This window comes from Proteus faecis (assembly GCF_030286765.1).
Classification (GTDB): domain Bacteria; phylum Pseudomonadota; class Gammaproteobacteria; order Enterobacterales; family Enterobacteriaceae; genus Proteus; species Proteus faecis.
This window is the reverse complement of record NZ_JASVWV010000006.1, coordinates 115,343-230,685: the sequence shown is the minus strand read 5'-3', so window position 1 is coordinate 230,685 and position 115,343 is coordinate 115,343. Positions and strand designations below refer to the sequence as shown.

108 protein-coding genes, 1 tRNA gene and 2 pseudogenes (2 of these 111 running past the window's edge) are annotated in these 115,343 nt (G+C 38.2%); 51 read left to right on the top strand and 60 right to left on the bottom strand.

From position 1 onward, the window contains the following. The 7 genes from fusA to QSH13_RS10465 all read right to left on the bottom strand — a co-directional run. Nucleotides 1–770, bottom strand: the beginning of a protein-coding gene (gene fusA / locus QSH13_RS10495) for an elongation factor G (protein WP_109395850.1). It extends 1,345 nt beyond the left edge of the window; only the first 770 of its 2,115 coding nucleotides appear in the window; it begins with the start codon at nt 768–770; the stop codon falls past the left edge of the window. Nucleotides 771–848: 78 nt separating this feature from the next. Next, a complete protein-coding gene (rpsG, locus tag QSH13_RS10490; RefSeq protein ID WP_004246897.1) occupies nt 849–1,319 on the bottom strand; it encodes a 30S ribosomal protein S7 in 471 nt (156 codons plus the stop codon). A gap of 97 nt (nt 1,320–1,416) precedes the next feature. Next, complete coding sequence (gene rpsL / locus QSH13_RS10485; protein ID WP_004236497.1) at nt 1,417–1,791, bottom strand: 30S ribosomal protein S12; 375 nt, start codon at nt 1,789–1,791, stop codon at nt 1,417–1,419. A 127-nt stretch (nt 1,792–1,918) separates the two neighbouring features. Further along, nucleotides 1,919–2,212, bottom strand: a complete 294-nt coding sequence (tusB, locus tag QSH13_RS10480) for a sulfurtransferase complex subunit TusB (protein ID WP_109395851.1) — start codon at nt 2,210–2,212, stop codon at nt 1,919–1,921. Nucleotides 2,213–2,243: 31 nt separating this feature from the next. Continuing rightward, nucleotides 2,244–2,612 carry a sulfurtransferase complex subunit TusC gene (gene tusC, locus QSH13_RS10475; protein ID WP_006534697.1) on the bottom strand — a complete coding sequence of 123 codons (369 nt, stop codon included), beginning with the start codon at nt 2,610–2,612 and terminating at the stop codon, nt 2,244–2,246. Further along, the gene (gene tusD, locus QSH13_RS10470; RefSeq protein ID WP_109395852.1) at nt 2,612–3,007 is read right to left on the bottom strand and encodes a sulfurtransferase complex subunit TusD; all 396 of its coding nucleotides are present in this window, start codon (nt 3,005–3,007) and stop codon (nt 2,612–2,614) included. The genes tusC and tusD overlap by 1 nt, the downstream gene beginning before the upstream one ends. Before the next feature lie 9 nt (nt 3,008–3,016). Further along, nucleotides 3,017–3,721, bottom strand: a complete 705-nt coding sequence (locus QSH13_RS10465; RefSeq protein WP_185901386.1) for a helix-turn-helix transcriptional regulator — start codon at nt 3,719–3,721, stop codon at nt 3,017–3,019. A gap of 633 nt (nt 3,722–4,354) precedes the next feature. Here QSH13_RS10465 and QSH13_RS10460 point away from each other — a divergent pair. Next, on the top strand, nt 4,355–5,236 hold the full coding sequence (locus QSH13_RS10460; protein ID WP_109395854.1) for a DMT family transporter: 882 nt from the start codon (nt 4,355–4,357) through the stop codon (nt 5,234–5,236). 95 nt (nt 5,237–5,331) lie between these two features. Here QSH13_RS10460 and fkpA read toward each other — a convergent pair whose 3' ends face one another. Together fkpA and QSH13_RS10450 are read right to left on the bottom strand one after the other, a co-directional pair. Then, nucleotides 5,332–6,081: an FKBP-type peptidyl-prolyl cis-trans isomerase gene (fkpA, locus tag QSH13_RS10455; RefSeq protein ID WP_109395855.1), complete on the bottom strand. Its 750-nt coding sequence runs from the start codon at nt 6,079–6,081 to the stop codon at nt 5,332–5,334. Between the two features lie 18 nt (nt 6,082–6,099). Beyond that, the gene (locus QSH13_RS10450; RefSeq protein ID WP_162556438.1) at nt 6,100–6,273 is read right to left on the bottom strand and encodes a hypothetical protein; all 174 of its coding nucleotides are present in this window, start codon (nt 6,271–6,273) and stop codon (nt 6,100–6,102) included. 267 nt (nt 6,274–6,540) lie between these two features. On the opposite strand from QSH13_RS10450, the gene QSH13_RS10445 reads away from it, so the two are divergent. Then, the gene (locus QSH13_RS10445) at nt 6,541–6,759 is read left to right on the top strand and encodes a SlyX family protein (RefSeq protein WP_023583298.1); all 219 of its coding nucleotides are present in this window, start codon (nt 6,541–6,543) and stop codon (nt 6,757–6,759) included. An 80-nt stretch (nt 6,760–6,839) separates the two neighbouring features. Here the strand turns inward: QSH13_RS10445 and slyD are convergent, their stop codons facing one another. From slyD to kefG, 4 genes are all read right to left on the bottom strand, one after another. Continuing rightward, nucleotides 6,840–7,466, bottom strand: coding sequence for a peptidylprolyl isomerase (slyD, locus tag QSH13_RS10440; protein WP_286039077.1), 627 nt, complete (start codon nt 7,464–7,466; stop codon nt 6,840–6,842). Between the two features lie 88 nt (nt 7,467–7,554). Beyond that, nucleotides 7,555–7,758, bottom strand: a complete 204-nt coding sequence (locus QSH13_RS10435; protein ID WP_036914399.1) for a YheV family putative zinc ribbon protein — start codon at nt 7,756–7,758, stop codon at nt 7,555–7,557. A 13-nt stretch (nt 7,759–7,771) separates the two neighbouring features. Then, complete coding sequence (gene kefB, locus QSH13_RS10430) at nt 7,772–9,625, bottom strand: glutathione-regulated potassium-efflux system protein KefB (protein WP_109395856.1); 1,854 nt, start codon at nt 9,623–9,625, stop codon at nt 7,772–7,774. Then, nucleotides 9,625–10,176 carry a glutathione-regulated potassium-efflux system ancillary protein KefG gene (gene kefG / locus QSH13_RS10425; RefSeq protein ID WP_109395857.1) on the bottom strand — a complete coding sequence of 184 codons (552 nt, stop codon included), beginning with the start codon at nt 10,174–10,176 and terminating at the stop codon, nt 9,625–9,627. The genes kefB and kefG overlap by 1 nt, the downstream gene beginning before the upstream one ends. 121 nt (nt 10,177–10,297) lie before the next feature. Between kefG and QSH13_RS10420 the strand changes: the two genes are divergently transcribed. The 3 genes from QSH13_RS10420 to QSH13_RS10410 all read left to right on the top strand — a co-directional run bounded on the left by QSH13_RS10420 (nt 10,298) and on the right by QSH13_RS10410 (nt 16,536). Next, nucleotides 10,298–12,232 (top strand): ABC transporter ATP-binding protein, encoded by a 1,935-nt coding sequence (locus QSH13_RS10420; RefSeq protein ID WP_109395858.1) that lies wholly within the window; start codon nt 10,298–10,300, stop codon nt 12,230–12,232. Nucleotides 12,233–12,562: 330 nt separating this feature from the next. Beyond that, entirely contained in the window at nt 12,563–14,251 is a 1,689-nt protein-coding gene (locus tag QSH13_RS10415; RefSeq protein ID WP_196544807.1) for a methyl-accepting chemotaxis protein, read from the top strand. Between the two features lie 539 nt (nt 14,252–14,790). Further along, nucleotides 14,791–16,536, top strand: coding sequence for a methyl-accepting chemotaxis protein (locus QSH13_RS10410; protein WP_286039078.1), 1,746 nt, complete (start codon nt 14,791–14,793; stop codon nt 16,534–16,536). Nucleotides 16,537–16,628: 92 nt separating this feature from the next. On the opposite strand, the gene QSH13_RS10405 is transcribed toward QSH13_RS10410, so the two are convergent. The 3 genes from QSH13_RS10405 to QSH13_RS10395 form a co-directional block, all read right to left on the bottom strand. Next, entirely contained in the window at nt 16,629–18,173 is a 1,545-nt protein-coding gene (locus tag QSH13_RS10405; protein ID WP_109406789.1) for a methyl-accepting chemotaxis protein, read from the bottom strand. A 149-nt stretch (nt 18,174–18,322) separates the two neighbouring features. Further along, entirely contained in the window at nt 18,323–19,183 is an 861-nt protein-coding gene (locus QSH13_RS10400) for an SIS domain-containing protein (RefSeq protein WP_109396014.1), read from the bottom strand. 717 nt (nt 19,184–19,900) lie between these two features. Continuing rightward, nucleotides 19,901–20,506 carry a LysE family translocator gene (locus tag QSH13_RS10395; protein WP_109406788.1) on the bottom strand — a complete coding sequence of 202 codons (606 nt, stop codon included), beginning with the start codon at nt 20,504–20,506 and terminating at the stop codon, nt 19,901–19,903. Nucleotides 20,507–20,605: 99 nt separating this feature from the next. Between QSH13_RS10395 and QSH13_RS10390 the strand changes: the two genes are divergently transcribed. From QSH13_RS10390 to QSH13_RS10380, 3 genes are all read left to right on the top strand, one after another. Beyond that, complete coding sequence (locus QSH13_RS10390; RefSeq protein ID WP_109395863.1) at nt 20,606–21,586, top strand: hydrolase; 981 nt, start codon at nt 20,606–20,608, stop codon at nt 21,584–21,586. Further along, on the top strand, nt 21,583–21,804 hold the full coding sequence (locus tag QSH13_RS10385; protein WP_036933921.1) for a YheU family protein: 222 nt from the start codon (nt 21,583–21,585) through the stop codon (nt 21,802–21,804). The genes QSH13_RS10390 and QSH13_RS10385 overlap by 4 nt, the downstream gene beginning before the upstream one ends. 65 nt (nt 21,805–21,869) lie before the next feature. After that, nucleotides 21,870–22,739, top strand: coding sequence for a phosphoribulokinase (locus tag QSH13_RS10380; protein WP_109395864.1), 870 nt, complete (start codon nt 21,870–21,872; stop codon nt 22,737–22,739). An 89-nt stretch (nt 22,740–22,828) separates the two neighbouring features. Here the strand turns inward: QSH13_RS10380 and QSH13_RS10375 are convergent, their stop codons facing one another. Beyond that, nucleotides 22,829–23,236, bottom strand: a complete 408-nt coding sequence (locus QSH13_RS10375) for an OsmC family protein (RefSeq protein ID WP_072064790.1) — start codon at nt 23,234–23,236, stop codon at nt 22,829–22,831. Nucleotides 23,237–23,548: 312 nt separating this feature from the next. On the opposite strand from QSH13_RS10375, the gene crp reads away from it, so the two are divergent. Further along, a complete protein-coding gene (gene crp, locus QSH13_RS10370) occupies nt 23,549–24,181 on the top strand; it encodes a cAMP-activated global transcriptional regulator CRP (RefSeq protein ID WP_004246872.1) in 633 nt (210 codons plus the stop codon). A gap of 92 nt (nt 24,182–24,273) precedes the next feature. Here the strand turns inward: crp and argD are convergent, their stop codons facing one another. The 3 genes from argD to ppiA form a co-directional block, all read right to left on the bottom strand. Beyond that, on the bottom strand, nt 24,274–25,488 hold the full coding sequence (gene argD, locus QSH13_RS10365) for a bifunctional acetylornithine/succinyldiaminopimelate transaminase (RefSeq protein WP_109406787.1): 1,215 nt from the start codon (nt 25,486–25,488) through the stop codon (nt 24,274–24,276). A 117-nt stretch (nt 25,489–25,605) separates the two neighbouring features. Continuing rightward, nucleotides 25,606–26,181, bottom strand: a complete 576-nt coding sequence (locus QSH13_RS10360; protein WP_006534660.1) for an aminodeoxychorismate synthase component II — start codon at nt 26,179–26,181, stop codon at nt 25,606–25,608. 373 nt (nt 26,182–26,554) lie between these two features. Further along, complete coding sequence (ppiA, locus tag QSH13_RS10355; RefSeq protein WP_072064793.1) at nt 26,555–27,124, bottom strand: peptidylprolyl isomerase A; 570 nt, start codon at nt 27,122–27,124, stop codon at nt 26,555–26,557. 270 nt (nt 27,125–27,394) lie between these two features. Between ppiA and yihA the strand changes: the two genes are divergently transcribed. After that, nucleotides 27,395–28,027, top strand: a complete 633-nt coding sequence (yihA, locus tag QSH13_RS10350) for a ribosome biogenesis GTP-binding protein YihA/YsxC (protein WP_109395866.1) — start codon at nt 27,395–27,397, stop codon at nt 28,025–28,027. A gap of 150 nt (nt 28,028–28,177) precedes the next feature. Here yihA and spfP read toward each other — a convergent pair whose 3' ends face one another. Beyond that, nucleotides 28,178–28,225, bottom strand: a complete 48-nt coding sequence (gene spfP / locus QSH13_RS18615; protein WP_438361642.1) for a small protein SpfP — start codon at nt 28,223–28,225, stop codon at nt 28,178–28,180. Nucleotides 28,226–28,511: 286 nt separating this feature from the next. On the opposite strand from spfP, the gene def reads away from it, so the two are divergent. Then, entirely contained in the window at nt 28,512–29,030 is a 519-nt protein-coding gene (gene def, locus QSH13_RS10345) for a peptide deformylase (protein WP_109395867.1), read from the top strand. A gap of 90 nt (nt 29,031–29,120) precedes the next feature. On the opposite strand, the gene polA is transcribed toward def, so the two are convergent. The 4 genes from polA to QSH13_RS10325 all read right to left on the bottom strand — a co-directional run bounded on the left by polA (nt 29,121) and on the right by QSH13_RS10325 (nt 34,477). Continuing rightward, nucleotides 29,121–31,919, bottom strand: a complete 2,799-nt coding sequence (polA, locus tag QSH13_RS10340; RefSeq protein ID WP_286039079.1) for a DNA polymerase I — start codon at nt 31,917–31,919, stop codon at nt 29,121–29,123. Between the two features lie 634 nt (nt 31,920–32,553). Further along, complete coding sequence (gene dsbA / locus QSH13_RS10335) at nt 32,554–33,177, bottom strand: thiol:disulfide interchange protein DsbA (protein WP_109395868.1); 624 nt, start codon at nt 33,175–33,177, stop codon at nt 32,554–32,556. A 20-nt stretch (nt 33,178–33,197) separates the two neighbouring features. After that, nucleotides 33,198–34,193 (bottom strand): serine/threonine protein kinase, encoded by a 996-nt coding sequence (locus tag QSH13_RS10330; protein WP_109395869.1) that lies wholly within the window; start codon nt 34,191–34,193, stop codon nt 33,198–33,200. A gap of 14 nt (nt 34,194–34,207) precedes the next feature. Next, nucleotides 34,208–34,477 (bottom strand): YihD family protein, encoded by a 270-nt coding sequence (locus tag QSH13_RS10325; RefSeq protein ID WP_023583277.1) that lies wholly within the window; start codon nt 34,475–34,477, stop codon nt 34,208–34,210. Between the two features lie 220 nt (nt 34,478–34,697). Between QSH13_RS10325 and mobA the strand changes: the two genes are divergently transcribed. Continuing rightward, the gene (gene mobA / locus QSH13_RS10320) at nt 34,698–35,282 is read left to right on the top strand and encodes a molybdenum cofactor guanylyltransferase MobA (protein ID WP_109395870.1); all 585 of its coding nucleotides are present in this window, start codon (nt 34,698–34,700) and stop codon (nt 35,280–35,282) included. Between the two features lie 11 nt (nt 35,283–35,293). Continuing rightward, entirely contained in the window at nt 35,294–35,812 is a 519-nt protein-coding gene (gene mobB, locus QSH13_RS10315; RefSeq protein ID WP_286039080.1) for a molybdopterin-guanine dinucleotide biosynthesis protein MobB, read from the top strand. A gap of 58 nt (nt 35,813–35,870) precedes the next feature. Here mobB and QSH13_RS10310 read toward each other — a convergent pair whose 3' ends face one another. Next, nucleotides 35,871–37,529, bottom strand: a complete 1,659-nt coding sequence (locus tag QSH13_RS10310; RefSeq protein ID WP_109395872.1) for an alpha-glucosidase — start codon at nt 37,527–37,529, stop codon at nt 35,871–35,873. A 216-nt stretch (nt 37,530–37,745) separates the two neighbouring features. On the opposite strand from QSH13_RS10310, the gene QSH13_RS10305 reads away from it, so the two are divergent. Beyond that, the gene (locus QSH13_RS10305; RefSeq protein WP_109395873.1) at nt 37,746–38,726 is read left to right on the top strand and encodes a LacI family DNA-binding transcriptional regulator; all 981 of its coding nucleotides are present in this window, start codon (nt 37,746–37,748) and stop codon (nt 38,724–38,726) included. A gap of 11 nt (nt 38,727–38,737) precedes the next feature. On the opposite strand, the pseudogene QSH13_RS10300 reads toward QSH13_RS10305, so the two are convergent. The 5 genes and pseudogenes from QSH13_RS10300 to QSH13_RS10280 form a co-directional block, all read right to left on the bottom strand. Then, nucleotides 38,738–39,103: pseudogene (locus tag QSH13_RS10300) on the bottom strand (Fic/DOC family N-terminal domain-containing protein); the annotation flags it as partial. A gap of 136 nt (nt 39,104–39,239) precedes the next feature. After that, complete coding sequence (locus QSH13_RS10295) at nt 39,240–39,734, bottom strand: RidA family protein (protein ID WP_109395874.1); 495 nt, start codon at nt 39,732–39,734, stop codon at nt 39,240–39,242. Between the two features lie 45 nt (nt 39,735–39,779). Beyond that, nucleotides 39,780–41,201, bottom strand: coding sequence for an NAD(P)/FAD-dependent oxidoreductase (locus QSH13_RS10290; RefSeq protein WP_006534641.1), 1,422 nt, complete (start codon nt 41,199–41,201; stop codon nt 39,780–39,782). A gap of 609 nt (nt 41,202–41,810) precedes the next feature. Further along, on the bottom strand, nt 41,811–43,166 hold the full coding sequence (gene gorA / locus QSH13_RS10285) for a glutathione-disulfide reductase (RefSeq protein WP_072064809.1): 1,356 nt from the start codon (nt 43,164–43,166) through the stop codon (nt 41,811–41,813). Between the two features lie 144 nt (nt 43,167–43,310). Beyond that, on the bottom strand, nt 43,311–44,153 hold the full coding sequence (locus QSH13_RS10280) for a 23S rRNA (adenine(2030)-N(6))-methyltransferase RlmJ (RefSeq protein WP_109395875.1): 843 nt from the start codon (nt 44,151–44,153) through the stop codon (nt 43,311–43,313). Nucleotides 44,154–44,333: 180 nt separating this feature from the next. Between QSH13_RS10280 and QSH13_RS10275 the strand changes: the two genes are divergently transcribed. The 4 genes from QSH13_RS10275 to QSH13_RS10260 all read left to right on the top strand — a co-directional run bounded on the left by QSH13_RS10275 (nt 44,334) and on the right by QSH13_RS10260 (nt 47,444). Then, the gene (locus QSH13_RS10275) at nt 44,334–44,723 is read left to right on the top strand and encodes a DUF1090 domain-containing protein (protein WP_109395876.1); all 390 of its coding nucleotides are present in this window, start codon (nt 44,334–44,336) and stop codon (nt 44,721–44,723) included. A 330-nt stretch (nt 44,724–45,053) separates the two neighbouring features. Further along, nucleotides 45,054–46,073, top strand: coding sequence for an inner membrane protein YhjD (gene yhjD / locus QSH13_RS10270; protein ID WP_109395877.1), 1,020 nt, complete (start codon nt 45,054–45,056; stop codon nt 46,071–46,073). A gap of 69 nt (nt 46,074–46,142) precedes the next feature. After that, complete coding sequence (locus QSH13_RS10265) at nt 46,143–46,352, top strand: 2-hydroxymuconate tautomerase family protein (RefSeq protein WP_006534633.1); 210 nt, start codon at nt 46,143–46,145, stop codon at nt 46,350–46,352. Between the two features lie 81 nt (nt 46,353–46,433). Next, nucleotides 46,434–47,444 (top strand): serine hydrolase domain-containing protein, encoded by a 1,011-nt coding sequence (locus tag QSH13_RS10260; RefSeq protein ID WP_109395878.1) that lies wholly within the window; start codon nt 46,434–46,436, stop codon nt 47,442–47,444. Nucleotides 47,445–47,543: 99 nt separating this feature from the next. On the opposite strand, the gene QSH13_RS10255 is transcribed toward QSH13_RS10260, so the two are convergent. From QSH13_RS10255 to QSH13_RS10215, 9 genes are all read right to left on the bottom strand, one after another. After that, on the bottom strand, nt 47,544–49,034 hold the full coding sequence (locus QSH13_RS10255; RefSeq protein WP_109395879.1) for an insulinase family protein: 1,491 nt from the start codon (nt 49,032–49,034) through the stop codon (nt 47,544–47,546). Nucleotides 49,035–49,208: 174 nt separating this feature from the next. Continuing rightward, nucleotides 49,209–49,919, bottom strand: a complete 711-nt coding sequence (locus QSH13_RS10250; RefSeq protein WP_109395880.1) for a HAMP domain-containing protein — start codon at nt 49,917–49,919, stop codon at nt 49,209–49,211. A 525-nt stretch (nt 49,920–50,444) separates the two neighbouring features. After that, a complete protein-coding gene (gene dppF, locus QSH13_RS10245; protein ID WP_109395881.1) occupies nt 50,445–51,446 on the bottom strand; it encodes a dipeptide ABC transporter ATP-binding subunit DppF in 1,002 nt (333 codons plus the stop codon). Further along, nucleotides 51,439–52,422 carry a dipeptide ABC transporter ATP-binding protein gene (dppD, locus tag QSH13_RS10240; RefSeq protein ID WP_109406781.1) on the bottom strand — a complete coding sequence of 328 codons (984 nt, stop codon included), beginning with the start codon at nt 52,420–52,422 and terminating at the stop codon, nt 51,439–51,441. Before dppD ends, dppF begins: the two co-directional genes overlap by 8 nt. A 12-nt stretch (nt 52,423–52,434) precedes the next feature. Continuing rightward, complete coding sequence (gene dppC, locus QSH13_RS10235; protein ID WP_109395883.1) at nt 52,435–53,337, bottom strand: dipeptide ABC transporter permease DppC; 903 nt, start codon at nt 53,335–53,337, stop codon at nt 52,435–52,437. Between the two features lie 10 nt (nt 53,338–53,347). Continuing rightward, entirely contained in the window at nt 53,348–54,367 is a 1,020-nt protein-coding gene (gene dppB, locus QSH13_RS10230; protein WP_075671336.1) for a dipeptide ABC transporter permease DppB, read from the bottom strand. Between the two features lie 165 nt (nt 54,368–54,532). After that, the gene (dppA, locus tag QSH13_RS10225; RefSeq protein ID WP_109395884.1) at nt 54,533–56,140 is read right to left on the bottom strand and encodes a dipeptide ABC transporter periplasmic-binding protein DppA; all 1,608 of its coding nucleotides are present in this window, start codon (nt 56,138–56,140) and stop codon (nt 54,533–54,535) included. Nucleotides 56,141–56,660: 520 nt separating this feature from the next. Next, nucleotides 56,661–58,343 (bottom strand): ShlB/FhaC/HecB family hemolysin secretion/activation protein, encoded by a 1,683-nt coding sequence (locus tag QSH13_RS10220; RefSeq protein WP_286039081.1) that lies wholly within the window; start codon nt 58,341–58,343, stop codon nt 56,661–56,663. Between the two features lie 199 nt (nt 58,344–58,542). Beyond that, nucleotides 58,543–58,619, bottom strand: a tRNA-Pro gene (locus QSH13_RS10215). A 299-nt stretch (nt 58,620–58,918) separates the two neighbouring features. Between QSH13_RS10215 and QSH13_RS10210 the strand changes: the two genes are divergently transcribed. Next, complete coding sequence (locus QSH13_RS10210) at nt 58,919–59,224, top strand: DUF5339 family protein (protein ID WP_109395886.1); 306 nt, start codon at nt 58,919–58,921, stop codon at nt 59,222–59,224. A gap of 58 nt (nt 59,225–59,282) precedes the next feature. Here the strand turns inward: QSH13_RS10210 and QSH13_RS10205 are convergent, their stop codons facing one another. After that, a complete protein-coding gene (locus tag QSH13_RS10205) occupies nt 59,283–59,618 on the bottom strand; it encodes a YceK/YidQ family lipoprotein (RefSeq protein WP_109395887.1) in 336 nt (111 codons plus the stop codon). A 392-nt stretch (nt 59,619–60,010) separates the two neighbouring features. On the opposite strand from QSH13_RS10205, the gene QSH13_RS10200 reads away from it, so the two are divergent. Further along, complete coding sequence (locus QSH13_RS10200) at nt 60,011–61,669, top strand: putative transporter (protein ID WP_261191296.1); 1,659 nt, start codon at nt 60,011–60,013, stop codon at nt 61,667–61,669. Between the two features lie 265 nt (nt 61,670–61,934). Here QSH13_RS10200 and QSH13_RS10195 read toward each other — a convergent pair whose 3' ends face one another. Both QSH13_RS10195 and QSH13_RS10190 read right to left on the bottom strand, forming a co-directional pair. Then, on the bottom strand, nt 61,935–63,194 hold the full coding sequence (locus QSH13_RS10195; RefSeq protein WP_286039082.1) for a valine--pyruvate transaminase: 1,260 nt from the start codon (nt 63,192–63,194) through the stop codon (nt 61,935–61,937). 170 nt (nt 63,195–63,364) lie between these two features. Next, a complete protein-coding gene (locus tag QSH13_RS10190; RefSeq protein ID WP_109395890.1) occupies nt 63,365–63,949 on the bottom strand; it encodes a DNA-3-methyladenine glycosylase I in 585 nt (194 codons plus the stop codon). Between the two features lie 235 nt (nt 63,950–64,184). Between QSH13_RS10190 and glyQ the strand changes: the two genes are divergently transcribed. Both glyQ and glyS read left to right on the top strand, forming a co-directional pair. Continuing rightward, nucleotides 64,185–65,090, top strand: a complete 906-nt coding sequence (gene glyQ / locus QSH13_RS10185; RefSeq protein WP_109395891.1) for a glycine--tRNA ligase subunit alpha — start codon at nt 64,185–64,187, stop codon at nt 65,088–65,090. A gap of 9 nt (nt 65,091–65,099) precedes the next feature. Then, on the top strand, nt 65,100–67,172 hold the full coding sequence (gene glyS / locus QSH13_RS10180; protein WP_196543819.1) for a glycine--tRNA ligase subunit beta: 2,073 nt from the start codon (nt 65,100–65,102) through the stop codon (nt 67,170–67,172). A 56-nt stretch (nt 67,173–67,228) separates the two neighbouring features. On the opposite strand, the gene QSH13_RS10175 is transcribed toward glyS, so the two are convergent. From QSH13_RS10175 to QSH13_RS10165, 3 genes are all read right to left on the bottom strand, one after another. Next, entirely contained in the window at nt 67,229–67,669 is a 441-nt protein-coding gene (locus QSH13_RS10175; protein WP_109395893.1) for a hypothetical protein, read from the bottom strand. Further along, nucleotides 67,659–68,546, bottom strand: coding sequence for an endonuclease/exonuclease/phosphatase family protein (locus tag QSH13_RS10170; RefSeq protein WP_109406776.1), 888 nt, complete (start codon nt 68,544–68,546; stop codon nt 67,659–67,661). The genes QSH13_RS10175 and QSH13_RS10170 overlap by 11 nt, the downstream gene beginning before the upstream one ends. Nucleotides 68,547–68,763: 217 nt before the next feature. Beyond that, nucleotides 68,764–70,050 carry a YidR family protein gene (locus QSH13_RS10165; protein ID WP_286039083.1) on the bottom strand — a complete coding sequence of 429 codons (1,287 nt, stop codon included), beginning with the start codon at nt 70,048–70,050 and terminating at the stop codon, nt 68,764–68,766. Between the two features lie 136 nt (nt 70,051–70,186). Between QSH13_RS10165 and QSH13_RS10160 the strand changes: the two genes are divergently transcribed. From QSH13_RS10160 to recG, 6 genes are all read left to right on the top strand, one after another. After that, nucleotides 70,187–70,804 (top strand): trimeric intracellular cation channel family protein, encoded by a 618-nt coding sequence (locus QSH13_RS10160; RefSeq protein WP_006534609.1) that lies wholly within the window; start codon nt 70,187–70,189, stop codon nt 70,802–70,804. Between the two features lie 305 nt (nt 70,805–71,109). Continuing rightward, entirely contained in the window at nt 71,110–71,733 is a 624-nt protein-coding gene (gene gmk / locus QSH13_RS10155; protein WP_109395896.1) for a guanylate kinase, read from the top strand. A gap of 54 nt (nt 71,734–71,787) precedes the next feature. Next, nucleotides 71,788–72,063 carry a DNA-directed RNA polymerase subunit omega gene (rpoZ, locus tag QSH13_RS10150; RefSeq protein WP_004246820.1) on the top strand — a complete coding sequence of 92 codons (276 nt, stop codon included), beginning with the start codon at nt 71,788–71,790 and terminating at the stop codon, nt 72,061–72,063. Nucleotides 72,064–72,092: 29 nt separating this feature from the next. Further along, nucleotides 72,093–74,219 carry a bifunctional GTP diphosphokinase/guanosine-3',5'-bis pyrophosphate 3'-pyrophosphohydrolase gene (gene spoT / locus QSH13_RS10145; protein WP_109395897.1) on the top strand — a complete coding sequence of 709 codons (2,127 nt, stop codon included), beginning with the start codon at nt 72,093–72,095 and terminating at the stop codon, nt 74,217–74,219. Between the two features lie 2 nt (nt 74,220–74,221). Continuing rightward, nucleotides 74,222–74,944, top strand: coding sequence for a tRNA (guanosine(18)-2'-O)-methyltransferase TrmH (trmH, locus tag QSH13_RS10140; RefSeq protein ID WP_286039084.1), 723 nt, complete (start codon nt 74,222–74,224; stop codon nt 74,942–74,944). A 4-nt stretch (nt 74,945–74,948) separates the two neighbouring features. After that, entirely contained in the window at nt 74,949–77,036 is a 2,088-nt protein-coding gene (recG, locus tag QSH13_RS10135) for an ATP-dependent DNA helicase RecG (RefSeq protein WP_286039085.1), read from the top strand. 160 nt (nt 77,037–77,196) lie between these two features. Here recG and gltS read toward each other — a convergent pair whose 3' ends face one another. Further along, nucleotides 77,197–78,414 carry a sodium/glutamate symporter gene (gene gltS / locus QSH13_RS10130; protein ID WP_109395900.1) on the bottom strand — a complete coding sequence of 406 codons (1,218 nt, stop codon included), beginning with the start codon at nt 78,412–78,414 and terminating at the stop codon, nt 77,197–77,199. A gap of 241 nt (nt 78,415–78,655) precedes the next feature. Here gltS and QSH13_RS10125 point away from each other — a divergent pair, with 241 nt between their 5' ends. The 4 genes from QSH13_RS10125 (at nt 78,656) to QSH13_RS10110 (ending at nt 82,860) form a co-directional block, all read left to right on the top strand. Continuing rightward, nucleotides 78,656–80,047: a uracil-xanthine permease family protein gene (locus QSH13_RS10125; protein WP_286039086.1), complete on the top strand. Its 1,392-nt coding sequence runs from the start codon at nt 78,656–78,658 to the stop codon at nt 80,045–80,047. Between the two features lie 154 nt (nt 80,048–80,201). Then, on the top strand, nt 80,202–80,750 hold the full coding sequence (locus QSH13_RS10120; protein WP_109395902.1) for a hypothetical protein: 549 nt from the start codon (nt 80,202–80,204) through the stop codon (nt 80,748–80,750). 106 nt (nt 80,751–80,856) lie between these two features. Then, a complete protein-coding gene (locus QSH13_RS10115; RefSeq protein WP_109395903.1) occupies nt 80,857–82,533 on the top strand; it encodes an AsmA family protein in 1,677 nt (558 codons plus the stop codon). 87 nt (nt 82,534–82,620) lie between these two features. Continuing rightward, nucleotides 82,621–82,860: a hypothetical protein gene (locus QSH13_RS10110; RefSeq protein ID WP_069369557.1), complete on the top strand. Its 240-nt coding sequence runs from the start codon at nt 82,621–82,623 to the stop codon at nt 82,858–82,860. Between the two features lie 92 nt (nt 82,861–82,952). On the opposite strand, the gene rluF is transcribed toward QSH13_RS10110, so the two are convergent. The 5 genes from rluF to typA all read right to left on the bottom strand — a co-directional run bounded on the left by rluF (nt 82,953) and on the right by typA (nt 88,214). Beyond that, nucleotides 82,953–83,834 carry a 23S rRNA pseudouridine(2604) synthase RluF gene (gene rluF / locus QSH13_RS10105; protein WP_109395904.1) on the bottom strand — a complete coding sequence of 294 codons (882 nt, stop codon included), beginning with the start codon at nt 83,832–83,834 and terminating at the stop codon, nt 82,953–82,955. Nucleotides 83,835–84,016: 182 nt separating this feature from the next. Continuing rightward, complete coding sequence (fabY, locus tag QSH13_RS10100) at nt 84,017–84,931, bottom strand: fatty acid biosynthesis protein FabY (RefSeq protein ID WP_109395905.1); 915 nt, start codon at nt 84,929–84,931, stop codon at nt 84,017–84,019. Between the two features lie 36 nt (nt 84,932–84,967). Continuing rightward, the gene (gene dtd, locus QSH13_RS10095; RefSeq protein WP_109395906.1) at nt 84,968–85,405 is read right to left on the bottom strand and encodes a D-aminoacyl-tRNA deacylase; all 438 of its coding nucleotides are present in this window, start codon (nt 85,403–85,405) and stop codon (nt 84,968–84,970) included. A 67-nt stretch (nt 85,406–85,472) separates the two neighbouring features. Continuing rightward, on the bottom strand, nt 85,473–86,090 hold the full coding sequence (gene yihX / locus QSH13_RS10090) for a glucose-1-phosphatase (RefSeq protein ID WP_109395907.1): 618 nt from the start codon (nt 86,088–86,090) through the stop codon (nt 85,473–85,475). A gap of 288 nt (nt 86,091–86,378) precedes the next feature. Continuing rightward, a complete protein-coding gene (gene typA, locus QSH13_RS10085; RefSeq protein ID WP_069369552.1) occupies nt 86,379–88,214 on the bottom strand; it encodes a ribosome-dependent GTPase TypA in 1,836 nt (611 codons plus the stop codon). Between the two features lie 359 nt (nt 88,215–88,573). On the opposite strand from typA, the gene glnA reads away from it, so the two are divergent. The 3 genes from glnA (at nt 88,574) to glnG (ending at nt 92,650) form a co-directional block, all read left to right on the top strand. Next, nucleotides 88,574–89,983 carry a glutamate--ammonia ligase gene (gene glnA / locus QSH13_RS10080; RefSeq protein ID WP_286039087.1) on the top strand — a complete coding sequence of 470 codons (1,410 nt, stop codon included), beginning with the start codon at nt 88,574–88,576 and terminating at the stop codon, nt 89,981–89,983. 185 nt (nt 89,984–90,168) lie between these two features. Further along, nucleotides 90,169–91,215: a nitrogen regulation protein NR(II) gene (glnL, locus tag QSH13_RS10075; protein ID WP_109395909.1), complete on the top strand. Its 1,047-nt coding sequence runs from the start codon at nt 90,169–90,171 to the stop codon at nt 91,213–91,215. Nucleotides 91,216–91,225: 10 nt separating this feature from the next. Further along, entirely contained in the window at nt 91,226–92,650 is a 1,425-nt protein-coding gene (gene glnG, locus QSH13_RS10070) for a nitrogen regulation protein NR(I) (protein WP_109395910.1), read from the top strand. Nucleotides 92,651–92,669: 19 nt separating this feature from the next. Here glnG and hemN read toward each other — a convergent pair whose 3' ends face one another. The 5 genes from hemN to QSH13_RS10045 form a co-directional block, all read right to left on the bottom strand. Beyond that, nucleotides 92,670–94,043 (bottom strand): oxygen-independent coproporphyrinogen III oxidase, encoded by a 1,374-nt coding sequence (gene hemN / locus QSH13_RS10065; RefSeq protein ID WP_109406768.1) that lies wholly within the window; start codon nt 94,041–94,043, stop codon nt 92,670–92,672. Between the two features lie 849 nt (nt 94,044–94,892). Next, nucleotides 94,893–95,549 (bottom strand): DUF799 domain-containing protein, encoded by a 657-nt coding sequence (locus QSH13_RS10060; protein WP_109395912.1) that lies wholly within the window; start codon nt 95,547–95,549, stop codon nt 94,893–94,895. After that, nucleotides 95,546–95,899 (bottom strand): DUF4810 domain-containing protein, encoded by a 354-nt coding sequence (locus QSH13_RS10055; RefSeq protein ID WP_109395913.1) that lies wholly within the window; start codon nt 95,897–95,899, stop codon nt 95,546–95,548. The genes QSH13_RS10060 and QSH13_RS10055 overlap by 4 nt, the downstream gene beginning before the upstream one ends. A gap of 23 nt (nt 95,900–95,922) precedes the next feature. Beyond that, nucleotides 95,923–96,597, bottom strand: coding sequence for a CsgG/HfaB family protein (locus QSH13_RS10050; RefSeq protein ID WP_109396017.1), 675 nt, complete (start codon nt 96,595–96,597; stop codon nt 95,923–95,925). 479 nt (nt 96,598–97,076) lie between these two features. Next, nucleotides 97,077–99,416, bottom strand: coding sequence for a Tex family protein (locus tag QSH13_RS10045; protein WP_109395914.1), 2,340 nt, complete (start codon nt 99,414–99,416; stop codon nt 97,077–97,079). A gap of 181 nt (nt 99,417–99,597) precedes the next feature. Here QSH13_RS10045 and greB point away from each other — a divergent pair, with 181 nt between their 5' ends. The 11 genes from greB (at nt 99,598) to QSH13_RS09990 (ending at nt 109,680) form a co-directional block, all read left to right on the top strand. Continuing rightward, nucleotides 99,598–100,077, top strand: coding sequence for a transcription elongation factor GreB (greB, locus tag QSH13_RS10040; protein ID WP_109406766.1), 480 nt, complete (start codon nt 99,598–99,600; stop codon nt 100,075–100,077). Between the two features lie 148 nt (nt 100,078–100,225). Beyond that, nucleotides 100,226–100,948, top strand: a complete 723-nt coding sequence (ompR, locus tag QSH13_RS10035; protein WP_109395916.1) for an osmolarity response regulator transcription factor OmpR — start codon at nt 100,226–100,228, stop codon at nt 100,946–100,948. After that, entirely contained in the window at nt 100,945–102,285 is a 1,341-nt protein-coding gene (envZ, locus tag QSH13_RS10030) for a two-component system sensor histidine kinase EnvZ (RefSeq protein ID WP_109395917.1), read from the top strand. The genes ompR and envZ overlap by 4 nt, the downstream gene beginning before the upstream one ends. A 205-nt stretch (nt 102,286–102,490) precedes the next feature. Further along, a complete protein-coding gene (gene pstS / locus QSH13_RS10025; RefSeq protein WP_109395918.1) occupies nt 102,491–103,531 on the top strand; it encodes a phosphate ABC transporter substrate-binding protein PstS in 1,041 nt (346 codons plus the stop codon). A gap of 76 nt (nt 103,532–103,607) precedes the next feature. Continuing rightward, nucleotides 103,608–104,567, top strand: a complete 960-nt coding sequence (pstC, locus tag QSH13_RS10020) for a phosphate ABC transporter permease PstC (protein ID WP_109395919.1) — start codon at nt 103,608–103,610, stop codon at nt 104,565–104,567. Between the two features lies 1 nt (nt 104,568). Then, nucleotides 104,569–105,471: a phosphate ABC transporter permease PstA gene (pstA, locus tag QSH13_RS10015; RefSeq protein ID WP_109395920.1), complete on the top strand. Its 903-nt coding sequence runs from the start codon at nt 104,569–104,571 to the stop codon at nt 105,469–105,471. A 29-nt stretch (nt 105,472–105,500) separates the two neighbouring features. Next, the gene (gene pstB / locus QSH13_RS10010; protein ID WP_006534565.1) at nt 105,501–106,277 is read left to right on the top strand and encodes a phosphate ABC transporter ATP-binding protein PstB; all 777 of its coding nucleotides are present in this window, start codon (nt 105,501–105,503) and stop codon (nt 106,275–106,277) included. A gap of 14 nt (nt 106,278–106,291) precedes the next feature. Next, the gene (gene phoU, locus QSH13_RS10005) at nt 106,292–107,026 is read left to right on the top strand and encodes a phosphate signaling complex protein PhoU (RefSeq protein WP_109395921.1); all 735 of its coding nucleotides are present in this window, start codon (nt 106,292–106,294) and stop codon (nt 107,024–107,026) included. Nucleotides 107,027–107,241: 215 nt separating this feature from the next. Then, a complete protein-coding gene (locus QSH13_RS10000) occupies nt 107,242–108,081 on the top strand; it encodes an ABC transporter substrate-binding protein (protein ID WP_109395922.1) in 840 nt (279 codons plus the stop codon). A gap of 107 nt (nt 108,082–108,188) precedes the next feature. After that, a complete protein-coding gene (locus tag QSH13_RS09995; protein ID WP_109406763.1) occupies nt 108,189–108,926 on the top strand; it encodes an amino acid ABC transporter permease in 738 nt (245 codons plus the stop codon). Between the two features lies 1 nt (nt 108,927). Beyond that, complete coding sequence (locus QSH13_RS09990; protein ID WP_109406762.1) at nt 108,928–109,680, top strand: amino acid ABC transporter permease; 753 nt, start codon at nt 108,928–108,930, stop codon at nt 109,678–109,680. Nucleotides 109,681–109,747: 67 nt separating this feature from the next. On the opposite strand, the gene QSH13_RS09985 is transcribed toward QSH13_RS09990, so the two are convergent. Continuing rightward, a complete protein-coding gene (locus QSH13_RS09985; protein ID WP_286039088.1) occupies nt 109,748–110,155 on the bottom strand; it encodes a DUF1240 domain-containing protein in 408 nt (135 codons plus the stop codon). Between the two features lie 25 nt (nt 110,156–110,180). On the opposite strand from QSH13_RS09985, the pseudogene QSH13_RS09980 reads away from it, so the two are divergent. From QSH13_RS09980 to QSH13_RS09970, 3 genes and pseudogenes are all read left to right on the top strand, one after another. Then, a pseudogene (locus tag QSH13_RS09980) lies at nt 110,181–110,342 on the top strand (Txe/YoeB family addiction module toxin); the annotation flags it as partial. A 157-nt stretch (nt 110,343–110,499) separates the two neighbouring features. Then, entirely contained in the window at nt 110,500–111,858 is a 1,359-nt protein-coding gene (locus QSH13_RS09975; RefSeq protein ID WP_109395927.1) for an NCS2 family permease, read from the top strand. Nucleotides 111,859–111,938: 80 nt separating this feature from the next. Then, the gene (locus QSH13_RS09970; RefSeq protein WP_109395928.1) at nt 111,939–112,250 is read left to right on the top strand and encodes a monooxygenase; all 312 of its coding nucleotides are present in this window, start codon (nt 111,939–111,941) and stop codon (nt 112,248–112,250) included. Between the two features lie 49 nt (nt 112,251–112,299). Here QSH13_RS09970 and QSH13_RS09965 read toward each other — a convergent pair whose 3' ends face one another. Next, nucleotides 112,300–112,848 carry a GNAT family N-acetyltransferase gene (locus tag QSH13_RS09965; RefSeq protein WP_109406760.1) on the bottom strand — a complete coding sequence of 183 codons (549 nt, stop codon included), beginning with the start codon at nt 112,846–112,848 and terminating at the stop codon, nt 112,300–112,302. Nucleotides 112,849–112,850: 2 nt separating this feature from the next. Further along, the gene (locus tag QSH13_RS09960) at nt 112,851–114,323 is read right to left on the bottom strand and encodes a glycosyltransferase family 39 protein (protein ID WP_109406759.1); all 1,473 of its coding nucleotides are present in this window, start codon (nt 114,321–114,323) and stop codon (nt 112,851–112,853) included. 188 nt (nt 114,324–114,511) lie between these two features. Between QSH13_RS09960 and yihI the strand changes: the two genes are divergently transcribed. Together yihI and QSH13_RS09950 are read left to right on the top strand one after the other, a co-directional pair. Then, complete coding sequence (yihI, locus tag QSH13_RS09955; protein WP_109395931.1) at nt 114,512–115,009, top strand: Der GTPase-activating protein YihI; 498 nt, start codon at nt 114,512–114,514, stop codon at nt 115,007–115,009. A gap of 225 nt (nt 115,010–115,234) precedes the next feature. After that, nucleotides 115,235–115,343: the start of a DUF4026 domain-containing protein gene (locus QSH13_RS09950; protein WP_185901423.1), read on the top strand. Its footprint extends 1,337 nt past the window's final position; 109 of the gene's 1,446 nt are visible here — the first part of the coding sequence; it begins with the start codon at nt 115,235–115,237; the stop codon falls past the right edge of the window.

Below are 115,343 nucleotides of genomic sequence, written 5' to 3'. Positions count from 1 at the left end.
AGAACGCGTTTACGCAAAGCAGCTTTAATTTCTGCTTCTGTCAGTTCTTCACCGCCCAGATATTTGTCCATCAGTTCTTCTGATGCTTCAGCAGCAGATTCAACCAGGTTGTTGTGCCATTCTTCAGCTAAATCTTGCAGATTTGCAGGAATGTCTTCGTATTCGAAGGTAACACCTTGGTCTTCTTCATTCCAACGGATTGATTTCATTTTAATTAAATCAACAACACCGGTGAAATTTTCTTCAGCGCCTACTGGGATTTGCAGTGGAACTGGGTTTGCTGCCAGACGTGTTTTGATTTGTTCAACAACACGCAGGAAGTTTGCACCCATACGGTCCATTTTGTTAACGAACGCGATACGTGGTACATGATATTTGTTAGCCTGGCGCCATACTGTTTCTGACTGAGGCTGAACACCACCAACTGCACAGTAAACCATAACCGCGCCATCAAGAACACGCATAGAACGTTCTACTTCGATTGTGAAGTCAACGTGTCCTGGGGTGTCGATGATGTTTACACGGTGAGGCTCAAACTGTTTAGCCATACCAGACCAGAATGCAGTAGTTGCTGCGGATGTGATAGTAATACCACGTTCCTGCTCCTGCTCCATCCAGTCCATTGTTGCTGAACCTTCGTGAGTTTCACCAATTTTATGGTTTACACCGGTATAAAACAGAATACGTTCACTTGTAGTGGTTTTACCGGCATCGATGTGCGCACTAATACCGATATTACGGTAGCGTGCTATGGGGGTTTGACGAGCCATTTTTTCCTCTCTCGTGGGCGTTCAATTCAGGTAAAGGACAGCAGAGCTGTCCTGAAAAGAGTTGCAATACTCCGTGGATTACCAACGGTAGTGTGCGAACGCCTTGTTTGCATCTGCCATACGGTGAACGTCTTCACGTTTCTTAACAGCAGCGCCTTTGTTTTCAGCCGCATCAGATAATTCATTTGCCAGGCGAAGAGCCATGGATTTATCACCGCGTTTACGAGCAGCTTCAACAATCCAACGCATTGCTAATGCATTACGACGAACTGGGCGTACTTCAACTGGAACTTGGTAAGTTGAACCACCAACACGGCGGGATTTAACTTCCACAGTAGGACGTACGTTATCTAATGCGATTTCGAACGCTTCCAGTTCAGTTTTGCCTGAACGCTGAGCCAGGGTCTCAAGCGCATTATATACGATAGATTCTGCAGTAGATTTTTTACCGTCTACCATCAGAATGTTTACAAATTTGGCCAGCAGTTCTGATCCGAACTTAGGATCTGGCAGAATTTTACGTTGACCAATTACACGACGACGTGGCATGGAAATACTCCGTTTAAATTCAGGGTTGTCCAAAACTCAATGAGTTTATTTTGACATTAATAGTGAAAAATGTTTGGCCTTACTTAACGGAGAACCATTAAGCCTTTGGCTTCTTCACACCGTACTTAGAACGAGCTTGTTTACGGTCTTTAACACCGGAACAGTCCAGCGCGCCGCGAACAGTGTGGTAACGCACACCTGGTAAGTCTTTAACACGACCACCACGGATTAAGATTACGGAGTGTTCCTGCAAGTTGTGGCCTTCACCACCGATGTAGGAAGAAACTTCGAAACCGTTAGTCAAACGCACACGGCATACTTTACGCAGTGCTGAGTTTGGTTTTTTTGGAGTGGTAGTATATACACGAGTACATACGCCACGTTTTTGCGGGCAAGCTTCCAGAGCTGGAACGTTGCTTTTAACAACTTTCGAGCTACGAGATTTGCGCACCAGCTGGTTAATAGTTGCCATTTAAAAAAAGCTCCTGGTTTTTGCTTCGTAAACACGGATTTGAACTCTGTCTTGTCAACAAGACAAAACATGAGGACGCAGAATTTTATTGCTGACGGGCTCATGTGTCAAGAATTATACAGCAATTCTACGCTCCCCAATGAATTTGTTGGGGGTGTTTTACCGTTAAATCGACAAAATCACCATAATTGATGAGTTTAATATGATGAGATACTTGATCTTTTAGGCCTCTTGCCAAAACATCATCAATTAATGCGTAAACTGAAATTTGCTGTTGAAGACAATATTTTAATAAGGGATTCTCTTCAAGGACTGCCAGTACACCATCTTGTATTAACAAAACATCATCTTCTTTTGTCAATAAAGATAAAAAAGCCTCTAAATCACTTTGATAAATAGAGACGGAATAAGTATACAACATAACCGTTCAACCTTCCTGACTAACTTCTGTATTAAAAGCGTAATACCACATCATATTCACTCAATTTTTGAGCAATATCTTGTTGGGATATCACCTGCGCATCCAATACAAAAGAAGTTTGAGAGGATAATCCACGATGAACCATGTCTTTTAGTGATATATAGACGTTTGTCACATCATACAAGGGTAGCACTTTGAATGTTGCAGCATGATGACGTGACAATACCCCTTCAGGCTGTTGATTTTCAACAAGTTGAAACACACCATCAGAGATAAAAAAAACACCAATATCTTCTGTTAATGCAGAGGTTGCAAGTAAAGCATCTAAACCTTCTCGCCCTGCACTATTACCATGAGGTGCTTGAGTAAAAAGGAATGCAACTGAATTCATTTTCTTCATTAAAATTGCACCACACGAGAACAAGTCAGCATAGCTTGAGCCAGTGAACCCAAACCACTTAATTCAAATTCAGGTGCCATGTTATAGTTCACTATTTCCAGCTCTTTGGCCTGCTGTTCATCGATAATTCCTCTACGCAATGCGGCAGCAACACAAACATGTAAGGGAATTTGATGTTTTTTCGCCAACGAAACCCACGCTTTAGGAAGATCAAATTCATCATTTGCAGGCGATACCAATTTATTGGCATTCACAACACCTTCTCTATAGAAGAAAATTTGTGTAATTTGATGCCCTTTTTCAATAAGGGCATTTGCAAATAAATAGGCACTTGAAGCTTGTTCAGTTCCGTAATGAGGCCCCGTAACCACTAAACAATATGTCAAGGAACTCATAATGTTACCTTATTCTCCATTTTTAAACTGGCGAATATAAAGATACACAGTATGTTTTGAAATATTTAAGCGGTCTGCAACCTGATTAATGGCATCTTTAATATCAAAAATACCTTTCTCATAAAGGCTTAACACAACTTGCTTATTCTTAGCATTATTCGCGACTTCACGATCATTATTTACTTCTTCAATCGTGAACTCTAATGTTTGAGCCACTAAATCATCAACTGATGAGGCAAAGTTAACATCAGATGCAACTTCATGTGTTTCTTCAGGAATAAAGGTTTTGATTACTTCAGAGAATGGAACATCAAGGTTCATATTGATACACAATAAACCAATGACTCGACGTTCACGATTACGAATAGCAATCGTGATCGATTTCATCAATGCACCACTTTTCGCTCTAGTAAAGTAAGCCTTTGAAAAACTTGAATCTTCATCTGTAATATCATGTAACATTTGTAATGCCAAATCGGTAATTGGAGAACCAATCTTACGACCAGTATGTTCTCCATTCGCGATTTTAACCGCTGAACATTTCAAATCTTCCAGAGAGTGCAATACGATTTCGCAATGATTGCCAATGAGCATTGCCAAACCATCCACGGCAGCTTCATAAGACTTTAGTATTTCGTGATCAGTTTGAGTAAAAGGTCGGCTATCTAGTTTTTCAAACTCGCTGCTGTCACCATTAAATAACGGGCTAGACATTTGATTAATAATCCTTAAAGGCTTTAATTATGATAATGACTTGAGGTTCTATTTTTTATAACGATTCGTCATTGCGGATCAATTCAATATTGAAAAAATTTAAATATAAAAACAGAATTAAGAACGATTCTGACGTTAGATCGCCAGAAGATCTACGTCAAGTGACTTAAAATAAGAGCTTTGTGATAGGTCACAGCTTTTTTCATTTTTCTTCATATTTTGTACTCATCCCCTCTTTTTATTTTTTGAAAAATGCCTTTTTTAGGAGTGAGTGGGATAAAAATTGACTCTATTAAATAGATTACCTATATTCCAATTTATTGTTATTTTAACGAATAATTAATCCCGCCAATATACTGATGAAATGCCAATCTCAGTAAACTTCATCAATAATAGGATTAATTTCTGTTGCATCTATACCTATTGAGAGCCTCGCTTCCCCGGCCGATGAAAATCAATACAACAGTTATTGTTGCAACTTACATTGCTTGATTGATTTGCTTGATAACGTAGTTAACCAACATCGATATAATGATATGTTTTTTATATTTATTCATTGATATTTTATCAATTAGCTAATGATCACTAAAAATAATCAAGCTCTCTTATTGCTTATTTTATAGGTATATCATCATGTACTTACGTCAATATTGGGCAAAATTTGGTCCAACGACATTATTCGTTTTATTGTGGAGTAGTGGCGCTATCTTTTCTCGCTGGGGCTTAGATAATGGTAGCTCATTTGCTATTTTAACTTGGCGTTTTATTATCGCATTAGCATTTCTCTCTTTTTTGTGTATTCAGCGCCATCGTTTTTTACCCCCCAAAGGAAGTCGTTTAAAAACGGCATGGGTCGGCTTACTAATTATTGGTGGCTATTCCATCTGTTATCTTTTAGCTCTCGCTAATAGCGTTACCCCGGGAATGTTAGCCACAATTATGGGCGTTCAACCGATTATTACACTATGGATAATAGAACGTAATTTTACAGCAACACGGCTACTAGGGCTTTTAATCGCCTTAGCTGGATTAGTGTTAGTCGTTGCCCAAAGTTTATTTAATACAGCTTTCTCATTGACCGGAATGATTTATGCTTTAGTTGCACTACTTTGTATGAGCTTTGGTGCAATCTCACAGAAAAAACTGCAATTAGCACCAATGGATGCTCTGCCATTACAATATGTTGTTAGCCTAGTATTGTGCTTATTATTTGTGCCATTCCAGCCTTTTCATGCCTCATTAGACATAGGCTTTATCATTCCTGTGCTTTGGCTTGCCGTGATCATTTCTGTTGTTGCTCAATTGCTATTATACCGCTTACTCTCAAGTGGTAACTTAGTTAATGTTACAAGCTTATTCTATTTAGTACCCGGAGTGACGGCCTTAATGGATTATATTTTCTTGGGCAATAAGATGTCGCTACTTAGCTTGGCAGGAATGGGGGCTGTTATTATTGGTTTGCTGTTTGTATTTAAAAAAAACAATACAATCATTATTAAAGAAAAAATCGATTAATACTATATAAGTTAATAAATTATATACGTTAATAAATTATGTATTAGAAACAAAAATGCTGACATAAATGTCAGCATTTTTTCTTTAGAAATAAATTACTTGTCGCTTTCAACACTCAGTAATTCAATTTCAAACACTAAGGTTGAGTTAGCTGGGATACCGCTAGTTGCACGTTGTCCATAACCTAATTCAGGTGGAATAACTAATTTGATTTTACCGCCTTCTTTAATGTATTTCATACCTTCAGTCCAACCAGGAATAACGCTCTTCAGGCTGATTGTCAGAGGTTCTTTACGATCATAAGAGCTATCAAATTGTTTACCATCAATCAGCATACCCTTGTAGTTTACAGTAACACGGTCAGCATCTGTTGGTGTTTTTCCTTTACCCGGATTTTCAACTAAATACAGTAAACCGGATTTGGTTTTTACCACACCTTTTTCAGCAGCAAATTCTGTGCGGAATTTATCACCAGCAGCTTTGTTTTCAGTCGCTTCTTTTTCCATTTTTGCCGTTGCTGCAGTACGGACTTGATCTTCAAAAGCCGCTAATGTTAATTCAATTTCAGCATCTGACAATTTAGATTTACTATTAAATGCATCCTGAACACCTGCTAACAGTTGTTTAGAATCTAAAGTGATACCAATATTTTTTTGTTCTTGTAATGCAGCTTCCATATAGCGACCCATCGACGCACCTAACGCATAGGCATTTTGCTCATTTTGAGTTTTAAATGCGCTATTTAGTGTTGGCACTTTAGCGGCTTCTTCAGCGAATGCATGCGGTGCACTGAATGCGAAGGCTAAACTAGTTGCCAACAACGTCGTTTTTATTAAAGATTTCATCCCATTCTCCAGTATATGTTAGTGAGTCGCGACGTTTTGCAAACGATCAACATAGATCTTCACCAAAACGTTTTGCATCACTTCTTGCTGCCGTTGCGGTATATACTCGTCATACTTCAAGTTGTCGCGTTGTTGACTGAGTTTATTTACACGAGTCACATACGATGTATGTGTTCTTAGTGACTTATTCACTTGTCGCCTAGTCGCACCTCGAATATTTAGAGTATAAACCTCATCCACGGGTAGCAATTTTATATGAATTTAAAAAATTTGCCGACACTCTTAACAGTTAATGTTAGGATTTTTGTCAGCACAGAGTGCTACCACATTAGCAAAATAGTCTTTTATCTCAAACCAGATTTATGTCTTCCTGTGTATATATCAGTAAATAAGATTAAATTTCGCAAGTTTGTTAATCATAGTCGTCGTAATAGGACATTTTAAAGGAGGAAAAACACAATGGATATTAAGGAAGTAGAGCGATTGCTCATTCAATTAGAAAGCAAAGTTGCTTTCCAAGATGCGACTATTGAAGAATTAAATCAGGTGGTCACACAGCAACAAATTGAAATTAGTCGCTTTAAAGAAGCCTTAAAAATTGTTTCTGAGCGTCTAAAAAATTCTCAAACCTCAATACTTGCTAGACCTGAGGATGAAACTCCTCCACCTCACTATTGAGTTGTTGTTCGCTGTTAATATCAACGCTGAAAACAAAAAAGGAGCGCTTAAACGCTCCTTTTGATCTTTTCAAAGAAAGATTAGTGCTGACAACCACAACCGCCATTGCCGTGGCCGTGACCATGACCGCCGCCACAGCATCCACCTTCTTCACCGTGTGAATGACCATGACCGTGACCACCGCCACAGCATCCGCCTTCTTCACCGTGACCGTGGCCACCACAACATTCGTGCTCTTCTTCTTCACCATGTACGTGACCGTGAGCTAATTCTTCTTCAGTCGCTTCACGAATTGCAACGATTTCAACATGAAACTTCAGGTTTTGACCTGCTAACATGTGGTTACCATCAACAATAACTTCGTCACCTTCAATACCTGTAATTTCTACTGGTACTGGACCTTGGTCAGTATCGGCCAGAAAACGCATACCCACTTCTAACTCATCAACACCCACAAAAACATCTTTCGGTACACGTTGAACTAAGTTTTCGTCATATTGACCATATGCATCATCAGAAGCAACTTCTACGTCGAATTTTTCACCAACTTCTCGACCTGTTAATGCATTTTCTAAACCACTGATTAAAGAACCACGGCCATGCAGATAGTCTAACGGTGCGCTCACCGTGGACTCATCAACTAAAACACCGTCTTCTGATCTTACTTGATAAGCCAGACTAACTACCAAGTCGTTTGCTACTTTCATGACATCTCCTACATACCCGTGGGCAAAATTTTCCCGATTGTAACGAAAAATAAATCTTCTGTATCGGGTTATATCAAAAAACCTATAATTATTGTGGTGTAAAGATCCCAATGACTTGTTCATTTTCACGAACAAGTGAGTTAACTTCACCCTCTGTTTGCCGTTGTTGATGGCCACATTTCGCACATTCCACAATATCCACTTTATCTTCACGCCACATTTTAAGTGTATCTTGAGCTTGACAGTGTGGGCACACAGCTCCTGCAATAAAGCGTTTACGGGTTGCAGACATGGGGGCAGTTCTCCTATTTATCAATAGATTTTTTTTCTTGATGTATTTGAGGAATGTCTTCTGTTAAAGATTCATCCCAAACATCAGGCTGATGGTGCTCTTGACGAATCTCTTCACTAAAGAGTTCCTCAAGTTCCCGCCTCGCCTCTTTTACTCGTGAAACGTTAGAGACTTCTTCAGGAGATTCATCCACCAGCTTTCTCAATAAGTTAATATCCAGACGACGAAAATGCTGTTGTGCCCGATAAGCTTGATGAGGATGCATGCCTAAGTTAATTAACGTTTTACGTCCTAATTCTAAGGCACTAGAAAATGTTTCTCGGCTAAAATCTGTCACCCCCGCTTTGAGCAACTCATGAGCCTCAACACGACCTCTTGCCCTTGCAATAATATGCAAGTTAGGAAAATGATGTTGGCAAAGATGAACGATTTCCATCGTAGCTTCGGGCTCATTACTGGTGATAACAATAGTTTTAGCATGCTCAGCACCAGCAGCACGTAATAGATTGAGATCGGTGGCATCACCGTAATAAACTTTATAGCCATATTTACGCATGGTGCTTATACTGCCGACATCATGCTCTAATACCGTGACATTAACCTTGTTCGCCATTAATAAACGCCCTACAACCTGTCCCATTCGACCAAATCCGACAAGAATGACCTCAGGGTGGTTATTTTCAACAAAGGGCTGTTCGTCCGTTTTAGCTTCATTATAACGACGAGCAAACACAGCGTCTGTCATTTGCATCACAACCGGCGTTGTCATCATAGAAAGTGTGACAACAACCAACAATAATGCCATTTGCTGACTTTCTAATACGCCCATTGCCATAGATGTCGAGAAAACAACAAACGCAAATTCCCCACCTTGGCTTAATACAGCTGAAAATTGTAAGCGTGTAGAAAAGCGTAATCTGGCTAACCAAGCGATACTATAAAGTATCAATGCTTTCACAATAACCAGAACTAAGACACCCAATAATACTTGGGGAAGATAACGCCATAAAATACCGATATCTAAAGACATACCGACAGAGATAAAAAAGAGTCCTAAAAGTAGACCTTTAAAAGGTTCAATAGAGATCTCCAATTCATGTCGATATTCTGAATCTGCCAATAACACTCCCGCAATAAAGGTTCCCATTGCCATTGAAAAACCTAGCGTTTCCATAAAAATAGCGGCACCTAATACCACAAGTAGCGCAGCAGCAGTAAAAACTTCCCTTACTCCAGATTTCACAACTAAGCGTAGGAGTGGACGTAATAAATAACGCCCACAAATCAGCAATCCAGCAAAAGCAGCCACTTTCAAGCCAATTCGATACCAATCACTGCTTGCCGTTTCTCCGGCTAACAAAGGAATAACGGCAAGGATAGGAATAACCGCCATATCTTGGAAAAGCAAAACAGCAAAACCTAATTGCCCACCTTCATTATGATTCATTCCTTTCTCATTCATAAGTTGCAATGCCATCGCCGTAGAAGACATCGCAATACCCAATCCACCAATAACGGCAGCCTGCCATGAGAAAGAAGTAAAAACGAGAATGAGCCCAGAAAAAATAGAAGCAGTTAATACCACCTGCATTGAACCCACACCAAAAATGGCGCGTCTCAATTCCCATAACTTAGCTGGATTTAATTCCAAACCAATAAGGAACATTAAAAAGACCACACCTAACTCAGCAAAATGTAAGATATTGTCGACATCTTTAAACAGTCCTAATCCCCATGGTCCAATGGCAATACCGGCAATCAAATAACCGAGTACTGCACCAATTTTAAGACGTTGGGCAATAGGTACCATAACTACAGCGGCACACAGGAAAAAGAGCACAGCTTTAATCATCCAATTATCTTCCATTAAGCTTGCTCCCCTTCAAGTGGCGCACTTAACCAATGGCGATAAGCTTCACCAATATGGGTCAGTGTTGTTTTAGATTGTTGTCTTGCTGAATACACAATCATTGGTGATAGCCAGCGCATACCACACATTTCTGCCATTAATTCCAATGGGCGTAATAATTCCGTGAGTGTATAGTGATTCTTCCCATTATGTTGATAAGCTTGCTCTGGCTCGCCCGTTGTAATAACACAACGAAATGACTTACCCTTTAATTGCGCTCTACCTGCTTTGTTAGCAAATGGCCGAGTTAACACTCTGTCTTGCCACTCTTTTAATAATGCTGGGCAACTATATGTTTGCAACGGAAATTGAAAAACGATCACTTGGTGCTGACATAACAAAGATTGTTCATGGTGTATATCAATAAAAAAATCAGGATAAGTAGCATATAAATCATGGATAGTTATATTCTCTAAATCCCTCACCGCTTTTAATAACGCTTTATTGGCAATTGATTGGCGCGGCTCGGGATGAACATACACCAGCAATACATTTGATGCGTTTGACATCATTCCTCCTTACAAAACGTGTCAGAAACTGTTTTTTCCGTTACCATGCACGCATTGTGACCAACTGTTACGAACAACTTACTCTATATATTAATTTACATACTCTTAATAGACGATATTTATGATTGTTTTTTCTTCTTTGCAAATTCGCCGTGGTGTCAGAGTGTTACTGGACAATGCCAGTGCAACCATTAATCCAGGGCAAAAAATTGGTCTAGTCGGTAAAAATGGCTGCGGCAAAACCACATTACTTTCTTTATTGAAAGGTGAACTTCAAGCTGAAGCAGGCAATGTCACCTATCCTAGTACATGGTCAATGGCATGGGTTAACCAAGAAACACCGGCACTTGATGTACCTGCTATTGATTATGTTATTGATGGTGATAGAGAATATCGCCAGTTAGAACAACGATTACAAAAAGCTAACGAGATAAATGATGGCCACGCCATTGCACTAATACACGGGCAATTAGATGCAATAAACGCATGGACAATACAATCTCGTGCAGCGACCTTACTAAATGGTTTAGGTTTTAGCCAACAGCAGCTTAGTGAACCTGTAAAATCATTTTCAGGTGGCTGGAGAATGCGTTTAAACTTAGCACAAGCGCTGATTTGTCGTTCTGATTTACTACTACTCGATGAACCCACCAACCACTTAGATTTAGATGCTGTTATTTGGCTAGAAAAATGGCTGAAAAGCTACACTGGTACACTTATTTTAATTTCCCATGACCGTGATTTTCTTGATCCTATCGTGGATAAAATATTACATATCGAGCAAGAAAAAATCTTTGAATATTCGGGTAACTACTCTTCGTTTGAAATGCAACGTGCAACCAAACTCGCACAACAACAAGCTTTATTTGAAAATCAACAAGCCAAAATTGCACACTTACAGAGTTTTATCGATAGATTTAAAGCAAAAGCGACAAAAGCAAAACAGGCTCAAAGCCGTGTCAAAATGCTTGAACGAATGGAACGAGTCGCGCCGGCACATTCAGATAACCCATTTCAATTTAGTTTCCGTCAACCTGAAAGCTTACCTAATCCACTTTTATCAATGGAGAAAGTCAGCGCGGGTTATGGTGAAAAAGTTATTCTTAATGACATCAAACTCAATTTAGTTCCTGGCTCACGTATTGGATTATTAGGACGTAATGGCGCAGGTAAATCAACACTGATTAAATTACTTGCAGGCGAAATTCAACCATTACAAGGGAAATTAGCTCTTTCTAAAGGTATAAAACTTGGTTATTTTGCCCAGCATCAATTAGAGTTTTTACGTTCTGATGAATCGGCACTACAACATTTAACTCGTTTAGCGCCCAAAGAGACTGAACAAAAATTACGTGATTACTTGGGAGGATTCGGCTTCCATGGCGATAAAGTCACTGATGCTTGTGGTCAATTTTCTGGAGGAGAAAAGGCTCGTTTGGTCTTATCCCTTTTAGTTTGGCAACGTCCTAACTTGTTACTAATGGATGAGCCAACAAACCACCTTGATTTAGATATGCGCCAAGCACTGACCCAAGCTTTAATTAGCTTTGAAGGGGCAATTGTAGTCGTATCGCATGATAGACACTTATTACGCTCTACCACTGATGATCTCTATCTTGTACACGATGGTCAAGTTGAATCATTTGATGGCGATCTTGATGATTATCAACAATGGTTAGTTGATCAAAATCGCCAAGAGACTCAGGCCAATAAGAGCCAACAAGATAACGACAATACCACGACAACGGCCAATTTAAGTGCTCAAGATAGAAAAGAGCAAAAACGCAAAGAGGCTGAATTTAGACAACAAACCCAACCTTTACGCAAGAAACTCACAACATTGGAAAGCAAGATGGATAAATTAAGCCAAGAGCTTAGTGATATCGAAACAGCTCTTTCTGATAGTGGTATTTATGATGCTAGCCGTAAGAGTGAGCTTTCTGATTGCTTAAGCCGACAAAGTGTTACGAAATCCGCACTAGAAGAAGTGGAAATGGAGTGGATGGAGTTACAAGAAACACTGGAAGAAATGACAAACACATTTGAAGCTCAATAATACAACGCAATTTATTAATAAAGGAACTATTTAAGTGGAATAGCTCCTTTATTTTTGCCCTGCAATTCATTCTGAAAATTTATACAATTCATTTCACTTACGGTATTTATATCATTTTACAATAGCACGATTTACACAAAATATAATCTCACTCTATCCGACAATAATCCAATAAAAATAGTTATTTAACATTTATTCTCCACCTATTTATATTAAGTAAGAGAAATAAATTCTTTCTCACTAAAGTTTTTAACATTCCAGCCGAATTAATCATTCTGCTAAGTGGACCTCCCACTTACCAAAGATAAGTCAAAGCTAATAGGTAGGGTTATGTTAAAACGAATTAAAATCTCTCAAGGTTTAATGTGTGTCCTGACTCTGTTTTGTATTATTCAGATCATTTCTGGAGTACAAAGCATTCACGATGCCTACCAGACTCAAAATAAACTCACGAAAATTTCATACAGTTTCGATCAACTACGCACCATGGATAATACCTATGCGGAGTTGAATACATTACGTACTGATATTATTGCACAAGCATTTAGCTATATTTCAAATCCTCAAACCGAGGATGCAAACATTACCGCATTTATGCAAACCATGCCTGCGCGTAAAGCACAAGTTGATGCATTGATGAATGAGTATGTTGAGCTATCCGCGCAAACAGGTTTCGATCAGCAACGTATGGCGCAGATCAAACAGCTCTATCAAAAGAGCCGCGCTGATCTTGATTTACTGGCACAGTATTTAAATGAACGTAACACTAACGCGGTTCGTTTAATTTTAAAAAGCCCTGCAAACACTAACTTTACGAATTCATTGTATGAAGCCACAGACTTTATTACCGATGAAGTGGTTAACCCTTCAGTGATTGAAGCAGAAGATAATTACCATCGCATGTTGTGGATAGCATCACTCTTTATGAGTATCTTCCTCATCTTTACCGCCTTAGTGCTTATTTGGATCCGCAAATACATTATTGTACGCATTAACCAAATGATCGCCTATCAAGAAGCAATTGCTAAAGGTGATTTAGTCAGTCACATTGATATCGATGTTTCAGGTAAGAGTGAAATCGATCAGCTCATGTTTGGCTTACAGCAAATGCGCGCTCAGTTAAAAGAGATGGTAAGCTCTATTCGAAATACTAGTGCAACTATTTACACTGGTGTACAAGAAATCACCGCAGGTAATAATGACTTATCAAGCCGAACAGAAGAGCAAGCCAGTGCATTAGAAGAAACGGCGTCCAGCATGGAGCAGATGACCGCAACGATTCGTAATAACACTGAAAGCGCTCGTGAAGTAACAGAGCTCGTTATGAGCACTGCCGATATTGCCGTTCAGGGTGGTGAGCATAGTAATAAGATGGTCATGACAATGACCGACATCGCCGATCGCTCACAAAAAATTGGTGAAATCACTGCGGTTATTGATGATATTGCTTTCCAAACCAATATATTAGCCCTTAACGCTGCCGTTGAAGCAGCCAGAGCTGGTGAACAAGGTCGAGGTTTCTCTGTTGTAGCAAGTGAAGTTCGCAATTTAGCACAGCGTAGTGCAGAAGCAGCAAAAGAAATCAAAGAGCTAATTGAATCAACAATATTACGTGTTAGACAAGGTAACGATCTCGTCGAACAAGTCAGTCTATCAATGGGCGAAATTGTGACATCTGTTAATCATGTCTCGGGTTCGATGAAAGAGATTTTATCGGCATCAGAAGAGCAAACGCGCGGTATTACACAAATCAGCCTTGCTGTTAATGAGATGGATAAAGCAACTCAGCAAAATGCAGCGATGGTTGAACAATCAACCGCAGCTTCTGCCACATTAAGTGAACAAGCAAGTATATTGGATACTATTGTGAATACATTTAAAGTTGGGCATGAAAAAGTTGCCCCCGTGAAAGCAATATTGCCTACATTATCAGTTAAGTCACAAGATACTGAAACACTTAAAACACCAACAATCAAAACCAATAATCATGAAACAGACGATAATTGGGAAAGCTTTTAATGATATCTCTCACACAACATCGTATGAGAGCACTGTGTAGAAAATAGTCCAAAGCATATAACAAAACCTCTACCTACCCTACTCCCAGTGATTTTTCTGGGAGTATTTCGTCTGTTATCGTACATAAACACCAAAAGCAGATCGTTTTTCATACAAAATAAAGAATTTTTTTAAGAAAAATTAAGAGCGTTTATGAAATTGAAAATTTTATTTTACTTATCATAAGATAAAAAAATAAATAAAAATAAAATACTGCTTATTATCGTTTTAATATTAAACAATGCATTATTAACATTTATATATTAGCAATTAACACAAAAAATAAGTAAGGCAATATACTTATGGTTTTTTCTATTAATCATTAGAAAATTTTAGCCATTAGCTGACAATTAAAGCTAAAAAAAGAAATATAAGTTGTTTTTACTATCAAACTGAGTAGAAAAGATAAAGTTTTTAAATATCTAGCCGAATAAGTTTAATTGATAAATAGTTATCGCTCCTTGCTGTGTGTCCTATAAACCAATTAAATAGGTAAGGCTATGCTGAAACGAATAAAAATATCTAATGGCTTAATGTTTATCTTAATACTGTTTTGCGCTATTCAACTTTTTTCAGGTGCAATGAGTATCCGTGATGCGAGTTTAACAAATAAACGGATCTCACAATTAGCGAATGGTTTTGAACAGATAAAAACGATGGATTATGGTTATGCTGAGTTAAATAAATTACGTGAAGATATGCTAAATGTTATGTTTGAAGCTCATCTCACACCCGATATAGCAGAAAATAAAACCTCTGATTTCCTTTCCTCTTATCCAAAAAGAAAACAAGAAGTTATACGTATTATTACCGAATATTTTACGGCTACCGAAGAAGCCGATTTTGATCCCGAAAAAATAGAGAGCATGAAAAAACTCTTTAATCGTGTACTTTACGACCTTGATCAACTTGCATCATGCCTAGAGATCCGCGATTACTACGGTTTTCAATCTATTTATGCACATAATACCAATGAACGCTTTACTCAATCCCTTTATGAAGCAACAGATTATCTCAGTGATAACGTTGTTACTCACGCAATAAAAGCCGCTCAAGGTAATTATGAACGTTCCTTGGTCTTAGCTTTTGTCTTTATGTTTATTTTTATTCTTTTCACTATTCTTGTTGTAGTTTGGATACGTCGAAATATTGTTTTACGTATCAATCAAATTGTCGATTATATGTCGGAAATTTCACAAGGAAATTTATTAGAAAATAAAGATGTCACAGCAAAAGGAAATAATGAAATCGACCAATTAATTACAGGTATTCAATATATGCGTACCGAACTGTCATTAATTGTGAATGCGATCCGAGGGACAAGTCATCATATTTATACAGGTGTTCAAGAGTTATCAGCAGGAAATACCGATCTATCTTGTCGTACTGAAGAGCAAGCGAGTGCATTAGAAGAAACCGCCTCAAGTATGGAACAACTCACAGCAACAGTGAGAAACAATACAGAAAGTGCTCGTGAAGTTTCACACCTTATCAGTCAAACCTCCAATATTGCCAGCAAAGGGGGCGATGTCACCAATAGAATGGTGAAAACGATGACTGACATAGCCGATAGCTCACAAAAAATAGGTGAAATCACTGCCGTTATCAATAGCATCGCCTTCCAAACCAATATTCTCTCGTTAAATGCTGCGGTTGAAGCAGCCAGAGCGGGTGAACAAGGCCGAGGTTTCTCAGTCGTGGCAACCGAAGTCCGGGAACTGGCACAGCGTAGTGCCGAAGCTGCAAAAGAAATCAAAGAGCTAATTGATGCCTCTATTAGCCGTGTTCGTCATGGTAATGATCTTGTTGAACAAGTTAGCATTTCTATGGGAGAAATACTGACATCTGTAAAACATGTTGAAGATTCAATGACTGAAATTTTATCTGCGTCAGAAGAACAAACTCGAGGTATTACTCAAGTGTCTCTTGCTGTCACTGAAATGGATAAAGCTACACAGCAAAATGCAACAATGGTTGAACAATCCTCCGCTGTTGCCAGCTTATTGACTGAAGAAGCAGGTAATCTTGAGCAAATCGTTGAACAGTTTAAAACAGCGGAAAGTGAACAGTTCAATAAAAAGGCACAACACAAAGCAAGAGAAAAACAGTTCTCATCTGAAAAATTACTACAGACAAAAAATGAGGAAATAAAAAATACAGCCAAAGATGAAGTGAAAGAGAGAAAATCGGCAAAAGAAACAGCGACTGTAAATGACGATGAAGATGATGATTGGACAAGTTTTTAACCCATTAATTTGGTCATAATAAAAACGTGATTTAGATAAACAGAAGACACCTATTTTTAGTCGGTGTCTTCTATTTTTTAACTTATGACAAATTAATGAAATACATTGATTGCACTAACTAAGTAGTTAGTTTGTACTTTCATTTCACCTGAAATCATTGAGGCTTTGGAAACATAATTCGCATTTTCATGCGTAATCGATTCTAATTTTTCAACCGCACGACCAAGCTCTTTTAACCCCGCACTCTGCTCTGATGAGGCAAGACTAATTTCACCAATTAAATCAGTCACATTTTTAACATGCACCACAATATCTTCCATAGTCCCGACTGTTTCATTGACTTGCTTTGAACCGACTTTGATATTGCTACTTGAAGCACTGATCAAGGCTTTGATCTCTTTAGCCGCTTCTGCACTACGCTGTGCCAGTTCCCGGACTTCGGTTGCCACGACTGAGAAACCTCGACCTTGTTCGCCTGCCCTAGCCGCTTCTACAGATGCATTAAGTGCAAGAATATTAGTTTGGAAGGCAATGCTATCAATAACACCAATGATATTACTAATACGATCAGAGCTTTTCGCAATATCATTCATTGTATTAACAATACTATCCATTGCACTACCTCCTTTTATCGCAGCCTCACAAGTGATATTAGAAAGACTGTTTGCCTGCCCCGCCGTTTCACTATTGCTGCTTACCGCTGTCGTTAATTCATTCATGGTCGAGGCAGTTGCTTCAACATTACTGGCAGTTTGCTCCGTTCTCACATACAGATCGCGATTACCTGCGGCTAATTGATCACAAGAGATATCGACTTGATGAATTTGATGGCTCACATCACTAACTAACCAACGAAACATACGCCCTAATTGATTAACTGAACGCTGTGTCATACCCACTTCATCAATACGATTTATATAGGTAACGTTATGTTCATCGCCAGTTGCAACACGATTTGCTTGTTCATTAAGCAGTCTAATTGGCTTAACAAGCTGAAAATAGAGAATACGCTCATTTGCCATCAGTAATACCAGCAAAATCATAATATGCATAAAAAGAGCATACCCCGATAAACCAGCAAACCATGCACTTAACAACATGAAAGGTAGGGGTAATAGGATAAAAAAACGGAGTCGTTTTTTTAATGAAATGGTTTGATTCCATGAGCGCCAACATTGCCATCCTTTATAAACAAAAGCGCCTTTTAAAAACCTATGTGAAGGATACTTACCTTGATTAAATGCAGCATAAAGTGCTGAAGCCTGTGCTATTTCCTCTTTTTTTACTGAAGTCCTTACCGACATAAAACTTTGAATTTTACCCTGACGTATAATTGGGGTGATATTCGCTCTTACCCAATAGTAATCCCCATTTTTACGTCGATTTTTCACGATCCCAGTCCAAACTTCTCCTTGCTTTAACGTTTGCCACATATCCTTAAAGACTTCTGAAGGTATATCTGGATGCCGAACAATATTGTGGGGTTGCCCCACAAGCTCTTCCATTGAAAATCCACTGACTTCAATAAAGTCCTCATTGGCATAAATAATATTGCCATCAAGATCTGTCGTCGACATCAGTGTTGCGTTTTCAGATACCGGGTATTCTCGCTGTGTCACCGGTTGATTGTTACGCATTAGTTACTCTCCTCGATATTGAAATCAAAACATCTCAACAAAAAAAGACTGCCTAAATAACTATCGTTTCGGCCGTTAAGAGAATAACTTTAGTAATAAGTGTAAATACCTATGTTTAAATATTAGTTTTTTGAATCAGTTCAAATTTTTTAATTATCCAGGCTATTAATTAATGCCTGTGAACTCAATACTAATGTCTTCGCACACTCATCGCGTTTCTTTAATAACGCCATGAAAATAAGGTCAGTGATCGTGTTTTGTGCTGTACGTGAAGAGATTGAAGCGCTTCGCCACTCCCCCTCATCCGCAATTGTTTCTAATATATAATCAGAAATTTGGCCCAATGGTGAATGTTTTTCTCCTGTAATAGCAATGATTTTAGCTCCCTGTTTTTTAGCCACAGAGGCCGCAACCAACATGTCTTTTCTTTTACCGCTATAAGAAATTACAATCTGTAAATCCTTTGGACTTAACATCTGAGCAACAGATATTTGTACATGATGATCTGTTTCAATCAGCGTTGTTATTCCTATTTTTTGCAATTTATAACTTAGATCTCTTGCAACTAATCCTGAACCACCAATACCAATAATTTGAACACGTTGTGCTTCATCAATAAGCTGAACGACTTTTTCAAAATGAAGATAATTAATTTGACGAGTCGTATCACAAATTGAATTACTTTTCTCTTGAGCGAGTTTCTGAGCAATAACAACTAAACTATCATCGGCATCTATTTGGTTATGTAATATATTAGAGTTTGTTCCTGGATTCGCATTTTTCCTGCCAAGATCTTCACTGATTGCAAGTTTCAAAGAAGGAAAACCTTTAAACCCTATTTTTTGGCTAAATTTAACAATTGCCGATTGACTCACCCCCATAATTTGAGCAAGTTGTTGTGAGGAAAGAGTCACTGTTTTTTCCGGATTGTCTAAAATATAGTCTGCTATTTTGCGCTGATTTGTAGCCATACCTGGCTTTATCCAGGCAATTTTTGTTAATGTTGGCATAATGACAATATCCACTTCGAGTTCTATATAGTTATATCTGGAATAGTTCTTGGTACAGCGTTTACTACCTAAAAAAATTAAATTTTTAGAATAAAATCAATTAAAAATAGAAAATGAACAATAATAAAGTATAGGGGAAATTACCTTATTATTGGAATACTTATTTTTATAATTGTTTTATAATTATCTTTTCAATCCAATCTATGTTTATCGCCCCGAGATTTTTATAATACTTAATTTATTTTTCTCTCTTTTTTTAATAATAATTTATTCTTTTAGGTCAATAGGACGATATAGGCTTATTCTATTTACATTTAATTATTTATTATTTTCAAATATTTTCATTAAGTTAACAACCTTTCAAAAACATAAACGTAATATAATTTATTTTAAAAAGAAAACCATCAAAAAAGAATAAATAATTCTCTATAAAATAGTTATTTTTACATTTAAATTATGTAAATAATAAAAAAATAAAAAATCAAGTAGCTAAATAATAGGATTAGCATCGCGACTAAAAATTTAGTCATCTGTTTATATAAAGTCGTATTTTAACACGAATAATTGTGTCAGTGGGCGATCGTAGCTCTCTCTTTTTATAGCGGAATACTCTTTTTTTGATACATACCAAAAGATATCATTTCAACTAATCTTAAAAAAACATTATTTACAGCAAAAAAGTTTTATTAATTATTGATTTTAAACTATTTTATTAATTTACTCTATCCAGATCAAAGGTACACAGAGCGCCGTTAATAATCCCATTAAGATATTGAAAATAAACCATGTACGTCTGCTTTGTAAAAATAGGCTAATCAATGTTCCGCCTAATATCCAAACAACACCCGCAACGAAATTAACAATAACCATAACAATACTAATAGTAATAATCGAACTAAAATAAGCATCGCCTGATAAACTGAAGCTTCCTACAGCACCTAATCCCATCATCCACGCTTTTGGATTTAGAAATTGCAATAATCCACCCTGAAACCAACTTACTGCCTGTAAGGCTTTTGCTGGAATATCTAAACGCTGATAAGATGATGCCGCGGTTTTCCAAGCAAGCCAAAGCAAATACGCACTCCCAACTATTTTCAATCCGATATGCAGAGCAGGATAAATTATCAATAAAGTGGCAACACCAAATGCAGAGCTCAATAAAACGCATTGCATACCTAACATAATGCCAGCCATTAGTTTTAACGAGCCTTTAAAGCCTACATTTGCCCCTGATGAGGTAAGCAGTAAGTTGTTTGGTCCGGGTGTTATCGCAGCAATAAACAGGAAAATAGTTAAGGAAGAAATAAGGCTAATTGTCATGATAAAGACTCAAAAATGTGACAGGCGTTTTATTTTCACCGAAAATAGCAGTATGTTATTTAGCAAACAAGTGTTAATTCATTTTGATAGACGGAAAATATGTCTCAATACTTTAATCCAATGCGTTGGGCTAAAAATCCACACTTACAGACGCTCTTACCAAGAATTGTACGTAGAACGCCACAATTGACGCCACACTGGCAACGACTCAATCTTCCAGACAACGATTTTGTTGATTTAGCGTGGAGTGAAGATCCGACAACGGCACTCAATAAACCGCGCTTAGTCATCTTTCATGGCTTAGAAGGTGGATTTAGTAGCCCTTATGCTCACGGCATGTTAACCGCAGCAAAAGAGAGAGGCTGGCTAGGTGTTGTGATGCACTTTAGAGGATGTAGTGGTGAACCCAATAGACAAAACCGTATTTATCACTCAGGTGAAACGGAAGATGCTCGCTACTTCTTAAATTGGTTGAAAAAGGAATTGGGTGAGCAACCTACAGCTGCGGTTGGCTATTCTCTTGGTGGAAATATGCTTGCCTATTATCTAGCGGAAAGTGGTGAAAATGCGGTTGTAGATGCGGCCGTTATTGTCTCTGCACCATTAATGCTAGAACCATGCTCAACAAAAATTGAACATGGCTTTTCTCGTTTTTATCAATGGTATCTGTTAAAAGAACTCAAAAATAACGCAACACGAAAACTTATTCGTTATCCAGAGTCCTTACCGATCAGCTTATTGACGATAAAATCCATCAAAAAACTACGCCAATTTGATGATCTTATTACCTCTAAAATTCATGGCTTTAAAGATGCGTTAGATTATTATCGCCAATGCAGTGCATTACCTTTATTAAACAAAATAAAGAAAGCCACGCTTATCATTCATGCTAAAGATGATCCATTTATGTCTGCAGATGTGATCCCTGATGTCAGAACACTCCCCAATAATATTGAATATCAACTTACAGAATTTGGTGGGCATGTGGGATTTGTTGGTGGAAAACTATCAAAACCAGTGATGTGGCTTGAAAGCCGAATACCTGACTGGTTATCCGCTTATTTGGAGAAAACCCAATGATAATTCCTTGGAATGAGCTTTCCACAGAGACACTTGATAATCTTATTGAAAGTTTTGTTTTACGAGAAGGCACTGATTATGGTATCCAAGAGAAAACGCTTGAACAAAAAGTCGCCGATGTAAAAAAACAACTTAAATCTGGTGAGGCCGTGTTGGTTTGGTCTGAACTTCATGAGAGCGTTAATATTATGCCTGCATCGCAGTTTCGCTCTGATTAATTATTCAAAGCAAGCGATGCATCGCCATCAATAAGGGCCAACCTTATTTAGCAAAAGGATAACCTATGTCAATCAAGCATCCTATCATCGCAGTGACTGGCTCAAGTGGTGCAGGAACTACCACAACAAGCCAAGCTTTTCGTAAAATATTCCAACAACTCAATGCAAATGCCGCATTGATTGATGGCGATAGTTTCCATCGCTATACCCGTCCCGAAATGGATATGGCGATAAGAAAAGCCAGAGAACAAGGTAGACATATCAGTTATTTTGGCCCTGAAGCAAATGATTTTAGCTTACTGAGCAAAACATTAAGTCAATATAGTGATACTGGGCAAGGTCAATCTCGCAAATATCTACACTCTTATGATGAAGCAACACCTTACAATCAATTACCAGGAACATTTACCCCTTGGGAACCCTTAGCCGATAATACTGATGTTCTCTTTTATGAAGGATTACATGGTGGCGTTGTTACCAACGAGCATAATGTAGCTCAACATGTTGATTTATTGGTCGGTGTTGTTCCTATCGTAAACCTAGAGTGGATACAAAAGCTTATTCGAGACACCACAGAAAGAGGACACTCGCAAGAGGCAGTAAGAGACTCAGTTGTACGCTCAATGGATGATTATATTAGCTACATTATTCCTCAATTCTCACGCACTCACATTAATTTCCAGCGAGTCCCAACTGTTGATACTTCGAATCCTTTTTCTGCTAAAGCAATTCCCACTCTGGATGAAAGCTTTATTGTTATTCGTTTTCGAGGCTTAACCGATATTGATTTTCCCTATTTACTTGCAATGCTACATGGCTCATTTATGTCGACAATAAACACGATTGTTGTACCAGGAGGGAAATTAGGATTAGCGATGGAATTAATTATGGCGCCATTAGTCAAAAAATTATTAAATGGCGAAAAGATAAGTTAACCAAAATAAAAATTATCTCTATAAAAATAATATCCCATTAATTAAGGGATATTATTTTTCAAATTAAACTTTATTTTAAAATATCAAAATTAGTCAGCATTTTTTATTTCAAATGAATGCGTAATATTGGCTGCTTTTCCTAGCATTAAAGAAACAGAACAATATTTTTCTGCCGATAATTGAACCGCTCGTTCTACAATTTTATCCGTTAACTCTTTACCTGAAACAATAAAATGTAAATTGATATCAGTAAATAAACGAGGAGCTTCTTCACGTCGTTCTGATGTTAATTTTACTTCACAATCAGTCACTTGGTGACGACCTTTTCGTAAAATGCTTACAACATCAATAGCGCTACACCCACCCGCAGCAATTAAAACCATTTCCATTGGGCTTGGGGCTTTATCTCCTGAATTCCCATCCATCATAATTTGATGGCCAGATGAAGATTCACCGACAAAAGATAAATCTTCAACCCACTTAACTCTCGCTTCCATTTATTTTCCCCTAAAGATGACAGAAACTAAAAGAGTACATTCTCATAATTCAACTAGCAATTAGCAAATAGGTTTATTATGCTGACTGCGTAAAACGAGACTTAATGCACTAATTGTGTTAAAAACAATATCTGCTTGATGATAGTGGTTAAGATCAATGCATTATTTTCTCATTTATTATAATCTATTCCATATTAACTTACCGTGTTCTCAGGAAGTTAATAGGTAAAGATAGGATTTTTAAGCACGCTGTCTCAAAAGGGAACCTATCCGTTTTGAAAGGCTGCATTTAACGTACAGAGGATAACGCGAATGGTTCTCGGCAAGCCGCAAACAGACCCGACTCTTGAATGGTTTTTGTCACACTGCCATATTCACAAATATCCATCCAAGAGCACGCTGATCCACCAAGGTGAGAAAGCGGAAACACTTTATTATATTGTTAAAGGTTCCGTGGCTGTTCTTATTAAAGATGAAGAAGGAAAAGAGATGATCCTCTCCTACCTAAATCAGGGGGATTTCATCGGTGAACTTGGATTATTTGAAGAAGATCAAGAACGTAGTGCATGGGTTAGAGCAAAAACAGCCTGTGAAGTAGCAGAAATTTCCTATAAAAAATTCCGCCAATTAATTCAGGTTAACCCTGATATTCTGATGCGCCTTTCTGCTCAAATGGCGAACAGATTACAAACGACATCAGAAAAAGTAGGTAATCTTGCTTTCCTTGATGTAACAGGTCGTATTGCACAAACCTTATTAAACTTAGCAAAACAACCCGATGCAATGACGCATCCTGATGGCATGCAAATTAAAATTACACGTCAGGAAATTGGTCAAATCGTTGGTTGTTCACGCGAAACTGTAGGCCGTATTCTGAAAATGTTGGAAGATCAAAACTTGATCTCCGCACACGGTAAAACTATCGTTGTTTACGGGACTCGCTAAGTTTCCCTCTCGAACAAACAATAGCCCATAAAAGGGCTATTGATATACTTTTGTATAAGCCCCATCTTCGTTGATGGGGTTTTTCGTTGATACTACCCTTTTACAAATTCTGCAATAGCCGCTTTTAATGCCACCATTCCTTCTTGTAGCTCTTCTTGAGTAATAATTAACGATGGTGTAAAACGCATCACATCGGCTCCTGCGTTTAACATCATTAAACCATGTTTGGCTGCAAGACCGAGTAACTCTTTGGCTTTACCTTCATATTGCGGTGCCAATTGTGCACCAATCAATAAACCTTGTCCTCGAATTTGCGAAAAGACATTATACGTTTGATTGATTGCCACCAGTTCATCCACAATCCATTGATAACGCTTTTCTACACCTTCAAGTACTTCAGATGTATTAATTAAATCAAATGCAACATTACCCACTGCACAAGCTAATGGATTACCACCATAAGTTGTACCATGAGTCCCTACGCCCATGACAGAAGCTATCTCATCTGTTGTTAACATCGCACTGAGTGGAAAACCACTCCCTAGCGCTTTTGCAGTTGTAATAATATCGGGTGTCACATCATAGTTCATATAGGCGAAAAGCTTACCTGTACGCCCCATACCTGTTTGTACTTCATCAAGGACAAGCAGAGCTTGATGCTTATCGCACAACTCTCGTAGCCCTCTCATAAACTCAGGTGTTGCTGCTGTTACGCCACCTTCACCCTGAACTGGCTCTAAAACAATGGCACATGTGTGATCATCTATTACTGCTTTAACAGCCTCTAAATCATTAAAAGGAACATGTACGATATCAGCGGGCTTAGGGCCAAAACCATCGGCATATTTAGGTTGTCCACCAACAGATACTGTAAACAACGTTCTGCCATGAAATGCATGGTGAAAAGCAATAATTTTAGTTTTATAAGGACTATGGCGAGTGATGGCATAATGGCGAGCCAATTTAAATGCTGCTTCATTCGCTTCTGCGCCAGAATTGGCAAAAAAGACACGTTCTGCAAATGTGTTATCTATTAATTTTTGAGCTAAACGTAATGCAGGTTCATTAGTAAAAATATTACTAACATGCCAAAGTTTTTCACTTTGTTCTTTCAAGGCTTGATTTAGAGCCGGATGAGCATGCCCCAATGCTAAAACAGCAATACCACCAGCAAAATCAATATACGATTTTCCCTGCTGATCCCAAACACGACTCCCCACCCCTTTGACAGGAATAAATTCTGCGGGTGAATAAATTGGCAACATTACTTTATCGTAAGTTGCCCTGTTAATGCTTTGCTTTGTCATTACCCCACCTGATCGTTATTCACATTCAATATGAAAATATAATCACTAAATATGAATAAAAAATCAAATGTGGTTTTGTATAAAAAGACGTTATTTCACTATTTAAATTCTATCCATTTAATATTTAAGGAAATTATTTAATAGCTCATGCCCTTGTTCACTTAAAATACTTTCTGGGTGAAATTGAACCCCTTCAATTGGTAGAGTACGATGGCGAATTCCCATAATTTCATCAACATTTCCATCATGTTGGCTCCATGCCGTCACTTCAAAAGGTACAGGCAATGTTGTCGCATCAATCACTAAAGAGTGGTAACGCGTCACACTTAACGGTCGATTAAGCCCTTTAAAAACACCTTGTTGATTATGATGTATTAATGAATTTTTACCATGCATCACTTCTCGCGCTCTAACAACCGACGCACCAAAAGCTTGCCCTATTGCTTGATGTCCAAGACAAACACCAAGAATAGGAATTTCACCGGCAAACCGCTGTATAGCCTCAAGAGAGATCCCAGCTTCATCAGGAGTACAAGGTCCTGGCGAGATCACAAGATGTGCTGGCATCATCTTTTCTATCTCTTTAAGTCCGATCTCATCGTTACGCTTAACAACAACCTCAGCACCCAATTCACAGAAATACTGATAGAGGTTGTAAGTAAACGAATCGTAATTATCAATAAGTAACAGCATATTAGCCTATCCGACTGATTTTCTTATCATTATCTGTTTTATTACTATTTTAAAGCGAGTGTAGATTTGCCAAAATAGCTCGTTGTTTAACCGACTTGGGTACAACAAAGCCGATTATCATAGCACAGGTATAAAATATGAATAGTAAGCAAGAAAACCTGCTGGTTTATTGCGCAATAACAAGAATGACGATAATTGATGATGAATAGAGTGATTAATAGTGTAATGAATACTTATTGCAGGAGATCACACGAAAAAAAGAAGGATAAAAATATTTTTTTCGTACTAAAACCCCCGGAATGAAAACATTCATTCCGGTTTATATGCTTTCTATCTTATTAGAATAAGTAAATATCCTATCCTAATAATGCGTTTATTGTTTTACAACTTCCGCAGATAAAATAGTGACCGTTTTTACTGGCACATTTTGGTAAGGTCCAATATTCCGAGTCGGTGTTTGTGAAATTTTATCAACTACATCCATTCCTTTCACAACTTTACCAAAAACAGCATAGCCAAAATCACGTTGACCGTGATCTAAAAATGCATTATCAGCCACATTAATAAAGAACTGGCTGGTTGCGCTGTCTTTATCTGACGTGCGCGCCATGGCAATAGAACCTTTTACATTACGTAATCCATTGTCGGCTTCATTTTTAATTGGCGCTCTGGTTTGTTTTTGCTGTAAATCAGCAGTAAAACCACCACCTTGAACCATAAAACCAGGAATAACGCGATGAAAAGTAGTGCCGTTATAGTACCCATCTTCAACATACTGAATAAAATTTTTCGTTGTAATTGGCGCTTTTTTATTATCCAGTGATATTTCAATATTACCTTCAGAGGTGACTAATTTAACGAAGGTTTCTCCCGTTGCCATTGCAAAAGTCGCTGTTGTTAAAGTGCAAGCGGTAACGAAGGTGACAAGAAAACGTTTTAACATGCAGGGATCCTTTACTTTAATAGTCTACAACTTACTTAATATGCAGCGATTCTAATTCGCTGAGGTAAATAGTGCCAATCATTTACCTTTATTTACGCTCAATAAGTCTAATTACGTTATAACAGAGTAAATTTTAATTTTTAATCGCTGTTATAAGTCATTAAATTGCGCCAAAATAGAGCAAATAAATATTTTAGATATTCATTTTCATGCAAAATTGAAATGAGTATGCATGAAAAGCCGCATTATTTCAGAGAGGTTTATACCATAATGACCCAATTTAATTACCAAAAAGCACATTTCATCATCAGTGCACCTGATATCCGTCATTTACCGCCAGATTCAGGAATTGAAATTGCCTTTGCGGGTCGCTCTAATGCCGGTAAATCCAGTGCTTTAAATGCGTTAACCCAACAAAACGGATTAGCCAGAACCAGTAAAACCCCAGGCCGTACTCAATTAATCAACCTTTTTCAAATTGAAGAAGGTTTACGCTTAGTCGATTTACCAGGCTATGGATATGCCCAAGTTCCTGAGGAAATGAAGCGTAAATGGCAACGCTCTTTAGGTGAATACCTACAAAAAAGAGAGTGCTTAAAAGGTGTAGTTATTTTAATGGATATTCGTCATCCATTAAAAGATCTCGATATGCAAATGATTGACTGGGCTGTAGGCTCAGAGCTACCTACTCTCGTTTTACTGACTAAAGCAGATAAACTAGCATCAGGCGCGCGTAAAAAGCAGCTCATGAGCGTACGTGAAGAACTAGCAAATAAAGTAGGTGATATCCGCGTAGAATATTTTTCATCATTGAAAAAAATTGGCATTGATAAACTACGTAACACGCTTAATGAATGGTTTTCAGGCTCAGAAGAGCAACCTATAAATGATGATAACGCCTAATTATCTTCTTTTTCTCAACGATAGCGCTCTGATCTTCTTTTGATAAAAGGGAAATCATTTTTCCCTTTCACTTCTCGCACAAACCATATCAGTGAATTTTAGATAAAAAAATGCCCCAGTCGAAATAAAGTCGACTGGGGCAGCTAATATTCAGCTAAATCCGATTACGTGAAGTAAAAGGTCTGAAAGATAGAACATCTTACCTCTGTACCCTACGAGAGATAATGTACTCTATTTTATTGGTTAATAAAAGCCCTTTTGTAATTTTTTTTCACATGCAGACACGATTCAGCTATGTGTTTATGTATTCAAATCATAAATAAATGTAGTTTAATTACATAATTATGAGACTTTAATCACTCGCGTGAATATGATTAAAAATAGAACAAATCACACAAAAGGTGCGGTTTCTCCTTAATGATTTTGTGATACGCTTATCGCGAGACCGTAGTAAATATGTAATTAGCGATAAAATGAGGTATCCATGGCTGTATTACCGCTCCTGCGTTTTCCAGATGAGCGTCTGCGCAGAGTCGCAGTACCAGTGGAAAAAGTAGATGACGAAATACGCACATTAATCGATAACATGATTGAAACCATGTATGCAGAACGAGGTATTGGCTTAGCAGCACCTCAGGTTAATGTATCTAAACGCATTGTTGTAATTGATGTTTCTGAAAACCGAGATCAACCGATTGCACTTATCAATCCTGAAATTATCAGCACTGAAGATGAAGTGATGGATATGATGGATGGGTGTCTATCTATTCCAGATTCTTTTGCGCCAACACAGCGTTACCGTTTCTTAAAGGTTAAGGCATTGGATAGAAATGGTGATGTAATTGAACTAGAAGCCTCTGATTTGTTTGCAGGCTGCATTCAACATGAGTTAGACCATCTTGATGGTAAACTCTTTATTGACCATTTATCTCCGTTAAAACGTCAACGTATTGAGAAAAAACAGAAGAAATTGAGCAAACTGCTAGACTCACAAGTTGCTTAATTATTCACTTATCTCTTTTTCACATTTTGATAAGTTTTGACATAAAAAAGCTCGGTATTAACCGAGCTTTTTCTTTTAGTACACAGAAAATTAATGTGCTTCATCCCAGTTATTACCAACACCCACTTCAACTTTCAACGGAATAGCTAATTCCATACTACTTTCCATCAATTTATGGATCATGGCGTTTGCGTTTTCTAGGTAAGACTCGCGCACTTCAAACACTAATTCATCATGTACTTGCATAATCATATGCACATCAGCAGGACATTGATTGCAAATCCAATTATCCACAGCGATCATTGCTTTTTTGATAATATCCGCCGCTGTACCTTGCATTGGCGCGTTAATCGCTTCACGCTCTGACGCTTTACGGCGAATTGCATTCTTTGAATTAATTTCTGGTAAATAGAGGCGACGACCATCTAAGGTTTCAACATAGCCTTGTTCAGAAGCTTGTTTACGTGTACGTTCCATATAGTCCAAGACACCAGGATAACGTTCAAAGTAAAGATCCATATAACGCTGAGCTTCTCTTCTCTCAACACCAATCTGTTGTGATAAACCAAATGCACTCATGCCATAAATAAGACCAAAGTTGATCGCTTTCGCACTACGACGTTGTTCAGAGGTTACTTCCTCTAAAGGAATACCAAATACTTCAGATGCCGTTGCACGGTGAATATCTTTACCTTGAGCAAAGGCATCTAACAAACCTTTATCTTGCGATAAATGCGCCATGATCCGTAATTCAATTTGTGAATAGTCGGCAGCCACAATTTTAAAACCTTCACGCGCAATAAATGCTTGGCGAATTCGGCGTCCTTCTTCATTTCTTACTGGGATGTTTTGAAGATTTGGATCACGAGAAGATAAACGCCCCGTTGCCGTCACCGCTTGATGATAGGAAGTATGTACACGTTTCGTTTTGCTATTCACCATTAATGGCAATTTATCCGTATAGGTAGATTTTAGTTTCGCCAGACCACGATGCTCTAAAATTAAACGAGGTAATTCATGACTATGCGCTAATTCTTCCAATACTTCTTCATTGGTAGATGGTGCCCCTTTTGGGGTTTTCTTGATAACAGGTAATTGCAGTTTATCAAATAAGATTTCTTGTAACTGTTTAGGTGAAGAGAGATTAAATTCTTGCCCCGCTAACGCAAACGTCTCTTTTTCAATTTCAGCTAAACGCTGTGTGATCTCTTGAGATTGAACTGCTAACACTTGAGCATCAATTAATACTCCCTTGCGTTCCATTCTAGAAAGCACTGGGACTAATGGCATTTCAATATCGCGGTAAACATGTTTAAGAGGCTCAATAGCTTCTATTTGAGGATATAGCGCTTGATGGAGTAATAAAGTAATATCGGCATCTTCAGCAGCATATAACGTTGCTTGCTCAACCTCAATTTGGTTAAAAGTCAGTTGACCTTTACCTTTACCCGCAATCTCTTCAAATGTTGTGGTTTTATGATTTAAGTGCTTTTCAGCCAAAGTATCCATATCGTGTCGATTACTTACGCTATTTAATATGTAAGATTCCAACATCGTATCAAAATGAATACCGTTTAATTCGATACCTTCATTTTCCATAATGCCACGGTCAAACTTCAAGTTCTGCCCAATTTTTAGAATGTTCTTATCTTCTAAAATAGGTTTTAATGCCGCTAGCACATCATCAACAGGAAGTTGCTCTGGTGCATCTAAATACTCATGACGTAATGGAATATAAGCCGCTTTACCCGGTTCAATAGCAAATGACAGCCCCACTAAACGCGCATCAATATTGTTTAAGCTGTCCGTTTCTGTATCGAATGCAAACGCAGGTGCTTTTTTGAGAAGCTCAACCCATCGCGCTAGGCTTTCATGTGTCAAGATAGCTTCATAATTCTCTTGTGTAATAACAGGGAAATTAGCTGATACAGAGGCTTCTTTCGGTTTAACGGCTTCAGAGGTGTAAGGCACAGCAACTTTGTGTGTGCTACGTTGTGCTAACCACCCACCATTTTGAAGATCACTTATCCAGCGTTTAAATTCATAACGCGTGAACATCTCTAGTAATTGCTCTAAATTTGGCTCACTAACCACTAAATCATCAAACGTTTTATCGAGTTCAACATCCGTTTTAATTGTTGCCAACTTATAAGAAAGTTTTGCCACTTTCTCATGCTCTGCCATTTTAGCGCCAAGTGTTTTAGCGCCACGGAAACTCAACGTTGCGATATTATCAAGCTGTTGATAGATATCATCTAAACTACCAAGCCCTTGTAAAAGGCCTAATGCCGTTTTTTCCCCCACTCCCGGAACACCAGGAATGTTATCGGACGAATCGCCCATTAATGCGAGAAAATCAATAATCAATTCAGGAGGAACACCATATTTTTCTTTAACTTCATCAGGGCCTAAAATAACGTTGGTCATGGTGTTAATTAGCGTGATCTTTGGCGTCACTAATTGCGCCATATCTTTATCACCAGTACTTATTAAAACATCACGACCATCTGCTGCCGCTTTTAGTGCCAATGTTCCAATAACGTCATCCGCTTCCACACCTGAAATAGATAACAATGGTAAACCCATTGCTTGCACCATCTCATGTAAAGGCGCTATTTGCTCACGTAAATCATCCGGCATCGGAGGGCGATTAGATTTATATTCCTCATACAACTCATCACGGAATGTTTTACCTTTAGCGTCAAACACAACCGCTACATGACTTGGTTTATACTGTATTATCAGACTACGTAACATGTTCAACACGCCGTACATCGCACCTGTTGGCTCACCTTGGCTATTGGTTAGTGGTGGAAATGCATGATAGGCGCGATAAAGATATGAGGAGCCATCTACAAGGATAAAGGGGTTTTCTGCTATCTGGACCATAATCTGTTCATCATTGTTCTGAGGTTCGTTGATATGACTAGAATGCCACATCACAGCCCAATAGACGAATATTACCTGTTCTTAAATGCAGAAATTCGGCTTAAATACTCAATTATTTATTATTAATCGAACTTAACAAAAAGAATAAGTATGAATGATAAGTTAATATTTATTAAGGTCATTTTTGTCAGAGTACATATTCATTAATCTGGCTTGAATTAAAAACAAAGAATAAACAGTAAACTTATTGTGTAATTTAGAAAGTATTTAAGATAGAGCCATTTACTCATCATTAATATTAACGTTCATATTAGTGCCATCTTTTTTATTAAGAATTTATTTTCTAATCGACACCAAAACAACCTGTGGATAACTCTGTGAGTAGTTTTGTAACCCTCTCTATATTAATAAGTTAGCTTTCTTTTCAATTTGTTAACATAAGTAAAAAATCAATCACTTAGCGAATTTATTAAGATATTATAAATTAATCGCTGTATTTTTTATTAATGTGGATAGTTATATTATGACAAAATTATGAAAGTAAAAAAATAGCACTCCTATTTCTTGAGTGCTATTTTTCATATAAATATCTATATACTTTTACTTAATCCATATGGGAAAAGTTAAGCCTATATTATTTTTTCAGCAATAACTGATTCACAATATCAGAATATGTCTTTGCATACTCTTCTGGTGATTTTGCGCTGATACCATCATTTTTCATTTTATATTTACCACCAATTATCATGGCAGGAACACCATTAATTTGGAAATCAGCAACAGCATTTTGTTGTTGGCTAACTAAAGAGTTCACCACAAAGCTATTCATTGCAGCATCATAATCTTCGCCTTTAACGCCAGCCTTAATAAAGGCATTACGGATATCGTCAACAGAACGAATAGATTGAGTTTCTTGAATACCTTTAAATAAAACAGGAGAAACTTGATCTTCAACACCTAAGGCCATTGCCACAGCCCATGAACGTGTTAAATCTTTACCTAAAGGCCCTAAGAAATCAACGTGATAGCGGACAAGATTAGTATTTTCTGGTGCATTCTTTTCAACAGTACTATTGACTTTATACACTTCAGAAAATTGATAACAATGTGGGCAATAAAAAGAGAAAAACTCAACAACATCAGGCGCAGATGCAACAGGTTTAGAAAGGTTAGTGTACTGTTTTCCTTCAGATATATCAGCGGCAGAAACACTGAATGCTAACACCATACTTGCTAACGCCAGCCAAATCTTTTTCATTTCTCATCGTCTCCTAAGAATTAATACATTGGACTAAGTTGTAAAGGAGGCTCATTTAGTTGCTCCACTTGTCCCTTGAATAAGGCTAATTGTTTAAACCAAAAATCTTCTTCTTGAAACCAAACAAAAGCGCGAGGAAAAGCAGGATCATTCCAGCGTTTTAATACCCACGCGAGATAATGCACCATTCTCATTGCTCTTAATGGTTCAATTAATGACAATTCACGTAAATCAAAATCTTGGTATTCATAATAAGACTCAAGGATCGTATCTAATTGTATAACCTGCTCTTGCCGTGAGCCGTTTAATAACATCCAAAAATCTTGTACTGCAGGTCCCATTCGGGAATCATCAAAATCAACCATTACAACTTCATCACGCCACAATATATTACCGGGATGGCAATCACCATGTAGCCGTAACATTTGCCATGCAGAGTCCCCTATTTTAGGACGTACATCATGAATAAGTTTATCTATAACCTCTATAAATTGAGGTTTCAGGTTATTAGGAATTAACGCACTACTTTCAAATTCTAATTTTGGCGCTATCAGATATTCTGCTGTAGAAACTGTCGGTCGATATTCATAACTCTTTTTTCGGCCTATTTGATGAATGCACCCTAATGTGCGTCCAACTTCTTCTAACTGAAATAAATTATCAGTTTCATATGCTCTTCCCCCTATACTAGGGAATATTGCAAAATAAAAGCCACCATCAGAAAGATGAACTGTTTCACTATTAATCATTAAAGGAGCAGCAACAGATACCTCAGCCTCCTTTAATGCTAAAACAAACTCATGTTCTTCTTTTATTTGTTCATACGACCAGCGTTGGGGGCGATAAAATTTCACCACATAACGTTGTCGATGCTCATCTATAAATTGAAAAACACGATTTTCATAGCTATTTAATTCTGTTAACCCTGACTCAGGATAAAAACCAATTTTAACTAACGCGTCCCAAATGTTGTCAGGTGTCAGTCCCTGAAAATTAAATGAGGCAGACATTTCCATTTTCTATCCTGAATTTAATCTTTAATCACACCACGAGCACGTAAAATGGCGGTTTTAAAATCTTCTTCGTAATCTTTTTTCAGTCCTGGGATCACATCTGTCGGCGCTGAACCGCGCATTTTCAGATGGTAAATCAAAATATCATCAGTCAGATCAGATAATTGACCTTTAAAACCCGCTTCATCAGCCAGTTTCTGCAATAATTGAATTAAGTTTAAATCAGAATTTTCTTCCCAAACTGGGTGCAGTAATTCCATAACTTCATTAAGACGGTGACATTTCATACAAAAAATCCTTATTATTAATTACAACAACAAAGTACCAATTATTATCCGATAGAAAAAGGAAACCTCTGTCAATATGCGTAAATATTACGCTTTTTTGATAAAAATTGCTGTCGCTTTACATGAAATCTCATGATGTCGATATTTTTTATTAGTATATCGTCTTTATTTGATAAAAATCGTTCGGAAATTTTAGCCAATTTATTCACAAATATTGAATATGAAAATGAAGAATATTACAGGTGGTATACTTGCAGGTGGTCAAGCGACACGAATGGGTGGAGCTGATAAAGGGCTTCAAATTCTACATGGACAGCCTTTATACCGCCATATAGCCCAAAAACTAGCACCTCAAGTTGATAGCATATTGATTAGTGCTAACCGCAATTTAGAACAATATCGCCAAAGCCAATATCCTGTTATTACAGATGAAATAGAAGGATTTTCAGGGCCTTTAGCTGGCATGCTCACATTATTAAAGCAAGCCCCAACACCTTGGGTTGCCTTTGTACCTTGCGATGTTCCCTATTTCCCTCTTAATTTAGTTGAAAAACTCTATGAGCAAAGAGGCGAAGCATTAGCCGTTTATGTTGATGATGGTGAAAGAGAACATCCTACCTTAGCCCTGCTAAATCGTCGTATTATTCCTATGCTAGAAGCTTATTTAGCACAAGGTGATCGAAAATTAATGTTATTTATGAAGCAAATAAATGCACACCCAGTTTTATTCGCGGATCAAGCAAGTGCTTTTATTAATTTAAATACCCCTGACGATATTGAAAAAGCCAATAAATTAAAAAAATAGGAATGAAAAATATGGCACAAGTTGATCTACCCCTTTTAGGGATCACGGCATGGAGTGGAACCGGTAAAACAACACTACTAAAACAACTTATTCCACAATTACGCAAAAGAGAAATTCGTGTAGGCATGATCAAACACACTCATCATGATATGGATGTGGATAAGCCTGGTAAAGACAGCTATGAACTAAGAAAAGCTGGAGCAGATCAGACATTAGTCGCAAGCCAACAACGCTGGGCATTAATGACAGAAACACCAGAACTACCAGAATTAGATTTGTATTATCTCGCATCTCGTTTTGATGCAAGTAAGCTAGATTTAATCTTAGTTGAAGGATTTAAAGGCGAAACCATTCCTAAAATTGTACTTTATCGCCATATCAACGAGCGTGATTTTAATGATTTACTTGATGAGCATGTTATTGCCGTCGCCAGTGATTGTGATTTAAGTGTGGATTTTCCACTACTAGATATCAATGCACCCGAGGCTATTGCTGAATTTATTGCAGATTGGCTGAAACAGACGAAATAAAAATCGCAAATAATAAAGCGCCCTATAAAGGCGCTTATTATCAATTATATAGAATAAATTAAGCAAAAATAATGGCTTGATAAGGTTGAAGGATAAGATCACCTTGTGCATTTTCCACTATTGGACTGTTATGCAAATAGATATCCTTAGCTTTAATGGTTAGTGCTTTTTCTTCACCACTAAAATTACAATAAATATTGATTGAGTTACCTTTATAAGTACGCTTAAAAGCAATCACATTTTCTGGTGCATCTAATGGAAAAAACTCACCATAAATCAAAATATCACTGATCTCTGAATGACGTCTTAATGCGATCAATTGCTGGTAATAAGCGAAAAGAGAGTGATTATCTTGTGTTTCTCTCTGTGCATTAATATCGACATAGTTAGGATTAACTTTTAACCATGGTTTAGCTGTACTGAAGCCACTATTTAATTCACTATTCCATTGGAAAGGTGTTCTTGAATTATCACGGCTACGGTGATTAAAGTATTCAATGATTTGCTTATCGCTATAACCTAATTTATTACCCCATTCATACAATTTAAAAACATGTAAATCATCATGTTCTTCTAATGTCATAGGACAATTTGTCATACCGATTTCTTGCCCTTGATAAATAAAAGGCGTTCCTCGTTGAGTTAATAAAAATGTCGCTAACATTTTGGCACTAATAGGATTAATGTCTCCTTTAGGGAGGAATTTATTTAATGAACGAGGTTGATCATGATTTTCTAAATAAGGTGCTCCCCAGCCTACTCGTTGAGTATCTAATTGGCTTTTAATAAATACAGGTTTCAATCTTTCACCTGTAATTGGATTAATAGTGAATGGCTTTTCATTGCGAATATCTAAGTCAGCAATACTAAAATCAAATACCATGGAAAAATAACCATTCTCACCAACATAAGCACGTAAATCTTTCTCAGGCACATCAATTTCTGCAACCGTCATACTATTTGCAGGCTTAAACGTGTTCTCAGCTAATTCAGTTAAGAACTTATCAATACCTGGTTGATTTAAAACCCAAGGCACTAAAGATGCAGAACCATCATCTTTATCAGGTTCAAATTGATATTCAGATAAAGCTTCAGGGGATTTTTTTAAATTACCAATCGCATCAATGCGAAATCCTGCGACACCTTTTTTGATCCAGACGTTTATCATGTCGATAATATCTTTACGTAATTGTGGGTTTTCCCAATTTAAGTCAGGTTGTTCCGGACCAAATGAATTAAAGTACCAGCGATTAGTTTTTCCAACACGACTCCAAACAGAGCAATCAAAATAAGTGCGTAAATTATTAGGAGGAGTCGGCTTATCCCATTGTTTAAAAATATAATAATCGTTATATGGACTATTAGGATCTTCAATTGCCGATTTAAACCATGGGTGCTCATCAGAAGTGTGATTTAATACTAAATCTAATAAAATTTTAATATCACGTTTTTTAGCTTCGCTAATCAGTTTATCTAACGCATTATTATCACCAAAGATAGGATCGACAACAGAATAATCAGCAATATCATAACCATTATCTTTCATTGGCGATTTAAAAATAGGGCATAGCCAAATAACATTTGTACCGAGTGACTGAATATAATCTAACTTCTCTGTGATCCCCGCTAAATCTCCAACACCATCCCCGTTACTATCATAATAACTCTTAGGATAAATTTGATAGACCACTGCTTCTTTCCACCAAGTATTAGACATATTCACCTCACCAAGGTAATTAGCATATATGGAACTGTTCCATATTTAATATAAGATACTATAAGCACTAAAAAGGAGGGTAAGGTAATTAACATACTAAAATGTGAAATAGCTCATACTAAAAAAACACAATTACCTCAATAAAGATGGGTTTGTCATAATCATATTAAGATATATTAGGACATCAACGAATTAAAAGGAGCAACAGCATATTCAATGGCCGGGATCCGTGATGTCGCAAAAAAAGCCAATGTCGCAGCAAGTACTGTTTCCAGAGCATTAAATAACAGTGGTTATGTGTCTCAAGCTGCACGAGAAAAAATAAAAAAAGCGGTAGAGGAATTAGATTATATTCCTGATACTTGGCTAAGAAATTTATATCAACAAAAAAGTGCCGTTGTTGGTGTCATTATTAATAGCCTTGAATACCCTTATTTTGCGACAGTGACACGTTTTATTGAAAATAAACTCGCTGAACATGGCTATAGCATGATGTTATGTGCAACCCAAAATAGCAAAGTACGTGAGCGTATATTTTTTGATATGCTTAAACGTGGTCAGATCGACGGTATTATTGCAGAATATCTATTATTGGATGATAGTGAATATCAGCATATTCAAAGACCCGTGGTAACACTAGATCGTCATCTTCGTGATATTCCATTAGTTTGTTCTGATCACCACACTGGTGGTCGATTAGCAGCAGAACACCTTATTCAAAAAGGTTGCCAAAAAATCCTCTATATTGAAGATAACTCAAGTTATTTATCATCAACCCCTTCATATCAAAGCTGTTTAGCCTTTAAAGAAACGCTTATTCAGGCAGGTATTAAACCTATTCCTTGCAAAGTAAATTGGAAAGAAGAAGAGAAAGACTATTTTCACTCTTTCGCAACAAAAATACTTTCTTTGCATTCAGATATCGATGCTATTTTTGCTGCTGATATTCCTGCCATGGCATTATTTAATGAAGCAACAAGGCGAAATATTGCCATTCCAGAACAATTAAAAATTGTTGCTTATGATGGCAGCCCTTGGTTAAACCAAACACTGCGCCAATTAACTTGTATTGAACAACCCTTTGAAAAGCTAGCTGAAAAAAGCGTAGAAGTGATTAGTACATTAATTGAGAATAAAGAAATAACAGATAATGTCTCTGTTATTCCAGTGAAGTTTATTCAAGGTGAAAGTAGCTAAAATATAGATTAGATTGCTATCGCCGTGTTGGTACAAAGTGGATAAGTTTCAAGATGAGTATAACCATCATAAACAGCAGTACGATAACGAAGTGCTTCTTTGGTTGCGGGATCAGCGCCGACTTGATAATCAATAGACTGAAAAAACTGAATACTTGTTACAATGTTTTCAATACGTGAAGAGTCTTTTGCTTCCAATATTGGAAGGATATTTATCAATAATTCCTGATCAGGAATTAACTCTCCTACTGTTTTTAATTCAGCAATTGCTGAGCGCACATTGATGCACGCTTTCAATATTTCACGTGTTTCAATAAGTTCCAGATCTGCTGGTAATAGTGGTAGATCATTATAGGGTGTTTTAGGAGACCAGCTCATATGTTTATAAAAACGCATTTTATCGACATATCGCCATAACATATCGATACCATAAAAAAACGCCAAAGAAAGTCCCCCTTCTCTAGCGTTTTAATCGATTATGTTTTACGTCGAAATTGAGTAAAAGCTATCGTTCTTATTTTGCAGGACGAACCGCAATCACTTCAATTTCTACACGCCATGCTGGATTTGCCAGTTTAGCGATTTGGAAAGTTGAACGTGCTGGCAGTTGGTCAGTTTTCGAAGCATCAAAGTACTTAGAATAACCATCCATAAAGCCTTTAAAGTCCATCTCACCTTTAGTTTCTTCACCACCAACTAGGAAGACTTGCATTTTAACAACGTCTTTCATGTCTAGGCCAAGTTCATTTAAGTGAGTTTTGATTTGTTCTAATACACTGATCGTTTGTTCTTCAGTGTTACCATAAGATGCTAATACACCTTCTGGTGCATCTGCTGATTTCTTAGCAGGTACTTTACCGCTTAAGAATACAAGATTGTTACCTGCACTCACTTCAACAGATTCTGAAATAGGCATACCATTTAATTTATGGTGCACAACACCCTCCGCATTCGCGCTTGCTACACCAAAGATAAAAGGCAGGGCAACAAGTAGATTTTTATAACGCATGAAAACTCCTTAACATGTTTAATTTACAGTAAAACAAGGGGTTATTTACTTCTTAAAGCGATCCATACTAAATGGTGTTGGATCAATAACTGGTTTTTTGCCCGTTACGATATCAGCAGTCACTTCACCTGCTGCAGGGCCTTCGGTCATACCCCATACCGTCGCCGTATTAATGACTAGACCAGGGTATTCTTTAACCTCAGAAATAATTGGTAACTCATCGAAGGTTGGGCTAACAACAGCACCCCAACGTTCAACAACTTGTGATTTTTCAAATACTGGGAATTCAGCTTTCATTCTTTGGAATACCGCATCTAAGTGCTCAGTATTTTGTGTTGCTGTTGCAATGCGATATTGTTCAAACGGTGTTTTTTCATCTAATTTCCAAGATGTTGGCATCTTGAATGAATTAAACAAGTCTTCACCGATAGAGAATTCTAATGGTAGCTCACCACCACCTAATAAGTGCATGAACTTAGGCCCCAATAAGAAGCTATCTTTCACAATAGAGCTGGTGAAAATACGCGGTGCGACAGCATAAGTGCCATCGGCTTGTTCACGGAAGTGAATACCATTTGGTAGATGCACGTTACCACGAGGTGCGCCAGGAACACCTGATACACGTTGTTGTGATAAGTAAACATTCAGCGTTGGAATATCAATGCCCATGTTACCCATAAATAAACGTGACCAAATACCACCAGCAAGAACAACGTGAGATGTTCTAATCGCGCCTTTTTCTGTTACAACATCAGAAATTTTACCACCAGCAGTTTCAATGCCTCTTACCGCGCAGTTGGTATAGATTTTTACGCCAATTTGTTTAGCGTAGCGTGCTAATGCAGGTGTTCCTGTTTCGGGATCAACAGAACCTGAGTCTTCTTCAAAAGCAGCAACAGTCCATGGTGTTTGAGCACCAACAAGACGGTTTGATAACTCTTCACCTTTAATAATGCGAGTATTTAATGGTGTATCAAATCCTGCTGTTTCTTTTGCTGTTTTGATCCACGCTTGAGCTTTATCAAATGCTTTTTCATCGGCAAGCGCTTCTACACGACCTTGTGTACGATAACTAGTATCAGCACCAATTTTCTCATTCATTCCGCGCCATAAGATTTTCCCGTAATGGTGCAATGGGAAAATTTCTGGTGATGTTTGATAACTAATAATTTGGCTGTATGCACGGCCAGATTGTTCACCACCAATCTCGCCTTTTTCTAAAATAGTGACACTCATGCCACGTTCTGCAAGGTTGATAGCAGTCATGATACCTTGAATACCACCACCAATAATCACTGCATCAGACTCTTTAGGCAGCGCACCCTCTGTACCTTCGACAAATGATGCTCTAGATTTAGCTTCAACGAATTTGCCATCACGGCGCACCATTGGAACTAATGCAGCACCACCGGCTAAAACACCCGCAGCACCAACACCTAAAAGCAGCTTTCTCCTTGAAATTTTCATCTTCTACCTCAGTAATGGATTTACCATTTATATTTATAATGTTATTCATTTATTGCCTTAAAATTGAATAATACCATAGTTCATTATATTGTTAATAATTATAATTACTTGTTAATCATTTCTTAGAATAACAATATCCATAGATACAATATGGTTACTTCAATCGTTTTTTTTCATAGAAATTCATCACTTAATGAGATAACAATGAGAGTTTTACATTTGTTATTTATTGATAAATAAGGAAATAATGAGAATAGAATAAGTTTTAAATAGAAAAAGTAATTGTTTAAATAATTAACATTTTGATACAAATAACAAGGAGAGACTGTAAAAAATTATTTACAAAACCAGCAAAATCGATAGCACAATTACATAAATAAAAAGATGATCCCAACCCTGTAATAACCTTTTTTTTACAAAATAAGTAATTTCACTTAATAACTGGTTTATTGGTCAGTAAGTAGACGAATATGCTTTTTGGTAAACACATAGAAAAGAGGATGTTTGAGTTCGAAATAGAGTTGGGTTAAGTCAAAATTTTCAATAAAAAAGCCAGAGCATAAACTCTAGCTTTTGCATATTAATACCAAAGTAAGCTGTATTACATGCTTATCTCATCGTAACAAATTCTTCTGCAGCCGTTGGGTGGATTGCCACAGTATCATCAAAGTCTTTTTTCGTGGCACCCATTTTCAGAGCCACAGCAAAACCTTGTAGCATTTCATCCATACCAAATCCAATACCATGAATACCAACAATTTTTTCATCGGCACCAACACAAACTAACTTCATACGACATGGTTGACGATGACGAGTCACAGCACTATACATGGCGGTGAAAGACGATTTATACACTTTAACTTGATCAGCACCATATTGCTCAATCGCTTGAGGCTCTGTTAAACCAACAGTACCAATCGCAGGATGACTAAATACAACTGTTGGAATATTTGAATAGTCTAAATGTTCGTTAGGTTTGTTGTTAAATAAACGCTCGGATAACCGACGCCCAGCAGCAACAGCAACGGGCGTTAATTCAACCGCACCAGTATTATCGCCGACAGCATAAATCCCTTTTACATTGGTATTTTGGAATTTATCGACTTTGATATAACCTTTTTCATTTAACTCAACACCCGTTACTGCCAGATTCAAGTTATCTGTTGCAGGCTCACGACCAATTGCCCAGATTAAAGTATCAACAATCTGCTCTGTACCGTTTTCCAGTTGTAGCGTTAAACTTCCATCTGCATTTTTAATCACAGCTTTAGGAATGGCATGTGTATGTAACTTAGGCCCTTCGGTTTCCATCACTTCTAACAGTGTTTCAACAATTAATGGGTCAAAATTACGCAGTGGTGCATGTTTACGCACAAATAAATGAGTTTCACTACCTAAAGCATTTAATACACCAGCAAGTTCAACAGCGATATAACCCGCACCAACAACAGCAACGCGTTTTGGTAAGGCCTTTAATTCAAAGAAACCATCAGAATTAATACCATACTCAGCACCTGGAATATTAGGTTGAACAGGACGGCCTCCTGTTGCGATCAGAATATTATCAGCCGTGATCTTTTCACCATTGACTTCAATAGTGTTGGCATCAACAAAACGAGCAAACCCTTGGATAACATCAACTTTGTTATTACCTAAAACACGGTCATAAGATTGATGAATACGGTCAATATAAGCCGAACGGCTACTGATGAGTGTATCCCAATCAAAGCGGTTCACCGTAGTGTCAAAACCATAATCAGGACCGTATTGATGAATAGCTTCAGCAATTTGCGCCGCATGCCACATCACTTTTTTAGGTACACAGCCCACGTTAACACAAGTGCCACCTAATGCTTTCGCTTCAATTAATGCACATTTTTGTCCATACATTGCTGCTCTATTAATTGACGCGATACCGCCACTACCGCCACCGATGGCGATGTAATCGTAATGTTTGCTCGTCATTTCTCTGATCCATTTATCTGTAGAAAAATAGGTAACTCACAGGCTAAGTCTTTCATATCATGATATCTATTATGACAAAATTTAAAACATAGCTCGTCAGATTTTAGCTTTTACAGTAATAGGCAAAAACAATAATAAAGATGCTTATTCTGGTACAACCCACTCAACTAATGTATGTCCAATACCCTCAGGAACTAAGGTTTTATGTAACCAAGGGAGTATTGATTTCATTTGTGATTCTAATTTCCAAGGCGGATTAATCACAATCATGCCTGATGCCGTCATCCCGAGTTGATCACTATCAGGTTTCACGGCTAATTCAATTTGTAAAATTTTACGGATCCCTGTTGCTTCAAGCTCTTTTAACATGCGTTTGATTTGCTGACGATGAACAACAGGATACCAAATCGCATAAGTTCCAGTTGCAAAGCGCTTATGACCTTCAACAACACCTTTAACAACAGCAGAATAGTCTTGTTTAAGTTCATAAGGTGGATCAATTAATGCGAATCCACGCCGACTTGGCGGAGGTAACTTAGATTTTAATTGGCCAAAACCATCTTCACGAGAAACTCTAACTCGCTCATCACGAGAAAATTCTGTACGTAATAAAGGAAAATCTGTTGGATGTAATTCTGTTAGCATTAAAGAATCTTGTTCTCTTAGTAATTTACCCGCTAACAGAGGTGATCCTGGATAATAACGCAGTTCCCCATTTGCGTTTAATTCTCCAACCGCTTCAAGGTAAGGCAAAATAAGCTCTGGCACTTCTTCTTGCTGCCATAAACGCGCAATCCCTTCTAAATATTCACCGGTGCGAGTCGCATGAGCATTGGTTAATTGATAACGTCCAGCGCCAGCATGAGTATCAAGATAAAGGAAAGGTTTCTCTTTCTCTTTTAAAGACTCAATGATGAGTGTTTGAACAATATGTTTTAAAACATCGGCGTGGTTGCCAGCATGGAAACTATGGCGATAGCTCAGCATTCTTTATCTTCCGTTAGAAATAAGTATAGCTTAGTAATTAATTTACTCTGAAATAGTGATTGAACTCAGTGTATCAGAAAAAGCCGAACTTCTTCATTGAAAGCGAAAGAAACGTTGTGTCTTAGTCCCCAGCCGTTATGATAAGTCCATATTTCACTTAAGTTTAAATAGGATAGAAAAATGAAAAAATTACTTTTTACTGCCATAACCTTAAGCTTATTCGCAAGCCATGCGTATGCAGATAGATCAATCAATGGCTGTGATATAAAAAAACAGAATATCCAAAAACAAATTGAGTATGCAAAAGCACATGGTAATCAATATCGTATTCAAGGCTTAGAACGAGCATTACAAAATGTTGAACGCTATTGCACACCAGAAAAAGTGGTTGAAAACACCCGCCTTGAATTACGTGAAAAACAACTTGATGTTAAAGAGCGTGAGCTCGAATTAAAAGAAGCACAACTTAAGGGTGATGCAGATAAAATTGCTAAACAAGAAAGAAAGCTAGCTGAAGAAAAAGCAGATTTAAAGGCCATTGAAGAAGAATTAAATCTACTGACAAAGTAATTATCATCAGTAATTAATGTCTACTCCTTATTTGACGCTGAAACGCAGAATAAAACAATAAGTGAGTAGCCATTCTCTTATTAAACCAAACTTAATAGCAAAATTGCTGTATTGGTTTTCTATCTTTTATTAAGTACAAGATTACCTACACCTTTTGGTAGAGCATCATCTACACTTAAGCCAGAACAAACAAATACATCACCTAAAATAGTGGCTAATGACAAGAAGCATAAGGTGTGTAATAGAAATTAAGCTATGATATTTTTGAGTGAAAACTATAGTAGTGACACTCAGTTATTAAAAATGGACAGATCTAATTAAAGAGGATATATGTCAGAAGAGCAACAACCCAAAACAGAGAACGAAAAAACTCAACTGACTCAGCCACTCAAAAAAGGGCTGGAAAAAGGGATCCATGGTGGAAAAAAGGCCATCGGTATTGGAATAAAAATCAGTAATTTTATTACTAACATTCCTTTTATTGCACATCTTATTCGCACTGCCGAACGCTTTACTGACAGAATGGGAAATCAGTTTGGCGCCGCTATTACCTATTTTTCATTTTTATCATTAATCCCCGTATTAATGCTTTCCTTTGCTTGTGCGGGTTTCATTTTAGCCTCAAATCCAGATTTACTCGCTAAATTAATCACCGGTGTCGCAAATAGCATTGACGATCCAACGCTTGCATCTACGGTTCAACAAAGTATTGATACCGCAGTTCGCCAGCGTACAACCGTTGGTTTAACCGGTTTAGCGATTGCACTTTATTCTGGTGTTAATTGGGTGGGTAATTTGCGCCAAGCTATTCTGGCGCAATCGCGCCCCGTTTGGGAAAGAAATAAAGAAGAACAAGAGAAAATCTATTTCCGTTATTTTCGTGACTTTTTAGCGCTAATTGGCTTACTTTTCGCGTTAATTTTTACTATTACGCTAACATCTGTGGCGGGTTCAGCCCAAAGAATGATTGTTCATACATTGGGATTAGACGGTATTGAATGGCTAACGCCAGTATGGACAACAATAGGTTTAACTATTTCCATCACTGCAAACTACTTACTCTTTTTATGGATATTATGGATCCTACCTCGCCATCAGCCAAAACGAATTTCACTTATTAAAGGCACACTTATCGCTGCTATTGGTTTTGAAATATTGAAATCAGTCATGACATGGATGCTACCGAAAATCGCAAGCTCACCTTCAGGTGCTGCATTTGGTTCAGTGATAGGTTTGATGGCTTTCTTCTACTTTTTTGCCCGATTAACACTCTTTTGTGCCGCGTGGATCGCCACTGATGGCCCAAATATGCGTAAAGAACAGTTGTCTGAAACGCAATCAACATCTTAACTTTATGATAAAACTATATGGTTAATTCCCTACATTAACCGCCTATAAATAACATAATAAGGAAAAACAATGCCATACGTTAATATTAAAATTACACGCGAAGGTGCAACCGCTGAGCAAAAAGAGCAACTGATTGCGGGAGCAACACAACTTTTGGTTGATGTATTAGGCAAAAATCCAGCAACTACCGTTGTAGTCATTGATGAAGTTGAAACAGATAACTGGGGAATAGGCGGTAAAACAGTAACAGAATTACGAGCAGCAACAAAAAGTAAATAAAAAGTTTCTGCAATATAAATAAAGGGTGTCAAAGTACACCCTTTTTGCTGATTTATTTTCCTGACAGATAAGGAAGTAACTATGGTTAAATCAATGACTGATGCTTTTCATGCTTTACCTTCAGCAAGCGCTATCTATATTACAGGTGCAGGCATTCAGTACCCTTTTGGTATGGCTCACGGGTTTGCTGACGAAAGTACCCAGAAAAAATTAACTGTAGATACCCCCTTTCGCATCGCTAGTAATACAAAAACCTTTCTCGCAGCCGCTTTTTTACGTTTATGGGAACAAGGTGCTTTATCCCTTGATAATGATATAACTAAATATTTAAGTGCTAATTATCAACAGACATTATTAGAGCTAGGGTATGATCTTAAAACCATTACACTACGCCATTTATTAAGCCATAGCAGTGGTTTACTCGATCATGCAAATGAATCTTACCTTGAAGAAGTGATTAAAGATCCCTCTCATAAATGGACACGAGAAGAACAAATAGCGCGCTATGCTCAACAAGGCTTTCCCATTATTCCTGCGGGAAAACGCTTCATTTATTCAGATACTGGATACATTTTGTTAGGTGATATCCTTTCTCAGTTTATGAGAAAAAATATGGCCACCGCTGTTCGTGAATTATTGCATTTTCAAGACTTAGATTTACCACAAACGTGGTGGGAAGATTTAGAACAACAACCTAAGCATCCTAAAGCGCGAGCTAGACAATTTGCAGGTGAGCATGAAGGTACTCATATTGATGCCTCAATGGATGCTTTTGGCGGTGGCGGGCTTGTGATGACAACCCTTGAGTTAGCTAAATTTACAGCTGACCTCTTCGAAGATAGAGTTTACTTGCATCCATCAACCTTAAAAGAGATGAAATGGCAAGGCTCACATACAGGTGCTGCAAATTATCGTTTAGGTCTAATGGCCGAAGAAACTGAGCTAGGCACACTTTACTATCACCTGGGTTATTGGGGCTCGGCAGCTTACTATTTACCTGAAAAAAAGATTGCTATTGCAGGTTTTACAACTCAAAGAAATAATCGTGATGATCTAATAGCCATTATTAAAGAAGCGTTTAAACGCCTTTAAAATCAAAAAACAAAAAGCCAAAAATGTATCAATAACACTTTTGGCTTTTTGTTTATTTTATGACTGATATATTTTCAATATCTGTCTATCTCTGTTCTATTACTGTTTATTTGGCGCTGTTGTTACCACTGGCGTTGTTACAGCAGACGCAGGTGTATTTGCCGTTTCTGGATGAACTTGCTTTTCAAATTGAATACGTAATTCACCTAAATTTACGGTTGGCGTTTCACCACTTTGTGTTAATACAAAAGCAATATCTTCAGATAAAATTCTTGAAAGTTCCTGATTTAATGTCTCTTTTGTTAAACCCGCTAAAAAGGCTTGGCGTAAACGTTGATATTGTTCAGGAGGAATATCAATAATATTGCTTTGTTGTGATAACAGACGCTGATTAATTAAAATCGCCGTGCTGGTTTTTGCATAACGTGCAAACAACTGAGTTAATTGGAGTTGTTTCTCTTGTTGCAACTCTTGATATAACTCATCGCTGATACCTTGATTACGCAAACGGCCTAATTCTTCACCTACCCATGATGCTAACGCAGGAATGTGCGCTGTGGCAGTATCAAGATTTAAAGAACAGCTTGCTCGTTGATATTGTACACGACAATCTATGTTAATCTGAGTGCTGTCGTTTTCTTTACGTTGTTCAAGGCTACGACCTAAATGCACAAAAATCACTTCACGAGCTAAATCACTTAACCAATATTTATTTAACGTATCAGAGTCTTTTACTGGCGACCAGTCTAAATCCCAAATTAAAGCAATTTGGTCTTTTGCACGCATAGGCTCTTGCACATATAACGTTTCAGGTTTCATATCGGCAAGAACAGGTACTGGAACGGGTGTGACACGCTTGCCTGATAGTGATGAAAAGGCCTGATTAATACTTTCAGTTAATAATCGATTATCAACATTACCTGCAACATAAAGCGTCATCATATCTGGGGTATACCAACGTTGCTGATAATCTGACAACTCTTTAGTATTTACAGATTGATTAACAGGTTTTCCCGGATTGTGGCCTTTTAAATTAGAGCCTTCAAGACGTGAACGCCAGATAGGATCTTCAATATTAAGAGGAAACGTTACAATTGGAAGTGGCGATTGCACTGCGTTACGAACCGCATCTTCAGTATATTGTGCAGGCTTAGCAATTCCTGCTAACAATGCAAAAGCATCCTTTAACAGCTCAGGCTGATTATTCGGTAAGCTTAAATTATAAACAGTAAAATCATATGAAACGATCATTGGAGGCAGCGGATAGTCAGGATCTAACGCATTTTTCCATAAATTATCGCGTTTTTCTGGTGTTAAACCTGTATTTTCCAAAACGTTAAGTTTGGACACTAAGGATGAAAAACCCGTTTCACTGCTTTTTTCTGACAAAGAGCCCGTATTGACTAATAAACGGATCTGTATTCTATCATTTGGGCGTTGCGGTGTTTGTAAGATTTGCCACTGAAAGCCATTTGCTAGTCGCCCTTCTTGCCAAGCCGGATCAGGCTGTAAAGCCTCCGCTTGAACTTGGCAAACAACAGCGCCAAACATAACGCTTCCCAATAAAATTCGTGTCATTACACCCTGCATGTGAACCTCTGTTGTATTAATCCTTGGTATTAAACCACTTATGAGGTTTAACAATAAGTGCCAAAAGACATGTTAGATGTTGGATATCTATTTTTTGTATTATCATTCTTTATCACCACAGAAACATGAAATAAAATCACTATAGTGATTAGACTCATTATGGCGTAAGAAGGTTCAGGTCTTCGGCAATTTTTGATCAGATTTTTGATGATTATATCCTTTAACCAGCAAACCAATCTCATCATCACAATGTGATTTTGGACAAGATAACGCTGAAACTTGGCTATCTTTATTGAGAGTGACGGCAATTTGGCGTAACGGTTTCACAACAATACGATTAATACACCAACTAATAGCAACCGTTAGAATAAGCCCCATCAACAGATATGTTGTTAGCATCAATGCAACTGTATTACTGGCAAAACGATAAAAACGATTTGTGTCAGCCTGTAAAATGAGATGACCACCATAGGACTTATCATCTGTTGAAGTAATACCTAAAGGCTGTAAAGGAATAACAGCTTCAACGGGAATACCAAAAAGCCAACTTGAGAATTCAGAGACTTCTTTCTTAGGTGCAAAATCTAAATTCATCACTTGCACATTTTCGGGTTGCATGACAATCGCTTTACCCAAAATACCCGTCGCTTTTAGTGCAACTATTTGTTGTTTAGCATCGCTCAAATCTGATCGTAACAATGCATCAGCGAGTGGTTGCTGAATACTTACACCGGCATTAAAAAGCTGATTTTGATAATCTTCACGGCGTTGATCAATCAAATAAACAAGTTGAATACTGATAAAAATAGCAATAGTCACCAACGTAACGCCCGCAACAGCGGCCATCTGTTTTATTGTTAATGAATGTTTAAGATGAGGTTTCATCGTTGCTATTTCCGGTAACCATGCTTGAACAAAGGGGATTATACTGTATTTTTTCGATTATGTATCACTCTCAATAAAGAAAATAACATTATAAAAAGCGCCTATCCATTAAAATGGAAGTAGATAAATATATAATTATTATTATTTGAGTATAGTTATAAGATAAAAATAGTAAAATAAAAATAAAACCTGACTCTCTCTTTATTATTTACAACAAATCCACTTTATTTTAATAAAAAGATACAATTCACTAAAAAGCAGTATAATATATAAAATTAAACGCTACAAACTGCTTATTTCCAAGTTAAAAAACAAGGTTAAGCGTAATGCAATTATTAATAAAAAACATTATTTTCCTTTAATATCATGAGGTTTACACTTTATAAAAAACTACATAAATATAATATTTTATATTTATAAAATTATTATTAGATTGTTTAATTAAAATTAACCAAAAATTATTAAATAAAAAAATAAGAACAATATAAATCAGTATATTGTTCTTATTTAATGAGATAAATTTATTTAAACTATCGCGCTATCTTGCTCCACCGCAAAACAAGCAATAAGCTGACCGTTATACTCTTTTAATGTTGGCTGTAATTGATTACATGGACCAAATGCGCGACGACAACGTGCCGCAAAAGCACAACCTGGTGGCGGATTTAATGGGCTTGGTAATTCTCCCGTTAATTTAATACGCTCTCTTCTTAATTCAGGCGTCAGTCTTGGTGTTGCTGATAATAATGCCTGCGTATAAGGATGTTGTGGGTTTTCAAAAATTTGCGCTTTTGTTCCTTTTTCTACACAACGTCCTAAATACATCACAATAACTTCATCTGCAATATGCTCAACAACCGAAAGATCATGGGAAATAAAAACATAAGAGAGCCCCATGTCTTGTTGTAGATCCATCATCAAATTCAGTACTTGAGCACGAACTGATACATCCAGAGCAGAAACCGGCTCATCCGCTACCACAATGTCTGGATCAAGCATCAAGCCACGCGCAATAGCAATACGCTGACGTTGACCACCAGAAAACATATGTGGGTATCGGCTATAATGTTCTGTTTTTAATCCCACTTTAGCCATCATTGATAATACTTTCTCTTTACGTTCAGAGGCATTCAGTGTTGTATTGATCAATAAAGGCTCTTCTAAAATTTGCCCTACTTTTTTACGCGGGTTCAATGAGCCATAAGGATTTTGAAACACAATTTGGATCTTTTGGCGACGTAACTTCTCAGCCGATTTATCTTTAATTAACAGATTTTGCCCACGATAAGAAAGTTCACCTGAAGTAGGAACCTCAATCATTGTTAATAATCGACCTAATGTGGATTTACCACATCCTGACTCACCAACAACAGCCAACGTTTTACCGCGCTCTAATTCAAAAGAGACACCATCAAGAGCTTTAACTGTTCTTTCTTTTGAAAACAACCCGCCTTTTACGCTGTAATACTTCGCTAAATTAACCGCTTTTAATAAGGGAGTTGATATATTTAGATTAACTTCAGCCATGGGTAGGTTCCCCTGCATTATCTAACGGTGTATGGCACTTCACACGGTGCATTCCTAATTCTTTTAATTCAGGCTCAATCTTATAACACTCATCATGAGCATATGGGCAACGTGGATTGAGTAAACAACCTGTTGGTCGATCATAACGCCCCGGTACAACGCCCGGTAACGATGCTAATCGCGATTTATTACTCGCGAACTCAGGAAGTGCTCTTAATAATGCTTGTGTATAAGGATGACGAGGCGCTTTAAAAATTTCTGATGCTTTTCCGGACTCCACGACTTGCCCCGCATACATCACAATAATGGTGTCTGCCGCTTCTGCCACTAATGCTAGGTCATGGGTGATCAACACTAGCGCCATATTTTCTTGTTTTTGTAAATCAAGCAAAAGCTCTATAATTTGAGCCTGAATAGTCACATCCAGTGCCGTAGTCGGTTCGTCAGCAATCAATAATTTAGGGCGACAAGCGATCGCCATTGCGATCATTACACGTTGACTCATTCCCCCCGAAAGCTGGTGTGGATAGACATCTAAGCGAGAAGCAGGATCAGGAATCCCCACCAGCGTTAAAAGGTCTATAGCACGTTGTTTACGCGTTTTACGACTTCCTCCTTGATGGACTTTTAACGCTTCCATAATTTGGTAGCCAACCGTAAAGCAAGGATTTAAGCTTGTCATCGGATCTTGGAAAATCATCGCAACATCAGCACCGACTAAATTGCGTCGTTCTGATTCAGAGATTTTCATCAGATCTCTACCATCAAAATAGAGCTCTTGTGCACTCACTCGCCCTGGGAAATCGATAAGCCCCATAATCGCCAATGAACTGACTGATTTGCCTGAACCTGATTCCCCTACGATACCGACCACTTGCCCTTCTTCAACTTGATAACTAATTCGGTCTACCGCTTTAAACGGAGTATCTTCATCACCAAAGTGAACAGATAATTGATTAATATTTAGCAATGTCATGTTCTTACTCCGTTACTGCTTTAATTTCGGATCAAGTGCATCTCGTAAACCATCACCCATTAAGTTAAAGGCTAATACGGTAAACAAAATCGCCAAACCAGGAAACGTCACAACCCACCATGCACTTTGTGTAAACTGCAACACATCAGATAACATGGTTCCCCATTCAGGTGTTGGTGGTTGCGCGCCCATGCCTAAAAAGCCCAATGCCGCCATATCTAAAATGGCATTAGAAAAACCTAAAGAGGCTTGAACAATTAAAGGTGCAAGGCAGTTAGGTAATATATTGATAAACATCTGACGCAGTGAACCCGCGCCTGCAACACGAGAAGCAATCACATAATCGCGATTAACTTCAATTAACACAGCAGCACGAGTGAGTCGAACATAATGCGGTAAAGCAACAAAAGTTAACGCGATAGAAGCATTAACAATAGAGGGGCCAAAAATAGCGACCAATACTAACGCCAATAATAAACTGGGTAATGCCAGCATGATATCAACGACACGCATAATGCCGATATCCACAAGTCCACCAAAATAACCCGCGACCAGCCCTAGAATAATTCCTAAAATAAGTGATAGCACGACAACAATACAGCCCACCAATAATGAAAGGCGAGCACCAAACATTAATCGAGAAAGAATATCGCGCCCAACATCATCAGTACCTAGAATAAATTGCCAACTTCCCCCTTCTTGCCAAACAGGAGGTGCTAATAAGAAGTCACGAAATTGCTCATTAGGGGCATGAGGTGCAAGAAAACCAGCCAGTAATGCAATAAGCAACATAATTACAATATAGATTAACCCTACAACGGCCCCTTTATTTTGTTTAAAGTAGTGCCAAAATTCTTGGAAGGGCGTCATGGGAGCCGGTGCACTGATGACCGGTGTTACTTTATTTTCAGTCATTATGCATTCCTTATTTTTTATGGCGAATACGAGGATTCACAATGCCATAAAGAACATCAACCAACAGATTGACAAAGATAATCATCGTTGCAATTAAAAGCACACCACCTTGAACAACGGGATAGTCACGTCGCTGTAAGGCATCAATTAACCAGCGTCCTAATCCCGGCCATGAGAAAATAGTCTCTGTTAAGATTGCACCAGCCAGCATTGTTCCGACCTGTAATCCAATAACAGTGACAACAGGCAACATCGCATTGCGTAGTGCGTGGATAAGAATGACGCGAGCGCGACTTAAGCCTTTTGCTCGAGCAGTACGAATATAATCTTCGCCTAATACTTCAAGCATTGAAGAACGCGTCATACGCACAATAACAGCTAAAGGAATAGTTCCTAATACAATGGCAGGTAAAATAATGTGATGAACTGCATCTAAGAAATCCCCTTCTTCACCCCAAATAAAGGTATCAATCAGCATAAATCCCGTAAGTGGATTACTGTCATCTAAAAAGACACTATCAGCGAGGCGTCCAGAGACAGGGGTTAGGTCTAATTTAACAGACACTAACATGATTAACATGATCCCCCACCAGAAGATTGGCATAGAATAACCGGCTAATGACACACTAATCGCAGTATGATCAAAGATAGAGCCACGTTTTACCGCAGCCAAAACACCAACAGGGATCCCAACCGAAACCGCAAAAATCATGGCGCAAACACCAAGTTCTAAAGTGGCTTTAAAGCGAGGTAAAAATTCATCCCATACAGGAATACGACTTTTTAATGAGATACCTAAATCACCGTGGAAAATGCCATTTAGGTAATTGATATATTGTTGCCATAAAGGCTTATCCAGCCCCAACTCTGCCATTAAATAAGCATGTCGTTCTGGAGATAGTCCACGCTCACCCGCCATAATCATTACCGGATCACCGGGAATAAGATGAACGAAAATAAAGGTCAGTAATGTAATTCCGATAAACGTAGGGATCACAAGTCCCAAACGTTGAAGGATAAATTGCAGCATATCCTAATTCTCTTTTCAAACATCAGCTGAAAGATAGCGCTGATAAATCAGGGGAAAGTCCCCTGCGCTCACAGTGTACTGAATGTATTCGTTATTATTGAATAGCGGTGTCTTTCATAAAGAAAGACACCGTACTTAAAGCAACCCAACGATTAGGTATTGCTCTTATTTAAGGGAGACATTCTCGAAGTGATGTTTGCCTAATGGATCAACCACGTAGTTTTCTACTTTTTTACTCACTGGTTCATAAACAGTCGAGTGAGCAATAATTAAAGCAGGTGCTTGATCATGCATCACAACTTGAGCTTGTTTGTAAAGTTCAACACGTTTGTCGTGATCGGCAGTGATCCGTGCTGGCTGGATCAGATCTTCAAATGGCTTATAGCACCATTTTGAATAGTTCGAACCTTGCTCTTTTGCTGCACAGCTAAATAGCGTAGCGAAGAAGTTATCAGGATCCCCGTTATCACCAGTCCAACCCATCATAACCGCTTGGTGTTCACCGGATTTAGCACGCTTGAGATATTCTCCCCACTCGTAACTGACAATTTTGGTTTTAACACCAATTTTTTCCCAATCCGCTTGTACCATCTCAGCCATACGACGAGCATTTGGGTTATAAGGGCGCTGTACTGGCATTGCCCATAAATCAATAGTAAAACCTTCTGCAAGACCCGCTTCTTTTAACAATGCTTTCGCTTTTTCAGGGTTATATTCGTAATCGACGATCTCATCGTTATAACTCCACATTGTAGGAGGAATGAGGTTTTTGGCTTTCTGGCCCGCACCTTGATAAACCGCTTCAATAATGGCGTCTTTATTCACCGCCATACTTAATGCTTGGCGAACTTTTTGGTTATCCAGTGGTTTTTTCTCAACGTTAAAAGAGATATAACCCACATTTAAGCCCGGTTGTTCTAACAAATTGATATCGCTATTTTGTTTCATCTTCGCAATATCAGCAGGATTTGGGAAAGGCATCGCCTGACACTCACCTTTTTGCAGTTTTGCATATCGAACGGAGGCATCAGGTGTAATAGAGAAGACTAAACGGTCAATATCTGGTTTTTTACCCCAATATTGGTCATTGGCTTTATAAAGAATACGAGAATCTTTTTGATATTGTTGTAATTGAAAAGGGCCTGTACCGATAGGATCAAGATCTACTTTCTCAGGTGTACCTGCTTTCATCATATTATCCGCATATTCAGCAGATAATATGGATGCAAAGTCCATTGCCATATCAGCAATAAAAGGGGCTTCTGAACGAGTTAAAACAAAGCGAACGGTATGATCATCAACTTTCTCGATCTTCTCGATCATGTTGTTCATATCCATTCCGGAGAAATATTCGTAACTTCCACCAGAGACTTTATGGTAAGGGTGTTTTGGATCCATTTGACGCATAAACGTGTACATCACGTCATCCGCATTAAATTCACGAGTTGGCTTAAAAGTCTTACTACTATGCCAATTCACCCCTTTACGTAAATGGAAGGTATACACTTTACCATCATCGCTCACATCCCAGCTTTCAGCTAAGCCTGGAATAATTTCTGTTGTACCCAATTTAAATTCAACTAAACGGTTATAAATAGGCACTGAACTTGCGTCATAGGTTGTTCCTGAGGTAAATAACTGTGGATTAAATCCTTCAGGTGAACCTTCAGAGCAATACACCAATGTTTTAGCCTGCACACCCGCAGAAACAGCTAATGCGAGCAATCCAATTGTGGCGGTCAAAATTCCTGTCTGTTTTTTGGAGCTTTTCATCATTACTCTCCGAAATTGTTCTGTTGTGTTTTGGTTTCCTGTTTAAAAACGGAATACCTTTTTATTTTGTCATTGTTCAATTAACCAACTGTATTCCCTTACGTCAATAAGGTATTAGAAGGTAAAAAGAACTCGTTATAAACACAAATGAAACAAATATCGAACAAACTCAGAATAAAAAAATAAGTATCTGGCTAATATCTAGTCAAAAAAACCACATATCAAAAAATACTTAAGTGAAATAACTATTTTAAAAAAAGCCATAATTTGTGATTGAACGCTTAAATATTAAACGAATATATTGAAATGAAACAAAGAAATGGATGATTTATTCTGTTAGTCCTAAAAAATAACACCACTACATAGAAGATAATCAGTGCAATACTAAGTTAACTTAAAAAGAGAAAAATACCTTTTTCTCTTTTTAACTACGAGTATGCTATATAACCCAATAATCTATAGTTATTTATCAAATAACTTATAAAATCAATGGTAGAAAATATAAAATAAACGGCCAAAATCAGAAGTTAAATTGGGCATTGAAATTGAACTGTGATCCTGTTGCTTTGCTACTAGAAGGTGCCGATAACGGTATACTCCATATTAACTGATAACTCAGTTGCTTAAAGCTCCCTTCTAGCCCTGTTGCCGCACCAACCAAATATTTATTTTTATTATAAAAAACGTTTTTTCTCTCTTCTGATACGGAACCATAATCTATTGCAGAGAATAGCATTTGATTATTAAAGGGTGTAAGCCAAGTAACCTTATGTCGGGAAACAAACTGATTTGCATCAGAATAACCTTTGCCTGAGTCAAAACCATACACACTATATAAACCGCCAATATTTGCTTTATCTAATAACCCATCAATATCCGATCGAGTGAGTTGAAACATTATTTCTGGCTGATAAAAAAATAACTGTGAATTAATTTTAAAAGGAATTAACGCTTCTAAATTAATATTAAAGATTGGCACACCATTAAGTGAATCTATCGGAGAAAGTTTAGCGCCAGGAATAAAAACGCTCTGCTTATAATTAAATTTAGTATTAAGATAACCCCCTCTCATAAAACGATAATTTTGCTCAATACCAGCATTAACATAAGGGCTACGACGCTCATGTACTGATAAGCGATAGCCTGACATTTCATTTCGATAAGTGTAATATTGAATTCCTCCTTTTAAAGTCACTGTACGCTGAGTTGAGGGTTTAAACTGACGCTGGATCTCAAAGGAAAGAAGTTGTTGACGCGTTTTTTGTAACTCTTTTGTCGTTTCCGATATTCTACGTTTTGATCCAATATCATAACCAAATAATGTCGCACGCCAATAATGATAAGGCACCTGCCATAAAAAGATCTGCTTTTTGATACCTCTTGATTTTAAGGTATCAAGTTGACTTGAAAGAATAACCATTAATGAGTCATTAAGTTGCGCTAAATTACCAAAGCTTAACCTTGTAGTACCAAATAGATCCCCGTAAATTTTTTGCTCTTTATTATCAATCGATACCGAGCCCGCCATTGTTCTTTTTCCAACTTGAGAAAGAGAAATTATCGACTCATTTTCTTTTGATGAGGGTTCTATCTGAATTTTGACATTACTTTTAGGAACAGCTTTGAAATTTTCAGCACCCTGTTCAATATCTTTAATATTTAAAATATCGCCTTTTTTTATAGGCATGGCCTGTGAGATCAAATAGTGTTTATCTGTCGCTATGTTAGAAACAATACCTTGCACTCTCCCGACATTTAATATGATATCCAATACCTTATCATCAGCATAAAGATCAACGTTACCCACCTCACTCGTTACATAACCGGCATCATAAAGCATCGCATTAAGAATATTGATATCTTGTTCTAATAATGACTGCGAATGACAATGCCCTATTAATGCAGCTTGCCATTTCGCAACTTGGCGTTGTAATGATGGAGAAGAAAATTCCTCCAAATGATGAATTTTTACCTGTTTGATTGAAAAACATGGCAAAGAAGGCGTAACAAACTCCATTTTATTTTGTTGCGCTAAATTCACTAAAGAGACACTGTCATTTTGTTGTAGTAAGTCATCTCTAAGTTGTGTCTCTGTTGGTAAATCTACTGGTACGGGAAGATCGATATGACTTTCATTCGCTACAGAGAAAAAGGCACAACACCATAAAATACAGTAGATTAGAATAGACAACTCAATACGCATTCAATTTACACTCTTATATAGGAAATAGGAGTGTTATGTATATTTAAAGAGAAACCAAAAAGATTTATAAAAAACGTCTTTTACCTACATAGGTGCCAATAATGCAACCATGCTTATTTATCTGAAAGTAAAACGAGATGATTAATGAAGAGATGCCCAAAACGACAAAACCCCGCTTTAAAAGCGGGGTTTCTTAATATGGTCGGCGAGAGAGGATTCGAACCTCCGACCCACTGGTCCCAAACCAGTTGCGCTACCAGGCTGCGCTACTCGCCGAAAACGAGGTGCATCTTACTGCCAGAAACCCACTCCGTCAATACTTTTTTAGTATCACCTGACTGTTCGTATGGTTTTCGACCAAAATGGTTGATTTTTAACTTTTTTATCATAAACAAGAGGGGATTTTTAGCGTTATTGTAACAAGCTTAGCTTTCTTTCTTCGCTTTACTATGGCTTTCTTTACGTTATCTATAAAATATGAAGAAAAATAACAAATTTATTCTTAATTATTATCGTCTAATTAGTGTACTTTTTATATAATTCCATTATGTCAAATAAGGTGGGTAATTTAGAGAATGAAACAATGTTGGTGGGGTGTCGCATTACTTTTACTGTCAATCACACTTCCAGCTCAAGCATCTACAGCTCATGCTTGCCGAGTGTACTTTAAAGAAGCGGATAAATTTATTCAGTACATTTCTGAAAGAGAAGATCTAAAACATAATATGCCGGAGATTAAAGCTAACTTCGAGCAAAGCAAAAAACAGATAATGACAGCACCTCTGGCAGAACAAAAAGTGATATGTGACAAGGAAATGCAAGAGCTTAATAGTTTGAATAAAATGTTTGGCCCTAAAGAAGAAACAGCACTAAATAAATAATCAAATAGATAATGACTAAATATAATTACTTATTTAGTATTTAGTCATTAATTTGATATTAATTCTTATTTTCATGATTATTATTCGCCGTTTTACTTTCCAATCTTTTTATACGTTCTTTAGGTGAATTATCACTTTTATCATCACCTTGAGTATAATAATCATAGGGTAATAATAAAGTATCTAATACGGCACTAAAAGGGAGATCGAGAATAACCAATGGCTTCATAGCCCATCCGGTTTCATCATCTTTTAGCATTGTCATGTTATTTTTTGTCCCTGAATAAAGTTCTTTATTCGGGCCTGCATGAGTCATAACACTTGAGCAGCCTGTCAGTAATGTCGTCAAAAATGTGACTAATGTTAAATTTTTACTTGTCGTTCTGAATATCATAGGGCACCTATAAAACGAGAGCTGTAGTCAACGCTTTTTATCATATAGTTAAACCTGTTTTCTCTTATAGGACAAGAGAAAGATGATATAAAAAAGCTTAATTTTTCAGTCATTAAATAAATAATTTTAGTGTAAGAAAGTTTCATTTTATCTAATTAAAAAAAACATAATAATACTATTAATGATTATGTTTTGATGATATTAAAATTCAACCTTCATTATTTTAAATTAACACTTTAACGCTATATTTATCTTTCTTGTCGGTTTGATCTCTATATATGTTGAATCTGTGCGATAAGACACAGCAGTTTTCATTATTCTTTGCCAAAATAGGTTTATCGTTTTAGCTCAAATTTTCTCTTTTTTTAGTTTTTGAGTACAGGATCTTTTTTATGAGTGATATTGCATTAACAATGGTGATGTTGTCATTAGCAGGCGCTCTAGGTCTTTGGATTGGCAATATCAAAATTTATCGGGTCAGCCTAGGGATAGGTGGTGTTCTTTTTGGTGGAATTATTATTGGCCACTTTGCTCAGCGCTATAATTTCTTACTTAATGCACAAACCCTTCACTTTATTCAAGAATTTGGGCTTATCCTTTTCGTTTATACTATTGGTATCCAAGTCGGTCCTGGTTTTTTCTCCTCATTACGTGTTTCGGGCTTAAAATTAAACGCCTTTGCTATCTTAATTATTCTTCTCGGCTCAATCATAACCGCGTCTATTTATCGTCTATTTGATGTTCCTTTACCTATTATTTTGGGTATTTTTTCTGGTGCGGTTACCAATACCCCTTCTTTAGGGGCAGGACAGCAAATACTGACTGACCTGAATATCGACCCAGCATCAGTGGGACAAATGGGAATGGGCTATGCCATGGCTTACCCTATGGGGATCTGTGGCATTCTGCTAGTCATGTGGCTTATTCGTGTGTTCTTTAAAATCAACATTGATGAAGAAGCAAAAGCCTTTAGCAACCAACAAAACAACACTAAAGATGCACTACATACCATTAATATTGCGATTAAAAACCCCAATCTAGATGGCTTATTAATGCAAGATATTCCTCTGCTCAATGAAGATGCCATTGTCTGCTCTCGCTTAAAGCGCGGAGATAATATTATGGTACCTATGCCATCAACAATTATTCAGTTGGGAGATTTACTGCATATTGTAGGTTCAAAAGAAGATCTGAACAAAGTACGCCTAGTTCTTGGTGAAGAGGTCGATGCTTCACTTTCAACATCAACAAATTTATTGCAATCAGTACGGGTCGTTGTAACGAATGATTCTGTTCTCAGTAAGCGTTTAAAAGATCTGGATCTTAAAAGAAAATACGATGTTGTCGTGACTCGACTGAACCGCACAGGTATCGAACTTATTCCAAGCAATAATAGTATGTTGCAGTTCGGGGATATTCTGAATGTCGTTGGACGCCCTGAGTCTATTGAAGCCATTACAGCTCTGTTAGGTAACGCTCGTCAGAAATTAGAACAAGTTCAAATGCTTCCTGTTTTTATTGGTATCGGTTTAGGGGTTTTACTTGGCTCTATTCCTATTTTTATTCCTGGTATCCCTGTGGCACTTAAACTGGGATTAGCGGGTGGTCCCCTTGTTGTTGCCTTAATTTTAGGTCGTATTGGTACATTTGGTAAACTCTATTGGTTTATGCCTCCAAGTGCGAACTTGGCATTACGAGAGCTCGGTATTGTCATGTTTCTTGCGGTGGTAGGGTTAAACTCTGGTGGTGAATTTGTCGAAACATTAATTTATGGTCAAGGCTTGAGTTGGATTGGCTACGGCATTTTGATTACGTTATTACCGTTATTGATTGTTGGCGTGATCGCCAGAGTCTTCTTTAAGCTTAATTATTTAAGCCTCTGCGGAATGTTAGCAGGTTCAATGACAGATCCGCCGGCATTGGCCTTCGCAAATTCAATTCATAGCTCAAGTGGAGCTGCCGCGCTTTCCTATGCGACAGTGTATCCTTTAGCTATGTTTTTACGCATTATAACACCACAATTAATGGCACTTATTATATGGACTTTGTAGAGAAAATAATAAATATATTAAATAGTTGAACCAAACTTGTTATCAAAATCTACATTTAGCTTAGCAGAGTGATAATTAAGGCAATGAATGGCTCCTATTTAAGCCATAGATTTTATAAATGTCTGTTTTAATAGTTCTCGTGCTAAGAAATTTAGATTGAGACGGATTACTAAATTTTTAGTAATCAATTTCTTTCCGTCAAACTTATGCTCAAAAGTCCTCGTTATTGTCTTTGCCCCTTCTTCTCGCTGAAGGGGCATTTTTATTAGATATTCACTGGCTGATAGATGTTCTCGATTTCTTCAGCCAGAATTTTTATTCCTTTCTCAATCAACTCAGGCTCAGGTACATAATTCATTCTCATACATTGATGAGCATGCTCCCATGAATCTTCTAACCCCGGAAAGAAGTAATGTCCCGGCACCATTAATACACCACGTTTTTTCAAACGGCGGTAAAGGTCTTCACAAGACACTGGTAAATCTTTAAACCAAAGCCATAAAAAGATCGCACCTTCAGGCTTATGAATAAGGCAACGCTCTTCAGGTAAATAACGACGAATAATATTAATAGTTTCAAGTACTCGTTGATGATAAAAAGGCCCAATCACATCTTGAGATAACCGCATTAAATCATCGCGTTTTAGCATTTCTAATGCCATTGCAGGCCCAATTCCACCGGGTGCGAGGCTAATAATGCCGTTGACATTTGTAATCGCTGAAATCAGCTCTTCATTAGCGATAATAATGCCACAACGAGCACCCGGTAAGCCTAACTTAGACAGACTCATACAGAGAATAGTGTTGTTATTCCAACAAGGTGTTGCTTGAGTGAAAATAATGCCTGGGAAAGGGACGCCATAAGCATTATCTATAATCAGAGGAATATTATGCCGTTTAGCCAAAGCCTCTAGCTTCTCAACTTCATCATCTGTAATAACATTACCCGTTGGGTTTGTTGGTCTTGAAACACAAATAGCCGCAATGTCATCACTGATTTCAAGATGAGCAAAATCAACATGATATTTAAATTGTCCATTCGGTAACATTTCTATTGTTGGCTTATTCGCAACAAATAGATCTTCTTCTAATCCAGAATCAGTATAACCGATGTATTCAGGGGCAATTGGGAAAAGAATTTTCCGTTTTTTCCCATCTTTGGTTGTGCCACCTAATAAATTAAACAGATAGAAAAAAGCACTTTGGCTACCATTAGTTAATGCAATATTTTTCGCCGAGATATTCCAGCCTAGTTTCTCTTTTAAGCATGCTGCCAACGCTTGTAACATGGCATCCTTACCTTGTGGGCCATCATAGTTACAAACCGCATCACTTAATGAGCCATTTTCTGTCATCTCTTTAAGTAATTGGCGAAAATAGTTATCCATTTCAGGAATATGAGCAGGATTTCCGCCCCCAAGCATTACAGCGCCGGGAGTGCGTATCCCTTCATTTAAGTCTTGCATCAAGCGAGCAATGCCTGAATGCTGAGCAAATTTTTGCCCAAATTGCGATAGTTGAGTCATCTTTGCAGGTATCTTCTATGTTGCTTTCTCGTTAAGAAATACCATACCGCGAGCTTTAATTTGCATCAATAGTTATAATTGAAATGATAAAACAGTAATACTAATATGATTTTACATATTGAAACGCAAAACTAAAAATATTCAAGATTAAAGATAACTCAACTCATGTTTTACTTTTTATTGGTGTTCTCATTCTCGCCTTGGCGACAAAAACAAGAGAGAATATGGTCATTTACCATACCAACGGCTTGCATAAAAGCGTAACAAGTTGTTGTGCCAACAAATTTAAAACCTTTTTTCTTTAACGTTTTTGCCATTTTATCTGAGACTTCAGTCGATGCAGGTACTTGGGATATATCGTTCCACTGATTAATAATGGGTTTATTATCAACAAATTGCCAAATAAACTGACTAAAATCTTCACCTTGCTCTTCCATTGCCATGAAAATACGTGCGTTATTAATAATGGCTTTAATTTTTCCTTGATGACGAATAATTGCCGGATCTTGCAGTAAAGCTTCAACATCCTTATCTGTCATTTTGGCTATTTTTTCAGGTGAAAAATCAAAAAAGCAGCGACGAAAACCGTCTCTTTTCTTTAGCACGGTATACCAAGATAGACCAGCTTGTTGACCTTCAAGGCAGATCATTTCAAAAAGCTTATATTTATCTCGTTCAGGTTTACCCCATTCTTCATCATGATATGCCAAATATTCAGGATCACTGGTCACCCAATCACAACGCTGCTTATTCATTTTTTCATTCCTTGTTACCAATAACTTTAATAGCATCATTTATATACTGTATAAATATACATGTAAATAGACAAAAAAAATTCAATCCAATTCTTTGAGCATAGTCATAAACTCAATTAAGGGATTATTTTTTTGATCGAGGGAAAATTGCCCGCATTCCTTGCTGTATATCTTTCGTCTAGAAGGTATACTGAAACCTTTCTTTTTATTCTATGTATCGCCATGCGGATATAACATGCAAAAGTTTGATACCAAAACCTTTCAAGGTCTTATCCTGACACTGCAGGATTACTGGGCTCGCCAGGGCTGCACCATTGTCCAACCATTAGATATGGAAGTGGGCGCAGGCACATCACATCCAATGACTTGTTTACGAGCATTAGGTCCAGAGCCTATCGCTGCGGCTTATGTACAACCTTCACGTCGTCCAACAGACGGACGTTACGGTGAAAACCCTAACCGCTTACAGCACTATTACCAATTCCAAGTTATCATTAAACCATCGCCTGATAATATTCAGGAGCTTTATCTTGGCTCATTAAGAGAGTTAGGTTTAGACCCTACAGTCCACGATATTCGTTTTGTGGAAGATAACTGGGAAAACCCAACTCTAGGTGCTTGGGGCTTAGGCTGGGAAGTTTGGCTCAACGGCATGGAAGTGACGCAGTTTACCTATTTCCAACAAGTAGGTGGATTAGAGTGCAAACCAGTTACAGGTGAAATCACTTACGGCTTAGAACGTCTTGCCATGTATATTCAAGGTGTTGATAGCGTTTATGACTTAGTTTGGTGTGATGGCCCATTAGGCAAAACCACCTATGGCGATATCTATCATCAAAACGAAGTTGAACAATCAACTTATAACTTTGAATACGCAGATGTAGACTTCTTATTCTCTTGCTTTGAGCAATATGAAAAAGAAGCTCGTGAGTTGTTAGAGTTAGAAAAACCTCTGCCTTTACCTGCCTATGAACGTATTTTAAAAGCAGGACACACCTTTAACTTATTGGATGCACGTAAAGCTATCTCTGTGACAGAGCGTCAGCGTTATATTTTACGTATCCGTACTTTAACCAAAGCGGTTGCTGAAGCATATTATGCTTCTCGTGAAGCGCTTGGTTTCCCTATGTGTAAAAAGTAAGAGGCTATCATGACAACTGAGACTTTCCTCGTGGAAATCGGCACAGAAGAATTACCGCCGAAAGCGCTTCGTTCTTTAGCCGAATCTTTTGCTGCTAATTTTACTACTGAGCTGGATAACGCAAATATCACCCATGGTGATGTATCTTGGTTTGCAGCTCCTCGCCGTTTAGCCCTTAAAGTGGCGAATATGGCAAAATCACAAGCAGATAGAACTATTGAAAAACGTGGTCCTGCGATTGCTCAAGCATTTGACGCTGATGGCAAACCAACAAAAGCAGCTGAAGGCTGGGCAAGAGGTAATGGTATTACTGTTGACCAAGCAGAGCGCTTATCAACCGATAAAGGTGAATGGTTATTTTATCGTGCAGAAGTAAAAGGTGAAGCGGTTAATCAATTACTGATTGGCATGGTAAATAGTGCATTATCAAAATTACCTATTCCAAAATTAATGCGCTGGGGCGATAAAGAAACTCACTTTGTACGCCCTGTTCATACTGTCACTTTATTATTAGGTGATACTGTTATTGATGGTGAAATTTTAGGTATCCAAAGCGATCGCGTTATTCGTGGTCACCGCTTTATGGGTGAAGCTGAATTCACTATCGATAATGCGGATCAGTATCCTGAAATTCTTTATGAGCGCGGAAAAGTGATTGCTGATTACGAAACGCGTAAATCAATTATTCTTCATGATGCTCGTCTTGCAGCTGAAAAACTTGGCGGTATTGCAGATTTAAGTGATAGCTTAGTTGAAGAAGTCACTTCACTGGTTGAATGGCCGGTTGTGTTAACAGCAAAATTTGAGGAAAAATTCCTTGAAGTGCCTGCTGAAGCACTGGTTTATACCATGAAAGGTGACCAAAAATACTTCCCTGTTTATGACAAGCAGGGCAATTTATTACCTAATTTTATTTTCGTCACTAATATTGAATCTTCTGATCCACAACAGATCATTAACGGTAACGAAAAAGTAGTACGCCCTCGTTTAGCGGATGCTGAGTTCTTCTTTAAAACTGACCGTAAACAACGTTTAGAAGATAACTTACCACGCCTTGAAACCGTATTATTCCAAAAAGATTTAGGTACACTGCGAGACAAAACAGACCGTATTCAAGCATTAGCCGGCTTTATTGCGGGCAAAATGGGTGCGGATGTTAATAAAGCAACCCGTGCAGGCTTACTGTCAAAATGTGACTTAATGACCAATATGGTGTTTGAATTCACAGATACCCAAGGTGTTATGGGTATGCATTATGCTCGTCATGATGGTGAAGCCGAAGAAGTCGCCGTTGCATTGAAAGAACAATATCAGCCTCGTTTTGCGGGTGATGAATTACCGTCTAATCCTGTCGCTAGTGCGCTCGCTATTGCAGAAAAGATGGATACACTTGCGGGTATTTTCGGTATTGGTCAACATCCTAAAGGGGATAAAGACCCATTTGCTCTACGTCGTGCATCATTGGGTGTTTTACGTATTATCGTTGAGCAAGATTTACCGTTAGATATTGCAGATCTGACACAAGAAGCGGTTCGCCTTTACGGTGACAAACTGACGAATAAAAATGTCGTCAGTGATGTGGTTGAATTTATGTTAGGCCGTTTCCGTTCTTGGTATCAAGAACTAGGCTACAGTATTGATACTATTCAAGCAGTATTAGCACGTCGTCCAACACAACCTGCTGACTTCAATGCGCGCGTTAAAGCAGTCACTTATTTCCGTACATTAGAAGAAGCCTCTGCATTAGCAGAAGCCAATAAACGTGTTTCTAATATCTTAGCCAAATCAGCTGATGTAAAACTAAATGACACGGTTTTAGCTTCTGTCTTAAAAGCGCCAGAAGAAGTTCAGTTAGCGGCTAATCTTTCTGTTTTACAAGATAAATTAGCCCCATTATTTGCAGAGCGTAAATACCAAGAAGCTTTAGTTGAACTGGCTTCATTACGTGATGTAGTCAATAACTTCTTTGATAAAGTCATGGTGATGGATAAAGACGATGCAGTTCGTATCAACCGTTTAACCATGTTAAGTCAATTACGCGAACTGTTCTTAAAAGTCGCAGATATTTCTGTTTTACAATAAGTTGTAAAGCTCAGAAAGCGTAAACCGGCATTGTGAAAGCAATGCCGGTTTTTTTATCAAATATCATTATTTTTACTTGAGTTATCTTTGAGAGGATGATGAACAAGCTCCATAATTCTTATCGATTCTCTATCAATGATATTCACAATAATATGTAATAAATCATCAATATCTTTTGCATGAAAAGATTCAATTTCAGTTTCTATTTCAATAGGAAACCCATTTATTTTACTAAAACTATAACCAAATAGTATAAATCCAGACTCATCACTTACATTTACTTTATCGATATAAATAAGCCTTTCACTATTAATAAATTTAGGACAGTAATGATGATTATCTTTAAATAAGATTTTAATTTTATTATTAGTGATCATTTCTAGTTTTTCTATAACTATGCTTATTTTATTTTCTATTTGTTTTTTTATATCAATGATAGATGATGCCCTATCCAATGAAGCCTTTATCTTTTCAAAAAAATTATTTTCATCGTTCATGTGAAATCCTACAAAATATTGGATAATGATCAAACTTTTTAAAGAAAACATCATCAAGGCAGTGATTGTCATCATTTAGTATCCGATAAAAATCAATCTGCTCGAGATCTAACTTAAAGCAGTCTTCTCTCCCATATAAAAATGATGAAGAGAAGATCATTTGATCAAAAACATACCATCGACTCATTGAAGCTGAATTATAATAATACGTACCTAAATTATTTGTTTTCTTATCAGACAAAAGATACCAAAATGGATTAAATAATAACTCTCTTTTCTTTTTTATTATGTGGTAATCTCTCGTTGCATATAATGTATTAATCATCGAATCAGAATAAGGTTCTGTATTATAATCTCCCATACAAATAATTTGAGCATCTTTCCCTTGATTTTCAAATAGCTTATCAATACTATTCCTCAACTCTTGGGCTGCTATACGTCTGATTTTATCATCAGCACTGAGTACTGATGGCCAGTGAGATAAAAAGAATGTGATTATTTTTTGATTTTCAATCTCTTTAAATACAACACTTACACCTACTCTTATTGTTCTATTATCAGGTTGAAGCTTAGTTAAAAATTTACTTGAGATAAACTCTAACTTACTCATCTTATACATTAAAGATATATCAATAAATATACGTCCTATTCTTCCTGATAAATCAATATATTCCATATTTAATTCACAGGCTAATTGTTTAAAATCTAGGTTTTCTTTTTTAGAAATCTCACAAAGTGCAACTATATCCAGTGCTCTTTTTTTTATCATTTTGCCAAGGTATTGTTTTGCTAACCCAATATCTTCTATATTTATTTTCTTATTTGATCTTATTGGTGGCGATAATCCCATATTCCACCAGCATAAATTCAATTCCATTTTTATATATCATTCCATTAATAATAAATTACTTTTAAATATTACTAGTTATTATCTCACTAAAGTTTATTAACTTAGCACAATAAATAAAAATAGAAAAAACAATAAAATAAATCAAAACAAATAAATATTTTAATTCATATTTAAATTATTAGTTTTTTATTAAATATGAAGGTATCTTATTATTTAAGATACCTTTTCAATATATTGTAAATTTTTACAACCCTGTCTCTACTGTAAATATCTGACGATAACCATCAACATCACGCATAAAGGCAATATATTGGTCATCAGGAGAGAATACGACAGCATCACTACTTGGTGCTTGTGCTGTTTTTTCTGTTAGTCGAGTTAACTCACCCGTTTTCACATTACATAACATCACACTATTATCACAAATAAAGGTGAGATATTGTCCGTTACTGCTCCACGTAAACGCTGACTGAATATCCCAATCCTGCGCGGTGACTTGCTTTATTTCTTTCGTGGTGGGCGAAACGGTATATAACTGCACAATACCATGATCATCTTTCATTAAAAAAGCAATCGCATCGCCTTGTGGCGAGCTTCTTAACCAGTGACGAGGCTGATTTAAAACACCTGCATATTTTCTATTCGTGGTATTCGTTAGGCGAATTTGATGGATGCCTTTAGCCACTGCTGGCATTGTTGTTTCAGTTCCTGCCAGTGGTTTATCACCTTCAATACTGAAAGCCTGATTATCATCCGGTAAATCCACTAAAAAAATTTCAGAAACTTTATCACCCGTTTCACTCACGGTATCGCCAATAAATGCAATAGCCCAACGTTGTTGTGAACCATCCGCCTTAATATAACCCTGAGTACCAATCCAACACTCTTCATAAGCTTTATTAATTTCATCGCTCCCCTTTTGTGGATGAGCGACGGTTTGGCTTATTACAGTGCAAAAATATTCACCGTCATATTCACGTGGGTGTTTTTTAGCAACGTTAACCGCTTTCAGTGGCACAGCAACAGCGACATTACGTTGATCATATTCGCCACCAAGTTCATGCATAATATGATCATTGTAAGTAAAACTTAAACGTGTGCCGTCAGGACTAAATACATGAACATGCGTACCACCACGTAATGCACCAGCTTGATAAGGTGATGTCAGTGAACAAGCATCAATATTAAATGCACGGTTGTTTTCTGACTCATCAACAATCACACCTCGTCGATGATGAAAGTCATAATGCCATTCATTATCTGGATTTTCTGGTCCATGAATAAAAGCGTAACGCACAGGCTCTGTTGGGCTTACTGTCACAACACCTGCATGCGCTCCTTGTGTCGCGGTGTAAATGATCTGTTGCTGTTTTGTTTTCGCATGAATTTTTTCTATGGTTAGACCTGTAAAAGATCCTCCATTGGGACGTACATCATAGACTAACCACTGGCTATCTGGCGTCCAAACATTTATATTAGTTAGCTGATGATGACGGCTATCAAACGTAATCTGGTGTTCCTGAAAAGACATATTTATCCTTATCGGGAAATAAATTTCCACATTATAAAAACTAATTAATTTTACCTGGCACTAAAAAAATTCAGTCGAGACTTTTTCGCAAGGTAATTATTCTACCCTCACTAAATAGTCAAAAAATTAGAAAATCATGTTACTTAGTGTTCTCTATATTATTGGTATTACTGCAGAAGCCATGACCGGTGCACTTGCTGCTGGTCGTCGTAAAATGGATGTTTTTGGCGTTATTATTATCGCCTCTGCAACTGCCATTGGTGGTGGCTCTGTCAGGGACATTCTACTCGGCCATTACCCGCTGGGCTGGGTAAAACACCCTGAATATATCGTCACTGTTGCATGTGCTGCTGTTATCACCATGTGGGTTGCTCCGATGATGAAACACTTACAGCGACTCTTTCTTATCTTAGATGCCATTGGTCTAATGGTTTTCTCTATTATCGGTGCACAAATCGCACTCGATATGGAGTATGGCCCAATTATTGCTGCTATTGCCGCAGTGATTACAGGTGCCTTTGGTGGTGTATTAAGAGATATGCTTTGTAATACCATTCCTCTCGTATTCCAAAAAGAAATTTATGCCGGTATCGCTTTTGGTGCTGCGTGGCTTTATATGGGATTACTGTTTTACACACCGTTACCAAGAGACGTCATTATCATCATTACCCTAATTGCTGGGTTAACAGCTCGACTTCTCGCTATTCGTTATAAATTGGGCTTACCTGTCTTTAATTACGAGAATCAAGATTAACGAATCGCTATTTTAACGACAGCGGTTCTTTTTGATTCTGTGGGGTATCTCAAAATATAATCTCTTTTCACTATTGTGATAAAAGGTAATTCCTATCACTGAGCCTTTAATTGTATGTTAATATTGACATAGTTTAATTTTTCTCTTGTTTCTATATTAAGAAAATAGAATGTAATAAGAAAAAAATGGCCCTGTATTAAACATGGGCGCTGTATGTCATTCATTGTATGTGTATACTATATGGGGGATTTGCTCCCTAAACATGTATTTATACTTAATTCTCCAGTCAAATTCAGAAAGTCATCATGATCCAAGGAACACTTTATATTGTTTCCGCTCCAAGCGGTGCGGGTAAATCAAGTCTTATTCAAGCGCTGTTAAAAACACAGCCTTTATATGACACGCAGGTTTCTGTCTCTCATACAACCCGCCCAATGCGACCGGGAGAGAACCATGGTGAACATTACTTCTTTGTTACTGAAGAAGAATTTAAAAGTATGATAGAGAGTGGGGATTTCCTCGAACATGCTTGTGTTTTTGGTAACTATTACGGAACATCCGGCAAAGTTATCAAAGAAATTTTAGCCAGTGGTGTCGATGTCTTTTTAGATATCGACTGGCAAGGCGCACAGCAAGTGCGTAAAGCGATGCCAGAAGCTCGCAGTATTTTTATTTTGCCACCGTCAAAAGAAGAGCTTTATCGCCGACTTCGTGGACGAGGGCAAGATAGCGAAGAAGTGATTACAAAACGTATGTCACAAGCTGTATCGGAAATGGAACATTTTAATGAGTATGATTATTTGCTGATTAATGATGATTTCAATACCGCGCTTGCTGATTTACAATCAATTATTCGTTCTGAAAAATTACGCCTTGATCGTCAAACGCTACGACATGGTGATTTAATCAGCAAATTATTGGCAGACTGAGTTAACTTTCAGTATTATGCCCAGTCATTTCGTTAATGGTGGAGTAACACAAATATGGCACGCGTAACCGTTCAAGACGCTGTAGAGAAAATTGGTAACCGTTTTGACCTCGTTCTGGTCGCAGCACGTCGTGCGCGTCAGTTACAAGTTGGCGCTAAAGACCCTTTAGTTCCAGAAGAAAATGATAAAATGACTGTTATCGCGCTACGTGAAATTGAAGAAGGACTGATTAACGGTAAAATTCTTGATGCTCGTGAACGTCAAGAGCAGCAAGAGCAAGAAGCAGCAGAATTACAAGCTGTTTCAGCGATTGCGGAAGGTCGTCGTTAATCGTTTTATAAAATAGGGGTAGGTCTGCCTTGTACCTGTTTGAAAGCCTGAATCAAATCGTTCAAAAATACTTGCCATCGGAGCAAGTTGAACAACTTAAAAAAGCCTTTATCGTCGCCCGAAATGCCCACGAGGGACAAACTCGTTCAAGTGGTGAGCCTTATATTACTCACCCTGTTGCGGTTGCGTGTATTCTTGCAGATATGCGATTAGACCACCAAACGCTAATGGCGGCGCTGTTGCATGATGTTATCGAAGATACACCTGCAACCTTCCAAGATATCGAAAACCTGTTTGGTAGTACGGTGGCCGATCTTGTTGAAGGCGTGTCTAAACTTGATAAATTGAAGTTTAGAGACAAAAAAGAGGCTCAGGCTGAAAACTTCCGTAAGATGATTATGGCGATGGTAAAAGATATCCGCGTCATTTTGATCAAGCTGGCAGACCGAACTCACAATATGCGCACTCTGGGATCATTACGCCCAGATAAACGTCGCCGTATTGCTCGTGAAACACTCGAAATTTACAGCCCTCTTGCACATCGTTTAGGTATACACCATATCAAAACAGAGCTTGAAGAGCTGGGTTTCGAGGCGCTACATCCTAATCGCTACCGTGTAATCAAAGAAGTCGTTAAAGCTGCTCGAGGCAATCGTAAAGAGATGATTAATAAAATCCTCTCTGAAATTGAAGGTCGCCTGACAGAAGCGCATATCGAATGCAAAGTTAATGGTCGCGAAAAACACCTTTACTCTATCTATCGGAAAATGTTGTTAAAAGAGCAACGTTTTCACTCGATCATGGATATTTACGCCTTTCGCGTTATCGTGAAAGAAGTCGATACCTGTTATCGCGTTTTAGGTCAAATGCACAGTCTTTATAAGCCACGGCCTGGTCGAGTTAAAGACTATATTGCAATCCCAAAAGCCAATGGCTACCAATCTCTTCATACTTCACTAATTGGTCCTCATGGAGTACCCGTTGAAGTGCAAATTCGTACAGAAGATATGGATCAAATGGCCGAAATGGGGGTTGCTGCACATTGGGCTTATAAAGAGCAAGGTGAACAACCAGGCACAACGGCACAAGTTCGAGCTCAACGCTGGATGCAAAGTTTACTTGAATTGCAACAAAGTGCGGGTAGCTCATTTGAATTTATTGAGAACGTAAAATCCGATCTCTTTCCTGATGAAATTTACGTTTTCACCCCCGAAGGTCGCATTGTTGAATTACCTACAGGTGCTACTCCTGTCGATTTTGCTTATGCCGTACACACAGATATTGGCCATGCCTGTGTGGGAGCAAGGGTTGATAGACAACCTTACCCACTTTCACAATCACTACGCACTGGACAAACGGTTGAAATTATTACCGCGCCAGGCGCAAGACCAAATGCAGCTTGGCTAAACTTTGTCGTCAGTTCAAGAGCACGCTCTAAAATTCGACAACTGCTGAAAAACCTAAAACGTGAAGACTCTATTAATTTAGGTCGCCGTTTACTTAATCACGCATTAGGTGAGCACAAGCTTGCTGATATTTCAGCTGAAAATATTGAGCGCGAGTTGAAGCGTATGAAGCTTCATTCAATCGACGACTTAATGGCTGAAATTGGTTTAGGTAATACTATGAGTGTTGTTGTTGCGCGTAATTTATTAATTGATAGCCAAAATCAAGATGAAAACGCACAAACCGAAACAACCAATGATGCCCCCCCTAAACTCCCAATTAAAGGTGCTGATGGCGTATTGATCTCCTTCGCTAAATGTTGTCGCCCTATTCCGGGAGATCCTATCGTTGCACATATTAGCCCGGGCAAAGGTTTGGTTATTCACCATGAGTCTTGTCGTAATATTCGTGGTTACCAAAAAGAGCCTGAAAAATTCATGCCTGTCGAGTGGGACAAAGAGATCAACAGCGATTTCATTACTGAAATTAAAGTCGATATGATTAACCACCAAGGTGCTTTAGCAAACTTAACCGCAGCTATTAATGATGCAAATTCAAGTATTCAAAGTATGAATACAGAAGAGAAAGATGGTCGCGTGTATTGTGCTTTTATTCGCTTAACAGCAAAAGACCGAATTCAATTAGCCAATATCATGCGTAAACTTCGTATCATGCCAGATGTTCTGCGCGTTAGCCGTAATAAAAATTAGTCATGAATTCAATTCGATATGCCCGCATCTGCCAAATGATGGCGATGCGGCAGCCTGATCTTACCGTTTGTCTTGAAGAAGTACATAAATCCCATAATGTTGCTGCCGTTATAAGAACGGCTGATGCTGTAGGGATCCCTAAAATTCATGCTATTTGGCCTGAAGAAAAAATGCGGATGTTAGTCTCCCCAGCAGCAGGAAGTAACAGTTGGGTCAATGTAGAAACGCATCCTACTATTACAGACGCAATTAGCGCCTTTCGTGCCCAAGGTATGCAAGTTCTTGCGACTCATCTCTCAGATAAAGCGGTTGATTTCCGTGAGATTGATTACACTCGCCCAACTTGTATTATTATGGGACAAGAAAAAACAGGTATCTCACAAGATGCTATCGCGCTTGCAGATCAAGATATCATTGTGCCGATGATGGGAATGGTACAATCCCTAAATGTTTCTGTCGCCAGTGCACTAATTTTATATGAAGCACAACGCCAACGTCAGGCTGCGGGTATGTATAATCGAACAGAGAGCGCCTTAACAGAAGAAGAACAACAAATTCTTCTTTTTGAAGGCGGATACCCAGTATTGGCAGAAGTTTCTCGTCGAAAAGGACTGCCTCGCCCATATATCAATGATAGCGGTGAGATTGAAGCACCTGAGTCATGGTGGGCAGAAATGCAAATGACGCAAAAACAACTTAGGAAATTAAAAAAGACGGAGTATTGATCCCATGAAAGGAAAACTGCTTGATGCAATCCCCTTAACCACTCTTCACGGCGTAGGTGCAAGTCAGGCAGACAAGCTGGCAAAAATAGGGCTTGTGACTATTGAGGATTTATTACTCCACCTTCCTTTGCGTTATGAAGATCAAACGCATCTTTATGCTATCAGCGATCTCCTTCCCGGTATTCCTGCCACAGTTTCTGGCGAAATATTAAGAACAGAAGTTAGTTTTGGTCGGCGCAAAATGATGACCTGCCAAATTTCTGACGGCTCTGGAATTTTAACACTTCGCTTTTTTAACTTTACAGCAGCAATGAAAAACAACCTTGCTCAAGGTAAACAAGTCACTGCATACGGCGAAGTTAAACGGGGAAGTCGCGGACCAGAAATTATTCACCCTGAATACAAAATCAAAGTTGCAGGCTCTGAAATTAAACAGCAAGAAACGCTCACCCCCATCTATTCAACAACGGAAGGCTTACGCCAAACATCACTACGTAAATTAATAGAGCAAGCGTTAGAATTACTTGATACCTGTGCAATTAACGAATTATTACCCGATCAATTTATTCACGGTTTGCCCCCACTAGCCACCGCGCTACGTACACTACATAATCCTCCTCCTGATATCGCTTTTGCAGAGCTTGAAAAAGGACAGCACCCCGCACAAAAAAGGCTAATTATTGAAGAGTTACTGGCTCATAATTTAGGTATGCTCAATGCAAGAGCTGGCGCACAATCTTATCGAGCAGAGCCATTGTTTATGCCAAATACGTCAACATTACGTCAGCAATTTCTTGCATCGCTCCCTTTTACCCCTACGAATGCACAGCAACGTGTCGTCAATGAGATAGAAACAGATTTAGAAAAAGACTATCCGATGATGCGATTGATCCAAGGAGATGTTGGTTCAGGTAAGACTTTAGTTGCCGCACTTAGTGCATTGCGTGCGATTGCTAATGGCAAGCAAGTAGCTTTAATGGCCCCAACAGAATTGTTGGCAGAGCAACATGCATTAACCTTTAAAAAATGGTTTGAGCCTTTTGGTATCCAAGTAGGTTGGCTAGCTGGAAAACAGAAAGGAAAAGCACGCGAAACACAGCAAAATGCCATTGCGAATGGTGAAGTATCGATCATTATTGGAACGCACGCTATTTTCCAAGAACAAGTTAAATTCCACTCTCTAGCCTTAGTGATTATTGATGAACAACACCGATTTGGTGTACATCAACGCCTCGCATTATGGAAAAAAGGTGAAGAGCAAGGCTTTCATCCTCATCAATTAGTGATGACAGCAACGCCTATTCCTCGAACATTAGCGATGACGGCCTACGCTGATATGGACACCTCTATCATCGACGAATTACCACCGGGACGCACACCTGTTACCACTGTCGCTATCCCTGATACTCGCCGTAATGACATTATTGAACGCATTAGATTAGCTTGCACAGAAGAAAAGCGACAAGCCTATTGGGTATGTACCTTAATTGAAGATTCTGATGTTCTTGAAGCGCAAGCCGCCCAAGTTATCTATGATGAGCTGACAATTGCGCTCCCTGAAATTAAAGTGGGATTGGTACATGGGCGAATGAAACCCGCAGAGAAACAGGCCGTAATGGCCGCTTTTAAAGAAAATGAACTCCAACTTTTAGTTGCAACAACAGTGATTGAAGTCGGCGTTGACGTCCCTAATGCAAGTTTAATGATCATTGATAATCCAGAACGACTGGGGCTAGCACAGTTACATCAACTACGTGGACGTGTTGGCCGAGGCGCTATCGCCTCGCATTGTGTCTTGTTATATAAAACCCCCCTCACTCAAACAGCACGTTTGCGATTGCAGGTATTAAGAGATAGCAATGATGGTTTTGTGATTGCACAAAAAGATCTCGAAATCCGTGGCCCTGGTGAGCTTTTAGGCACTAAGCAAACGGGTAATGCACAATTTAAAGTCGCTGATTTATTACGTGACCAAGGACTTATTCCTGAAGTTCAGCGTATCGCTCGTTACCTACATCAGCACTATCCTAAGCATTCTCAAGCCTTAATCGAACGCTGGCTACCAGCCAAAACACAATACAGCCAAGCTTAAGGTTACTCTATTGTATGGCTTAGCGTGCGTTTAAACACGCCTGTGAGTGATTTTGAAATATCTGTAAGTTAACACCACATAGAAAAACACCTCAATATCGATATTCAACATTGAGGTGTCCTTTGACGTTTTGACGCTATTTTAATTTATAGCAACTAAACTACCCTGCAACGATAGGCGTGAAAAACGGTAGCATCAGATACAGTTTAATCACTATTGCATTCACAATATCAATGAAGAATGCGCCGACCATAGGTACAACTAAGAATGCAAGATGAGACGGTCCAAAACGGTCTGTTACCGCTTGCATATTCGCAATCGCCGTTGGTGTAGCACCTAAACCAAAACCACAATGACCCGCTGCTAAAATCGCCGCATCGTAGTTTTTACCCATGACCCGGAAAGTGACAAAAATTGCATAAAGTGCCATTACACCAGCTTGAACACCAAGGATAACCAACATTGGTATCGCCAGTGAGGCCAGTTCCCATAATTTCAAGCTCATTAATGCCATCGCTAAGAATAACGATAAACTCACGTTACCTAAGACTGACACCGCTCTATCAAAAACACGGTAGAACCCAAGCATTGAAAGGCTATTACTTAAAATAACACCAATAAACAGAACACACACAAAGGTCGGTAGTGAGAATGCCGTACCTTCTAACAGCTGAGAAAGGAACGTACCTGCCATTAAACAGATAGAGATCATCGCAATCGTTTCTAATAAAACCATTGAAGTGATCATTCGGCCTGTTGTCGGCTTCTCAAACGCAGTTGGCATTTCATGGTCATCGGCGCCTAATCCCGGTGTTGGGATATTTTTGATTAAGTAGCGGGCAACTGGGCCACCAATTAATCCACCTAAAACTAAACCAAAGGTAGCACACGCCATCGCGACTTCAGATGCGCTCATAAAACCATAACTTTCAACGAACGTTTTACCCCAGGCTGCCCCTGTACCATGACCACCTGATAATGTAATAGAGCCCGCCAATAATCCCATCAGAGGATCAAGACCTAACATTTCCGCCAATGCAATACCGACTGTGTTTTGCACTAGCAATAACCCAACAACAACAAAGACGAAAATAAAAAGCGCTTTTCCCCCCGCTTTTAAGCTTGCGAGGTTCGCGTTTAAACCAATTGTTGCAAAGAAGGCTAGCATTAATGGATCTTTAAGTGAGAGGTCAAAACTGACTTCCCAGTCCATAAATGATTTAAATGCTAATAGCAGAACTGCAACAAGTAGCCCACCTGCAACGGGTTCTGGGATCGTATACCGTTCTAAAAAAGGAACAGATTTCACTAACTTACGTCCGATCAAGAGAACCAAAGTGGCCGCAACCAGCGTGCCATAAACATCAAGATGATACATTTATGTACCCCGTCTTATTTGTTAATTTTATATAAAAATACTACGACGCTAAGTTCATCCATAAACAACGCCAAAAGCAGGTATCCCCGATTAGAAAAAAAAACGGAGACAAACACAAGTTAAAACATATAAAAATGTGAGCGCCTCTTATGCATTTTGATAACATCATTTTTACGCAAACGATTGCTTTTGTGGCGCAGATCATTAAAATACGGTTTTTGCCGAATAAGAAATTCACACCATGGTTACTTCAGAAAATCAAAATTTGCCTAAAAATAGTGATGCTTCAATTAAAAAAAACAGCGAACTTCTTTTTGCTTTAGAAGAAAAGCCGCCATTACCACAAACACTTTTTGCAGCTTGCCAACACCTTTTAGCGATGTTTGTCGCAGTTATCACACCCGCTATCCTCATTTGCCAAGCATTAGGATTACCTGCACACGATACTCAACGCATTATCAGCATGTCTTTATTTGCATCAGGCATTGCCTCTCTTATTCAAATTCGGGCATGGGGACCGATAGGTTCAGGATTGTTATCAATCCAAGGAACAAGCTTTAACTTTGTTGCTCCACTGATTATGGGGGGATTAGCACTTAAAAATGGTGGCGCCGATATTCCAACAATGATGGCAGCCCTTTTTGGCACATTAATGGTCGCCTCATTAACCGAAATCATCCTTTCTCGTGTTCTTCACTTAGCAAGACGTATCATTACACCGTTAGTTTCAGGTGTCGTAGTGATGATAATCGGCCTCTCTTTAATTCAAGTTGGATTAACCTCTATTGGTGGTGGTTATGCGGCCATTGAGAATAACACCTTTGGTTCACCACAAAATCTGTTATTAGCAGGCTCTGTTCTTATTGTTATTATTTTACTTAATCGACAAAAAAATCCTTATTTACGTGTTGCGTCTTTGGTTATTGCCATGGCTGTGGGTTATGTTCTTGCTTGGGCGTTAGATATGTTGCCCACACCAGTAGAACATCAAGAAACGCCTTTTATGACTATACCTGAGCCGTTTTATTATGGACTGTCATTTAATTGGCATTTACTTATTCCTTTAATGCTGGTGTTTATGATCACATCACTAGAAACTATTGGAGATATCACGGCAACTTCAGATGTTTCAGAGCAACCCGTTAGTGGTCCTTTGTATATGAAACGGATTAAAGGGGGCGTATTGGCTAATGGAATTAACTCTATGGTTTCGGCATTTTTCAATACCTTCCCAAATTCTTGTTTTGGTCAAAATAATGGCGTTATTCAATTAACAGGCGTTGCAAGTCGCTATGTAGGTTATGTTGTTGCCGCAATGCTTATTATCTTAGGCTTATTTCCATTCGTTGCAGAATTTGTGCAAAGAATTCCTGAACCTGTATTGGGCGGAGCCACATTAGTCATGTTCGGTACCATAGCTGCGTCTGGTGTACGCATTGTTTCTAAAGAAGCGCTAAACCGCCGAGCTATCATGATCCTTGCGATTTCACTTGCGGTAGGACTAGGCGTTTCACAGCAACCTCAAATATTGCAGTTTGCACCTGATTGGCTAAAAACATTGCTTTCCTCAGGTATTGCTGCTGGTGGTTTAACAGCCATCATCTTAAACCTAGTTTTTCCACCAGAAAAATAATCATTAACTAGTAACAGAATAATAAAGCGCTATTTTCATGATCAAAAATAGCGCTTTATTTATTATATTTAAACCAATGATATTTTTATGAAAGCATTTTCCTGTGAGTTGCGGTAACTATTTAGCTCAATACTGAAAATCAAAGGAAAATAGAATGGCTACACCCTTGACCCCAATTAAAAACCCCGCACTCGAATACTTAAAAAGTCACTCATCTACTAAAGATTTCCATATACAAACTATTGGGCAATTTTTTACTTATCTCAAAGATTCCATTCTTTCATTGTTTAATAGTGATCATAAATTTACTCATTTAGGAAATAAGTCTATTTCTGAGTTCAACTTAGAACATATTAAAACAGACTTAGTGGCGTTTTTAAAAAATCCTTCCCTTAATAATCAGCAAAATAAAGATAAAGAAGGATTCCTAGTATATCAGTTTCAATACTTATCAACACAAGCGGGTATTCTCCCTAATTTTTACGATATTTATCACTCAGGTAGCATTGATCCTAATGAATTAATTTCTCAACTTATTAACTATGGTAATAAATTAAAAAAAGGAGAATTAAATGATAGAGAGCAAAGGCATAAAGGCATTATAGAAAAAATATTGAATCATATTAAAACCAATTTACAACAGAACAATATTCCATCCCACGCAGCATTGATAAAAAAGATATCCTCTATCACAAAAACATAAGCAGTTAAATAATCTTGTTTTATAGAGTGATGAATACTTGAGCATCGTCTAGTTTTCAGGCATAACTGTATACTGTTTTGATGGAGTATAAAACAGGAGACGGGTTATGCGCTGGCTGATGAAAAGTTTGGTATCTCTGATACTTATCGTTATTTTATTTATTATTATAATTTACGCTTTTATTCAGACTCAGTGGGGCGCACAAAAAACCAGTGAATGGCTGACACAGTACACTGACTATGATATTCACTTCTCGGGTATTGAGCATGATCTTATGCAACCCGAGCAAGTCATTGTTTATGATCTTCTCGTTAATCCTAAGCAAGATAAAGCTATAGTATCGGCAAAATCAGCACAAATCCGATTTAATTGGCAATTTTTTACTACCCCTTCTCATCTGCAAAAAATTACATTAGAAAATGGTAATATTGATTTGGCAGACAAAGCACCGTCAATACCATTAAGTGCCGACATATTACAATTTAAAAATATGGCGTTACGTAGTGAAAAAACTGATTTTTCTTTTGATGCAAAAAAAATAACGGGAGGGATCACACCATGGATCCCGACATCAACCGACTTAATTGGAGCCGGTCATTTTCAATTTTCTATTGCTGATGGAATGATAAATAATAATGAATTCAGTAACTTCATTATTTCTGGTCAATATCAACCCAATAATATTCAAATAGAAAAATTGGGTACTCGCCTACTTAATGGCTCACTCTCCTTGAGCGGACAATATCAAGATAATCAATGGAAATTTGATAATGTTTATATGAATGGCTTGCGCTGGCAATCCTCGCAAAACTTTAATGAATTAATTCAGTCTCTCTCTGAATATCCCCGTATTAGCATAAGATCACTCAATATTGTTGATTTAACTGCTGAAGGAAAACAGTGGGCAATTAGTGGTTTTGATGGACAATTTTCTCAGTTTAGTTGGAACAACGACCTTTCATTTACAACTGGCGAATTCAATACAAATGATGTTGTTTTTCAAGATGAACACATCACTGATCTTATTGCAAAACTCAACCTGCAGAACAATCAACTCAATCTAGATAATCTCAGTCTGCGCTATGAAAAAGGCTTAATTAAGCTTTCTGGTCATTGGAATAAAAACAATAAAACCCTCACGATCCAAGATGCCACACTATCAGGCCTTTTATATACACTACCTGAAAATTGGCTCACTTTTTTAGCGAAACCAATAGATAACAAGAGTAATATTCAAAATATCACTATCGAACAGTTATCTATCAACCAATCTATTTTGATTGATATCACGCCGGAATTCCCATTTCAATTCACCAACTTAACAGGAAAACTGCAAAATTTAATGGTGGCAAAAGAAGGTGAATGGGGATTATGGCAAGGCTCAGCCGTATTAAATGCCGATAGTGGTACGTTAAATCGCATTGAATTACGTCGCCCTGATTTAAAAATTGTCACTCAGCAAGATAACGCTATTGTTGAGCAATATTCAGCATTTATTGGTGACGGTATTGTTCGAGGTTCAGCCGGTTTAATACAGTCTAACCAACAACGTCAATTTTCACTGATTGCTAATGGTTTAAATGTACCTTTATCAATACCTTATACATTAGGTTTAAAAACAACCTACTCTGATGATATAGGCCAGTTTACACTAAAATTGAAAGGCGATTTACGTTCAAGCCCAGTGAGCTCAACACTTAATGGCACATTAACTGGAAGTAAAAATGAGCAACAAATACTCAACTCACTGATACAAAATGGCGAGATTATTAATCACCTATAATATTGATCTTTCTTAGGAGCACGGATTGCTCCCTTTATAAAAAGCGTTACAATGCGCTATTGCCCTTTTCTTTATTGTGGAGTTTTCATGTCTGACGAAGATTTTTCCCCTGAAAAAATATCTTTAAATGTGTTTCAACAATCTCCTTTAACTGCACTTGAAGATAACAGCACACTGCTTGTGTGTGATGACAACAAAACTCCGTTATTCTATTGTCTTTCTAAAGAAGACTATGATGCATTGATTGAGCGAGTTATGGATGCAGAACTTGCAGCGATCGTTCTTGAACGTCGCCAAAATAAATTAGATGAGCTAAATTTAGACTAATTTTATCGATGCTATAATTTGTCGTAAATAGAACAAACAAAAAACACCCTTTCAGGTGTTTTTTTGTTTTTATCGCATCTTTAACAATGAAATTAACGTTTTTTCTTTTTACGACCAGGCTGAACAAAACGCTTACGGGAATTATTTTCCGTTTCTTTGGTTTTTGTTTGAGGAATATGAATACCCAATGCTTTCGCATTACTACTGATCTGTTTCTTCGGCTTATTTTGCTTCGCTTTAGGTGGTGCTTCTGATGTTGATTTTTCAATCGCGTCAAAGAGTTTGATCAGCTCATCATCCGTTAGGTCTCGCCATTCACCGACTGGTAATCCAGATAGACTAACATTCATAATACGAATACGTTCAAGCTTAGTGACTTCATAACCAAAATATTCGCACATACGACGAATTTGGCGATTTAACCCTTGAACTAAGGTGATACGAAACACCATCGGCGCTTCTTTCTTAACCTTACATTTCTTAGTTTTTTGTCCCATGATAGGAACACCCGCACCCATTCCACGAATAAACTCATCTGTGATTGGTTTATTCACTGTCACAAGGTACTCTTTTTCATGATCATTACCCGCACGTAGGATTTTATTGACTAAATCACCGTGGTTGGTCAAGAAAATCAATCCTTGTGAATCTTTGTCCAAACGCCCAATTGGGAAAATGCGGGTACTGTGGTTAACATAGTCAACAATATTATCTTTTTCGCCATCATCTGTGGTACTCACAATACCCACTGGCTTATTCAGCGCAATCAAAACCAGCTCAGAGTTATCCTGTGCTTCAATCAATCGACCATTGACTTTGACTTCATCACCAGCAAATACTTGGTCGCCAATACTGGCGCGTTTGCCATTAATAAGAACAAGCCCTTGCTCAATATAACGGTCAGCCTCACGACGTGAGCAGATCCCGCTTTCACTGATATATTTATTAAGACGAGTAGATAAATTGGTGTCCATGCTTCCCTCCGTAAACTGCGAAATATACATCAATTGGATAGGGATAGAAACTCTATAACACCAGCATTCAAGAATAGATTTTTTATACTCTGTTTTTTTAATTAAAAACGCAAAAATAGAAAAAGTAACCCAAAAGAAAATAGTAATTTCCCTTTAAATTACTTTAAAGATAGCGAGATGAATTAGCACTGCTTATTTTGTGAAGGTAAAACAATATAAGTACCACTAAAAACAGCACCGACACCTTCATCACCACAAATATCAACATCTAGCTTAATTCGTGCCTTGCTCCCTTTCGCTAATCGCCCTAAATCTCCACTTAAATTTTCCATATCGGCAACAGCAGCAGGACGCCCTGATACAGGTTTGCGATAACGAATATGAGCATCCACCAGCACAATATCACCTTGCAATTTATGCTCTTGCATTAATAGCCAAATCAATCCCCAACCCGTTAATGTTGCGAGTGAAAATTGGCTGCCTGCAAAAATAGTGTGATGAGGGTTTTGGTTCCCCGCTTCTGGAATAGTGGTATAAAAACGCGTTCCCGTATATTGAGTTATACGTAACCCCATTTTTTCACTTAAAGGAATATGTTGATGCCACTGTTTTTGTAATTCAGCGCACCAATCTGGTCGATGAAGAATATCATCTAAAGACTCAATACTTTTTTTCATAAAAAAGTGTTTAATGGGTGTTGTTTGCGGGCCTGTGACTAGACCACAATTTTCATAACCCAATTTTTCAAAGAAGCTTACAGATTCTTCCCTTGCACTGCACACTATTCGTTTTATACCTTCTTGACGAGCAAGTGATTCTAACGCCATAGCAACTAATGAGCCTAAACCTTTTCCTTGTGCGTCTGTACGCACCGCCATAAAGCGAATAGCACCTTCGTTATCAGCATTAATATAAAGTCGTCCAATCGCAACAGGTTGTCCTGTTTCATCGACAACCATTTGGTGATGTGCAAAGGTGTCATAACCGTCTTTTTCAGAGCCTTCAGGTTGATGTAGAGGTTTACGAAGCATTTCCCAGCGAAAAGCATAATAGGCATCAAATTCTGCCTCTGTTTTTGGGGTTCGTAAATGGTACATATCTGAGCTCCTTTTAACATCACTGCACGTTCGATGTTATACCTGTAACCAAAAGGTGACTGGGCCATCATTAGTCAGTGTGATTTGCATATCCGCGGCAAACTGGCCTGTTTGAGTTTCCAAACCTTGTTGCTGACATTGTTCAATAAAGTAATGATAGAGATTTTTCGCTAATTCTGGGGGAGCGCCATTCGAAAACCCAGGACGCATCCCTTTTTGTGTTTCCGCGGCAAGTGTGAATTGAGATACAACTAACAGACTACCACCCGCTTGTTGCACATTTAGGTTCATCTTGTCATTTTCATCACTAAATACGCGATAGCCACATACTTTTTCACATAATCTTTTGGCTTTCTGTTCGTTATCGTCTTTCTCTACACCTAATAACACCAATAAGCCTTGATTAATAGCACCGACTGTTTCACCTGCAATATCCACCTTTGCCTGCGTCACTCGTTGAATTAATGCGATCATACTCTCTCCAAAATAAATCAATAAAAAAGGATAACAAACTCAATCCATTGTTATCCTTACGATAGCACTATTCTTCTACTGGGAGAGAAAAATCATAATCTTTGAAGTAATCGATAATGGTATTTTTATCAACCACATGCACTGCTTTCATACCAACCGAAAGAGCTGCATCAACATTAGTTTGTAAATCATCAAAAAAAATGGCGTCTTGTGCTTCAACATCTTCAGACTCCAAAACATACTTAAAGAGTTCAGGGTCTGGTTTTCTCATACCAAGGTCTTGTGATAGGTAGAGAAAATCAGCAGAAGCTGCGATTTCAGGATAATGCTCGGGCCAGTAATCATGATGCAAGCGATTTGTATTTGATAACACCACAACCCGATGTCCTTGCTCTCTTAATTTATTCATTATATCAATGACTTCAGGTCTTACTGCGATAAAAATAGCCTGCCATCCTTCAGCAAATTGCTCAAAACTTAAGTTCATGCCAAGTTCTGAGTTAATTTCTTCAGCAAATTCGATATCTGTAATATTACCGCGCTCATGTAATTTAAAAACTTCGCCGGCGGTGAAGTTCTTTTTTATACTTGCTAATGGAACACCACTCAGCTTACTCCATACTGCGAATACTCGGTTAAAATCGATATCAATAATCACATTACCCATATCAAAGATATAAAGCATAAATCCTCTCCATAATAGAAAACTCATTTTACTTTAATCATAAATCGCTTTACTGAACAGGCTTAAACGCTAAAAAAGTACAATAATCACACTTAATTTTTTTGTAAAACATAAAACCAGAAGAGGGAGAAATAAAAAAGAGGTGAGAAGAAAGAAAGGATTGATAGAAAACTTATGCGGCAGAGATTATTTTCCACCGCATTCGTCTTTTATAGCAACATATACTCATCAAGAGTATAAACTCAGGGCGCTAACGCGCCCTAAGAATTATGTTATCAAAATAACGAATTAGTCTTTGCTACGATAAGCACGACGACGATCGTTTTCTGACAGATAACGCTTACGCAGACGAATAGACTGCGGAGTGACTTCAACTAACTCATCGTCATCAATAAATTCTAATGCTTGTTCTAATGTTTGTTTCAGGTGTGGAGTCAGCGTTGTCGCCTCATCTGTACCAGAAGCACGCATGTTAGTCAGCTTCTTACCAGTTAAACAGTTTACTGTTAAGTCATTAGAGCGAGTATGAATACCAATCACTTGGCCTTCATAAACTTCTGCACCATGAGTAACGAATAATTTACCACGGTCTTGTAAGCTATACAGTGCGTAAGCAACGGCTTTACCTTGGCCATTAGAGATCATAACACCGTTATTACGGCGACCGATTTCACCTGGACGAACATCATCATAGTGACTGAATGTTGCATACAGTAAACCAGTACCTGATGTCATGGTCATAAATTCAGTACGGAAACCAATCAGACCACGGCTAGGAATGATGTAATCTAAACGTACACGTCCTTTGCCATCTGGTTGCATATCACGCATTTCGCCTTTACGCTCACCCATCGCTTGCATCACATCACCTTGGTGCTGTTCTTCAATATCGATAGTCACTTGTTCGAAAGGCTCTTGTTTACGACCGTCAATATCACGGAAGATAACTTTAGGACGAGATACACCTAATTCGTAACCTTCACGACGCATATTTTCAATCAGAACTGACAGGTGAAGCTCACCACGACCTGATACACGGAATGCATCTGGATCTTCAGTTTCTTCTACACGTAATGCTACGTTATGGACTAACTCTTTTTTCAGACGATCTAAAATCTGACGAGAAGTCACAAACTTACCTTCACGGCCACAGAAAGGTGAAGTATTAACACAGAAATACATGCTAACAGTAGGTTCATCAACAGCTAATGCAGGTAATGCTTCAACAGCACCTGTTTCACAAATCGTATCAGAGATATTCAGTTCGCCTAAGCCTGTAATAGCGATGATATCGCCAGCTTCTGCAACTTCAACTTCAATACGTTCTAAGCCTAAGTGACCTAATACTTTACCGACTTTACCGTTACGAGTATTACCTTCACTATCGATGATAGTCACTTGTTGGTTAGGTTTAACCTTACCACGTTTGATACGACCGATACCGATAACACCTAGGTAATTGTTGTAGTCCAACTGAGAAATTTGCATCTGGAATGTGCCTTCCAGATCCACTTTTGGTGGCTCTACATATTTGACAATAGCTTCATATAACGGAGTCATATCTTCAGCCATGTCATTGTAATCTGTTCCCGCAATACCGTTTAATGCAGATGCATAGATAATTGGGAAATCAAGTTGTTCGTCAGTTGCACCTAAGTTTACGAACAGGTCAAATACCTGATCAACAACCCAGTCTGGACGTGCACCAGGGCGGTCAACTTTATTGATAACAACAATAGGTTTTAAGTTGTTAGCAAACGCTTTTTGTGTCACAAAACGAGTTTGTGGCATTGGGCCATCCATCGCGTCAACCAGCAATAGAACGCTGTCTACCATAGACATAACGCGTTCTACCTCACCACCGAAGTCGGCGTGTCCTGGGGTATCTACGATGTTGATACGATAGTCATTCCATTTAATCGCTGTATTTTTCGCAAGAATAGTAATTCCGCGCTCTCTTTCGAGATCATTTGAGTCCATCACGCGCTCAGCAACGGTTTCACGTTCACCGAACGTACCAGATTGCTGTAGTAATTTATCGACGATAGTTGTTTTACCATGGTCAACGTGGGCGATGATGGCGATATTACGCAAGTTTTCGATCACAAAATTTGCCTCAGGCATTGTAGAAATAAGCGCAGTATTGTACACGCTTTAGACGAGAGACTAAACAAGATCACAATAATGATTGCTTAACAATATGCAATTAATTGAATTGTGATCCTTTTCACGCCTCAGAATTTAGTAGTATCCGTTCGATTGCACCAAAATAGTGCAGCTAATTAGGCTTAATTTGCACCAATTTTGTGCAATAATTAAAAAATCACAGGAGATATTCTACACTAAACTTCATCAATACAGTATATATCCCTTTTTAGATAAGTTGGCATGCTTTTCGCAATAGAATTTGGGTGAGCAAAAAATTCACCGAAAAATGTGTAAGGCCACTGCACTCAATAAAACCATTCGCCAGGAGAGTTCCTATGTCCCTTGAACATGTATTATCCATGATTGAAGAACATAAAGTTAAATATATTGACTTACGTTTCACTGATACCCGCGGTAAAGAACAACATCTTACTATTCCGGCTCATCAGGTTAACGATGATTTCTTTGAAGAAGGAAAAATGTTCGATGGTTCCTCTATTGGTGGTTGGAAAGGCATTAACGAATCAGACATGGTACTGATGCCAGACGCAACAACTGCAATGCTTGACCCATTTTTCCAAGATCCAACCTTGATTATTCGTTGTGACGTTTTAGAACCCGGCACAATGCAAGGTTACGATCGCGACCCTCGCTCTATCTCAAAACGTGCTGAAGATTATTTAAAATCAAGTGATATTGCAGACACAGTACTGTTTGGACCAGAACCAGAATTCTTCCTATTTGATGATATTCGTTTCAAAAATGATATTTCAGGCGCATCTTACGCTATCAATGATATTGAAGCGGCATGGAACACCAATACCAAATATGAAGATGGCAACAAAGGTCACCGCCCAATGGTTAAAGGGGGTTATTTCCCATTACCACCGGTTGACTCATCACAAGATATTCGTTCTACCATGTGTAACATCATGGAAGAAATGGGCTTAGTCGTTGAAGCGCACCACCATGAGGTAGCAACTGCTGGTCAAAATGAAGTGGCAACTCGCTTTAATACCATGACTAAAAAAGCAGATGAAACCCAAATTTATAAATACGTGGTACAAAACGTGGCTCACGTATTTGGTAAAACAGCGACCTTTATGCCAAAACCATTAGTTGGTGATAACGGTTCAGGGATGCACTGTCATATGTCACTATCTAAAAACGGTGTAAATCTGTTTGCGGGTGATAAATATGGCGGATTATCTGAAATGGCGCTGTATTACATTGGCGGTATTATCAAGCATGCTCGTGCATTAAATGCATTTACTAACCCAACCACTAACTCTTACAAACGTCTAGTACCAGGTTTTGAAGCACCTGTAATGCTGGCTTACTCTGCACGTAACCGTTCAGCGTCAATTCGTATTCCAGTTGTTGCTAGCATGAAAGCACGCCGTATTGAAGTACGTTTCCCAGATCCTTTAGCAAACCCTTATCTTGCGTTTGCCGCACAGTTAATGGCTGGTCTGGATGGAATTATCAATAAAATTCATCCTGGTGATGCCATGGATAAAAACCTCTATGACTTACCGCCAGAAGAAGCAAAAGAGATCCCAACTGTCGCAGGTTCATTAGAAGAAGCATTAAATTCATTAAATGCAGATCGTGAATTCTTAACCCGCGGTGGTGTATTTACTGATGATGCTATTGATGCTTATTTAGAGTTATTACGTGCGGATGTTCAACGTGTACGTATGGCTCCACATCCTCTTGAATTTGAAATGTATTACAGCGCTTAAGACTATTTTTATTGATAAACACTTAAGCCTAGATGTAAAACTGTTTTTTTTGCCGTGAAGCTATTTTGCCCATCTTCGGATGGGCACTTTTCTCCCATTTAAGGAGTCAGTCTTTTCACTTACGCATTGGTTCATCAATGTAATAAAGGTAAGATGCACTAAAATGGTGCAATGGGGTATTCAATATGGAAACGGCAGACTTACCTGACAACACATTAATTTTAGACTCATTGATTCACTCTGTATTAGTTATCAACAAAGAGTTTATTATTTGCTATGCAAATCATTCTGCGTTACAGGTTTTAGCACAAAGCCGTCGAAAATTATTTGAAACGCCTTTCACTGCCCTTTTCAGCTATTACTCTTTTGATGCTGATTTAATGCGTGAAACATTAGCGAATGGACAAAGCTTTACCGACAATGAAGTGATATTGGTGGTAAATAACCAATCACACACAATGTCGCTCAGTGCCCAACCGATTTCCGAACAACATATTTTGCTGGAACTGGCGCCTATGGATAGTCAACGCCGGTTAAGCCAAGAGCAGATACAACAAGCCCAGCAAATGGCTGCTAGGGAATTGGTTAGGGGGCTGGCACATGAAATTAAAAATCCGTTGGGAGGATTACGGGGTGCGGCTCAATTGCTAGCAAAATCCTTACCTGATCCTGCTTTAACGGAATATACGCAAGTCATTATTGAACAAGCTGATCGCCTACGTGTGCTGGTGGACAGATTACTCGGCCCCCAACATCCAGGGACAAAAACACATCAGAGTATTCACCATGTTGTTGAGCGCGTTGCTCAACTTATTTCGCTCGAATGTCCTGACAATGTCACCTTACTAAAAGATTACGATCCCAGCTTACCTGAGTTATCACATTACCCAGATCAGATAGAACAAGTACTGCTAAATATTACTCGTAACGCCTTACAAGCCGTTGAAAAAACAGGAGGGACGATTATTTTGCGTACCCGTACGGCTTTTCAAATCACACTGCATGGTGAACGTCATCGCCTTGTTGCTCGTATTGATGTGATTGATACTGGTGATGGCATTCCTCCTCATCTACAAGATACGCTTTTTTATCCTATGGTGAGTGGTAGAGAAGGTGGTAATGGATTGGGGCTCTCTATTGCGCGTAATTTAGTGGATCAACATGCAGGTAAAATCGAGTTTACCAGTTGGCCCGGAAATACTGAGTTTTCTATTTATTTACCAATTAAGTAGGAGATAACCAATGCAAAAAGGAAATGTATGGGTTGTTGATGATGACAGCTCTATTCGCTGGGTACTTGAACGTGCCATTTCTCGTGAAGGTATGTCTTGTAAAGCCTTTGAACATGCGAATGATGTGCTTAATGCACTCAATACAGAAATACCTGATGTGTTGTTATCAGACATTCGTATGCCTGATATTGATGGTTTATCTCTTTTAAAAATAATTAAAGAACAATATCCAACTCTGCCCGTTATTATTATGACGGCACATTCTGATCTCGATGCTGCTGTTAATGCCTATCAACAAGGGGCTTTTGATTACTTACCAAAGCCATTTGATATCGACGAAACATTAGCATTAATTGACCGCGCCATTACTCATTATCGCGAACAAAAACAACCGAATACCGACGAAACCTCACTGCAATCAGTTACCGATATGATTGGTGAAGCTCCTGCAATGCAAGAGGTTTACCGTATTATTGGTCGGCTTTCTCGCTCTTCAATTAGTGTCCTTATTAATGGAGAGTCGGGTACAGGAAAAGAGTTAGTGGCACATGCATTACATCGCCACAGCCCAAGAGCATCCTCCCCTTTTATCGCCCTAAATATGGCGGCAATTCCTAAAGACTTGATTGAATCAGAGCTTTTTGGTCATGAAAAGGGAGCATTTACAGGGGCTTCTCAAGTACGCCACGGTCGATTTGAACAAGCGAATGGTGGTTCACTATTTCTTGATGAAATTGGCGATATGCCTCTTGATATTCAAACACGTTTACTACGAGTCCTTGCTGAAGGGCAATTTTATCGAGTCGGCGGTTATGCCCCTGTAAAAGTCGATGTGCGTATTATTGCCGCGACACACCAAGACTTAGAAAAGCGGGTTCAAGCTGGTGATTTTCGTGAAGATCTCTATCATCGACTCAATGTAATACGTATTCAGCTACCACCATTACGCGATAGAACCGAAGATATTCCCAGCTTGGCGCGCTATTTTCTGCAAAAAACAGCAAAAGAATTAGGTGTTGAAGCCAAAGTATTGCATCAACAAAGTTTGCAAATAATGATGGAATACAACTGGTCAGGCAACGTTAGACAATTAGAAAATGTGTGTCGCTGGTTAACGGTAATGACGGCAAGCCAAGAGATTATGCCTCAAGATTTACCACAAGAAATTCGCCAACCTGATGAGAAAGCGAAAAATATCAATCGAATTGCTTCTTCTCAACATTGGTCACAACATCTTTCATTATGGGCAGATGAAGCATTAGGGGAAGGAAAAGAAAACATTTTAACAGATGCTCTACCTCAATTTGAACGCACACTATTACTCAGTGCCTTGGCATATACACAAGGGCATAAACAAGATGCAGCAAGATTATTAGGTTGGGGCAGAAATACACTAACCCGTAAATTAAAAGAGTTGGGGATAGAGGAATATTAATCCTCAATCCCTTCATCAATTAAATGACACGCGAAAATTGGCGTTGGCGCATTTGATTTCGTAAATAGGTGTCAAAACACATGCAGATATTACGAATAAGCAAACGCCCGCGTGGTGTAACTTGAATACCGTCTACCGCTATTTCAACTAAACCGTCATCTTTCATTGGCGCAAGTAATTCTAAATCTTCTTTAAAATAGTCATGGAAGACAATATTGTGCATTTTTTCAATATCAGAAAAATGCAGATTAAAATTACAAATTAAGGTTTTAATCACATCACGGCGAATACAATCATCCTGAGTCAAGGATAAACCTCTCCATAGTGCATTTCCTTCACTATTGACTCGCGCATAATACTCTTTTAATACTTTTTCATTTTGCGCATAGTTATCACCTAACATACTTATTGCAGAAACGCCCATGCCTAATAAATCACACTCTTCATGAGTGGTATAACCTTGGAAATTACGGTGTAAAATACCTTTACGCTGAGCAACCGCTAATTCATCATCAGGTTTAGCAAAGTGATCCATACCAATAAACTGGTAGCCGTTTGTTGTCAGTGTAGAAATTGTCTCTTGTAATATTTCTAACTTCTCTTCTGCTAAAGGAAGATCTTCATCTTTAATTTTACGCTGAGCCGCAAATAAATTAGGTAAGTGCGCATAATTAAAAACACTCAATCTATCTGGTGATAGCTCAATAACACGTTTTAATGTAAAGGCAAAACTCTCTTTGGTTTGCTTAGGTAAGCCATAAATTAAGTCAATGCTGGTGGAGTGAAAACCCACTTCACGTGCACGTTCTACCAATGCAAAAATAAAGGCTTCATCTTGCTCACGATTTACTTTTTGTTGCACTTCTTTATTGAAATCTTGCACCCCCATACTCAGGCGATTAAATCCTTCGTAACGTAGATGATCGATAACATCCAGCTCAATTTCACGAGGATCAATTTCAATAGAGAGTTCGGCATTATCAACAAAATGAAAATGCTGACGTAATAGCGAAACCAATCGGCTAATCTGTTGTTTATCCAGAAAGGTCGGTGTTCCCCCACCCCAATGCATTTGAGTCACTTTTCTGTCTTTAAAATAGCGTGCTCGATTAATAATTTCTTTTTCTAAAACATCAAGATATTCATCTGCTTTGTGTTTATGGCGCGTAATAATTTTATTACAACCACAGAAATAGCATAGCTTATGGCAGAAAGGGATATGAATATAAAGCGATAAAGGGCGCTCAAGATAACGTTGCGTTGCGTTGATAAAATCATCATCGCCATATTGCTGATTAAACTCTAATGCTGTTGGGTATGATGTATAGCGAGGACCTGAATAGTTATACTTATGGATCAGGTCAAGATCCCAAATAATTGTTTGTTCTGACATGCCTCTACCTTCCAAAAGTGAACCGCTGATATTTCATACCAGCAAACAGACATTATGAATATCTGAAAGAATAGTGTAACCAATAAATCAGGAACTGAATATGATCGAAAGAGGTATCGCATAAATCTCTATCTTCTTATTGATAGACGATAACTCTCAAATATACGACGTGATGTAAATCACATTATATAAAAATAATCTTACCCATTAAAGATATTCATGAATAAATTAAGTTTATTCAATATGTTAGTCGTTTTAATTCATTATGGAATATCAGAAGAAAACTTTTACACCGAGTTTAAAGCGATATATTACTCAAAATACGATTTAAATTAATTAAATATCTCGTTATATTAGTTTTATTATTCTTTTATTCCCTCTTAATTCGATGATTATAATAATAGTAACATTTATATCTTTACCTAAATTATAATATTACATATCCTAGAGACAAACATTGATTAATATCCAACTAAGTCGTGTTTTGATTTAAATTTGAGGACGATATAAAGAATAAAGGTCGCTATATTACAAGGAAAGATAGCATCCCCATACCTTATCTTATTCTAATAGACGTTTCTCTTATCTAATCAGTCTCTTTTATATACCCGATTATGGATTATTAACCACGGAAGGAAACGGACTAGCAACCAAGGATGGTTTATCTTTTCAATAACGTCACTTCTTTTTATTTACTCTCTATCTCATACTTATTCTATTATTAATATAGGTGGTATTACCTAACATTAAATAAGAATAATTATTATCTGTAAATAAAATAAGGCTCTGCTTATTTTAAACTAATTAAACAGAGCCTTTTCATTATTATGCTTATTTTAGTGCATTTACTTATTCTGCATCTTTACCATAATTAGGAGAACGAGGACCATATAGAATACCGTTCGCATGTCCTGCTGAAAGTAAACGTACACTTGTTATGCCAGCTATTTGGTAGCTTTTGTCTGACACTGTATTCACAATTTGATTCACAACGGCTGAAACCAACATCCCGACTAAACTACCTGATGAACCTTCTGTTTCTGTGCTTGATGCCGTTGCAGAGCTGCTCCACAACACGCCACCATTACGAAGATCAACAAGCTTAGCAGTAACAGTCACTCTCGTATCACTAGAAATAATTTGATATGACGTACCAAACTCAGTGATATCTAAGTATAAAACAGCATCAGCCCCAAAGATTTCACGTAATTTATTAGGACTTACTGCATGAATATCCCCAGCCATGGATAAACCATTTTGCTTAAATGTCTCTTCAACGACAGCAACAGGGAAAACATAATATCCCGCTTCTGCCAAAGGATATGTCACTTGAGATAAGAAACTGTGCCCAGCTCCAACTTCCGTTGTGTGATTTTGAGGCACTAAGACTAAAATACTTTTTGGTTTACTCTGTTTAAATGCCGTGTAATCTGTTTTAACCGGTTGGGTGCACCCCGTTAATACCAACGCAAAAGCCAAGCAAATTAAAGTAAATAAGCGACTCATTTTTGTATTCCTTTATTTTTCATCAGGCGATCCATAAATTCCGCTGATTCAGGGTAAAGTACTTTTTCCTCATTAAATTCTGCCATCGCTAAATCTAACGCGCCCGTCGCACCATATAACATTCCTAAATGCGCATGTAATCCTGGTGGAATACCTAATGATTTAGCTCGAGAAAGCTCAATGCTTTTCTTCAATGCATCAATTTGTGCTTGAGGATCACTTTCACTTTGTTGATAGTATTGATATACCACTTGTTGATAACTGTCCCAGTTATAAAGTGGTTTAGGACCACTTGAACAACCCGTCAGTAAAAATGCGCCCAAAACAAGAGTTATTAATGATTTATACATCGTTATATCCTTATAAACGCGCATTATTTTGAAGGTTGCCAAGCATTACTCTCAATACCTGCAACTAAGTTATTAACCGCTTCACGGATCGCTAAATCAAGCACTTTACCGTTAAGTGTTGAGTCATAGCTTGCTGTTCCACCAAATCCAATGATTTCACGGTTAGAAAGCTCATATTCACCCGCACCTTGAGATGAGAATACCACTTCAGATGTATTCACATTCACAACATTTAAATTCACTTTTGCGTAAGCAACTTGTGTTTTTCCACGACCTAAAATGCCGAATAATTGGCGATCACCGACTTCTTTACGACCAAATTCTGTCACATCGCCAGTGATCACATAAGTGGCGCCTTTCAATTGCTGATTTTGCCCTTTAATGCCAGCTTCTTCTTTTAATTCAGATAAATTAGCTCTGTCTAATACATTAAAACGCCCTGTTTGTTGTAAGTGCGTCATTAAAATAGTTTTGGATTGATTCCCTAATCTATCAACACCATCAGAGAATATTCCATTCATATAACTAGAACGGTTATCAAACTTACCAATAGAAATAGCACTTTTAGTGCCTGTATAAGTTGTGTTATAGGTTGCAACTTTAGCAACATCTACAGAACGTGAAGATTCTGATGCACAGCCTGCTAGTAAAGAAGCCGAAATCATGATCAAACCAAACGATAATTTATTTAAATTCATATTAATAACCCAATAAAGGTGAAATAAACCCATAGATATTCATTCTATTAATTGAAATAGAGTTGATATAAACGGAAGTAATTGCTTTCAGTTTTAACTCGTGGAAGTCACCTTTAAAAACCTCAATGATAATAAGGTTAAAAGGCTATCAACGCTTATTTTATAATATAAAGGCAATCGACAATAGGGAAAATAGAAGATGAATGATAAAAATAATAACAAATAAATATAGAGATAAAACAGAGAATGTTTTGTCTATTATTTTTTCAATATCACTTAAGTCAGTTTAATATTAAACCTATAAAAAATGGAAGAGAATTTATATTACCTTGCTATTTAATTAATTCTTATAAATATTTTATCCAAAGAAAACATCTAAACAACGTGTAATAAAAAAGGCGATATAACCTATATTAGTTATATCGCGCTTATTATTTTCGTTCTTTTTACCAACTAATATGGTAGCAATAATTGCACTATTAGCGTTTTTTTCCAAATGCTGCGGCTAAAGCATCTCCCATTGCGCTATTTCCTGCATTATTACCATTACTCATTGGCTGACGGTTATTACGAGCTGGTTTTTGCCCTTTGTTATTTCTAACAGAATTCGTGTTATTTGATGACGATGATTTTTTATCACTATCACCCGCAACTTCATCTAAACGCATAGTCAGTGCAATGCGCTTACGAGCTAAATCAATCTCAAGAACTTTAACTTTAACAATATCCCCGGTTTTCACCACTGTATGTGGATCTTCAATAAATCGATCCGCTAAAGAAGAGATATGAACCAAACCATCTTGGTGTACACCGATATCAACGAATGCACCGAAATTAGTCACGTTAGTCACAGTGCCTTCGAGGATCATACCACTGACTAAGTCATTCATCGTTTCAACACCTTCAGCAAAAGTCGCCGTTTTAAATTCTGGACGTGGGTCGCGCCCCGGTTTTGCTAACTCTTTTAAGATGTCATTAATCGTTGGTAGACCAAACTGCTCCGTAATAAATGCTCTTGCGTCTACTTGTGAAATTAAAGCGCTATTCCCCATTAAATCATCAATTTTTTGATGGGTAGCTTGTAGAATATTTTCAACTATAGGATAGGCTTCAGGGTGAACCGTTGAGGCATCAAGTGGGTTTTTACCATCTCGAATACGTAAGAAACCAGCACATTGTTCAAAGGCTTTTGGCCCTAAACGCGCCACTTTGAGTAACTGTTTTCTATCAACAAAACGTCCGTTTTCATCGCGCCAGCTAATAATATTTTGAGCGATAGATTGGCTAAGTCCTGCAACACGCGTTAATAATGGTACTGATGCGGTATTTAAATCAACACCCACACCATTCACACAGTCTTCCACAACAGTATCCAGTTTTCTCGCTAATAATGTTTGGCTAACATCGTGTTGATATTGACCAACACCAATTGATTTAGGATCAATTTTTACAAGTTCAGCCAACGGATCTTGTAAGCGACGAGCGATAGAAACCGCACCACGGATAGAAACATCTAAATCTGGGAATTCATTAGCCGCAAGCTCTGACGCTGAATACACTGATGCACCCGCTTCACTGACAATCACCTTTTGCGCTTTCACTTCTGGGTAACGTTTTACGGTTTCAGCAAAAAAACGCTCTGTTTCACGAGAAGCCGTACCATTACCAATCGCCACCAACTCAACGTTATGCTTAATACATAACGCAGCGACACTTGCTGCCGCTTTATCCGCTTGTCCTGTATGCGGATAAATGGTATCTGTGGCAATTAATTTACCTGTGCTATCCACAACAGCAACTTTAACACCGGTACGTAAGCCAGGATCAAGCCCCATCGTGGCACGCATGCCGGCAGGAGCGGCCATCAATAGATCATTAAGGTTACGAGCAAAAACATTAATTGCTTCTTCTTCCGCTTTTTCTCGTAATTGGCTCATCAGTTCTGTTTCAATATGCATTAAAACTTTGATGCGCCAAGTCCAACTTACAACGGCTTTACGCCAGCTATCTGCGGGAAGATTATTTAAACGTAGCCCTAAATGCTCCGTAATCAGCTGTTCACCGTAGCTCTCTTTGGGCGCTTCTTCAAATTGTGGATCTGGATTAAGTGATAATTGAAGAATGCCTTCGTTTCGGCCACGAAACATCGCTAATGCGCGGTGAGAGGGAACATTAGCGATAGGTTCATGGTGATCAAAATAATCACTAAACTTCGCCCCTTCCGCTTCTTTACCTTCAATCACTTTGGCAACAAGATGGGCATTTTTCCATAGATATTGACGGACTTTCGCTAATAATCCGGCATCTTCTGAAAAGCGCTCCATTAAAATATAACGTGCACCATCTAAAGCGGCTTTTGTATCATCAACCCCTTTTTCTGTATTGATATAAGCGGTTGCCACTTCTTCTGGATTATTTTGCGGTTCATTCCACAGTAAATCCGCTAAGGGTTCTAATCCATTTTCAATCGCAATCTGACCACGAGTACGGCGCTTAGGCTTATAAGGAAGATAGAGATCTTCAAGCTCTGTTTTACTTTGAGTGTCATTAATTGAAGAGCGGAGTTCTGGCGTCAGTTTTCCTTGTTCTTCAATTGATTTTAAAATTGTTTGGCGGCGATCGTTGAGTTCCCGTAGATAACTGAGGCGAGTTTCTAATTGACGTAATTGCGTATCATCTAATCCGCCTGTGACCTCTTTACGATAACGGGCAACAAATGGCACCGTATTCCCTTCATCCAGTAACGTTATAGCCGAAAGGACTTGCTGGGGCTTAACTGAGAGCTCATCTGCAATAATTCGGCTTAATGATTCATTCATAAAATATTTACCTACCGAGAGGAATAGTTAAAAAAGATGGCTATTATACACGCAGAGCGCTAAAAAAATTTGGCAAATTTCCTATCTAGCTCGACAATTATGAGGAAATTAACAGATTATTTTAACATTCACGCTATAGTATCTTTATGAAATTCAATGTTGATGATAGTTTTTATTTGTAATGGCAAAAAGTAACTATATTACTCGTGAAGGCTGGTATGCCTTAGACAAAGAGCTAAAATATCTTTGGAAAGAAGAACGCCCTCGTGTCACACAATCGGTTTCAGAAGCTGCGGCACAAGGTGACCGTTCAGAAAATGCTGAATATATTTATGGAAAGAAGCGATTACGCGAAATTGATAGACGTGTTCGTTTTTTATCAAAACGTCTTGATGAGCTAAAAATCGTTGACCCAGATCCTCGCCAAGAAGGAAAAGTCTATTTTGGTGCTTGGGTTACGCTTGAAGATGATGACGAAAATGTCAAAACCTTTAGACTTGTGGGTCCCGATGAATTTGATCCAGCAAAGCAGTGGATTTCTATTGATTCCCCTGTTGCCAGAGCGCTTATTGGTAAGCAAGTTGATGATGAAATTAGTGTGCAAACACCAGGTGGTGTAGTTAATTACTGCGTATTATCTATCAAGTATCATTCGGAATAAGACAAATAAATAGATTTATTCTCTTTATCCTCACTAAAGAACAAGTTTTATCTATAAATTATTAACATTTATTCTTTGGTTTTGGTTTAATATTCTTAACGATGATAGAATTCGCTAATAAAAGCATTTGCACTCCGGGAGCTTAAAAATGCAAGAAAGTTATAAAGTGCTAATCGTGGATGATGATTTACGTCTACGTTCACTACTCGAGCGCTATTTGACAGAGCAGGGTTTTCAAATCCGTACAGCTGCAAACGCTGATCAAATGGATCGTCTGCTCACTCGTGAATCTATCCACCTTATTGTGCTCGATTTAATGCTTCCAGGTGAGGATGGCTTATCTATTTGCCGTCGCTTAAGAAGCCAAAATAACCCTATTCCTATTATTATGGTTACTGCAAAAGGAGAAGAGGTTGATAGAATTGTAGGGCTTGAAATTGGCGCAGATGATTACATCTCAAAACCTTTCAACCCAAGAGAATTACTCGCACGCATTCGCGCCGTTCTTCGTCGCCAAGCGAACGAACTACCCGGTGCACCATCACAAGATAATGCCATTGTCTCTTTTGGTAAATTCAAGCTAAACCTTGGTACTCGTGAGATGTTCCACGAAGAAGAGCATATGCCTCTGACAAGTGGTGAATTTGCTGTATTGAAAGTGTTGGTATCACATCCTCGTGAACCGCTTTCTCGTGATAAGTTAATGAGCCTTGCTCGTGGTCGCGAATACAGTGCAATGGAGCGCTCAATTGACGTGCAAATTTCTCGTTTACGCCGCATGATTGAAGAAGATCCAACGCATCCTCGTTACATTCAAACGGTTTGGGGTCTTGGTTACGTCTTTGTTCCTGATGGAACCAGCGTTCAATGAGAAGGCTGAGGCTTTCCCCTCACAATAAACTAACACGCTCATTATTTCTGGTTATCTCGCTACTTTTTTTTAGCTTGATAGCCAGTTATATCGTTGTTCAGCACCTTATTGTTGGGCCAAGCCTTCAGCAATTTAATAAAGTATTAGCGTATGAAATACGCACTTTAATGCCTGAAGAACTGATCCTAATTGACGGAACCCCGCTAAAAATATCCCCAGCTTTACGCAATAAAATCTATAACGAATTAGGCATTTCTTTCTTTGATAAAGAAGCAGCACTTAAGGAAGGGCTCTATTGGGCCAAAATAGACGATGAATTAAGTGAACAGATGACTGAATATCTTGAAGGGAAAACTGAAATTTGGATCGAAAATACGTTAGAATATCCTGTTTTATGGGTCAATACACATATTTCTCCTTCTCTTTGGATCCGTGTACCACTGACTGAATTAGGACAAAACTTCTTACTGCCTGTGTATCGACAAGCGATTATTTTTATTATTATCGTTGTCGCTTTTTTCTGGCTTTATAGTCGTTTTCAAAATCGTCCACTCAATGAAGTAGAGTATGCAGCGCGCCGGATCGGAAAAGGCGTTATTCCTCCTCCTATTCCTGAGTCTGGCTCTTCTGAAATGCGCTCAATCATTCGTGCCTTTAACCAAATGTCATCAGGCATTCGCTCATTAGACAATGATAGAACACTTGTTATGGCGGGTGTTAGCCATGATTTGCGTACACCACTAACTCGTATTCGTTTAGCAACTGAAATGATGAGCCCCGAAGATAGTTACCTCGCAGACTCGATCAATAAAGATATCGAAGATTGTGATGCTATTATTGGGCAATTCTTAGACTATATGCGCACAGGTAAAGAGATATCTTTAGAACTGTGTGATATGAATAATCTATTACAAGAAGTCATTTCAGCTGAATCTAATTCAGGAAAAATCAGTGAAGAACATCTTTATCCTGAACCTATTAATATCACGGCTAATCCCATTGCGGTAAAACGAGCACTTGCCAATATGGTTGTCAATGCCACTCGCTATGGCAATGGCTGGATAAGCGTTTCAAGTGGAAAAAATGAAGAATATGCTTGGTTCCAAGTCGAAGATGATGGCCCGGGTATTCCACAAGAAGATAGACAGCGTCTTTTCCAACCTTTTGTTCAAGGTGAACAAGCACGTAGCTCAACGGGGGCTGGTTTAGGATTATCCATTATTCGCCGTATCATGGATGCTCATGGTGGTTATGTTGAGCTTGATGATAGTGTTAGAGGTGGATTATTAATTCGAGCTAACTTTCCATTAAAAGAGCGCGAAGACGAAGACGATTAAAGCGCATCTTAATCTATCTCTTTTTATCTTTCTCACTTCCTCTTTTCTTTCTCCCCCTATAAATATTTCATCATTTTTATGCTTTGTCATAAAACTGTCACAATTAAGACATTTAATTGTCATCAAACTGACCTATTGTCTGTGCGTACCGTAACCGAAGTTGATAGATGTCGAAAATTATTCTACCTATCCCACAGGAGGGATTATGAAACTGATGCGTACCACCCTGACTAGTGTCATTGCCGCTGCGTTTTCAATGACCGCTCTTTCTGCACAGGCAACGACCTCGCTGACTGGTGCTGGCGCAACGTTCCCTGCCCCAGTTTATGCTAAATGGGCAGATTCCTATCAGAAAGAAACGGGTAACAAAATTAACTACCAAGGCATTGGATCCTCTGGTGGTGTTAAACAAATTATTGCCAATACCGTTGATTTTGGTGCTTCTGATGCGCCATTAGCAGACGACAAATTACACGCTGACGGTTTATTCCAATTTCCTACTGTAATTGGTGGCGTTGTTATGGCAGTCAATATTCCTGGTATCAAATCAGGTGAACTGACCTTAGATGGCGACACTATCGGTAATATCTATCTAGGCAAGATCCAAAAATGGAACGACCCTGCCATCACTAAACTCAATCCGGGCGTAAAATTACCAGACCAAAATATCGCGGTTATTCGTCGTGCTGATGGTTCAGGAACATCTTTCGTTTTCACTAGCTACTTATCAAAAGTAAACAGTGCATGGAAAGATGGCGTGGGTGCCGGCTCTACCGTTAAATGGCCAACAGGCTTAGGTGGAAAAGGGAATGATGGTATCGCAGCATTCGTTCAACGTGTACCTGGTTCAATTGGTTATGTTGAATATGCTTACGCTAAACAAAACAATCTTGCTTATACTAAATTAGTCACAGCTGACGGCGAAGTCATTGCGCCTACAGCAGACAGTTTCAGTGCTGCAGCAAGAAAAATTGATTGGAGCAAAAGCTTTGCACAAGACCTGACTAACCAGAAAGGTGAAAATGCATGGCCGATTACTTCAACCACCTTTATCCTTGTGCATCAAACACAAAAAGATGCAGCGAAAGGTAAAGAAGTACTGAATTTCTTCAACTGGGCTTATGAGAAAGGTAATCAGGAAGCGAAAAATCTTGATTATGCTGTCTTACCAACCGAAGTTGTAGAACAAATCCGCACAGCGTGGAAAACAAGTATTAAAGACAGTAATGGTAAACCGATTTACTAATAAAACGGCAACCATTAAGAAATTAGTTAACGTTCACCCCCTGTAAAACAGGGGGTAATAAATTAAAAGAGGCTTTATGGCCGAGCACACAACGGTAATAAAGGCCCCTAGTAAACGAGGGGACGTTATTTTCAGCGCACTGGTTCGTCTAGCTGCGTTGATTACGCTTTTGCTTTTAACAGGTATCATTGTTTCACTGATTTTTGCTTCATGGCCAAGTATTCAACAATTTGGCCTGTCATTTTTATGGTCTAAAGAGTGGGATCCTCCTGCACAGGAATTTGGTGCATTAGTACCGATCTACGGTACCATTGTGACCTCAGTCATCGCATTGATTATTGCTGTTCCTGTCAGCTTTGGTATCGCCCTTTTCTTAACTGAATTAGCACCTAATTGGTTAAAACGCCCATTAGGTATTGCGATTGAGCTACTGGCAGCTATCCCAAGTATTGTTTATGGTATGTGGGGACTGTTTGTCTTTGCACCGCTATTTGCAACCTATTTCCAAGAGCCTGTCGGTAATGTGCTCTCTTCTATACCTATCGTTGGTGAGCTTTTCTCTGGACCGGCTTTTGGTATCGGTATCTTAGCTGCGGGCGTTATTCTCGCTATCATGATTATTCCTTATATCGCTTCAGTAATGCGTGATGTGTTTGAACAGACACCGGTCATGATGAAAGAGTCGGCCTACGGCATTGGCTGTACAACATGGGAAGTGATTTGGAATATTGTTCTACCTTATACCCGTAATGGTGTTATCGGTGGTGTTATGTTGGGATTAGGACGTGCCTTAGGTGAAACCATGGCAGTAACCTTTATCATCGGTAATACCTACCAATTAGACTCAGCCTCACTGTTTATGCCAGGTAACAGTATTACGTCTGCATTAGCAAACGAATTTGCTGAAGCAGAAACGGGATTACACACCGCTGCATTAATGGAATTAGGGCTTATCTTATTTGTCATCACCTTTATCGTTCTTGCGATTTCTAAGTTTATGACATTACGTTTATCAAAAAATGAAGGGGCGCGCTGATATGTCTAAAACATCCTCTTCTTCATTACGAGTTCAAACAGAAAACGAACTGCGTGTACGCCATAAACGCCAACTTTGGCGTCGTCAAAAAAACCGTATCGCGCTGTTTTTATCTGTCTCGACTATGGCATTTGGCCTTTTCTGGTTAACGTGGATTTTATTCTCTACGTTCACCAAAGGCTTTGATGGCATGTCAATTGCGCTTTTTACAGAAATGACTCCTCCGCCGAATACTGATGGTGGTGGATTGGCGAACGCCATTGCTGGTAGTGGATTACTGATTTTGTGGGCGACAGTTATTGGAACACCGTTAGGTATTCTTGCAGGCATTTATCTTGCTGAATATGGTCGTCGTTCATGGCTTGCTGAAACTACACGTTTTATTAACGATATTTTGCTGTCAGCGCCATCAATTGTTGTCGGACTCTTTGTCTACACCATTGTTGTTGCACAGATGCAGCACTTTTCAGGATGGGCGGGAATTATCGCATTAGCGTTACTGCAAATTCCTATCGTGATACGTACCACTGAAAATATGTTGAAGTTAGTACCTGATAGCTTACGCGAAGCCGCTTACGCATTAGGAACACCAAAGTGGAAAATGATCTCTAAAATCACCTTAAAAGCCTCGGTATCAGGCATTATCACGGGTGTGTTATTAGCGATTGCACGTATTGCAGGTGAAACGGCACCACTGTTATTTACTTCACTATCAAATCAATTCTGGAGCACAGACTTAAACGAACCGATAGCTAACTTACCTGTGACTATCTTTAAGTTCGCCATGAGTCCTTTTGCACAATGGCAAGAGCTTGCTTGGGCTGGCGTATTACTTATCACCCTCTGTGTTCTATTTATCAATATTATTGCGCGCGTGCTGTTTGCTAAACGCAAGCACGGTTAACGCAGAAAGTTAAGCAAGAGAGACGTTGAATGATTATGGCTAATGATAACGCAGGAAATAAAATTCAAGTTCGTGATTTGAACTTCTACTACGGTAAATTCCATGCGCTGAAAAATATCTCTTTAGATATTGCCAAAAATAAGGTGACTGCATTTATCGGCCCTTCTGGCTGTGGTAAATCGACCTTACTGCGTACTTTTAATAAAATGTATGAGCTTTATGGCGAACAACGTGCAGAAGGCGAAATCCTGCTAGATGGCAACAATATCCTGACAGATAAGCAAGATATCGCACTATTACGTGCCAAAGTCGGCATGGTATTCCAAAAGCCAACACCTTTCCCGATGTCGATTTATGACAACATCGCTTTTGGTGTACGTTTATTCGAAAAATTGTCTCGCGCTGATATGGACGAGCGTGTTCAGTGGGCTTTGACTAAAGCCGCATTATGGAACGAAACCAAAGATAAATTACATCAAAGTGGATATAGTCTATCTGGCGGTCAACAACAGCGTTTATGTATAGCACGCGGTATCGCTATTCGTCCTGAAGTTTTATTACTTGATGAGCCTTGTTCAGCACTTGACCCAATCTCAACAGGTCGTATTGAAGAACTTATCAGCGAACTCAAATCAGAATATACCGTGGTTATCGTGACACATAACATGCAACAAGCGGCACGTTGTTCTGATTACACTGCATTTATGTATTTAGGCGAGTTAATTGAATTTAGCGATACGGATACGTTATTTACGCGTCCTGCGAAAAAACAAACTGAAGATTACATCACTGGGCGTTATGGCTGATAACGAGGCAATCAATGGATAATTTAAACCACAACAAGCATATTTCTGGTCAATTTAATGCTGAGTTAGAGCATATCCGTACCGAGCTGATGGTTATGGGTGGGCTTGTTGAAGAGCAACTGAAAAAAGCCATTATGGCAATGCATAATCAAGATCAGGCATTGGCAAATGAAGTTATTCAAGGTGACCATAACGTCAATATGATGGAAGTCGCCATTGATGATGCGTGTATGCGAATTATTGCTAAACGCCAGCCAACCGCGAGTGACTTACGTTTAATTATGGCGATATCAAAAACGATCGCTGAACTAGAACGTATCGGTGATGTTGCTGAAAAAATCTGTAAAACTGCGCTTGAAAAGTTTTCACACCAGCATCAACCTTTACTCGTGAGTTTAGAATCTTTAGGTCAACACGCCATACAAATGCTTCATGATGTTCTTGATGCGTTTGCACGTATGGACTTGGATGAAGCCGTCCGCATCTATCGTGAAGACGCTAAAATTGATAACGAATATGAGGGAATTGTCCGTCAATTAATGACTTATATGATGGAAGATCCTCGCACTATTCCAAGTGTGTTAACCGCACTATTTTGTGCACGTTCAATTGAACGCATTGGCGACCGTTGCCAGAACATTTGTGAGTTTATTTTCTATTACGTAAAAGGTCATGATTTCCGCCATTTAGGTGGTGACCAAGTAGAAAAAATGCTCACCAAAAGTGACGACAGCAACACCTCTAATTAAATTTATCTCTCTTTTTCTTTTCTTCAAAACAGCGACGCTTATGTCGCTGTTTTTTTATTTTCTCATCAAATTAATCCCCTTATAGCTCAACACGTTTTCTCATCTTATTCCTTAAAAGCATATAGATATCAATTTTTATTATTTTATGAACTTAGATCAACTTGATAGCGTGATATCCAACATAACGATGATAATTCTTTTCTTTGGGGTGAATAATGAAATTACGTGTTTTGGCAACAGCATTAATTGCAGGCTCGGTGCTTTTCTCTGGTATTGCAAAAGCAGATAAACTCGATGATATAAAAAAAGCAGGTGTAGTACGTATCGCGATCTTTGATAGCAATCCTCCTTTTGGTTTTATTGATCCTCAAACCAAAAAACTGGCAGGTTATGATGCGGATATCGCCAATGAGATCGCCAACGATTTAGGTGTAAAACTGGAACTGCGTCCAACAAACCCAGCAAACCGTATCCCTCTTTTAAGTTCTAAGAAAGTTGATTTAATCGCAGCTAACTTCACTATTACCGATGAACGCGCTAAGCAGGTTGACTTCTCTATTCCTTACTTTGCAACGGGGCAAAAATTTATTGCTCGTAAAGGGGTGTTAACTAATCCTGAACAAATTCATTCACTGCGTATTGGTGCCGATAAGGGTACCGTTCAAGAAATCACTTTACGTGAACGTTATCCTGACACCAAAGTCATCTCTTATGACGATACACCACTCGCTTTTGCTGCATTACGTAATGGTAACGTACAAGCCATCACACAAGATGATGCAAAATTAGTGGGTTTATTAGCAAATCTTCCTGATGCCATTAAAGCAGATTTTGAAATTTCACCGTTTAGCATTACCCGCGAATACCAAGCAGTTGCAGCAGCTAAAGGGGAAGAACGTTTAATTAATGAAATCAATAACACGCTATTAAGATTGGAAAAAGAAGGTAAAGCAGACGAAATCTACAACCGTTGGTTTGGCCCTGAAACAAAATCAGCTCAGCCTCGTGGCGATTTCAAATTTGCTCCACTATCTGAGCAAACACCACAATCTTGATCCTTAAAGCGTAATAACTTTCTTCTTCCATTAAAAACAAAGTTATTCCTTTATTAAAACACCGACCCCGCATCTGCGGGGTTTGGTGCCTACAATAGGCCTACTATATGTTTGAGCAATTTCTTTCACAGTACCTTCTTGAGTCACACTATTTAAGCTGGCTCTGGAACGGTTTTCTAATCACCTTGCTTATCTCTTTTTGGACTATTGTCATTGCAACATTAATGAGTTTCGCCCTTAGTGCTGCAAGAGATAGTGCGTTTGCACCATTACGCTGGTTAGCCACTGCTTATACTTCACTATTTCGTAATACTCCACTGTTAGTACAGTTGTTCTTTTGGTATTTCGCCTCAGGAGAAATTCTGCCACAAAGCGCCATGATGTGGTTAAACACACCTCATGAGATTGTATTCTTAGGTGTAACGCTTTCTTGGCCTTCTTTTGAGTTTTTAGCTGGTATTGTGGGTCTGACATTTTACTCAACGCCATTTATTGCCGAAGAGCTAAGAGCGGGTATTCAAGGTGTTAAACAAGGGCAAAAATATGCCGCTTTAGCTCTAGGCTTAACACCGTGGCAATCTATGCGTTATGTGATTTTACCTCAAGCCTTTCGTATTGCTCTGCCTCCTTTGTTAGGTCAATACATGAATGTAATAAAAAACTCATCACTGACTATGGCTATTGGTGTTGCGGAGCTTTCTTACGCATCAAGACAAGTCGAAACAGAATCATTACGAACCTTTGAAGCCTTTGGTGTCGCAACCATTCTTTATATTGCGGCGATAGCTTTAATGGAGGCTTGGGGACAATGGCATCAGCAACGTAAATTAGCACAAGGGTATTAATATGGACTTTACTGTTATTGCTGATAACTGGCAGTACTTACTCTTCGGTGCTTATCCTGATGGGCCTTTAGAAGGTGCAGCGCTGACCGTGTTTATCAGTATCATTGCGGGTATTGCATCTATTATTTTAGGTACCTTAGGTGGTATTGCTCTGGCTATGCTCCGAGGTGTCTGGGTTAATCTTTTTGCGGCTTTTTTAGGCTTTTTTCGTGCTATTCCTGTCATTATGTTGATATTTTGGGTCTATTTTATCTTACCTGTTGTATTAGGGATGGAAATACCTGAAATCACGACTGTAATTTGTGCATTAGCGTTAATTACATCGTCTTATATTGCACATGGCGTGAAAGCGGGGATTTTGGCGATTGGAAAAGGGCAATGGCAGGCTGGATTATCTTTAGGCTTTAATCGCTGGCAAGTGCTGTGGTATATCGTATTACCACAAGCATTACGCATGATGGTACCTTCGTTTATTAATCAGTGGATAGCCTTAATCAAAGATACTTCATTAGCTTATGTAGTCGGTGTAGGTGAGCTTTCGTTCTTAGCGACACAAGTCAATAACCGCAGTATGGTTTATCCAATGGAAGTCTTTCTGTTCGTTGCTTTTATCTATTTTGTTCTCTGTTTTTCATTGGAAATTATTGCCAATAGAATTGCGAAATTATTTTCCACACAAAAAGAAAAACGCCCTTTTTGGCAAATGATATTGCCGTTTAGAAAAAAATATTTCACCGAAAAAAGTTTAGGCTAATAATATGATAAGGCTAAAGCAATTTAGCCTTTTTATTATGTTTAACTTCAACAAAGCCTAATGGATGCTAATCACGACATAACATTGGTGATACTACATAAACATTTGATTTAGCGAAGGATCCCTTTTCACAAACAACATACCCCTTAGAAAGTAAGTCTTTTTCAACATAGCGAGAAAAGAAAAAGCTAAAGAGACATCCAAAAATAAAAAATAAGAGAAAAGAGAACATTATTTTTTTACTTCCTTTTAGTGTCCTTTTTTTAAGGGGCGGAAAAACCAGCAAATAGAGAAGATAAAAAACAGATGGCACCGTAAATAAAAAAACTGATGTTTTAAATGAGGATCTGATTTTTTCAGAAAGAGAAAAATAATCAACATAACTTTCTATTGAGATAAATAATTCAATAGAGAAAAAAACGAATAAGATACCTGAAACTAAATAGATTATCTTTATTATATTCTTACCTGACACTCCCTATCTCCTTTTTTATTCCTAAAAAGATATTAAAAGAACACCGTTTAGCGGAATAGGTAAACTCGAGCCCTTGAAACATAATTTAACAGGTTTTTGGTCAAGACGGATCACGGATGAACATCGTCTCATCTACCGTATTACTGATCCCGCTATAGAAATTGCATCATGTCGATACCATGACTAGCCTCCTTACATTTATCCCGTTTAACTCTTAAAGGATCTCAACCTATTTTTAAGCTTTAGATTTTCCCCTCTACGCAATCGATTACTTTTTTAGGTGCAGTTCTGGTTTTATTTGTGTAGGATAAAGCGAAAAACATTTTTTTTGGGATCTTTTGTCTATGAGCATGTCATCACCAAATTCTGGTTCACAGGGTTTGCTCCAACGTGTGTTTAAGCTACAGGAACACGGTACAAACGCTCGCACTGAACTGATTGCGGGTATCACGACTTTCTTAACGATGGTTTATATTATCTTCGTTAACCCTCAAATTCTCGCCGCTGCCAATATGGATATCAAAGCCGTCTTCGTAACGACCTGCTTAATTGCGGCTTTTGGTAGTATTTTAATGGGATTAGTGGCTAATTTACCTATCGCCGTTGCCCCAGCTATGGGTCTAAATGCCTTTTTTGCCTTTGTCGTTGTTGGCGCAATGGGCTACTCATGGGAAGTTGCGATGGGCGCGATTTTCTGGGGTGCAGTAGGCCTGTTTTTACTAACTCTCTTTCGTATTCGCTATTGGATAATTGCCCATATTCCACTGAGTTTGCGTGTTGGTATTACGAGCGGTATCGGCCTTTTTATCGCCATGATGGGCTTAAAAAATTCCGGTATTATTGTTCCTAATAATGACACTATCGTGACTATCGGTAATTTTGCGTCTCATAACGTATTATTAGGTGCATTAGGCTTTTTCATTATCGCTATTCTTGCTGCTCGTAATATCCATGCCGCAATCCTTATCTCAATTGTTATCACCACTGTCATTGGTCTTCTCTTAGGGGATGTTCAATATCAAGGTATCTTTGCTATGCCACCTTCCATCACGACCGTGGTAGGTAAAGTGGATATTGTTGGCGCGTTAGATATCGGCCTTTCTGGTGTGATTTTTGCCTTTATGTTGGTTAACTTATTTGACTCATCAGGCACTTTAATTGGTGTCACTGATAAAGCGGGTTTAACTGATGACAAAGGCAAGTTTCCACGGATGAAACAAGCATTATATGTCGATAGCTTAAGCTCTGTTGCAGGCTCCGCAATGGGAACATCGTCTGTCACGGCTTTTATCGAAAGCACTTCGGGTGTTTCTGTCGGCGGTCGTACAGGTTTAACTGCAGTTGTTGTCGGTATTCTTTTCTTACTCGCGATCTTCTTATCACCACTCGCAGGCATGGTACCAAGCTACGCAACGGCTGGCGCACTGATTTATGTGGGCGTATTAATGACATCCAGCCTTACGCGCGTGAAATGGGATGACTTAACAGAATCTGTTCCAGCCTTTATTACCGCTGTCATGATGCCATTTAGCTTCTCAATTACTGAAGGTATTGCACTTGGTTTTATTGCCTATTGTGTGATGAAAGTGGGTACTTTCCGTTGGAAAGAAATTAATCTATGCGTTGTGATTGTTTCACTGCTATTTATTTTAAAAATATTACTGATTGATACTCATGTGATTGATTTAAATTCTTTATTCTAATATTCAATAAATTAAGATCACGATGATACAGATAAAACGGCACCAATAACGTGCCGTTTTTTATAAGAAAAGAGGTAATTATGAATGTAATTCTACAAGTCGATTTCCCGTATCATGGTCCTTTCGATAATGAAATGACACAAGCTATGGATGCATTATCTGCATCAATCAACCAAGAGCCTGGCTTTATTTGGAAAATTTGGACTGAAAATAAAGAAACACAAAAAGCGGGAGGTATTTATCTTTTTGATTCAAAAGAAAACGCTCAAGCTTATTTAGAGAAACACAGCGCTCGATTAAAATCTTTTGGTATCACAGAAGTGCGTGGTGATATTTTTGCAGTAAATCAAGCGTTAAGCTTAAAAAATCACGCCTCTTTTTTGGCTAAATAGCTAAAAGCACAAGTGTTATATACCACTTGTGCCTTTCTATTTGCTGCAATCACTCTACTTTCGAAGGCAACAACAAACCAAAAATAATCGAATCAGAAATCTCATCACCAACTATCCAACGCTGTTTTAGATATCCTTCTTGTTCAAAACCTAATTTCATTAACAACGTAGCTGAAGCTTTATTATCAGGGTGAATATCGGCTTCTAAACGACGAACAGATAAATGCGTTTGGAGATACGTGATAAACGCAACCATAGCTTCTTTCATTATCCCCCTACCTTGATAAGCCGTATCAAGACAATATCCAATTTCACCACGTCGTGAATTAGGGTAATGATTAAAGAAAACACACATCCCCATAAGTGCATTTGTTGCTTTATCTATCACGGCTAAACGCAGATACTCTTTTCTTTCCATATGAGTGATATCTTGAATGATATCTTCCTGCGCCTCTTGCAGTGATTGCCAAGGAAGATGACTCCAGTAGCGCGTCACTTCAGGTGAGCTCATGATCTTAAACCAATCTTCGGCATCCCCCATTTCAAAAGGACGCAATCTTAATCTTTCTGTTTCAACCTGAATATCAGCGTAACGCATCTCTACTTTTCCTTATGTGTTTTTGGCGCCACAAAAGCAATACAAACCGGCTCGGCAATGGCATCGGGTTCAGCACGAAACATTATCTCTTGAGTATCCGCTATTTTTAAACTCGGCCAGTGCTTTAATCCTTCATTAAAATGCGCTTTTTCACAGTAATAACCAACTTCACTCACCAAGACGACGCCTTTTTCTTCTAATTGTTGAAGTGTAATATGTCGATTATAAATATTAGGTGGTTGCACGTTTTCTTCTAGCACCCAAGGCTGAGAAGATAATGGTCTATCTTTACCATAAAAAGTCACCCATTCATGCATATACTCACCACCAACATATGCAAGTGGCGTGTGATAATGCTGATGCCATGCTTGTTCAACATCTTGCACAAAGGTTTTTACGCCAATAAATTTTTGTCCTGCATTACGCACATTAGCGGCTTGAACAACGGTATAACCCGAAACCACTAGCATTCCCAAAACACCTAAACCATACAGTGCTCCGCGAAGTGAGCGCTTCGGCATTACATTAATTGAACCAACAAAAAGTGCAGTTGCAACTGACATAAAGGGTTGTAACCATTCCGTGATACGTCCACCTTCATGGAAGCTAAACCAGACAAAAATAATGGCCAACGGGAATAACAATACAAAATTCAACAACTGACTATCTTTAGATGCAGACCAACTTACTCGCCCACCATAAAAACGTAAAATTCCCCACATTAAAATCACAGGGTAAAAAACTGCCAGTGCTGCGCGAGTTGTACGTAAATTAAAACGGTTTTCTATTTGTGAATTGACCCACTTAAAAGCGGCAAAATCGGTTTGCCATAACCAAATAAAATTGGGAATAACAAAAGCAAACCAAATAGCCAACGCTAAATAGAAATAGGGGGAGCCGTAACTTGCTCGAACTTTAGGTACAAAAAGGCTTGATAAAAACACAGAACCAATAAAAGCTAACGATGAATATTTCCCCATTGTGGCAATACCCATCGTAATCGCAAAACCAATCCAATATTTTTGATTGTCATTAATCGCACAAAGGAAAAAATAGAACGCCCATGCCCAACAACCAACTAGAATATAATTATCGTTATACGGGATAATATCAAAGTTGATAACGCCAGATAAATTAAGCGCTAACATAGCAAACCACGCTAGGTTAGTATTTTGTGTCAACTTATAGGCTAAGTTCCACACACCTAATAATCCAATGGCAATGACAATAAAGTGGATAAAATACCAATAAAAGCTAAAATCGATACCGCCATAAATAGCCGGTGTCATTATAAAACCAACAAACCAAGGATTTTTTGGAGATCCCCACCCTCCATTAGTGCCCCAATTGACAGCCTCAACGGCATCATAAGGCACTGTAGGGTCAAAGAGATAACTCACTAAGATCCAGAGCGTCGCATAACCAATAACCCACCAATATACTGGTTTACGTAATTGTGCAGATGATAATGTCATAATAAATAAAAATTTAAGTTAATTAATTTAGTTTGGCCGTTAATTGACGTCACAACACAGTAAAGTATAGTGAAACGAACCGCACATTGTACGTGAGCAAAAATTAAATTGTCTTAAATTTGCGCTTTTATTGAAAATTTGTTTCTGATAGATTGCGCAACCAAGAAGATCACTATCGAGTTACCATTATGAATATGATTAAAAGAAAACCCGCAGCTAAAGCACGTAAGAAATCTCGTGAAGAGCTGAATGCGGAAGGACGTGAACGTAAACGTCAAAAGAAACACCGTGGCAATCCTGCCGGTAACCGTCAGCAGGAAGCGGAAAACAAACAGCAAACGAAAAATACAGCGCCGAAAGATCCACGTATTGGTAGCAAAAAACCGATCCCTCTGATTGTAGGCGATACACCAAAAGTGGCGAAGAAAAAACCGGCGCCAGTTAAAGCAGAGCCCGTTCGTTTAACACCTGAGCAAGAATTAGACCAGTTAGAAAACGATGCTCGTTTAGATGAATTACTGTCTCGTCTTGAAAACGGTGAAAAACTCAACGCAGAAGAACAGGCTTATACTGAGAAAACCCTTGATCGTATTGACGAATTAATGGTTGAACTGGGTATTGAGTTTGAAGATGATGACGATGAAGAGAAAACAGAAGACATCATGCAGTTGCTGAAAGGTAAATAATCAAAAGATTAATTATTTTCCTTGAATAGCTTACATCTAACGGATATTAATAACTTATTGATATCCGTTATTTTTTATAGTGTTTTCTCTGTTTTATTTTTCATTAATTTTTATTATCAACAATAGATTAAATAACCCTCACAAGCTCAGATAACTCCATCTATTCCTCTCTTGTTATCCCTGATATCCTATTTTTCTATCTTTAATATACGAGTGATAAAAAATATGGATAACAGACAGCAGTACTTAGATATCGCAGCCGGGCAAGGAGAAAAAGTGCCCTCTCGTATAGTGGCCTTCCCTGCACAGCCACTAAACTATGCGCTTATTGAAC

What these genes read in the sequence shown, in the direction of transcription:
- rpsG (WP_004246897.1), bottom strand. Translation starts at nt 1,319, where the DNA reads ATGCCACGTCGTCGTGTAATTGGTCAACGTAAAATTCTGCCAGATCCT.
- rpsL (WP_004236497.1), bottom strand. Translation starts at nt 1,791, where the DNA reads ATGGCAACTATTAACCAGCTGGTGCGCAAATCTCGTAGCTCGAAAGTT.
- tusB (WP_109395851.1), bottom strand. Translation starts at nt 2,212, where the DNA reads ATGTTGTATACTTATTCCGTCTCTATTTATCAAAGTGATTTAGAGGCT.
- tusC (WP_006534697.1), bottom strand. Translation starts at nt 2,612, where the DNA reads ATGAAGAAAATGAATTCAGTTGCATTCCTTTTTACTCAAGCACCTCAT.
- tusD (WP_109395852.1), bottom strand. Translation starts at nt 3,007, where the DNA reads ATGAGTTCCTTGACATATTGTTTAGTGGTTACGGGGCCTCATTACGGA.
- QSH13_RS10465 (WP_185901386.1), bottom strand. Translation starts at nt 3,721, where the DNA reads ATGTCTAGCCCGTTATTTAATGGTGACAGCAGCGAGTTTGAAAAACTA.
- QSH13_RS10460 (WP_109395854.1), top strand. Translation starts at nt 4,355, where the DNA reads ATGTACTTACGTCAATATTGGGCAAAATTTGGTCCAACGACATTATTC.
- fkpA (WP_109395855.1), bottom strand. Translation starts at nt 6,081, where the DNA reads ATGAAATCTTTAATAAAAACGACGTTGTTGGCAACTAGTTTAGCCTTC.
- QSH13_RS10445 (WP_023583298.1), top strand. Translation starts at nt 6,541, where the DNA reads ATGGATATTAAGGAAGTAGAGCGATTGCTCATTCAATTAGAAAGCAAA.
- slyD (WP_286039077.1), bottom strand. Translation starts at nt 7,466, where the DNA reads ATGAAAGTAGCAAACGACTTGGTAGTTAGTCTGGCTTATCAAGTAAGA.
- QSH13_RS10435 (WP_036914399.1), bottom strand. Translation starts at nt 7,758, where the DNA reads ATGTCTGCAACCCGTAAACGCTTTATTGCAGGAGCTGTGTGCCCACAC.
- kefB (WP_109395856.1), bottom strand. Translation starts at nt 9,625, where the DNA reads ATGGAAGATAATTGGATGATTAAAGCTGTGCTCTTTTTCCTGTGTGCC.
- kefG (WP_109395857.1), bottom strand. Translation starts at nt 10,176, where the DNA reads ATGTCAAACGCATCAAATGTATTGCTGGTGTATGTTCATCCCGAGCCG.
- QSH13_RS10420 (WP_109395858.1), top strand. Translation starts at nt 10,298, where the DNA reads ATGATTGTTTTTTCTTCTTTGCAAATTCGCCGTGGTGTCAGAGTGTTA.
- QSH13_RS10415 (WP_196544807.1), top strand. Translation starts at nt 12,563, where the DNA reads ATGTTAAAACGAATTAAAATCTCTCAAGGTTTAATGTGTGTCCTGACT.
- QSH13_RS10410 (WP_286039078.1), top strand. Translation starts at nt 14,791, where the DNA reads ATGCTGAAACGAATAAAAATATCTAATGGCTTAATGTTTATCTTAATA.
- QSH13_RS10405 (WP_109406789.1), bottom strand. Translation starts at nt 18,173, where the DNA reads ATGCGTAACAATCAACCGGTGACACAGCGAGAATACCCGGTATCTGAA.
- QSH13_RS10400 (WP_109396014.1), bottom strand. Translation starts at nt 19,183, where the DNA reads ATGCCAACATTAACAAAAATTGCCTGGATAAAGCCAGGTATGGCTACA.
- QSH13_RS10395 (WP_109406788.1), bottom strand. Translation starts at nt 20,506, where the DNA reads ATGACAATTAGCCTTATTTCTTCCTTAACTATTTTCCTGTTTATTGCT.
- QSH13_RS10390 (WP_109395863.1), top strand. Translation starts at nt 20,606, where the DNA reads ATGTCTCAATACTTTAATCCAATGCGTTGGGCTAAAAATCCACACTTA.
- QSH13_RS10385 (WP_036933921.1), top strand. Translation starts at nt 21,583, where the DNA reads ATGATAATTCCTTGGAATGAGCTTTCCACAGAGACACTTGATAATCTT.
- QSH13_RS10380 (WP_109395864.1), top strand. Translation starts at nt 21,870, where the DNA reads ATGTCAATCAAGCATCCTATCATCGCAGTGACTGGCTCAAGTGGTGCA.
- QSH13_RS10375 (WP_072064790.1), bottom strand. Translation starts at nt 23,236, where the DNA reads ATGGAAGCGAGAGTTAAGTGGGTTGAAGATTTATCTTTTGTCGGTGAA.
- crp (WP_004246872.1), top strand. Translation starts at nt 23,549, where the DNA reads ATGGTTCTCGGCAAGCCGCAAACAGACCCGACTCTTGAATGGTTTTTG.
- argD (WP_109406787.1), bottom strand. Translation starts at nt 25,488, where the DNA reads ATGACAAAGCAAAGCATTAACAGGGCAACTTACGATAAAGTAATGTTG.
- QSH13_RS10360 (WP_006534660.1), bottom strand. Translation starts at nt 26,181, where the DNA reads ATGCTGTTACTTATTGATAATTACGATTCGTTTACTTACAACCTCTAT.
- ppiA (WP_072064793.1), bottom strand. Translation starts at nt 27,124, where the DNA reads ATGTTAAAACGTTTTCTTGTCACCTTCGTTACCGCTTGCACTTTAACA.
- yihA (WP_109395866.1), top strand. Translation starts at nt 27,395, where the DNA reads ATGACCCAATTTAATTACCAAAAAGCACATTTCATCATCAGTGCACCT.
- def (WP_109395867.1), top strand. Translation starts at nt 28,512, where the DNA reads ATGGCTGTATTACCGCTCCTGCGTTTTCCAGATGAGCGTCTGCGCAGA.
- polA (WP_286039079.1), bottom strand. Translation starts at nt 31,919, where the DNA reads ATGGTCCAGATAGCAGAAAACCCCTTTATCCTTGTAGATGGCTCCTCA.
- dsbA (WP_109395868.1), bottom strand. Translation starts at nt 33,177, where the DNA reads ATGAAAAAGATTTGGCTGGCGTTAGCAAGTATGGTGTTAGCATTCAGT.
- QSH13_RS10330 (WP_109395869.1), bottom strand. Translation starts at nt 34,193, where the DNA reads ATGGAAATGTCTGCCTCATTTAATTTTCAGGGACTGACACCTGACAAC.
- QSH13_RS10325 (WP_023583277.1), bottom strand. Translation starts at nt 34,477, where the DNA reads ATGAAATGTCACCGTCTTAATGAAGTTATGGAATTACTGCACCCAGTT.
- mobA (WP_109395870.1), top strand. Translation starts at nt 34,698, where the DNA reads ATGAAAATGAAGAATATTACAGGTGGTATACTTGCAGGTGGTCAAGCG.
- mobB (WP_286039080.1), top strand. Translation starts at nt 35,294, where the DNA reads ATGGCACAAGTTGATCTACCCCTTTTAGGGATCACGGCATGGAGTGGA.
- QSH13_RS10310 (WP_109395872.1), bottom strand. Translation starts at nt 37,529, where the DNA reads ATGTCTAATACTTGGTGGAAAGAAGCAGTGGTCTATCAAATTTATCCT.
- QSH13_RS10305 (WP_109395873.1), top strand. Translation starts at nt 37,746, where the DNA reads ATGGCCGGGATCCGTGATGTCGCAAAAAAAGCCAATGTCGCAGCAAGT.
- QSH13_RS10295 (WP_109395874.1), bottom strand. Translation starts at nt 39,734, where the DNA reads ATGCGTTATAAAAATCTACTTGTTGCCCTGCCTTTTATCTTTGGTGTA.
- QSH13_RS10290 (WP_006534641.1), bottom strand. Translation starts at nt 41,201, where the DNA reads ATGAAAATTTCAAGGAGAAAGCTGCTTTTAGGTGTTGGTGCTGCGGGT.
- gorA (WP_072064809.1), bottom strand. Translation starts at nt 43,166, where the DNA reads ATGACGAGCAAACATTACGATTACATCGCCATCGGTGGCGGTAGTGGC.
- QSH13_RS10280 (WP_109395875.1), bottom strand. Translation starts at nt 44,153, where the DNA reads ATGCTGAGCTATCGCCATAGTTTCCATGCTGGCAACCACGCCGATGTT.
- QSH13_RS10275 (WP_109395876.1), top strand. Translation starts at nt 44,334, where the DNA reads ATGAAAAAATTACTTTTTACTGCCATAACCTTAAGCTTATTCGCAAGC.
- yhjD (WP_109395877.1), top strand. Translation starts at nt 45,054, where the DNA reads ATGTCAGAAGAGCAACAACCCAAAACAGAGAACGAAAAAACTCAACTG.
- QSH13_RS10265 (WP_006534633.1), top strand. Translation starts at nt 46,143, where the DNA reads ATGCCATACGTTAATATTAAAATTACACGCGAAGGTGCAACCGCTGAG.
- QSH13_RS10260 (WP_109395878.1), top strand. Translation starts at nt 46,434, where the DNA reads ATGGTTAAATCAATGACTGATGCTTTTCATGCTTTACCTTCAGCAAGC.
- QSH13_RS10255 (WP_109395879.1), bottom strand. Translation starts at nt 49,034, where the DNA reads ATGCAGGGTGTAATGACACGAATTTTATTGGGAAGCGTTATGTTTGGC.
- QSH13_RS10250 (WP_109395880.1), bottom strand. Translation starts at nt 49,919, where the DNA reads ATGAAACCTCATCTTAAACATTCATTAACAATAAAACAGATGGCCGCT.
- dppF (WP_109395881.1), bottom strand. Translation starts at nt 51,446, where the DNA reads ATGGCTGAAGTTAATCTAAATATATCAACTCCCTTATTAAAAGCGGTT.
- dppD (WP_109406781.1), bottom strand. Translation starts at nt 52,422, where the DNA reads ATGACATTGCTAAATATTAATCAATTATCTGTTCACTTTGGTGATGAA.
- dppC (WP_109395883.1), bottom strand. Translation starts at nt 53,337, where the DNA reads ATGACTGAAAATAAAGTAACACCGGTCATCAGTGCACCGGCTCCCATG.
- dppB (WP_075671336.1), bottom strand. Translation starts at nt 54,367, where the DNA reads ATGCTGCAATTTATCCTTCAACGTTTGGGACTTGTGATCCCTACGTTT.
- dppA (WP_109395884.1), bottom strand. Translation starts at nt 56,140, where the DNA reads ATGAAAAGCTCCAAAAAACAGACAGGAATTTTGACCGCCACAATTGGA.
- QSH13_RS10220 (WP_286039081.1), bottom strand. Translation starts at nt 58,343, where the DNA reads ATGCGTATTGAGTTGTCTATTCTAATCTACTGTATTTTATGGTGTTGT.
- QSH13_RS10210 (WP_109395886.1), top strand. Translation starts at nt 58,919, where the DNA reads ATGAAACAATGTTGGTGGGGTGTCGCATTACTTTTACTGTCAATCACA.
- QSH13_RS10205 (WP_109395887.1), bottom strand. Translation starts at nt 59,618, where the DNA reads ATGATATTCAGAACGACAAGTAAAAATTTAACATTAGTCACATTTTTG.
- QSH13_RS10200 (WP_261191296.1), top strand. Translation starts at nt 60,011, where the DNA reads ATGAGTGATATTGCATTAACAATGGTGATGTTGTCATTAGCAGGCGCT.
- QSH13_RS10195 (WP_286039082.1), bottom strand. Translation starts at nt 63,194, where the DNA reads ATGACTCAACTATCGCAATTTGGGCAAAAATTTGCTCAGCATTCAGGC.
- QSH13_RS10190 (WP_109395890.1), bottom strand. Translation starts at nt 63,949, where the DNA reads ATGAATAAGCAGCGTTGTGATTGGGTGACCAGTGATCCTGAATATTTG.
- glyQ (WP_109395891.1), top strand. Translation starts at nt 64,185, where the DNA reads ATGCAAAAGTTTGATACCAAAACCTTTCAAGGTCTTATCCTGACACTG.
- glyS (WP_196543819.1), top strand. Translation starts at nt 65,100, where the DNA reads ATGACAACTGAGACTTTCCTCGTGGAAATCGGCACAGAAGAATTACCG.
- QSH13_RS10175 (WP_109395893.1), bottom strand. Translation starts at nt 67,669, where the DNA reads ATGAACGATGAAAATAATTTTTTTGAAAAGATAAAGGCTTCATTGGAT.
- QSH13_RS10170 (WP_109406776.1), bottom strand. Translation starts at nt 68,546, where the DNA reads ATGGAATTGAATTTATGCTGGTGGAATATGGGATTATCGCCACCAATA.
- QSH13_RS10165 (WP_286039083.1), bottom strand. Translation starts at nt 70,050, where the DNA reads ATGTCTTTTCAGGAACACCAGATTACGTTTGATAGCCGTCATCATCAG.
- QSH13_RS10160 (WP_006534609.1), top strand. Translation starts at nt 70,187, where the DNA reads ATGTTACTTAGTGTTCTCTATATTATTGGTATTACTGCAGAAGCCATG.
- gmk (WP_109395896.1), top strand. Translation starts at nt 71,110, where the DNA reads ATGATCCAAGGAACACTTTATATTGTTTCCGCTCCAAGCGGTGCGGGT.
- rpoZ (WP_004246820.1), top strand. Translation starts at nt 71,788, where the DNA reads ATGGCACGCGTAACCGTTCAAGACGCTGTAGAGAAAATTGGTAACCGT.
- trmH (WP_286039084.1), top strand. Translation starts at nt 74,222, where the DNA reads ATGAATTCAATTCGATATGCCCGCATCTGCCAAATGATGGCGATGCGG.
- recG (WP_286039085.1), top strand. Translation starts at nt 74,949, where the DNA reads ATGAAAGGAAAACTGCTTGATGCAATCCCCTTAACCACTCTTCACGGC.
- gltS (WP_109395900.1), bottom strand. Translation starts at nt 78,414, where the DNA reads ATGTATCATCTTGATGTTTATGGCACGCTGGTTGCGGCCACTTTGGTT.
- QSH13_RS10125 (WP_286039086.1), top strand. Translation starts at nt 78,656, where the DNA reads ATGGTTACTTCAGAAAATCAAAATTTGCCTAAAAATAGTGATGCTTCA.
- QSH13_RS10120 (WP_109395902.1), top strand. Translation starts at nt 80,202, where the DNA reads ATGGCTACACCCTTGACCCCAATTAAAAACCCCGCACTCGAATACTTA.
- QSH13_RS10115 (WP_109395903.1), top strand. Translation starts at nt 80,857, where the DNA reads ATGCGCTGGCTGATGAAAAGTTTGGTATCTCTGATACTTATCGTTATT.
- QSH13_RS10110 (WP_069369557.1), top strand. Translation starts at nt 82,621, where the DNA reads ATGTCTGACGAAGATTTTTCCCCTGAAAAAATATCTTTAAATGTGTTT.
- rluF (WP_109395904.1), bottom strand. Translation starts at nt 83,834, where the DNA reads ATGGACACCAATTTATCTACTCGTCTTAATAAATATATCAGTGAAAGC.
- fabY (WP_109395905.1), bottom strand. Translation starts at nt 84,931, where the DNA reads ATGTACCATTTACGAACCCCAAAAACAGAGGCAGAATTTGATGCCTAT.
- dtd (WP_109395906.1), bottom strand. Translation starts at nt 85,405, where the DNA reads ATGATCGCATTAATTCAACGAGTGACGCAGGCAAAGGTGGATATTGCA.
- yihX (WP_109395907.1), bottom strand. Translation starts at nt 86,090, where the DNA reads ATGCTTTATATCTTTGATATGGGTAATGTGATTATTGATATCGATTTT.
- typA (WP_069369552.1), bottom strand. Translation starts at nt 88,214, where the DNA reads ATGCCTGAGGCAAATTTTGTGATCGAAAACTTGCGTAATATCGCCATC.
- glnA (WP_286039087.1), top strand. Translation starts at nt 88,574, where the DNA reads ATGTCCCTTGAACATGTATTATCCATGATTGAAGAACATAAAGTTAAA.
- glnL (WP_109395909.1), top strand. Translation starts at nt 90,169, where the DNA reads ATGGAAACGGCAGACTTACCTGACAACACATTAATTTTAGACTCATTG.
- glnG (WP_109395910.1), top strand. Translation starts at nt 91,226, where the DNA reads ATGCAAAAAGGAAATGTATGGGTTGTTGATGATGACAGCTCTATTCGC.
- hemN (WP_109406768.1), bottom strand. Translation starts at nt 94,043, where the DNA reads ATGTCAGAACAAACAATTATTTGGGATCTTGACCTGATCCATAAGTAT.
- QSH13_RS10060 (WP_109395912.1), bottom strand. Translation starts at nt 95,549, where the DNA reads ATGAGTCGCTTATTTACTTTAATTTGCTTGGCTTTTGCGTTGGTATTA.
- QSH13_RS10055 (WP_109395913.1), bottom strand. Translation starts at nt 95,899, where the DNA reads ATGTATAAATCATTAATAACTCTTGTTTTGGGCGCATTTTTACTGACG.
- QSH13_RS10050 (WP_109396017.1), bottom strand. Translation starts at nt 96,597, where the DNA reads ATGAATTTAAATAAATTATCGTTTGGTTTGATCATGATTTCGGCTTCT.
- QSH13_RS10045 (WP_109395914.1), bottom strand. Translation starts at nt 99,416, where the DNA reads ATGAATGAATCATTAAGCCGAATTATTGCAGATGAGCTCTCAGTTAAG.
- greB (WP_109406766.1), top strand. Translation starts at nt 99,598, where the DNA reads ATGGCAAAAAGTAACTATATTACTCGTGAAGGCTGGTATGCCTTAGAC.
- ompR (WP_109395916.1), top strand. Translation starts at nt 100,226, where the DNA reads ATGCAAGAAAGTTATAAAGTGCTAATCGTGGATGATGATTTACGTCTA.
- envZ (WP_109395917.1), top strand. Translation starts at nt 100,945, where the DNA reads ATGAGAAGGCTGAGGCTTTCCCCTCACAATAAACTAACACGCTCATTA.
- pstS (WP_109395918.1), top strand. Translation starts at nt 102,491, where the DNA reads ATGAAACTGATGCGTACCACCCTGACTAGTGTCATTGCCGCTGCGTTT.
- pstC (WP_109395919.1), top strand. Translation starts at nt 103,608, where the DNA reads ATGGCCGAGCACACAACGGTAATAAAGGCCCCTAGTAAACGAGGGGAC.
- pstA (WP_109395920.1), top strand. Translation starts at nt 104,569, where the DNA reads ATGTCTAAAACATCCTCTTCTTCATTACGAGTTCAAACAGAAAACGAA.
- pstB (WP_006534565.1), top strand. Translation starts at nt 105,501, where the DNA reads ATGATTATGGCTAATGATAACGCAGGAAATAAAATTCAAGTTCGTGAT.
- phoU (WP_109395921.1), top strand. Translation starts at nt 106,292, where the DNA reads ATGGATAATTTAAACCACAACAAGCATATTTCTGGTCAATTTAATGCT.
- QSH13_RS10000 (WP_109395922.1), top strand. Translation starts at nt 107,242, where the DNA reads ATGAAATTACGTGTTTTGGCAACAGCATTAATTGCAGGCTCGGTGCTT.
- QSH13_RS09995 (WP_109406763.1), top strand. Translation starts at nt 108,189, where the DNA reads ATGTTTGAGCAATTTCTTTCACAGTACCTTCTTGAGTCACACTATTTA.
- QSH13_RS09990 (WP_109406762.1), top strand. Translation starts at nt 108,928, where the DNA reads ATGGACTTTACTGTTATTGCTGATAACTGGCAGTACTTACTCTTCGGT.
- QSH13_RS09975 (WP_109395927.1), top strand. Translation starts at nt 110,500, where the DNA reads ATGAGCATGTCATCACCAAATTCTGGTTCACAGGGTTTGCTCCAACGT.
- QSH13_RS09970 (WP_109395928.1), top strand. Translation starts at nt 111,939, where the DNA reads ATGAATGTAATTCTACAAGTCGATTTCCCGTATCATGGTCCTTTCGAT.
- QSH13_RS09965 (WP_109406760.1), bottom strand. Translation starts at nt 112,848, where the DNA reads ATGCGTTACGCTGATATTCAGGTTGAAACAGAAAGATTAAGATTGCGT.
- QSH13_RS09960 (WP_109406759.1), bottom strand. Translation starts at nt 114,323, where the DNA reads ATGACATTATCATCTGCACAATTACGTAAACCAGTATATTGGTGGGTT.
- yihI (WP_109395931.1), top strand. Translation starts at nt 114,512, where the DNA reads ATGAATATGATTAAAAGAAAACCCGCAGCTAAAGCACGTAAGAAATCT.